At 55.4% G+C, this 114,168-nt stretch carries 107 protein-coding genes and 1 pseudogene (2 of these 108 cut by a window edge); 62 read left to right on the plus strand and 46 right to left on the minus strand.

Annotation, left to right across the window (positions count from 1 at the left end; all coding sequences use genetic code 11):
• Together HII27_RS03640 and HII27_RS03645 are read left to right on the plus strand one after the other, a co-directional pair.
• Positions 1–34, plus strand: the end of a protein-coding gene (locus HII27_RS03640) for a VirK/YbjX family protein (protein WP_185666590.1). 920 nt of this gene lie to the left of the window's left edge; the window shows 34 of its 954 coding nt (coding positions 921–954); its start codon lies beyond the left edge, outside the window; its stop codon occupies positions 32–34.
• Positions 35–207: 173 nt separating this feature from the next.
• Positions 208–1,164: a VirK/YbjX family protein gene (locus HII27_RS03645; protein ID WP_185666591.1), complete on the plus strand. Its 957-nt coding sequence runs from the start codon at positions 208–210 to the stop codon at positions 1,162–1,164.
• Here the strand turns inward: HII27_RS03645 and HII27_RS03650 are convergent.
• On the minus strand, positions 1,161–2,819 hold the full coding sequence (locus HII27_RS03650; protein ID WP_185666593.1) for an ATP-dependent endonuclease: 1,659 nt from the start codon (positions 2,817–2,819) through the stop codon (positions 1,161–1,163). The two genes, HII27_RS03645 and HII27_RS03650, sit on opposite strands and share 4 nt — an antisense overlap.
• 375 nt (positions 2,820–3,194) lie before the next feature.
• Between HII27_RS03650 and aqpZ the strand changes: the two genes are divergently transcribed.
• The 4 genes from aqpZ to hcr all read left to right on the plus strand — a co-directional run bounded on the left by aqpZ (position 3,195) and on the right by hcr (position 7,751).
• Positions 3,195–3,887: an aquaporin Z gene (gene aqpZ, locus HII27_RS03655; RefSeq protein WP_185666594.1), complete on the plus strand. Its 693-nt coding sequence runs from the start codon at positions 3,195–3,197 to the stop codon at positions 3,885–3,887.
• Between the two features lie 187 nt (positions 3,888–4,074).
• Positions 4,075–4,974, plus strand: coding sequence for a lysine exporter LysO family protein (locus HII27_RS03660; RefSeq protein ID WP_185666596.1), 900 nt, complete (start codon positions 4,075–4,077; stop codon positions 4,972–4,974).
• Between the two features lie 145 nt (positions 4,975–5,119).
• On the plus strand, positions 5,120–6,772 hold the full coding sequence (hcp, locus tag HII27_RS03665) for a hydroxylamine reductase (RefSeq protein WP_185666598.1): 1,653 nt from the start codon (positions 5,120–5,122) through the stop codon (positions 6,770–6,772).
• Positions 6,773–6,782: 10 nt separating this feature from the next.
• Complete coding sequence (gene hcr, locus HII27_RS03670) at positions 6,783–7,751, plus strand: NADH oxidoreductase (protein WP_185666599.1); 969 nt, start codon at positions 6,783–6,785, stop codon at positions 7,749–7,751.
• Between the two features lie 49 nt (positions 7,752–7,800).
• Here hcr and HII27_RS27510 read toward each other — a convergent pair whose 3' ends face one another.
• The 3 genes from HII27_RS27510 to HII27_RS03685 all read right to left on the minus strand — a co-directional run bounded on the left by HII27_RS27510 (position 7,801) and on the right by HII27_RS03685 (position 9,919).
• Positions 7,801–8,079, minus strand: a complete 279-nt coding sequence (locus HII27_RS27510; protein ID WP_396401343.1) for a Hok/Gef family protein — start codon at positions 8,077–8,079, stop codon at positions 7,801–7,803.
• Positions 8,080–8,222: 143 nt separating this feature from the next.
• Positions 8,223–8,657 (minus strand): DoxX family protein, encoded by a 435-nt coding sequence (locus HII27_RS03680; RefSeq protein ID WP_185666602.1) that lies wholly within the window; start codon positions 8,655–8,657, stop codon positions 8,223–8,225.
• A 626-nt stretch (positions 8,658–9,283) separates the two neighbouring features.
• A complete protein-coding gene (locus HII27_RS03685) occupies positions 9,284–9,919 on the minus strand; it encodes a hypothetical protein (protein WP_185666603.1) in 636 nt (211 codons plus the stop codon).
• Positions 9,920–10,411: 492 nt separating this feature from the next.
• Between HII27_RS03685 and ltaE the strand changes: the two genes are divergently transcribed.
• From ltaE to HII27_RS03700, 3 genes are all read left to right on the plus strand, one after another.
• Positions 10,412–11,413, plus strand: a complete 1,002-nt coding sequence (ltaE, locus tag HII27_RS03690) for a low-specificity L-threonine aldolase (protein WP_185666604.1) — start codon at positions 10,412–10,414, stop codon at positions 11,411–11,413.
• Between the two features lie 10 nt (positions 11,414–11,423).
• Positions 11,424–12,866 (plus strand): DUF2867 domain-containing protein, encoded by a 1,443-nt coding sequence (locus tag HII27_RS03695; protein ID WP_185666605.1) that lies wholly within the window; start codon positions 11,424–11,426, stop codon positions 12,864–12,866.
• Between the two features lie 87 nt (positions 12,867–12,953).
• Positions 12,954–13,967, plus strand: coding sequence for an NAD-dependent epimerase/dehydratase family protein (locus tag HII27_RS03700; protein WP_185666607.1), 1,014 nt, complete (start codon positions 12,954–12,956; stop codon positions 13,965–13,967).
• 3 nt (positions 13,968–13,970) lie between these two features.
• Here the strand turns inward: HII27_RS03700 and HII27_RS03705 are convergent, their stop codons facing one another.
• Together HII27_RS03705 and HII27_RS03710 are read right to left on the minus strand one after the other, a co-directional pair.
• Positions 13,971–14,807, minus strand: a complete 837-nt coding sequence (locus HII27_RS03705) for an N-acetylmuramoyl-L-alanine amidase (RefSeq protein ID WP_185666608.1) — start codon at positions 14,805–14,807, stop codon at positions 13,971–13,973.
• Entirely contained in the window at positions 14,804–15,127 is a 324-nt protein-coding gene (locus tag HII27_RS03710) for a heavy metal-binding domain-containing protein (RefSeq protein ID WP_185666610.1), read from the minus strand. The genes HII27_RS03705 and HII27_RS03710 overlap by 4 nt, the downstream gene beginning before the upstream one ends.
• Before the next feature lie 229 nt (positions 15,128–15,356).
• Here HII27_RS03710 and HII27_RS03715 point away from each other — a divergent pair, with 229 nt between their 5' ends.
• The 6 genes from HII27_RS03715 (at position 15,357) to artJ (ending at position 19,958) form a co-directional block, all read left to right on the plus strand.
• A complete protein-coding gene (locus HII27_RS03715) occupies positions 15,357–15,872 on the plus strand; it encodes a lipoprotein (RefSeq protein WP_185666612.1) in 516 nt (171 codons plus the stop codon).
• A gap of 311 nt (positions 15,873–16,183) precedes the next feature.
• Positions 16,184–16,912 (plus strand): arginine ABC transporter ATP-binding protein ArtP, encoded by a 729-nt coding sequence (gene artP, locus HII27_RS03720; RefSeq protein ID WP_185666614.1) that lies wholly within the window; start codon positions 16,184–16,186, stop codon positions 16,910–16,912.
• Between the two features lie 17 nt (positions 16,913–16,929).
• Positions 16,930–17,661 carry an arginine ABC transporter substrate-binding protein ArtI gene (gene artI, locus HII27_RS03725; RefSeq protein WP_185666616.1) on the plus strand — a complete coding sequence of 244 codons (732 nt, stop codon included), beginning with the start codon at positions 16,930–16,932 and terminating at the stop codon, positions 17,659–17,661.
• A 6-nt stretch (positions 17,662–17,667) separates the two neighbouring features.
• Positions 17,668–18,384, plus strand: a complete 717-nt coding sequence (artQ, locus tag HII27_RS03730; protein WP_185666617.1) for an arginine ABC transporter permease ArtQ — start codon at positions 17,668–17,670, stop codon at positions 18,382–18,384.
• Positions 18,384–19,052, plus strand: coding sequence for an arginine ABC transporter permease ArtM (gene artM, locus HII27_RS03735; RefSeq protein WP_185666619.1), 669 nt, complete (start codon positions 18,384–18,386; stop codon positions 19,050–19,052). Before artQ ends, artM begins: the two co-directional genes overlap by 1 nt.
• Before the next feature lie 174 nt (positions 19,053–19,226).
• Positions 19,227–19,958, plus strand: coding sequence for an arginine ABC transporter substrate-binding protein ArtJ (artJ, locus tag HII27_RS03740; RefSeq protein WP_123651343.1), 732 nt, complete (start codon positions 19,227–19,229; stop codon positions 19,956–19,958).
• A 79-nt stretch (positions 19,959–20,037) separates the two neighbouring features.
• Here the strand turns inward: artJ and rlmC are convergent, their stop codons facing one another.
• The 10 genes and pseudogenes from rlmC to HII27_RS03790 all read right to left on the minus strand — a co-directional run bounded on the left by rlmC (position 20,038) and on the right by HII27_RS03790 (position 28,946).
• Positions 20,038–21,165: a 23S rRNA (uracil(747)-C(5))-methyltransferase RlmC gene (rlmC, locus tag HII27_RS03745; protein WP_185666621.1), complete on the minus strand. Its 1,128-nt coding sequence runs from the start codon at positions 21,163–21,165 to the stop codon at positions 20,038–20,040.
• Positions 21,166–21,207: 42 nt separating this feature from the next.
• Positions 21,208–21,717, minus strand: a complete 510-nt coding sequence (locus HII27_RS03750; RefSeq protein ID WP_185666756.1) for a YbjO family protein — start codon at positions 21,715–21,717, stop codon at positions 21,208–21,210.
• Between the two features lie 40 nt (positions 21,718–21,757).
• Positions 21,758–22,603, minus strand: coding sequence for a putrescine ABC transporter permease PotI (gene potI / locus HII27_RS03755; RefSeq protein ID WP_185666623.1), 846 nt, complete (start codon positions 22,601–22,603; stop codon positions 21,758–21,760).
• Positions 22,600–23,553 (minus strand): putrescine ABC transporter permease PotH, encoded by a 954-nt coding sequence (gene potH / locus HII27_RS03760; RefSeq protein WP_185666625.1) that lies wholly within the window; start codon positions 23,551–23,553, stop codon positions 22,600–22,602. The genes potI and potH overlap by 4 nt, the downstream gene beginning before the upstream one ends.
• 9 nt (positions 23,554–23,562) lie before the next feature.
• The gene (potG, locus tag HII27_RS03765) at positions 23,563–24,696 is read right to left on the minus strand and encodes a putrescine ABC transporter ATP-binding subunit PotG (RefSeq protein ID WP_185666627.1); all 1,134 of its coding nucleotides are present in this window, start codon (positions 24,694–24,696) and stop codon (positions 23,563–23,565) included.
• Positions 24,697–24,837: 141 nt separating this feature from the next.
• Positions 24,838–25,950: a spermidine/putrescine ABC transporter substrate-binding protein PotF gene (potF, locus tag HII27_RS03770; RefSeq protein ID WP_185666629.1), complete on the minus strand. Its 1,113-nt coding sequence runs from the start codon at positions 25,948–25,950 to the stop codon at positions 24,838–24,840.
• A gap of 405 nt (positions 25,951–26,355) precedes the next feature.
• The gene (locus HII27_RS03775; protein ID WP_185666630.1) at positions 26,356–26,835 is read right to left on the minus strand and encodes a type III secretion system chaperone family protein; all 480 of its coding nucleotides are present in this window, start codon (positions 26,833–26,835) and stop codon (positions 26,356–26,358) included.
• A 128-nt stretch (positions 26,836–26,963) separates the two neighbouring features.
• Positions 26,964–27,866, minus strand: coding sequence for a 30S ribosomal protein S6--L-glutamate ligase (gene rimK / locus HII27_RS03780; RefSeq protein ID WP_185666632.1), 903 nt, complete (start codon positions 27,864–27,866; stop codon positions 26,964–26,966).
• 95 nt (positions 27,867–27,961) lie between these two features.
• Positions 27,962–28,684: pseudogene (gene nfsA / locus HII27_RS03785) on the minus strand (oxygen-insensitive NADPH nitroreductase).
• Positions 28,668–28,946, minus strand: coding sequence for a YbjC family protein (locus HII27_RS03790; protein WP_185666633.1), 279 nt, complete (start codon positions 28,944–28,946; stop codon positions 28,668–28,670). The pseudogene nfsA and the gene HII27_RS03790 overlap by 17 nt, the downstream one beginning before the upstream one ends.
• Before the next feature lie 210 nt (positions 28,947–29,156).
• Here HII27_RS03790 and HII27_RS03795 point away from each other — a divergent pair, with 210 nt between their 5' ends.
• Positions 29,157–29,420, plus strand: a complete 264-nt coding sequence (locus HII27_RS03795; RefSeq protein ID WP_035894505.1) for a GrxA family glutaredoxin — start codon at positions 29,157–29,159, stop codon at positions 29,418–29,420.
• Between the two features lie 21 nt (positions 29,421–29,441).
• Here HII27_RS03795 and HII27_RS03800 read toward each other — a convergent pair whose 3' ends face one another.
• Positions 29,442–29,828 (minus strand): inner membrane protein YbjM, encoded by a 387-nt coding sequence (locus tag HII27_RS03800; RefSeq protein ID WP_185666634.1) that lies wholly within the window; start codon positions 29,826–29,828, stop codon positions 29,442–29,444.
• Between the two features lie 384 nt (positions 29,829–30,212).
• Here HII27_RS03800 and HII27_RS03805 point away from each other — a divergent pair, with 384 nt between their 5' ends.
• Positions 30,213–31,901, plus strand: coding sequence for an aspartate:alanine antiporter (locus HII27_RS03805; protein WP_185666635.1), 1,689 nt, complete (start codon positions 30,213–30,215; stop codon positions 31,899–31,901).
• Positions 31,902–32,198: 297 nt separating this feature from the next.
• Complete coding sequence (locus HII27_RS03810) at positions 32,199–32,996, plus strand: SDR family NAD(P)-dependent oxidoreductase (protein ID WP_185666636.1); 798 nt, start codon at positions 32,199–32,201, stop codon at positions 32,994–32,996.
• On the opposite strand, the gene HII27_RS03815 is transcribed toward HII27_RS03810, so the two are convergent.
• Both HII27_RS03815 and HII27_RS03820 read right to left on the minus strand, forming a co-directional pair.
• Positions 32,993–33,385 (minus strand): GFA family protein, encoded by a 393-nt coding sequence (locus HII27_RS03815; RefSeq protein WP_185666637.1) that lies wholly within the window; start codon positions 33,383–33,385, stop codon positions 32,993–32,995. The genes HII27_RS03810 and HII27_RS03815 overlap by 4 nt on opposite strands.
• A 43-nt stretch (positions 33,386–33,428) precedes the next feature.
• Positions 33,429–33,977, minus strand: a complete 549-nt coding sequence (locus HII27_RS03820) for a TetR/AcrR family transcriptional regulator (protein WP_185666638.1) — start codon at positions 33,975–33,977, stop codon at positions 33,429–33,431.
• A gap of 81 nt (positions 33,978–34,058) precedes the next feature.
• Here HII27_RS03820 and HII27_RS03825 point away from each other — a divergent pair, with 81 nt between their 5' ends.
• Together HII27_RS03825 and HII27_RS03830 are read left to right on the plus strand one after the other, a co-directional pair.
• A complete protein-coding gene (locus HII27_RS03825; RefSeq protein ID WP_185666639.1) occupies positions 34,059–35,261 on the plus strand; it encodes an MFS transporter in 1,203 nt (400 codons plus the stop codon).
• Positions 35,261–36,073: a Cof-type HAD-IIB family hydrolase gene (locus tag HII27_RS03830; RefSeq protein WP_185666640.1), complete on the plus strand. Its 813-nt coding sequence runs from the start codon at positions 35,261–35,263 to the stop codon at positions 36,071–36,073. Before HII27_RS03825 ends, HII27_RS03830 begins: the two co-directional genes overlap by 1 nt.
• Before the next feature lie 86 nt (positions 36,074–36,159).
• Here the strand turns inward: HII27_RS03830 and HII27_RS03835 are convergent, their stop codons facing one another.
• On the minus strand, positions 36,160–37,395 hold the full coding sequence (locus HII27_RS03835) for an MFS transporter (protein ID WP_185666641.1): 1,236 nt from the start codon (positions 37,393–37,395) through the stop codon (positions 36,160–36,162).
• A 272-nt stretch (positions 37,396–37,667) separates the two neighbouring features.
• Between HII27_RS03835 and ybjG the strand changes: the two genes are divergently transcribed.
• The 5 genes from ybjG (at position 37,668) to HII27_RS03860 (ending at position 42,425) form a co-directional block, all read left to right on the plus strand.
• Positions 37,668–38,276, plus strand: a complete 609-nt coding sequence (gene ybjG, locus HII27_RS03840; protein ID WP_185666642.1) for an undecaprenyl-diphosphate phosphatase — start codon at positions 37,668–37,670, stop codon at positions 38,274–38,276.
• Positions 38,277–38,569: 293 nt separating this feature from the next.
• A complete protein-coding gene (locus HII27_RS03845) occupies positions 38,570–40,120 on the plus strand; it encodes a PTS sugar transporter subunit IIA (RefSeq protein WP_185666643.1) in 1,551 nt (516 codons plus the stop codon).
• A gap of 27 nt (positions 40,121–40,147) precedes the next feature.
• Entirely contained in the window at positions 40,148–41,173 is a 1,026-nt protein-coding gene (locus HII27_RS03850) for a PTS fructose transporter subunit IIC (protein ID WP_185666644.1), read from the plus strand.
• Positions 41,174–41,184: 11 nt separating this feature from the next.
• The gene (locus HII27_RS03855) at positions 41,185–42,042 is read left to right on the plus strand and encodes a helix-turn-helix domain-containing protein (RefSeq protein ID WP_185666645.1); all 858 of its coding nucleotides are present in this window, start codon (positions 41,185–41,187) and stop codon (positions 42,040–42,042) included.
• On the plus strand, positions 42,039–42,425 hold the full coding sequence (locus HII27_RS03860) for a fructose PTS transporter subunit IIB (protein ID WP_191091976.1): 387 nt from the start codon (positions 42,039–42,041) through the stop codon (positions 42,423–42,425). The genes HII27_RS03855 and HII27_RS03860 overlap by 4 nt, the downstream gene beginning before the upstream one ends.
• On the opposite strand, the gene HII27_RS03865 is transcribed toward HII27_RS03860, so the two are convergent.
• The 3 genes from HII27_RS03865 to HII27_RS03875 are packed head-to-tail and all read right to left on the minus strand — an operon-like array spanning position 42,412 to position 45,870.
• Positions 42,412–43,161: a phosphatase gene (locus tag HII27_RS03865; protein WP_185666646.1), complete on the minus strand. Its 750-nt coding sequence runs from the start codon at positions 43,159–43,161 to the stop codon at positions 42,412–42,414. The two genes, HII27_RS03860 and HII27_RS03865, sit on opposite strands and share 14 nt — an antisense overlap.
• 47 nt (positions 43,162–43,208) lie before the next feature.
• Positions 43,209–45,203, minus strand: a complete 1,995-nt coding sequence (gene tkt, locus HII27_RS03870) for a transketolase (protein ID WP_185666647.1) — start codon at positions 45,201–45,203, stop codon at positions 43,209–43,211.
• Positions 45,193–45,870 carry an HAD-IA family hydrolase gene (locus HII27_RS03875; RefSeq protein WP_185666648.1) on the minus strand — a complete coding sequence of 226 codons (678 nt, stop codon included), beginning with the start codon at positions 45,868–45,870 and terminating at the stop codon, positions 45,193–45,195. Before HII27_RS03875 ends, tkt begins: the two co-directional genes overlap by 11 nt.
• Before the next feature lie 299 nt (positions 45,871–46,169).
• Here HII27_RS03875 and ptsP point away from each other — a divergent pair, with 299 nt between their 5' ends.
• The 6 genes from ptsP (at position 46,170) to deoR (ending at position 53,490) form a co-directional block, all read left to right on the plus strand.
• A complete protein-coding gene (gene ptsP, locus HII27_RS03880) occupies positions 46,170–48,680 on the plus strand; it encodes a phosphoenolpyruvate--protein phosphotransferase (RefSeq protein WP_185666649.1) in 2,511 nt (836 codons plus the stop codon).
• A gap of 61 nt (positions 48,681–48,741) precedes the next feature.
• The gene (locus HII27_RS03885; RefSeq protein WP_185666650.1) at positions 48,742–49,062 is read left to right on the plus strand and encodes a PTS fructose transporter subunit IIB; all 321 of its coding nucleotides are present in this window, start codon (positions 48,742–48,744) and stop codon (positions 49,060–49,062) included.
• 171 nt (positions 49,063–49,233) lie between these two features.
• On the plus strand, positions 49,234–50,337 hold the full coding sequence (locus HII27_RS03890) for a PTS fructose transporter subunit IIC (RefSeq protein WP_185666651.1): 1,104 nt from the start codon (positions 49,234–49,236) through the stop codon (positions 50,335–50,337).
• Positions 50,338–50,346: 9 nt separating this feature from the next.
• On the plus strand, positions 50,347–51,600 hold the full coding sequence (locus HII27_RS03895; RefSeq protein ID WP_185666652.1) for a class II D-tagatose-bisphosphate aldolase non-catalytic subunit: 1,254 nt from the start codon (positions 50,347–50,349) through the stop codon (positions 51,598–51,600).
• Between the two features lie 89 nt (positions 51,601–51,689).
• The gene (gene tal, locus HII27_RS03900; RefSeq protein WP_185666653.1) at positions 51,690–52,640 is read left to right on the plus strand and encodes a transaldolase; all 951 of its coding nucleotides are present in this window, start codon (positions 51,690–51,692) and stop codon (positions 52,638–52,640) included.
• Between the two features lie 91 nt (positions 52,641–52,731).
• Positions 52,732–53,490, plus strand: coding sequence for a DNA-binding transcriptional repressor DeoR (gene deoR, locus HII27_RS03905; RefSeq protein ID WP_185666654.1), 759 nt, complete (start codon positions 52,732–52,734; stop codon positions 53,488–53,490).
• A gap of 7 nt (positions 53,491–53,497) precedes the next feature.
• On the opposite strand, the gene dacC is transcribed toward deoR, so the two are convergent.
• The gene (gene dacC, locus HII27_RS03910; RefSeq protein ID WP_185666655.1) at positions 53,498–54,700 is read right to left on the minus strand and encodes a serine-type D-Ala-D-Ala carboxypeptidase; all 1,203 of its coding nucleotides are present in this window, start codon (positions 54,698–54,700) and stop codon (positions 53,498–53,500) included.
• Between the two features lie 232 nt (positions 54,701–54,932).
• Between dacC and HII27_RS03915 the strand changes: the two genes are divergently transcribed.
• Entirely contained in the window at positions 54,933–55,553 is a 621-nt protein-coding gene (locus HII27_RS03915) for a glutathione S-transferase family protein (protein ID WP_185666656.1), read from the plus strand.
• Positions 55,554–55,558: 5 nt separating this feature from the next.
• Here HII27_RS03915 and HII27_RS03920 read toward each other — a convergent pair whose 3' ends face one another.
• Positions 55,559–56,569 (minus strand): LacI family DNA-binding transcriptional regulator, encoded by a 1,011-nt coding sequence (locus tag HII27_RS03920; protein ID WP_185666657.1) that lies wholly within the window; start codon positions 56,567–56,569, stop codon positions 55,559–55,561.
• 143 nt (positions 56,570–56,712) lie between these two features.
• On the opposite strand from HII27_RS03920, the gene HII27_RS03925 reads away from it, so the two are divergent.
• Both HII27_RS03925 and HII27_RS03930 read left to right on the plus strand, forming a co-directional pair.
• Complete coding sequence (locus tag HII27_RS03925) at positions 56,713–57,792, plus strand: glycoside hydrolase 5 family protein (RefSeq protein WP_185666658.1); 1,080 nt, start codon at positions 56,713–56,715, stop codon at positions 57,790–57,792.
• Positions 57,793–57,816: 24 nt separating this feature from the next.
• Positions 57,817–59,103 carry an ABC transporter substrate-binding protein gene (locus HII27_RS03930; protein WP_185666659.1) on the plus strand — a complete coding sequence of 429 codons (1,287 nt, stop codon included), beginning with the start codon at positions 57,817–57,819 and terminating at the stop codon, positions 59,101–59,103.
• Between the two features lie 41 nt (positions 59,104–59,144).
• On the opposite strand, the gene HII27_RS03935 is transcribed toward HII27_RS03930, so the two are convergent.
• Positions 59,145–59,528 (minus strand): biofilm formation regulator BssR, encoded by a 384-nt coding sequence (locus HII27_RS03935; RefSeq protein WP_185666660.1) that lies wholly within the window; start codon positions 59,526–59,528, stop codon positions 59,145–59,147.
• 284 nt (positions 59,529–59,812) lie between these two features.
• Here HII27_RS03935 and HII27_RS03940 point away from each other — a divergent pair, with 284 nt between their 5' ends.
• Together HII27_RS03940 and HII27_RS03945 are read left to right on the plus strand one after the other, a co-directional pair.
• Positions 59,813–60,193 (plus strand): type II toxin-antitoxin system RelE/ParE family toxin, encoded by a 381-nt coding sequence (locus HII27_RS03940; RefSeq protein ID WP_185666661.1) that lies wholly within the window; start codon positions 59,813–59,815, stop codon positions 60,191–60,193.
• Positions 60,190–60,519 (plus strand): helix-turn-helix domain-containing protein, encoded by a 330-nt coding sequence (locus HII27_RS03945; protein WP_185666662.1) that lies wholly within the window; start codon positions 60,190–60,192, stop codon positions 60,517–60,519. Before HII27_RS03940 ends, HII27_RS03945 begins: the two co-directional genes overlap by 4 nt.
• Before the next feature lie 48 nt (positions 60,520–60,567).
• Here HII27_RS03945 and gsiD read toward each other — a convergent pair whose 3' ends face one another.
• Genes gsiD through iaaA form a run of 5 tightly spaced genes read right to left on the minus strand, consistent with a single transcriptional unit; the run spans position 60,568 to position 66,828 of the window.
• Positions 60,568–61,479 (minus strand): glutathione ABC transporter permease GsiD, encoded by a 912-nt coding sequence (gsiD, locus tag HII27_RS03950; protein WP_185666663.1) that lies wholly within the window; start codon positions 61,477–61,479, stop codon positions 60,568–60,570.
• A gap of 1 nt (position 61,480) precedes the next feature.
• Positions 61,481–62,401 carry a glutathione ABC transporter permease GsiC gene (gsiC, locus tag HII27_RS03955; protein ID WP_185666664.1) on the minus strand — a complete coding sequence of 307 codons (921 nt, stop codon included), beginning with the start codon at positions 62,399–62,401 and terminating at the stop codon, positions 61,481–61,483.
• A gap of 52 nt (positions 62,402–62,453) precedes the next feature.
• The gene (gene gsiB, locus HII27_RS03960; protein ID WP_185666665.1) at positions 62,454–63,992 is read right to left on the minus strand and encodes a glutathione ABC transporter substrate-binding protein GsiB; all 1,539 of its coding nucleotides are present in this window, start codon (positions 63,990–63,992) and stop codon (positions 62,454–62,456) included.
• 23 nt (positions 63,993–64,015) lie between these two features.
• The gene (gene gsiA, locus HII27_RS03965) at positions 64,016–65,875 is read right to left on the minus strand and encodes a glutathione ABC transporter ATP-binding protein GsiA (RefSeq protein ID WP_185666666.1); all 1,860 of its coding nucleotides are present in this window, start codon (positions 65,873–65,875) and stop codon (positions 64,016–64,018) included.
• A gap of 11 nt (positions 65,876–65,886) precedes the next feature.
• The gene (gene iaaA, locus HII27_RS03970) at positions 65,887–66,828 is read right to left on the minus strand and encodes a beta-aspartyl-peptidase (RefSeq protein WP_185666667.1); all 942 of its coding nucleotides are present in this window, start codon (positions 66,826–66,828) and stop codon (positions 65,887–65,889) included.
• A 178-nt stretch (positions 66,829–67,006) separates the two neighbouring features.
• Between iaaA and moeA the strand changes: the two genes are divergently transcribed.
• Together moeA and moeB are read left to right on the plus strand one after the other, a co-directional pair.
• Positions 67,007–68,242, plus strand: coding sequence for a molybdopterin molybdotransferase MoeA (gene moeA, locus HII27_RS03975; RefSeq protein ID WP_185666668.1), 1,236 nt, complete (start codon positions 67,007–67,009; stop codon positions 68,240–68,242).
• Positions 68,242–68,991 (plus strand): molybdopterin-synthase adenylyltransferase MoeB, encoded by a 750-nt coding sequence (gene moeB / locus HII27_RS03980; RefSeq protein ID WP_185666669.1) that lies wholly within the window; start codon positions 68,242–68,244, stop codon positions 68,989–68,991. The genes moeA and moeB overlap by 1 nt, the downstream gene beginning before the upstream one ends.
• An 88-nt stretch (positions 68,992–69,079) precedes the next feature.
• Here moeB and fsa read toward each other — a convergent pair whose 3' ends face one another.
• Positions 69,080–69,742 carry a fructose-6-phosphate aldolase gene (gene fsa / locus HII27_RS03985; protein ID WP_185666670.1) on the minus strand — a complete coding sequence of 221 codons (663 nt, stop codon included), beginning with the start codon at positions 69,740–69,742 and terminating at the stop codon, positions 69,080–69,082.
• Positions 69,743–69,875: 133 nt separating this feature from the next.
• On the opposite strand from fsa, the gene HII27_RS03990 reads away from it, so the two are divergent.
• The 4 genes from HII27_RS03990 (at position 69,876) to HII27_RS04005 (ending at position 75,693) form a co-directional block, all read left to right on the plus strand.
• Positions 69,876–70,778: a glycyl-radical enzyme activating protein gene (locus HII27_RS03990; protein ID WP_185666671.1), complete on the plus strand. Its 903-nt coding sequence runs from the start codon at positions 69,876–69,878 to the stop codon at positions 70,776–70,778.
• A 4-nt stretch (positions 70,779–70,782) separates the two neighbouring features.
• A complete protein-coding gene (locus HII27_RS03995) occupies positions 70,783–73,215 on the plus strand; it encodes a formate C-acetyltransferase/glycerol dehydratase family glycyl radical enzyme (protein WP_185666672.1) in 2,433 nt (810 codons plus the stop codon).
• Positions 73,216–73,404: 189 nt separating this feature from the next.
• Complete coding sequence (locus HII27_RS04000) at positions 73,405–74,220, plus strand: Cof-type HAD-IIB family hydrolase (protein ID WP_185666673.1); 816 nt, start codon at positions 73,405–73,407, stop codon at positions 74,218–74,220.
• A 207-nt stretch (positions 74,221–74,427) separates the two neighbouring features.
• The gene (locus tag HII27_RS04005; RefSeq protein ID WP_185666674.1) at positions 74,428–75,693 is read left to right on the plus strand and encodes a DUF1479 domain-containing protein; all 1,266 of its coding nucleotides are present in this window, start codon (positions 74,428–74,430) and stop codon (positions 75,691–75,693) included.
• Here the strand turns inward: HII27_RS04005 and HII27_RS04010 are convergent.
• Positions 75,660–76,763 carry a LacI family DNA-binding transcriptional regulator gene (locus HII27_RS04010; protein WP_185666675.1) on the minus strand — a complete coding sequence of 368 codons (1,104 nt, stop codon included), beginning with the start codon at positions 76,761–76,763 and terminating at the stop codon, positions 75,660–75,662. The genes HII27_RS04005 and HII27_RS04010 overlap by 34 nt on opposite strands.
• 300 nt (positions 76,764–77,063) lie before the next feature.
• On the opposite strand from HII27_RS04010, the gene HII27_RS04015 reads away from it, so the two are divergent.
• Both HII27_RS04015 and HII27_RS04020 read left to right on the plus strand, forming a co-directional pair.
• Complete coding sequence (locus HII27_RS04015; RefSeq protein ID WP_185666676.1) at positions 77,064–78,365, plus strand: MFS transporter; 1,302 nt, start codon at positions 77,064–77,066, stop codon at positions 78,363–78,365.
• 14 nt (positions 78,366–78,379) lie between these two features.
• Positions 78,380–80,740 (plus strand): glycoside hydrolase family 31 protein, encoded by a 2,361-nt coding sequence (locus HII27_RS04020; RefSeq protein ID WP_185666677.1) that lies wholly within the window; start codon positions 78,380–78,382, stop codon positions 80,738–80,740.
• Positions 80,741–80,846: 106 nt separating this feature from the next.
• Here the strand turns inward: HII27_RS04020 and HII27_RS04025 are convergent, their stop codons facing one another.
• Entirely contained in the window at positions 80,847–82,439 is a 1,593-nt protein-coding gene (locus HII27_RS04025) for an ABC-F family ATPase (protein WP_185666678.1), read from the minus strand.
• 218 nt (positions 82,440–82,657) lie between these two features.
• Here HII27_RS04025 and ldtB point away from each other — a divergent pair, with 218 nt between their 5' ends.
• Positions 82,658–83,578, plus strand: coding sequence for a L,D-transpeptidase (gene ldtB, locus HII27_RS04030; protein ID WP_185666758.1), 921 nt, complete (start codon positions 82,658–82,660; stop codon positions 83,576–83,578).
• 45 nt (positions 83,579–83,623) lie between these two features.
• Here ldtB and HII27_RS04035 read toward each other — a convergent pair whose 3' ends face one another.
• The 4 genes from HII27_RS04035 to mntR all read right to left on the minus strand — a co-directional run bounded on the left by HII27_RS04035 (position 83,624) and on the right by mntR (position 87,469).
• Positions 83,624–84,340 carry a GntR family transcriptional regulator gene (locus tag HII27_RS04035; RefSeq protein WP_185666679.1) on the minus strand — a complete coding sequence of 239 codons (717 nt, stop codon included), beginning with the start codon at positions 84,338–84,340 and terminating at the stop codon, positions 83,624–83,626.
• Positions 84,341–84,355: 15 nt separating this feature from the next.
• The gene (locus tag HII27_RS04040; RefSeq protein WP_185666680.1) at positions 84,356–85,732 is read right to left on the minus strand and encodes a glycoside hydrolase family 1 protein; all 1,377 of its coding nucleotides are present in this window, start codon (positions 85,730–85,732) and stop codon (positions 84,356–84,358) included.
• A 166-nt stretch (positions 85,733–85,898) separates the two neighbouring features.
• On the minus strand, positions 85,899–86,999 hold the full coding sequence (locus HII27_RS04045; RefSeq protein ID WP_185666681.1) for an anion transporter: 1,101 nt from the start codon (positions 86,997–86,999) through the stop codon (positions 85,899–85,901).
• The gene (gene mntR, locus HII27_RS04050; protein ID WP_185666682.1) at positions 86,996–87,469 is read right to left on the minus strand and encodes a manganese-binding transcriptional regulator MntR; all 474 of its coding nucleotides are present in this window, start codon (positions 87,467–87,469) and stop codon (positions 86,996–86,998) included. The genes HII27_RS04045 and mntR overlap by 4 nt, the downstream gene beginning before the upstream one ends.
• 181 nt (positions 87,470–87,650) lie before the next feature.
• Between mntR and mntS the strand changes: the two genes are divergently transcribed.
• The 3 genes from mntS to HII27_RS04065 all read left to right on the plus strand — a co-directional run bounded on the left by mntS (position 87,651) and on the right by HII27_RS04065 (position 90,685).
• Positions 87,651–87,776, plus strand: a complete 126-nt coding sequence (mntS, locus tag HII27_RS04055; RefSeq protein ID WP_185666683.1) for a manganase accumulation protein MntS — start codon at positions 87,651–87,653, stop codon at positions 87,774–87,776.
• Positions 87,777–88,033: 257 nt separating this feature from the next.
• Complete coding sequence (locus HII27_RS04060; RefSeq protein WP_185666684.1) at positions 88,034–89,614, plus strand: phosphoethanolamine transferase; 1,581 nt, start codon at positions 88,034–88,036, stop codon at positions 89,612–89,614.
• 117 nt (positions 89,615–89,731) lie between these two features.
• Positions 89,732–90,685, plus strand: coding sequence for a nickel/cobalt transporter (locus tag HII27_RS04065; RefSeq protein WP_185666759.1), 954 nt, complete (start codon positions 89,732–89,734; stop codon positions 90,683–90,685).
• Between the two features lie 65 nt (positions 90,686–90,750).
• On the opposite strand, the gene ompX is transcribed toward HII27_RS04065, so the two are convergent.
• Positions 90,751–91,263: an outer membrane protein OmpX gene (gene ompX, locus HII27_RS04070; RefSeq protein WP_185666685.1), complete on the minus strand. Its 513-nt coding sequence runs from the start codon at positions 91,261–91,263 to the stop codon at positions 90,751–90,753.
• Between the two features lie 353 nt (positions 91,264–91,616).
• Between ompX and rhtA the strand changes: the two genes are divergently transcribed.
• From rhtA to glnQ, 5 genes are all read left to right on the plus strand, one after another.
• Positions 91,617–92,504: a threonine/homoserine exporter RhtA gene (rhtA, locus tag HII27_RS04075; RefSeq protein ID WP_185666686.1), complete on the plus strand. Its 888-nt coding sequence runs from the start codon at positions 91,617–91,619 to the stop codon at positions 92,502–92,504.
• A gap of 292 nt (positions 92,505–92,796) precedes the next feature.
• Positions 92,797–93,300 (plus strand): DNA starvation/stationary phase protection protein Dps, encoded by a 504-nt coding sequence (gene dps, locus HII27_RS04080; RefSeq protein WP_123651747.1) that lies wholly within the window; start codon positions 92,797–92,799, stop codon positions 93,298–93,300.
• 363 nt (positions 93,301–93,663) lie between these two features.
• Positions 93,664–94,410, plus strand: a complete 747-nt coding sequence (gene glnH / locus HII27_RS04085; RefSeq protein ID WP_185666687.1) for a glutamine ABC transporter substrate-binding protein GlnH — start codon at positions 93,664–93,666, stop codon at positions 94,408–94,410.
• A gap of 120 nt (positions 94,411–94,530) precedes the next feature.
• Positions 94,531–95,190, plus strand: coding sequence for a glutamine ABC transporter permease GlnP (gene glnP, locus HII27_RS04090; protein WP_185666688.1), 660 nt, complete (start codon positions 94,531–94,533; stop codon positions 95,188–95,190).
• A complete protein-coding gene (gene glnQ / locus HII27_RS04095) occupies positions 95,187–95,909 on the plus strand; it encodes a glutamine ABC transporter ATP-binding protein GlnQ (RefSeq protein WP_185666689.1) in 723 nt (240 codons plus the stop codon). The genes glnP and glnQ overlap by 4 nt, the downstream gene beginning before the upstream one ends.
• 42 nt (positions 95,910–95,951) lie before the next feature.
• Here glnQ and rlmF read toward each other — a convergent pair whose 3' ends face one another.
• A complete protein-coding gene (gene rlmF / locus HII27_RS04100) occupies positions 95,952–96,878 on the minus strand; it encodes a 23S rRNA (adenine(1618)-N(6))-methyltransferase RlmF (RefSeq protein ID WP_185666690.1) in 927 nt (308 codons plus the stop codon).
• Between the two features lie 96 nt (positions 96,879–96,974).
• On the opposite strand from rlmF, the gene HII27_RS04105 reads away from it, so the two are divergent.
• The 4 genes from HII27_RS04105 (at position 96,975) to ybiJ (ending at position 101,799) form a co-directional block, all read left to right on the plus strand.
• Complete coding sequence (locus HII27_RS04105; RefSeq protein ID WP_185666691.1) at positions 96,975–97,595, plus strand: flavin reductase family protein; 621 nt, start codon at positions 96,975–96,977, stop codon at positions 97,593–97,595.
• A 471-nt stretch (positions 97,596–98,066) separates the two neighbouring features.
• Positions 98,067–100,349, plus strand: a complete 2,283-nt coding sequence (locus tag HII27_RS04110; RefSeq protein ID WP_185666692.1) for a catecholate siderophore receptor Fiu — start codon at positions 98,067–98,069, stop codon at positions 100,347–100,349.
• A 47-nt stretch (positions 100,350–100,396) separates the two neighbouring features.
• On the plus strand, positions 100,397–101,074 hold the full coding sequence (ybiX, locus tag HII27_RS04115) for a PKHD-type hydroxylase YbiX (protein ID WP_185666693.1): 678 nt from the start codon (positions 100,397–100,399) through the stop codon (positions 101,072–101,074).
• Positions 101,075–101,538: 464 nt separating this feature from the next.
• A complete protein-coding gene (gene ybiJ / locus HII27_RS04120) occupies positions 101,539–101,799 on the plus strand; it encodes a DUF1471 family protein YbiJ (RefSeq protein ID WP_185666760.1) in 261 nt (86 codons plus the stop codon).
• 211 nt (positions 101,800–102,010) lie between these two features.
• On the opposite strand, the gene ybiB is transcribed toward ybiJ, so the two are convergent.
• From ybiB to rhlE, 3 genes are all read right to left on the minus strand, one after another.
• The gene (ybiB, locus tag HII27_RS04125; RefSeq protein ID WP_185666694.1) at positions 102,011–102,979 is read right to left on the minus strand and encodes a DNA-binding protein YbiB; all 969 of its coding nucleotides are present in this window, start codon (positions 102,977–102,979) and stop codon (positions 102,011–102,013) included.
• A gap of 62 nt (positions 102,980–103,041) precedes the next feature.
• A complete protein-coding gene (dinG, locus tag HII27_RS04130) occupies positions 103,042–105,195 on the minus strand; it encodes an ATP-dependent DNA helicase DinG (protein WP_185666695.1) in 2,154 nt (717 codons plus the stop codon).
• Between the two features lie 96 nt (positions 105,196–105,291).
• A complete protein-coding gene (gene rhlE / locus HII27_RS04135) occupies positions 105,292–106,668 on the minus strand; it encodes an ATP-dependent RNA helicase RhlE (RefSeq protein ID WP_185666696.1) in 1,377 nt (458 codons plus the stop codon).
• A 228-nt stretch (positions 106,669–106,896) separates the two neighbouring features.
• Here rhlE and cecR point away from each other — a divergent pair, with 228 nt between their 5' ends.
• The 5 genes from cecR (at position 106,897) to HII27_RS04160 (ending at position 112,618) form a co-directional block, all read left to right on the plus strand.
• Entirely contained in the window at positions 106,897–107,574 is a 678-nt protein-coding gene (gene cecR / locus HII27_RS04140) for a transcriptional regulator CecR (protein ID WP_185666697.1), read from the plus strand.
• Positions 107,571–108,566, plus strand: coding sequence for a secretion protein HlyD (gene hlyD, locus HII27_RS04145; protein ID WP_185666698.1), 996 nt, complete (start codon positions 107,571–107,573; stop codon positions 108,564–108,566). Before cecR ends, hlyD begins: the two co-directional genes overlap by 4 nt.
• On the plus strand, positions 108,559–110,298 hold the full coding sequence (locus HII27_RS04150; protein ID WP_185666699.1) for an ATP-binding cassette domain-containing protein: 1,740 nt from the start codon (positions 108,559–108,561) through the stop codon (positions 110,296–110,298). The genes hlyD and HII27_RS04150 overlap by 8 nt, the downstream gene beginning before the upstream one ends.
• The gene (locus tag HII27_RS04155; protein ID WP_185666700.1) at positions 110,288–111,421 is read left to right on the plus strand and encodes an ABC transporter permease; all 1,134 of its coding nucleotides are present in this window, start codon (positions 110,288–110,290) and stop codon (positions 111,419–111,421) included. The genes HII27_RS04150 and HII27_RS04155 overlap by 11 nt, the downstream gene beginning before the upstream one ends.
• A 90-nt stretch (positions 111,422–111,511) precedes the next feature.
• Positions 111,512–112,618 carry an ABC transporter permease gene (locus tag HII27_RS04160; protein ID WP_185666701.1) on the plus strand — a complete coding sequence of 369 codons (1,107 nt, stop codon included), beginning with the start codon at positions 111,512–111,514 and terminating at the stop codon, positions 112,616–112,618.
• Here HII27_RS04160 and HII27_RS04165 read toward each other — a convergent pair.
• From HII27_RS04165 to moaE, 3 genes are all read right to left on the minus strand, one after another.
• Entirely contained in the window at positions 112,580–112,990 is a 411-nt protein-coding gene (locus HII27_RS04165; protein ID WP_185666702.1) for a YbhQ family protein, read from the minus strand. The genes HII27_RS04160 and HII27_RS04165 overlap by 39 nt on opposite strands.
• A 206-nt stretch (positions 112,991–113,196) precedes the next feature.
• On the minus strand, positions 113,197–113,901 hold the full coding sequence (locus HII27_RS04170) for a Bax inhibitor-1/YccA family protein (protein WP_035892249.1): 705 nt from the start codon (positions 113,899–113,901) through the stop codon (positions 113,197–113,199).
• 53 nt (positions 113,902–113,954) lie between these two features.
• On the minus strand, positions 113,955–114,168 hold the end of the coding sequence (gene moaE / locus HII27_RS04175) for a molybdopterin synthase catalytic subunit MoaE (protein WP_035892247.1). It continues 239 nt past the right edge of the window; 214 of the gene's 453 nt are visible here — the last part of the coding sequence; its start codon lies off the right edge, out of view — the gene reads right to left on this strand; the stop codon is at positions 113,955–113,957.

Below are 114,168 nucleotides of genomic sequence, written 5' to 3' on the forward strand. Positions count from 1 at the left end.
CACGCAAATGTCGACGCTCTTTGGCCAGCGCTAATCTCTTTTTCTACGCACTGCTGATGTGGTGCGTAGAAATACGCAGAAAACAGACACCACCAAACCTAAACGCTTCATCAACAAAGATTAATCTCCACAATTCTTACATTTGTTGAAATTGTGTTGAGCATCTCGTTGCTTAAATAGGCAAATCTTTCTTATGAGATTATTCCTATGTCCAGCCTCGCCGAACTTTCCCTCTCCACTGCCCTGCAGCCAGAATCCAGTTGGCATTTCTTTCGGCTGCTATCAACCGGTGCGTTAACGCCTGGCCGAGCGTGGGAAAATCCAGGCTATCGCTTTAAGTTCATGCTGCGTTCACTGAGCACGCCGCGCATGACCGGCAAGCTGCTGGCGAACCTGGCAAAACAACCACATTTAAAACAGATCCTTGATGTACAGCCTGGTCTACCGTGCCGTCTGCACCGTCCGTGGTTGTCTGTCCACACCGATCATCAACAGATCATCGAGGCGTTAAGCTGGCACTACCAGCAGTTGCTGAGCCATCTGCCGGAACGCGTAGCTAAAGGCTACCTCTCACCGCACGGCGCGCTGTTGGCGACCATTAACGGCAAAGACGGTCAGCAGTACGCTATTCGCCTCAACGCAGATGCCATGCAGGATAAAGAAGGTGAAGCCACACTAACGTTTCGTGATGAAAACAACACCGTGCTGGCGGAGCTAACATTTACGTTATGCCAGTTCAACGGGGTGGATACCTTTTATATTGGGGGTTTGCAGGGGGCGAAGGCGCACGTTCCGCACCAGCTTATCCAAACCGCGACGAAAGCCTGTCATGGCCTGTTCCCGAAACGCCTGGTGGTGGATGCGCTGTTAACGCTGGCGACACCGCTGTCGGTAGAACACGTTCGCGCCGTCAGCAACGAGACGCATATCTACCAGAGCCTGCGCTATCGTCGTAAAAAACGCGACAAACTGCATGCCGATTACAACAGCTTCTGGGAATCGCTCAGCGCAACGGTAGATAGCAAAGGAGATTACGTGCTGCCGCTGATGCTGCCGCGTAAAACCATGGAAGAGATTGCCAGCAAAAAACGGGCGGAGTACCGCCGCCGCTACGAGCTGCTGGATACGCTCCAGCAGCAGATTTTGCAGACCAGCACGCGCTAATCTGCCTTCCCGCGCGCCAGCCAGACGACGCGGGAAAACATTTTCTTCAGTAAAGGCGGTACGGCTTCAGTACCCCGTCGCCCCGCCTCCATCGCCACTTCAATGGCCAGATCGGGTTTTGACGACCGATGGATAGCTTTGGTAATCACCCGGCGCATGTTCATCGGAATATTTTCCGGCAGCTGTGCAACACGGTGATAGACGCTGGAAAAGCCCTGCTTATACATAAAGTGTTCCATGTCCAGCGCCGGCAACGTGGTCAGGTGATGGTGCTCCTGATCCCGATCATTATTGAGCAACCCCCGCACGGTGGCGGCGTACTTTTTACCGGCCTCGTCACCGTCGACCAGCACGTGCCATTCAATACCCATCCGGCGCGCAAACTTGATAAGCGGCTTTAATCCCGACTGAGCAAATTCAATCACCTTCACCCCTTCAGCATCAAAGTGATGGCCGCACTGGCGCGCCAGTTCGTTAATCACCCAGGTTTCCGTCTCGCCTTCCACCAGCAGCCAGCAGCGGGCAAACAGCGATGAAGCGCGGTTAAAGCGGATATGGAAGGAGATGCGGCGGCTATCTTCAGCGTTCATCCCTTCCGGCCCTAAGCGCCAGGCAGAAACGCGGGACGATTCACGCACCAGACGGCAAACGTACTGCATCGGCGTCAGCGACAGCAGTTCACCAGAGTTCGTGGTGGCAATACGCTGCAATGGCAGCAGGTTCAGCAGGCTCCAGGCCACGGAGAGCATAATGGGGTGCAGTCGGGTTTCCGGGTCTTCCACCAGCAGCAGCGGGCGAGCGTCTTTATCCAGCCTGACCGTCCCTTTCGCCTGCAATAAGGTGGCAAACATGCCCAGCAGGATCACCCGGTGATTGCGGGCGCCGGGTTTATCTATCATGCGGTTAATAAGATCGAGATAGCGCCAGCTACGCTGCTCATCGTGAGAGCGCCGACGCATCAGGCGCTGGATCGCCGGGCCGGATCCCTGTTCAGAAAAGTAGTGTTCGAGCAGTTGCCCCATCGCCGAGAGCCCCTGGCGAATTTGCCCGTCGCTCAGGTTCTGTGGGCTGGTGACCAGCTCACGCGACAAATAATCCAGCTGACGGGCGGTAATCTCGACATCCGGTACGTTCGGCACGGTGCCGTTACGAATACGACGCATAAAACGGGCATCGCGCAGGCGCAGCACCGGCATCAGGCGAATCAGTTCGCGCGCGCAGGCATCGATATCATCCAGTTCCAGCGCCTGGCCGTCGCTGTCGATAAAGCTGCGTAAAGTCAGTACGCTACCGTCGGCGGCCAGTTCACCTTCCAGGCGATAGAAAATGCGCTGATAGCCGTCAGGGCACAGCGACCAGCAGCCGGTGAGGCCACGGTAACGACGCCCGCGGTAGCGTCCCGGCTCGTTCTCGCGAAAGGTCAGAATAATATGCAGATGATGTTCGCGCCCCTGAACATCGCCGGGCGGGAACCAGAAATCGTTGCGGACAAAGTGATACAGCCCTTCATGCGGGGAAAGCAGCAGCGTCAATGCATCCAGCAGACTCGACTTACCCCAGGCGTTTTCGCCGATTAAGACATTATTTTGTTCCAGCATTAACGACAAACGGTTGATGCCGCGAAACCCTGCAATCTCGGTGCGCTCAAGAAGCATAACTCCTCCGTAACACAATACGCCTGCTCTCCTTTCATTCTCGCAGTATAGCGGCATGGAGGGGCGTTGACATCCGCTCATTCCCTTACTTTCAGGTAGAAGAAGGCGTCATTAACCGTGCAAAGTAATAAAATGCGCTCTCAATCACTCTTCACGATTATTCCGAAAATAATGCACTACACTCTAAATTAAAGAATGAATTGCTCAAGGATTAACACCACATTGTTTTGTATCAAAGTTCGCGTATTTATTTAACTGGTTAAGGGATGACGTTAGTTTCTAAAATAGCGCTGACTATGCCTGCCGCTCAATTCAGGCCGGTATAAATTCAGTCGTCATCCTTTATGACGATGATATTTTTAATTCGAGGTGGTTATGTTTAGAAAATTGGCTGCAGAGTGCTTTGGCACCTTCTGGCTGGTATTTGGTGGTTGCGGCAGTGCGGTTCTGGCTGCAGCATTCCCAGAGTTAGGGATTGGCTTTGCGGGTGTGGCGCTGGCGTTCGGTTTAACCGTTCTCACCATGGCTTTTGCTGTAGGGCACATTTCTGGCGGCCATTTTAACCCGGCAGTGACGCTGGGCCTGTGGGCGGGCGGTCGTTTCCCGGCTAAAGACGTTATCGGTTATATCATTGCTCAGGTTGTGGGCGGGATTATCGCTGCTGCTATTCTGTATCTCATCGCCAGCGGTAAAGCAGGCTTTGACGCAGCAGCCAGTGGTTTCGCTTCTAACGGCTACGGCGAACACTCACCGGGTGGCTACTCCATGCTGTCCGCTATCGTGATTGAAATCGTATTGACCTGTGGCTTCCTGCTGGTTATCCACGGTGCAACTGATAAAAATGCGCCAGCGGGCTTCGCCCCTATTGCTATCGGTCTGGCGCTGACCCTGATCCACCTGATCAGCATCCCAGTGACTAACACCTCTGTTAACCCGGCGCGTAGTACTGCAGTGGCTATCTTCCAGGGCGGTTGGGCACTGAACCAGCTGTGGCTCTTCTGGGTCATGCCAATTATCGGCGGTATCCTCGGTGGTCTGATTTATCGCACCCTGCTGGAAAAGAAATAATACGGCTGTAGCCCGGACGAGGCGCTCAGGCGCCGACTCCGGGTATCCCCGGCGGCGCTTCGCTTGGCCGGGCTACATAAGAAAGACCCGGCTTTGTCGGGTCTTTCTTTTTTCGTGGCTTTACTCAGAATGGGGTTTTCGGTAGTGTCTGTGCGCTATTTCAACACTGCAAGGAACTGAGCTCGCCATGTTATCGGGATTGCTAATCATTCTGGTGCCACTCATTATCGGCTACCTTATCCCCCTCACCCACCGCAGCGCGCTGCAGCTAATCAACCGTCTGCTGAGCTGGATTGTTTATCTTATTCTCTTCTTTATGGGGATCAGTCTGGCATTCCTGGATAATCTGGCGGATAACCTGTTAGCTATTTTCCACTATTCCGCCATTAGTATTGTGGTTATTTTAGCGTGCAATATGCTGGCGCTAATGTGGCTTGAAAAAGTGCGTCCGTGGGGGCATCCACACCATCAGGAAAAATTACCGTCCCGCGTCGCCATGGCGCTGGAATCATTAAAACTGTGCTTTGTGGTTATAGCCGGTTTTGTGGTTGGACTAAGCGGTTTTGCTTTTTTACAGCATGCCACCGACGCCAGCGAATATACGCTTATCTTCCTCCTGTTCCTTGTAGGTATTCAGCTGAGAAATAGTGGTATGACGCTGCGACAGATAATTCTCAACCGCCGTGGCATGCTAATTGCGCTGGTGGTGGTCGCAAGCTCTATGGTAGCCGGGGTGATTAACGCTTTTCTGCTCGGACTGCCGATTAAAACCGGAATGGCGATGGCCTCAGGATTCGGCTGGTATTCGCTCTCAGGTATTCTTCTGACTGATGCTTATGGCCCGGTGATCGGCAGCGCCACCTTCTTTAATGACCTCGCGCGCGAACTGCTCGCCATCATGCTGATCCCCGGTCTGGTTCGCCGCAGTCGCTCAACGGCGCTGGGGCTATGTGGCGCAACGTCAATGGACTTTACCCTGCCGGTGCTACAACGTTCCGGTGGCGTAGAAATGGTGCCACCTGCCATCGTCCACGGCTTCCTGCTGAGCCTGTTGGTTCCTCTGATGATGGCCTTCTTCACCGCCTGATACCTCTATGGCGGTAGCCCCGGCTGCCGCCAAAATTGCGCTAAATCAACCTCCCTTTAAGTTGCACCAGAAATCCCTTTTCAAGGCTAAGCACCAGGCTTACCCTTAAACATGTATATTAAATATAACTTTAAAAGGTGTGACCATGTTTTGTGTGCAATGTGAACAAACCATCCGTACTCCGGCAGGGAACGGCTGCTCTTATGCACAGGGTATGTGCGGTAAGACCGCAGAAACGTCCGATCTGCAGGATCTGCTGATTGCGTCCCTGCAAGGTCTGTCCGCATGGGCGGTTAAAGCTCGCGAATACGGCATTATCAGCCACGACGTCGATAACTTCGCCCCGCGCGCGTTCTTCTCTACCCTGACTAACGTTAACTTCGATTCCCCACGTATCGTTGGCTATGCCCGTGAAGCAATCGCGATGCGTGATGAGCTGAAAGCACAGTGCCTGGCCGTAGATGCCAACGCCACCGTTGATAACCCAATGGCTGACCTGCAGCTGGCCAGCGACGATCTGGGAGCCCTGCAACAGCAGGCCGCTGAGTTCACCCCAAACAAAGATAAAGCCGCTATCGGTGAAAACATTATGGGCCTGCGTCTGCTGTGCCTGTACGGCCTGAAAGGTGCGGCGGCCTATATGGAACATGCCCACGTTCTCGGCCAGTACGACAACGACATCTACGCGCAGTACCACAAAATCATGGCGTGGCTGGGCACCTGGCCTTCCGACATGAACGCTCTGCTGGAGTGTTCAATGGAAATCGGCCAGATGAACTTCAAAGTGATGAGCATTCTGGACGCTGGCGAAACCACTAAATACGGTCACCCAACGCCAACTCAGGTCAACGTGAAAGCGACCGAAGGTAAATGTATTCTGATCTCCGGCCACGACCTGAAAGACCTTTACAACCTGCTGGAGCAAACTGAAGGCACCGGCGTTAACGTCTATACCCACGGCGAAATGCTGCCAGCACACGGCTACCCAGAGCTGCGTAAATTCAAACACCTGATCGGTAACTACGGCAGCGGCTGGCAGAACCAGCAGGTTGAATTCGCCCGCTTCCCTGGCCCAATCGTGATGACCTCTAACTGCATCATCGACCCAACCGTAGGCGCTTACGACGACCGTATCTGGACCCGTAGCATCGTCGGCTGGCCGGGCGTAAGCCACCTTGAAGGCGACAACTTCGGCCCGGTTATCGCTCAGGCACAGCAGATGGCTGGCTTCCCGTACAGCGAAATCCCACACCTGATCACCGTTGGTTTTGGCCGTCAGACCCTGCTGGGCGCAGCGGATACTCTGATCGATCTGGTGAGCCGCGAAAAACTGCGTCACATCTTCCTGGTCGGCGGCTGCGACGGCGCACGCGGTGAACGTAACTACTTCACCGATTTCGCCACCAGCGTACCGGATGACTGCCTGATCCTGACCCTGGCCTGCGGTAAATACCGCTTCAACAAGCTGGAGTTCGGCGATATCGAAGGCCTGCCGCGTCTGGTCGATGCCGGTCAGTGTAACGATGCTTACTCTGCCATCATCCTGGCGGTAACGCTGGCAGAAAAACTGGGCTGTGGCGTGAACGACCTGCCGCTGTCTCTGGTGCTCTCCTGGTTCGAACAGAAGGCAATTGTGATCCTGCTGACCCTGCTCTCTCTGGGCGTGAAAAACATCGTGACTGGCCCAACTGCGCCAGGCTTCTTCACGCCGGACCTGCTGGCAGTCCTCAACGAGAAATTCGGTCTGCGTTCCGTGACTACCGTTGAAGAAGATATGAAGCAGCTGCTGAGCGCGTAAGGAGTAAAGAATGACAATGCCAACACATCAGTGCCCATGGCGGATGCAGGTTCACCACATCCATCAGGAAACGCCGGACGTATGGACAATTTCGTTGCTCTGCCACGACTATTATCCGTACCACGCCGGGCAGTATGCACTGGTCAGCGTGCGCAACTCAGCGGATACGCTGCGTGCTTACACTATCTCCTCTACGCCGGGCGTGAGCGAATACATTACGCTGACCGTCCGCCGTATTGATGACGGTGCCGGTTCGCAGTGGCTGACCCGCGATGTGAAGCGCGGCGACTACATCTGGCTGTCCGATGCGATGGGTGAATTTACCTGTGAAGATAAAGCAGATGACAAGTTCCTGATGCTGGCCGCCGGCTGCGGCGTTACGCCGATTATGTCGATGCGTCGCTGGTTGGCGAAGTACCGTCCAGAGGCCGATGTCCAGGTTATTTTTAACGTGCGCTCGCCACAGGATGTCATTTTTGCCGAAGAGTGGCGCCAGTATCCGGTCACGCTGGTCGCGGAAAATAATGCAACCCATGGCTTTGTTTCTGGCCAACTGAGTACTGAACTGCTGAAAAGCGTGCCGGACCTGGCTTCTCGCACCGTGATGACCTGCGGCCCAGCGCCGTACATGGACATGGTCGAGAACGAGGTGAAGGCGCTTGGCGTGATGCGTTTCTTTAAAGAGAAATTCTTTACCCCGGTGGCTGATGCAGCAACCAGCGGCCTGAAGTTCACCAAGCTGCAGCCGGCAAAAGAGTTCTACGCACCGGTCGGCACCACGCTGCTGGACGCGCTGGAAAGTAACAAAATGCCAATCGTTGCCGCATGCCGCGCAGGCGTTTGCGGTTGCTGTAAAACCAAAGTGGTTTCCGGCGAGTATACGGTTACCAGCACCATGACGTTGACCGAGGCAGAAATCGCCGACGGCTACGTACTGGCATGCTCCTGCCATCCGCAGGGCGATCTGGTACTGGCGTAATCGGCGCTACGATGTGAAAAGGCCACCCGGTTTTGCCGGGTGGCCTTTTTTACGTCTGTGGGTGCCATGAAGATAGCCAACACATAAAGAGTGGCGGGGATGACTCCCCGCCGGTGCTCTTACTCGGATTCGTAAGCCGTAAAACAGCCACCTCGGTTTGCCCCGTTTTCAGACGCACCTCGCAGAGATCTTTTCTCGTTATCAGCACCACCATAACAACGGTAATACAGATAATTATCAATGTGATAAATCTCCAGCTTTGCTGCTTCATGGCTAACATCTCCTTGCCTTTCGGCGGGTAAGAGGCTAGCCTGTATGTGTCGAGCATACAGGTACCCCATTCGATTTAGAGTCGAGTGGGGCTTTTCTCTATCTACCGCAGAGTACCTGAAGCAGATAGCCTCAAGCACCCGAGCGCATTTTCACCCTTTCCTGCATTACCGTCTGCCGAGATGTCGGTCCGAATACAGACTATTGCCAGGCTGATTTCCCGCCCAGCGCATATTTGCCAGCACCGAGAAACGCAATCGCCAGCGCCGCCACAAAGAAGTACACCAGACTTTCAATCGCCCATGCCCCGGTTTTATCCAGCGCGACGGTTTTATCCAGCCCAACCATCAGCCATGCCACAACCATCGTAAACGCTAACACCAGCGCCGCAGGGCGGGTCAGTACCCCGAGGATCAGCAGGATAGGCGCAACCACCTCACCCACCAGCACGCCATAGGCGATAAAGCCCGGCAGCCCTTTTGCTACCAGCATCGCACTAATCCCGTCAACCCCATCAAACAACTTGTGCAGCCCATGGAACAGCATCAGGCCGCCGACGACAAGACGCAGTAATAATTTGCCAAAATCCTCGTGCGACAACGTGCGGTTCACTGCCTGGAGCAACTTTATAATCATTTAAATTTTTTCCCTGTTTATCCCTGTAGAACATTTACCGTACTACTTCTCATTTACGAAAAATACCTGCTGAAAATAAGGGTATTTTTTGAGTGAAACGACGGATTTAATCTGAAAGTGTAACCTGTATCACAATTCAATCGGGTAAATACAAAGAAAAGCACTGAACGACGACTCATAGACCACTTAGTGGAGTCAGAAATAAATCCATTACACGACGTTCTGATTTAGACCTTTAGTTATACTATTTTAAATAACCAGACTTTGAATCGGCTTTAGGATTTTTCACTTTAACTATAAGCTACCACCTTATCAATCGGATAAACATTTGTATAATTAATCATATAATGGAATAGTACTTAATTACTCAAGCTTAATATTTAATATCAATCCTTCATGCTGTATATTTTCAATCCATGTCAGTAGCATGGGTATCTTCAATAAATATGTCTGATGAAGAATATGGAAATCATTGTATTATAATCTGATGGATGCAGAAAAGAATGCGAGATAAATTGTTGGTGATGTTCTTAATGGTATTGTTACTAATACTCTGTTTATACTATCCCCACGTATGATGCACTCATAGCGGGGATAAATTATAGAGGGTAACAAATTGGTGGTTCTTATACCGCCAGGATAGTTAGCCTGATACGATTTTTGATCAATAAACATTTTATTTCATCATACACACCATCATAGCCACAATCTTTTTTCAGATACGTTCGTTGAACGAGGAATTCGTAGGTTCGGAACAAATTATAGCTTTGCACGCTAAATTTTAAGTTTAATTTAACCATTGCATTGCGTATGTAATTCAGAGCGCTTTTTTTACTGACTCGCAACTCTTTTGATATTTTCAGTATATCCTCCCCCATAAAAAACATTCGAACCGCCAATAACTCATTTCTCGGCACTAGTCTTTGAAATAAGATATTTCCAATATTATAATGACAGTTATTTCTGGATTTTGCATTCCTGATAAAATCATTAACTTTAGATTCAATTTCATTTATTTCTGATGATAATTCGATATATATCACCGGACAGACGAAATTAACATGCTGTAGTAGGTATATTTCATTTATGTTATTAACAAGCATAAAAATACCACATGCCGTCACTAATTTATTGGAATTCAAATACATCAATGCCTCTGGCATCGTTGTATCAATGATCAGAAAGCAAGGCTCACAGTTAAAACTATCACACTTTTGTATTATGCCTTCCATTCCCTTCATGAGTGGAAAATTATTGGTCACAAATGAAATCATCATTTTCCCAGAGTTTTAAAGATATTTAACAATAGCAATAAACATATATGTTTTTATTTTTTAAAATGTAACAGGAATGATCTTTGCAACAAAAATAATTCAACATCATTAAGTTGCTGGCTTTAAAAATCACATTTCTTTTACACACATTATTATTACCACTTTGATTAACGCTATGTCATTACGGGGATTTAAATTATGGGTAAAGGCATAAAAAGTATATTTATATTAATGATACACGTCACCTTGCATTAAAAATGCTAATATAAAAATTGAATAATCTCATTGACTAAAACGTTAATACACTACCTTCATTGCTTATTTTAACCCTAACCATTGGTTCGATTTGCGCCCAACGTAACCAGGATCGATAGAGAACCGAAGATAAAAAAACCGAATGAGGGTGACGCGATCAAACTGGCGAAAAACCACTGGCTCAGGTAAAAATGGGGGCATTATTCTGAGTTAAAAGGAAATGCCGTGATCGACCTACGCAGTGATACCGTAACCCGCCCGACGCGCGCCATGCAGGAAGAGATGATGGCCGCACCGGTCGGTGATGATGTTTATGGCGACGACCCTACCGTTAACGCCCTCCAGCAATACGCCGCTGAACTGTCTGGTAAAGAGGCGGCGCTTTTCTTACCTACCGGTACCCAGGCCAACCTGGTAGCCCTGCTGAGCCACTGCGAACGCGGTGAAGAGTATATTGTCGGCCAGGGCGCGCATAACTATCTGTATGAAGCGGGCGGTGCCGCGGTGCTGGGCAGTATCCAGCCACAACCTATTGATGCCGCCTCAGACGGCACGCTGCCGCTCGATAAAGTGGCAGCAAAAATCAAAGCCGACGATATCCACTTCGCGCGCACTAAGCTGCTGAGCATCGAAAACACCCACAACGGCAAAGTGCTGCCGCAAGCGTACCTGAAAGACGCGTGGGAATTTACCCGCGAGCGCGGCCTGGCACTGCACGTAGACGGCGCACGCATCTTCAACGCCCTGGTCAGCTATGGCTGCGAGCTTAAAGATATCGCCCAGTACTGCGACTCGTTCACCATCTGCCTCTCTAAAGGCCTCGGCACACCGGTTGGTTCACTGCTGGTTGGCAGCCACGACTACATTAAGCGCGCAAACCGCTGGCGTAAAATGACCGGCGGCGGAATGCGCCAGGCAGGCATTCTGGCGGCAGCCGGGCTGTATGCGCTGAAAAACAACGTTGCCCGCCTACAGGATGACCACGACAACGCCGCATGGCTTGCCGAGCAGTTGCGTGAGATTGGTGCGGATGTGATGCGCCATGATACCAATATGCTGTTTGTCCGCGTCGGCGACGCTCACGCTGCCCAGTTGGGTGAGTACATGAAGGAACGTGGGGTATTGATTAACGCCTCCCCTGTCGTGCGCCTGGTGACCCATCTGGACGTTAATCGCCAGCAGCTCACGGAAGTCGTCTCGCACTGGAAAGCCTTTTTAGCCCGCTAAGGAGCCTGACGTGCCACGTACTATTCTGGTTTTTGGTGCCAGCGGCTATATCGGCCAGCACCTGGTGTCTGAATTAAGCCAACGCGGATATACCGTGCGGGCCGTGGCGCGTCGTATTGAGCGGCTGCAAAAACTTCAGCTTCCGGGCGTGACCTGTTATTCGGTCGATCTGGAAAAAACCACCGATGTCGCCAGGCTGCTTAACGGCGTCGATACCGTCTACTACCTGGTACACGGTATGGGTGAGAGTAAAGATTTTATTAAGCACGAACGTCGGGTGGCGGAAAACGTGCGCGACGCGCTACTGATAACCCCGGTTAAGCAACTGATCTTCTTAAGCTCGCTCCAGGCTCCGGAACATGAACAGTCCCCGCATCTGCGCGCCCGCCAGCTCACCGCCGATATTTTGCGCAGCGCGGGCGTACCGGTGAGCGAACTGCGTGCCGGCATCATTGTCGGCGCGGGTTCAGCCGCTTTTGAGGTGATGCGCGACATGGTGTACAACCTGCCGGTACTTACCCCGCCGCGCTGGGTACGTTCGCGTACCACCCCTATCGCGCTGGAAAATCTGCTGGTCTACCTGGTCGAGCTCTTAAACCATCCGTCACCGGAACACCGCGTGTTCGAAGCGGCGGGCCCGGAGGAGTTGACCTACCAGCAGCAGTTTGAACATTTTATGGCGGTCAGCGGTCGCCATCGGCCGCTTATCCCGATCCCACTTCCCACCAGCTGGATCTCGGTGTGGTTCTTAAACGTAATTACCTCCGTGCCGCCGACGATCGCCAAAGCGCTGATCCAGGGATTAAAGCACGATCTGCTGGCGGACGATCGCACGCTGCGGGCGCTGATCCCGCAGCAGTTGATCCCTTTCGACGAAGCGGTGCGCCGCACGCTGGAAGAGGAAAAAAAGCTCGCCAACTCCAGCGACTGGGGCTACGACGCGCAGGCCTTTGCCCGCTGGCGACCCGAGTACGGCTTTTTTGCCAAGCAAGCTGGCTTTACCGTACAGACTTCCGCGAGCCTCCCCGCCCTGTGGCAGGTAGTTAATCGTCTGGGCGGTAAAGAGGGCTATTTCTTCGGTAACGTACTGTGGAAAACGCGCGCAGCGATGGATCTGCTGGTCGGCCATCGGCTCGCCAAAGGCCGCCCGCCGCGAGATATGCTACAGGTAGGTGATACCGTCGACAGCTGGAAGGTGATTATCGTTGAGCCGGAAAAAGCGCTAACCTTATTGTTCGGCATGAAGGCGCCGGGCCTTGGTCGTCTGAGTTTTACCATGGTCGATAAAGGCACGCATCGCGAGCTGGACGTTCGCGCCTGGTGGCATCCGCACGGTATGCCAGGATTACTGTACTGGCTATTGATGATCCCGGCACATCTGTTTATCTTCCGGGGAATGGCGCGGCGTATCACCCGTCTGGCAGAAGAAGCGACAGGAAAAAGTGCGCAATAACCCTTTTTCGTCTTAGTTTCCCATTGCATACGAGTGAAATAAACGGAAGAATGCGCACGAAAAACTTTTTTAACACTGTGGATGATTATGAAGGTACTGGTCACCGGCGCCACCAGCGGGTTAGGCAGAAACGCGGTTGAATATCTGCGTAGCAGAGGCATCAGCGTCAGAGCGAGCGGTCGCAACGAAGCGATGGGCAAACTGCTGGAAAAAATGGGCGCGGAATTCGTCCATGCTGACCTGACCGAGCTGGTTTCCTCCCAGGCCAAAGTGATGCTGGCCGGCGTCGACACGCTGTGGCACTGCTCCAGCTTTACCTCGCCGTGGGGCACGCAGGCCGCTTTTGACTTAGCCAACGTTCGCGCCACCCGCCGTCTGGGTGAATGGGCCGTCGCGTGGGGCGTTCGCAACTTCATCCATATCTCTTCGCCGTCGCTGTACTTTGATTACCATCATCATCGCGACATCACCGAAGATTTCCGCCCGCACCGTTTCGCCAATGAGTTTGCCCGTAGCAAAGCGGCCAGCGAAGAAGTAATCCAGTTGCTGGCGCAGGCCAACCCCAATACCCGCTTCACGATTCTGCGTCCGCAGAGCGTCTTTGGGCCGCACGATAAAGTGTTTATTCCGCGTCTGGCGCAGATGATGCACCATTACGGCAGCGTATTATTACCGCGCGGTGGCCATGCGATGGTCGATATGACCTACTATGAAAATGCGGTTCACGCGATGTGGCTTGCCAGCCAACCGCGCTGTGACGACCTGCCTTCCGGCCGCGCCTACAACATCACTAACGGTGAACCACGCACCCTGCGTAGCATCGTAGAGCGTTTGATTGACGAACTGGATATCCCCTGCCGGATCCGTTCGGTGCCTTATCCAATGCTGGACATGATCGCCCGCAGCATGGAGCGTTTTGGTGATAAAAAAGCGAAAGAGCCTTCGCTCACTCACTACGGCGTCTCAAAGCTGAACTTCGATTTTACGCTGGATATCAGCCGCGCTCGCGAAGAGCTGGGCTATGAGCCCATCGTCTCGCTTGACGACGGTATTATCCGTACCGCCGCCTGGCTGGAAGATCACGGTAAGCTGCCCCGCTAGGGCTTAGCCCTGCCCGTATTTCTCCAACAGCGCCTCGACAATCGCCAGACTTTCCGCATCGGCAACGCCATCATAGCGTGTCGGGCGGAAGTGCATCTGGAAGGCGGCAATAACCCTGATTTGCTGCATTCTGGTCATCCCCGGCCTCACCTCATAGCCATAGCGCCCCAACAGATCGAGCAGATTATTGGTCGCTACCGGTGCGTTAGGTGTACGCCCGTTCAGGTAGAACGCCACCCGATTTTCATCCGGCCATGCGCCAATACCCTGCTGCGCCAGCGACTTCCACGGAAACAGCGGCCCCGGGTCGTCTTTACGTTGTGGCGCAATGTCCGAGTGGGCAACCACGTTTTGCGGCTCAATGTTGTAGCGCTTAATGATATCTTTCGCCAGCGGCACCAGCGCCTGAATCTGTGCCGGTTCAAACGGCGTAAAGAACTTCGCACCGTCGGCTTTCTGCCAGCCGCGGTTCTCCAGTTCAATGCCAATAGAGGTATCGTTGATGCGCGTTGCGCCGCGCCAGAAGCTGATGCCCGCATGCCAGGCAAGCTTCGACTCCGGCACCAACTGCCAGATTTTTGGCTTGCCGTGCAGCAGCGGCGGCACCGCTGGAATCAGGTAATGCACGCTTACCTGCTGACCGAGTAGCGTCGCCAGCGAGACGTCAAAATCATCCGCCGTATAGTGGATCACCAGTTCCTTGATGCGAGGATAGGCCTGCGGCGACGCCCGGCTGGTATCCAGCACATAGTTTTGCTTTTCAACAACGGCCTTTTTATCTTCCCCGGCACACCCCGCCAGCACCATCGCCAGCATCACCACGGTGAGTAAACGTTTCATCGGCGCGTTTTGACCGCCGTACCGCTCACGCTGACCATCAACATGCTGCTGTCTTTGCCCACGGTTTCATAATCAATATCAATCCCGACGACCGCATCCGCGCCCAGCGCTTTGGCCTGCTCGCCCAACTCCTTAAATGCAATCTCACGCGCCTTGCGCAGCTCTTTTTCATAGGCACCGGAGCGGCCACCAACGATGTCACGAATACCGGCAAAAAAATCGCGGAAAATATTGGCCCCGAGAATCGCCTCTCCCGTCACTACGCCGCAGTATTCAGTAATGGACTGCCCTTCGAGGGTGGGGGTCGTAGAAAATTGCATGGACTACTCCTTCGTTAACGTTCAATGCCTTAGCTCTCTGCGCTAAACGCATTATCGGACCGATACGCTATGCTTGAAAAGGGATTACTTCATTATTGTATATACCCTAAATAATTCGAGTTGCAGCCAACGCACATGCAACTTGAAGTATGACGGGTATACATAAATCGCGCCCGCTGCATGGCGGCATATGGGCGATGAATGTTGAGACAGCTAACAAGGAATCACTATGCGTTACACCAACCTTACACTTCTTCTTCCCGCAGCACTTCTGCTGAGCGCTTGTACCACCGTAACACCGGCCTATAAAGATACCGGAACCCGTGTAGGACAGTGCGTAGAAGGCGGCCCGGACGCCGTGGCGCAGAAATTTTACGACGCACAAAAACAGCAACGTAGCACCGACTTTACCGCACTTCGCCCTTACCTGAGCGACGGTCTGGCGAAGCTGCTGAGCGACAGCAGTCAGGATCCAGACAAACGTGCGCTGCTGCAATCTAACCTGTTCTCCAGCAGCGCGGGCGCACCTGACAGTACCGATGTTGCTAGCGCTTCCACCATCCCGAATACCGACGCCCGCAATATTCCGCTGCGCGTGGAGTTAAAACAGGGAACCCAGAGCTGGAAAGATGAAGTGCTGATGGTTCGCGAAGGCAACTGCTGGGCCGTTGATGACGTTCGCTATCTCGGCAACAACACCCATGCTCCAGCAGGCACATTGCGTCAATCTCTTGAGAAACGTTAATAAATTGTAACGTAATTCTGTCAAATGCCTTATCCCGGCAAAATGTCTGGCATTCCCCGTGGAATGCCGACATTTATACCCCTCGCCCACCCCGCCCGTTATTTTGTGCTAACTTTAAAAGAAAAGTTGGTTTATATTTAAGTTTTAACGCACAAATATTGCATAACTATTCTGTCAAAGGTACTATTTGCGGCCTCAATTGCTGATAATTCTCTATGGGCTGATACCTTCAGCGGAGAAATCCAAAAACGACAGCAGAGCATGCACCTGGCCTTTCCAGGGCGAGAACAACACATTCGTGACGGGTATCAATGAGCATTAAATTAGACGGCATTAACTGCTTTTATGGCGCGCATCAGGCGCTGTTCGACATCACGCTGCAATGCCCTGAGGGCGAAACGCTGGTACTGCTTGGCCCAAGTGGCGCAGGTAAAAGCTCACTCCTGCGCGTGCTGAATCTGCTGGAAATGCCGAAATCCGGCACCCTGGCGATTGCGGGTAACCATTTCGATTTTGCTAAGACCCCGTCAGACAAAGCGATTCGCGAACTGCGTCAAAACGTCGGCATGGTCTTCCAGCAATACAATCTCTGGCCTCACCTGACGGTGGTGCAAAACCTGATTGAAGCGCCATGCCGCGTGCTGGGCTTAAGCAAAGATCAAGCGATGGCACGGGCGGAAAAACTGCTGGAGCGTTTACGTCTCAAGCCGTTTAGCGATCGCTATCCGCTGCACCTTTCCGGTGGCCAGCAGCAGCGCGTGGCGATTGCCCGTGCGCTGATGATGGAGCCGCAGGTTCTGCTGTTTGATGAACCGACCGCCGCGCTTGACCCGGAAATTACCGCCCAGATCGTCAGCATTATTCACGAACTGGCTGAAACCAACATTACCCAGGTTATCGTCACCCACGAAGTGGAAGTGGCGCGTAAAACGGCCAGCCGTGTGGTGTACATGGAAAACGGTTATATCGTCGAACAAGGCGATGCAAGCTGCTTTAACAGCCCACAGACTGATGAATTTAGAAGTTATCTTTCTCACTGAGATTCAGGACAATGACGATGAAAAAAGTACTGATTGCCGCGCTGCTTGCTAGCGTCAGCCTCTCCGCTGCCGCCGCTCAAACTATCCGTTTCGCGACCGAAGCTTCTTACCCTCCGTTTGAATCCGTGGACGCCAACAATAAGATCGTCGGCTTCGACGTGGATCTGGCGAACGCCCTGTGTAAAGAGATCGATGCGACCTGTACCTTCAGCAACCAGTCTTTCGATAGCCTGATTCCTAGCCTGAAATTCCGCCGTATCGATGCGGTGATGGCCGGTATGGATATCACCCCAGAACGTGAAAAACAGGTGCTGTTCACCACCCCGTACTACGACAACTCAGCCCTGTTTATCGGCGTGAAAGGCAAGTTCACCGGCGTTGATCAGCTGAAAGGCAAAAAAGTGGGCGTGCAGAACGGCACCACGCACCAGAAATTCATCATGGATAAACATCCGGAAATCACGACTGTGCCTTACGACAGCTATCAGAACGCCAAGCTGGATCTGCAGAACGGGCGTATCGACGCGGTCTTCGGTGATACCGCCGTGGTGACCGAATGGCTGAAAGCCAACGATAAGCTGGCGGCCGTCGGCGATAAAGTGACCGATAAAGACTACTTTGGCACCGGCCTGGGTATTGCTGTCCGTCAGGGCAACACCGAGCTGCAGCAGAAATTCAACGCTGCGCTGGAAAAAGTGAAGAAAGACGGTACCTACCAAACCATCTACGCTAAATGGTTCCAGAAGTAAGACTTGATGAACGAAATGTTTCCTTTAGCAAGCGCCGCCGGCATGACCGTCGGCCTTGCCGTTTGTGCACTGATAATCGGCCTCGCGCTGGCGATGTTCTTTGCGGTATGGGAGTCAGTTAAATGGCGCCCTATCGCATGGCTCGGCTCCGCGGTGGTTACCGTGCTGCGCGGCCTGCCGGAAATTCTGGTGGTGCTGTTTATCTACTTCGGCTCTTCACAGCTGCTGCTGACGCTGTCCGACGGTTTTAACATCAACCTCGGCTTCGTACAGATTCCGGTACAGATGCAGATCGAAAACTTCGACGTCAGCCCGTTCCTGTGCGGCGTGATTGCCCTCTCCCTGCTCTACGCAGCCTACGCTTCACAGACTCTGCGCGGCGCGTTAAAAGCGGTACCGGCAGGTCAGTGGGAGTCCGGTCAGGCATTGGGTATGTCGAAAAGCGCCATCTTCTTCCGGCTGGTGATGCCGCAGATGTGGCGTCACGCGTTGCCGGGTCTCGGAAACCAGTGGCTGGTGCTGCTGAAAGATACCGCGCTGGTGTCGCTGATTAGCGTGAACGATCTGATGCTGCAAACCAAGAGTATCGCCACTCGCACCCAGGAGCCGTTTACCTGGTATATCGTGGCGGCGGCTATTTACCTGGTGATTACCCTGCTCAGCCAGTACATCCTCAAACGCATTGACCTGCGTACCACTCGCTTTGAACGGAGACCAGGCTGATGCTCGAGTATTTACCGGAACTGATGAAAGGGCTGCACACCAGCCTGACGTTGACCGTTGCCTCCATCGTGGTGGCGCTGGTGCTGGCGCTGATTTTCACCATCATTCTGACGCTGAAAACGCCGGTGCTGGTGTGGCTGGTTCGCGGCTACATTACGCTGTTCACCGGTACGCCGCTGCTGGTGCAGATCTTCCTCATCTACTACGGCCCAGGCCAGTTCCCGACGCTGCAGAACTACCCGGTGCTGTGGCACCTGCTCTCTGAGCCGTGGCTGTGTGCGCTGATTGCGCTGTCGCTGAACAGCGCCGCTTACACCACACAGCTGTTCTTCGGGGCGATTCGCGCCATTCCAGAAGGCCAGTGGCAGTCCTGTGATGCGCTGGGGATGAGTAAGAAAGATACGCTGGCTATTTTACTGCCGTATGCGTTTAAACGCGCGCTCTCGTCCTACTCCAACGAAGTGGTGCTGGTGTTCAAGAGTACGTCTCTTGCCTACACCATCACGCTGATGGAAGTGATGGGCCACGGTCAGCTGCTCTACGGGCGCACCTATGACGTGATGGTCTTTGGCGCTGCCGGGCTGGTTTATCTGGTCGTAAACGGCCTGCTGACGCTGATGATGCGTTTAATCGAGCGCAAGGCGCTGGCCTTCGAACATCGCGACTAACTTCTGCATAAACTGCGTTTATAAAAACGGATAAGCCATTGGCTTGTCCGTTTTTTTTTTCGACACATAAAATATTTAATCAAATATATTGCATACAAATTCACTTAGTGGCATTGTAGCTCCATGCCACACGCAGGGCAGCACCCAATAAGCGAGACAGACAGGAGCTCATCCATGAAAAAATTAGTATTGGCCGCCTTACTTGCCACCGTCGCCGCAGGCGCTCAGGCCGCAGATAAAATCAGCTTTGGCGTTTCCGCCACCTACCCGCCGTTTGAATCCATGGATGCCAGCAACCAGATTGTCGGCTTTGATATCGATCTGGCTAACGCGCTCTGTAAGCAGATGCAGGCTGAGTGTACGTTCACCAACCATGCGTTCGATAGCCTGATTCCGGCGCTGAAGTTTAAGAAATACGATGCGGTCATTTCCGGCATGGACATCACCCCAGAGCGTAGCAAGCAAGTTGCCTTTACCGATGCCTACTATGCCAACTCGGCGCTGGTGATTGCCAAAAAAGGTGAGTTCAAAACCTTTGACGACCTGAAAGGCAAACGCATCGGGATGGAAAACGGCACTACCCACCAGAAATACCTGATGGATAAGCATCCGGAAGTGAAAACCGTGGCTTATGACAGCTACCAGAACGCGATTATCGACCTGAAAAATGGCCGTATCGACGGCGTGTTTGGTGATACCGCGGTGGTGAATGAATGGCTGAAAACCAATCCGCAGCTGGGCGCGGCCACCGAGAAAGTGACCGATCCGCAATACTTCGGTATCGGCCTGGGCATTGCGGTACGTCCGGATAACAAAGCGCTGCTGGAAAAACTGAACGGCGCGTTGAAAGCGATTAAAGCTGACGGGACCTACCAGAAGATTAACGATAAGTGGTTTGCTGAGTAATCAGCCGTTCCCGGGGTCGCTAACTGTACGCCCGGGCTACCAGAAACACGTAGCCCGGCCAAGCGAAGCGCCGCCGGGACTATCGCCGCACCAACAGCGTCAACACCTCGTAATGCGCCGTATGCGGGAACATATCAAACAGCTGCACCTTCTCCACGCGATACCCTGCCAGATGCGCAAAATCCTTCGCCATGGTCTGTGCATTACAGCTGGAATAGATAATAAATTCCGGCGCCATCTCACTTAAATAGTCACACAGCGCCTTACCAATGCCGCGACGCGGTGGATTAACCAGCACCAGCTGCGGAATATCGGCCTGAGCGGTAGCAAACTGCGTCGAATCCAGCGCCTGGAAATGGAGCTTATCCAGACCCAGCGCCGCCGCCGACTGCTTAGCACAGGCGATCGCTTCTGGCGCAATTTCGATGCCGGTCAACGTCATCTCCGGCGTAGCACAGTGCAGACCAAAACCGCCGACGCCGCAGAACAGATCCCACATATGGTTAACCGGCAGCGCCCTCACCCAGTCGCGCGCGGTGGCGTACAGCGCGCTCGCCACCGTCGGGTTGGTCTGGAAGAAGCTCTGCGGGCGGATCCACAGCGGCACGTCGTTAAAGCTTTCCGCCAGCGCCTGCTGCTCGGTAAAAAAGATTTCCTGCTCGCCTTCCATAATCGCCATATGCACCGGCTGAATATTGGCAGTAATGACCTTCAGCTGCGGCAGGTGCGCCTGTAGCGACGGCAGCGCTGCGCGAAGCTGGGCCAGCTTGGCTTCTGAGCGCAGCACGAAACGCAGCATCATGCCGCCGTCCAGCTGGCTTTCGGTGAGCAGCAGATACTTCAGCTCGCCGCGCTTACGCGCCACGTTGTAGGGCGTTAAACCCGCACGGGCGATAAACGGCTTCAGTGCGGCAAAGACCGGGGCAAACGAATCGGGATAAAGCGGACAGTCGGTTAAGTCTTCCGGCGTACCGTCACGGTGCAGCATGCCGAGCAGCGGACGCTCAACGCTACCACTGACCACCATTTTGGCTTTATTACGAAAGCCCTGTTCCGTGCCAGATACCGGTGCGCACCAGGCGTTAACGGAAAAATCCGCCAACAACGTCTGGAGATCGGCCATTTTGGCCGCGAGTTGCTCGGCTATCGGCTGCTCAATCCACTGACAGGAACGGCAACGATGGGCATCATAAAGTGCGCACTGCATAAAAAGACCTTGAGAAAATCGGGGGCGTGGATTGTATCACCGTTATTGTAAGCGGAAAAATCGCCGGGAGGCCGCGGGCAGAAAAAGCAGGCATAAAACCAGCAGATCCGGCATTTTTTGCATTACCAGCGATCGGAAGATCTCCCGCTTCGACTCGCCCGCGATGCTGAACAGCTCAGGATAGCCATAGCCCAGCGATGCCGCCCACAGATAGCTGGCAGCAATGACCTGCGTCAGCAGGTAGACCCAGCGTGCCCAGTTACGCCCTTTCACCAGCGAAAATGCGCAGCCTATTTCGACAAAAACCAGCACCAGACTACTGAGGAAAACCAGCGTCAGCGTCCAGGTCTGTACGCTACGGTGAATAAACTCGCCAATGCCATGCAGCCCGAGCAGGTTGATTATCATAATCAGATCGAGACAGCGGATTAAAATAATGGCGAGCGCCGCCACCTGCACCAAAGCAGGGACATTCAGACGAGCATGCGACTGACGGCTTCGAGTAAACAGTTCCAATGTTGTTGCCTTCCATGAAAACGATGCCGCGAACATTCGCGGCATCGACTGCACATCCCTACTGATTTTAAGAGGATTATCCGCGTCTTGCACGCTGGATATCGCGCACCCGCTGTTTTTCTGCTCGCGCCATCAGATACCAGGCGATAAATCCGACAATTCCGACCACGCCGAGGATAAGCGTCGCCAGGGCGTTAATCTCCGGATTCACCCCCATGCGTACGCTGGAGAAGACCAGCATTGGCAGCGTGGTCGCACCTGGACCCGAGACGAAGCTGGCAATCACCAGATCGTCGAGCGACAGCGTGAAGGCAAGCAGCCAGCCGGAGACCACAGCAGGCATGATCATCGGTAGCGTAATAATGAAAAAGACCTTCAGCGGCGTCGCTCCGAGATCCATCGCGGCCTCTTCAATCGAACGGTCAAGTTCACGCAACCGCGAAGAGATAACCACCGCCACATACGCCGTACAGAAGGTAACGTGCGCCAGCCAGATGGTCAGCATGCCACGGTCGGCAGGCCAGCCAATCGCGTGGCCCAATGCCACAAAGAGCAGCAGCAGCGACAGCCCGGTAATGACGTCCGGCATAACCAGCGGTGCCGTTATCATAAAGGCAAAGCCGTTGGAGCCGCGGAAACGACCAAAGCGCACCATCACTACAGCGGCAATGGTGCCGAGGATGGCCGCCATGGTTGCCGCGCAGGCCGCAATCGTCAGGCTTAGCCCTACAGCGCTCATCATCGCATCATCGCGGAACAGTTCGCCGTACCAGCGCGTCGACCAGCCCGCCCACACGGTGACCAGCTTCGAGCTGTTAAACGAGTAGACCACCAGCATCAGCATCGGCGCATAGAGGAAGGTAAACCCAATCACCAGAATCAGAATGCGCCACGGCGATCTTACGACAGGCAGGTTGTTCATCCGTGGTCTCCCATCTGTTTTTGCTGATACTTATGGAACCACATGATCGGCACGATCAGCAGCAACAGCATCACAATCGCCACCGCCGAGGCCACCGGCCAGTCGCGGTTGTTAAAGAACTCCTGCCACAGCACGCGGCCAATCATAATGCTGTCCGGGCCGCCGAGCAGTTCCGGGATCACAAACTCCCCGACCGCTGGGATAAACACCAGCATCGAACCAGCAATAATCCCACCTTTGGTGAGCGGCACAATCACGCTGAAGAAGGTTTTCAGCGGGCGAGCACCCAAGTCCAGCGAGGCTTCCACCAGCGAATAGTCGATGCGGGTCAGCGCGGTATAGATAGGCAACACCATAAACGGCAGATAGGCGTAAACAATGCCGATATAGACCGCCAGGTTGGTGTGCAGAATCGTCAGCGGCTGATCGATAACGCCTAACCACATCAGGAAGTTATTCAGAATGCCGTTGTTTTTCAGGATCCCCATCCACGCATAAACGCGGATCAAGAACGAGGTCCACGACGGCAGAATCACCAACAGCAGCAGAATATTACGCGTTGATGGTTTGCTGTGCGCCACCGCCCACGCCAATGGGTAGCCAAGCAGCAGACAACAGATCGTCGAGATCCCCGCCACCTGCAATGATTGCAAATAGGCCTCAAAGTAGAGCGGATCGTCGGTAAGCTGCAGGAAGTTGCCGAAGTTCAACGCAAGTGTGAGCTGACCGTCGGCCCACTCCATGAGATCGGTATACGGCGGGATCGCGCGCGCCATCTCCGCCAGGCTGATTTTGAAAACAATCAGGAACGGCAGCAGAAACAGCAGGATCAGCCACACGTACGGCATGGCAATGACCAGCTTGCGCCCGTGCTTCATATTGATGCGCGCTAGCCACAGGACGAAGCCGCCCGGTTTGCGCGAACGGGCTGGTGGTTCAAACGTACTCATAGCCCCTCCTTAAACCGTCAACACCACGCAGCTATCGGCATCCCAGCACAGACGTACCTCATCGCCCCAGGTTGGTAACCCTTTCTGGTAGCGATGGGCATTCTGCAACTGGGCGCTGATCATCTGCCCGCTTTTGAGCCGCACGTGGTAAATGGAGAGATCGCCCAGATAGGCGATATGCACCACTTCGCCGACGGCAAAGTTATAGCCGTCCGTAGGTGGCTCTTCGCAAAGCATGATTTTTTCCGGGCGCAGCGCGACGTACACCGGAACGTTATCGACGACCGAGGCATCCGGATCGACCTTCAGCGGGTGCACCAGCCCCGGTGAATCAATCACCAGGCCGTCGTCCTCACGCGACTTCAGCAGCCCCTCGAATACGTTAACCGAGCCAATAAACTCAGCGCTATAACGGGTAGTCGGGTGCTCGTAAATCTCTTCCGGCTCGCCAATTTGCACGAACTTGCCGCGGTTCATAATGGCAATGCGCCCGGCCATGGTCATCGCCTCTTCCTGGTCGTGGGTCACCATGACGCAGGTGACGCCAACGCGTTCCAGAATATCGACCACTTCCAGCTGCATGCGGTCACGCAGTTTTTTGTCCAGCGCGCCCATGGGTTCATCCAGCAACAGTAGTTTCGGGCGTTTCGCCAGGCTACGTGCCAGCGCCACACGCTGACGCTGGCCGCCGGAAAGCTGGTGCGGTTTGCGCTTGGCAAACTCCTGCATGTGCACCAGCGCCAGCATCTCGGCAACGCGAGCGGTAATTTCCGCTTTCGGCAGCTTGTCCTGCTTGAGGCCGAAAGCGATGTTCTGCTCCACGGTCATGTGCGGGAACAGCGCGTAGGACTGGAACATCATGTTAATCGGGCGCAGATAAGGCGGCACGTGCGCCAGGTCAACGCCGTCCAGCATAATCTGCCCAGCGGTCGGTTGTTCAAAGCCCGCCAGCATACGCAGCAGGGTCGACTTTCCGCAGCCGGAAGCACCCAGCAGCGCAAAGATTTCGCCTTTATAGATGGTGAGGTTAACGTCGTCTACGGCGTGCTGGCCGTCGAAGGATTTGGTCAGATTACGGATTTCCAGCAGCGGGGTGAGCGCTTTGCGGATTTTCGCCTGTGGGCGGGGAATAGCGTCGTTCAATCTGGTGCTCTCCGGCAAAATACAAATATCGATATGACCCGGTTGTCATATCAACCCCTGGACACCGACCACCCGGCCGGTGTCCAGATTGGGGCAGATGCACTGCCCCGGTGCAGGCTTATCACGTTATGGGTGATTGATTTATTTACCGCTTTTCACTTTGGTCCATGCGCGCGTTCTCACACGGTCAATTTTTGGATCCTGAACTTTCAGCGTAAACAGCTTAGCGAAAACATCTGCCGGCGGGTAAATCGCCGGATTATCGCGAATTTCGGCGCTGACCAGCGGCGTGGAAGCCTTGTTGCCATTCGCGTAGAACACATGGTCACTGATGTGCGCAATCACGTCCGGGCGCATCAGATAGTTAAGGAACTGATAGGCTTCATCTTTATTCTTCGCATCGGCTGGCATGGCGAAGACATCAAAGAAGGCCAGTGCGCCCTCTTTCGGAATAAAGTAAGAAACATTCACGCCGTTTTTCGCTTCTTTGGCACGGTTTGCCGCCTGCCACACATCACCCGCCCAGCCGATGGCCACACAGATATCACCGTTTGCCAGGTCGTTAATGTACTGAGAAGAGTGGAAGTAGCGAATGTTAGGACGCAGTTTCAGCAGCAGATCGGTCGCCGGGCCGGTGTAGTCATCGGCCTTGGTGCTGTTGGGATCTTTGCCTAAGTAGTTAAGCACTGTGGCAAAGATTTCTTCTGGCGCATCAAGGAAGGAGACGCCGCAGCTTTTCAGTTTCTCCAGGTTTTCCGGCTTCATCACCAGATCCCAGCTGTTCAGCGGTACATCTTTGCCCAGCACGGCTTTGACTTTGTCAACGTTGTAGCCGATACCGGTCGTCGCCCACAGATAAGGCATCGCGTACTTGTTGTCCGGGTCGTGTTTAGCCACCAGCTTGAGCACGTCCGGGTCGAGGTTTTTCCAATTTGGCAGCTTGCTCTTATCGAGCGGCTGGAACACACCGGCGGTGAGCTGACGCTCCAGGAAGCTTGCCGACGGCACCACCAGGTCAAAACCGGTGCTGCCCGCCATCAGTTTGCCTTCCAGCACTTCGTTGGAGTCAAACACGTCATAGACGACTTTAATTCCGGTCTCTTTCTCAAAATTCGCCACGGTGTCCGGCGCGATATAGTCAGACCAGTTATAGATATGCAGCGTTTTTTGTTCCGCAGCGAGCACGCTTGCCGAGGCGGCCATCAGCACACCCGTCACCAGACCTGTTAACCATTTTTTATTTAAGGCGGCCATATCTCTTATCCCTCTCGTCATCCGTTAACAAACGGACGAAATATACGCAATTTAGAGTATGCAAAAATCATGCATATTTTTTCGTACTGCATGAAAGAGAAGAGAACGGGCTCCCCTGCAGTCATTGCTCGCTTTATCAATGCAAGAACCTCGCCAACATAGGGTATTGTCAGCAATAAATAGGGGGGCATTGATATGTCGCAAGAATAACTGTAGCCCGGACTGGAGGCTATAGGTCAGTGTAAAAAACGCCTTTTATCAATTTTTTATGCAAGATCACTCTATCTGATAAGCCAAAATGGGCAATCAGGTAGTGAATGAATCTTTAAAAATAGGTTAAATGCAGAATAAAAGCAGGTAATACGCAGCCACTATGGCAGTGACTGCGCTATTTAACGGGGATGATCAGTGAAGAAAATGGTATTGGATATCTTCCGGCGGCTGCTCTTCGTCTTCTGGCTTATAGAGCAGTTGATGCGCGTTGGCCTCGAGGATAACCATCGAGACCTGCTCTTCGCTCTGGGTTACAAAAGCGGCGAACTGTTCGAAGGTTACCCCAACGCCTGCGGATAAAGACTGGCAAACCACCAGCTTTGGCAGATTATCATCCTGCATGTCGAGAAACGCCTTAACCGTCAGCGAACTGGCGTTAATGGCGGAGAGATCGGCGCCCAGCGCCAGCAGCGCAGATGGCTTGACCTCGGCCAGCGCCGAGAACAGCACGACGTTATCGATGAGATCAATTTTGGCATCAAAGACGCCTTCAAAATTTTGCATATGCGGCAGGTGCAGCGCCTGACAGGTGTCGCACTCAAAAAAGTTCATGCCCATTTCGTCGAGCCACTGACGTAACGTATCCAGACTCGGGACGACGAGAGAATCCATATTGCCTATGACCTCATGCGGTAAAGTAAAACATTCCAGACCAACAAATTACCGGGCAGCAGCCCGGTATAAGTACGAGAGTAGCGCATAGCTTACGCAAAAAAGGCGTCGTATACCATGAAAGCGCACTATCCGCCGATTTTCAGACAAAATCCGGGGTGAGCCTGACGCTCGATCCATTCGATCATTTTTCCCGCAATATCGATGCCGGTAGTGGTCTCCACCCCTTCCAGCCCCGGCGAGGCATTGACTTCCATCACCAGCGGACCGCGATTGGCACGCAGAATATCTACGCCCGCGACATCCAGACCGAGGGTTTGCGCGGCCTTAATGGCAATCGCCCGTTCAGCGGGGGTGATCTCAGCCACCGTCGCCACGCCACCGCGGTGCAGGTTAGAACGAAAATCGCCTGATTTTGCCCGGCGTTCAATCGATGCCACCACTTCATTGCCGACTACCAAACAGCGAATGTCGCACCCTTTCGCCTCTTCGATATACTCCTGCACCAGGATATGCGCGTTCAGACCGCGAAACGCATCAATCACGCTTTCCGCCGCCTGCCGCGTTTCGGCAAGCACCACGCCGATTCCCTGCGTACCTTCCACCAGTTTAACCACCAGCGGCGCGCCGCCGACCATGTCGATAAGATCGCTGGTATCGTCCGGTGAATGGGCGATGCCGGTAACCGGTAGATCGATTCCCTGACGCGCCAGCAGCTGTAGCGATCGCAGCTTGTCGCGGGCACGAGTAATCGCCACCGATTCATTGAGCGGGTAGCTGCCCAGCATCTCAAACTGGCGCAGCGTTGCCATACCGTAGTAGGTGATCGCCGAGCCAATACGTGGGATCACCGCGTCATAGTGCGGCAACTGTCGACCTTTATAGTGTATCGACGAGGCCGCCGGGTCGACGTTCATATAGCAAGACAGCGGATCGAGCACTTCAACAATATGACCGCGGCGCTGGGCGGCTTCGCGCAGACGCTTACACGAAAAGAGCGTTCCATCCCGGGACAATATGGCGATTTTCACCCTTTACCTCTCCAAAAAAGCCGCAAAAAAACCGGCATATCATACGTTTTTCGCATCCGCAGAGGCTTGAGCCCTGGCACAAATTCGTTAATGAATCAGCGCGTAGCAAACCCCTGCTGATGCAGATAATCAAGAATAAACGGGCGGCTCTCTTTGATAAGCGTGCGGCGAATATGGTCGCTCCAGGTATCGCGACGCGCGTTGGTACTGCGCGATAAATAGTACTGGGCGAGATCTTCGTCGTACTGCGCCAGCACTTCGGGGTCCATTGGCTGGTAGTGATTTTCATGCACCACCAGCGCGGCCGGCAGGCGCGGTTTGAGGTCTGGATGGCTTGCAGGCCAACCAAGGCACAGACCAAACAGCGGCAGCACGTGCTTTGGTAGCTTCAGCAGTTCGGTCACCTGAGCAATATTATTGCGCAAGCCGCCGATATAGACGCCACCCAATCCCAGAGATTCAGCGGCAGTCAGCGCGTTTTGCGCCATCAGCGAAGTATCCACCACGCCAAGCAACAGCTGTTCCGCCAGACCCAGCTGCGCCTCAGGGCAAATCTGCAGATGGCGGTTAAAGTCGGCGCAAAATACCCAGAACTCCGCCGCCTGAGCAACGTGCTCCTGGCCGCCGGTCAGCTTGACCAGCTGTTCGCGCATGTCGCTATCGGTGATGCGAATAATCGAACTGCACTGTAAAAAGCTGGAGCTGGAAGTGGCCTAGGCGCTGGCGATAATCGCGCTGCGCTGTTCGTCGCTTATCGGCTCGCCGGTAAAGTGACGAATAGAGCGATGGTTAAGCAGAACCTCAATGGTCGGAGTCATCTTTTTTTTCCTTGTCTCGCGGCAGGTTAGGGTTCATCAGCTGTGGAGCAACGGCGCGGGCAATTCCCCAAAAGAGGACACCCGCGGCGGGTAGCATCAGCGCAATACCGAGAAAAATCATCACTACCGCTGCCAGCGGGCTGGCAAACGGCGCAGGCAGCGTGATGTACTGATTGAGCGATAGCCACGCCACCGCCAGCACGATCATGCCGACCGTCTCCAGAATTAAAACGCTTTTCGGTAGTGCTCCGAGCGAACGCATGCTTCTCCTCCTGTGAACCCTTAGCGCATTTTGATAGCCAATTGATGACGATTATAACGGTATGCGGATGAAAAATAATTAGCGAGACATAGCCAGAATGAATCAGAGTAACAGGTAGAACCTTCTTTCCCCGCAGCGCTTCGCGCGGCATGATAAGCGCCATTCGCCGACAGGCACGTTGATTATTCCGCTCGTTTGAGGAGAAACACTATGTTTACCGTAATTTTTGGTCGTCCAGGCTGCCCTTACTGTGTACGTGCAAAAGAGCTGGCGGAAAAGCTGACCCAGGAGCGTGATGATTTCAACTACCGCTACGTAGACATCCACGCGGAAGGCATCACGAAAGCCGATCTGGAAAAAACCGTCGGTAAGCCGGTTGAAACCGTACCGCAGATTTTTGTCGATCAGAAACACATTGGCGGGTGCACAGACTTTGAAGCCTGGGCGAAAGAGAATCTCGGCCTGTTTGCCTGATAGCACCATCAACGCCCGCCCTTAAAGCGGGCGTTTGTTTTCTCGCCGCTTATCGTGCAGGAGCGAGCTGATGAACAGATAGCATAATGCACCGAGCGCGCACCAGAATACGGCGCTGAAGTGCCAGGCCAGTTCCTGCCAGAACGAACGATCGCTGCTGAAGAAGAGACGCATCAGGACAAGGCAAAGCGGTGCCGCAAGAATGGCGCCAACCAGCGGACGCAGCACTCGACGACGCGATGAGATAAAGCTCGAGACAATACCGGGGACGATAAAAAACAGCAGCCCCAGTTCGGGACTTCCGCTGGCACGAAACGCGCCCTTCACGTTCAGAATCAGTGAAAAAAAGACCACAATAAAGAGTAAGAAGCAGCAAATAACTCCTGCCCAACCGCGTTCAGATTTCACACGCATCTCCTGAAAATATCTCTATCAAACCCCAGACTTCGTCCTTACGGACACCCAGTCAGATAAAGTTGTTGGCCTTCCCTGCCAAAACTTCGCTACATTTTATCTATCAGTACTTTCGGAGCGTTCTCCCGAGCTAAAATATCGTGCGCCCGATGATTCACTCTCTGACCGTCGCGATGCAGACTGATTGATCATATGTAATGTGTATTAAAAGCAATTGTTGCTAGCCGTAGCTATCAGGAACGATTAAACTACTGACCGCTATTTTCTGGTTATTATTCGGGTTCTGGATAGCAAAACGCATACCTTAGCCCGTGGTAAACAGTAGACCAAATAACCATTCCTTTCAACACGTTACTGGTAAACGATAAGTTAGACTCCGTGAATATAAACGTCGCAGATTTGTTAAACGGGAATTACATCCTGTTATTATTCGTGGTATTAGCGCTGGGGCTTTGTCTTGGCAAATTACGTCTGGGCTCCATCCAACTCGGTAATTCCATTGGCGTTTTAGTGGTTTCTCTCCTATTAGGACAGCAACACTTCAGTATTAACACCGAAGCGCTGAATCTGGGCTTTATGCTGTTTATTTTCTGCGTCGGTGTAGAAGCCGGGCCGAACTTTTTTTCAATTTTCTTCCGCGACGGCAAAAATTACCTGATGCTCGGCCTGGTGATGGTCGGTAGCGCTCTGCTAATTGCATTAGGCCTCGGTAAGCTATTTGGCTGGGACATCGGCCTGACGGCCGGGATGCTCGCAGGCTCAATGACCTCCACCCCGGTACTGGTGGGCGCGGGCGATACACTGCGCCACTCCGGCATGGAGGCGAGCTTACTCGCGCAGGCACAGGATCACCTGAGCCTCGGCTATGCGCTGACCTATCTTATTGGTCTCGTGAGTTTGATTGTCGCGGCACGTTATATGCCTAAATTCCAGCATCAGGATCTTCAAACCAGCGCCCAGCAAATCGCCCGCGAGCGTGGTCTGGACACCGACTCCAACCGTAAAGTCTATCTGCCGGTTATCCGCGCTTATCGTGTAGGCCCGGAACTGGTGGCGTGGGCCGACGGCAAAAATCTGCGCGAGCTTGGCATTTATCGCCAGACCGGCTGCTACATCGAGCGTATTCGCCGTAACGGTATTCTGGCCAACCCTGACGGCGACGCCGTACTGCAGATGGGCGATGAAATTTCGCTGGTCGGCTACCCGGACGCGCACGCACGCCTTGACCCAAGCTTCCGTAACGGCAAAGAGGTGTTCGACCGCGACCTGCTGGACATGCGCATCGTCACCGAAGAGATCGTGGTTAAAAACCACAATGTGGTAGGCCGCCGCCTGGCGCAGCTGAAGCTAACCGACCACGGCTGCTTCCTTAACCGCGTGATCCGCAGCCAGATTGAAATGCCGATCGACGACAACATCGTGCTCAACAAGGGCGACGTGTTGCAGGTAAGCGGCGATGCCCGCCGCGTGAAAACCGTCGCCGACCGCATCGGCTTCGTTTCCATTCACAGCCAGGTCACTGACCTGCTGGCCTTCTGCGCCTTCTTTATCGTCGGCCTGATGATCGGCATGATCACCTTCCAGTTCAGCAACTTTAACTTCGGTATCGGTAACGCCGCCGGTCTGCTGTTCGCCGGTATCATGCTGGGCTTCCTGCGTGCCAACCACCCGACCTTCGGCTATATCCCGCAAGGGGCGCTGAACATGGTGAAAGAGTTTGGCCTGATGGTCTTTATGGCGGGCGTCGGCTTAAGTGCGGGCGGCGGCATCGGCAAGAGCCTCGGCGTGGTCGGCGGCCAAATGCTGGTTGCCGGCCTGCTGGTCAGCCTGATCCCGGTAGTGATTTGCTTCCTGTTCGGCGCCTACGTGCTGCGCATGAACCGCGCGCTGCTGTTCGGTGCCATCATGGGCGCACGCACCTGCGCTCCGGCGATGGAAATCATCAGCGATACGGCCCGCAGCAATATTCCTGCGCTGGGCTATGCGGGCACCTACGCCATCGCCAACGTGCTGCTAACCCTTGCCGGTACGCTGATTATCATCATCTGGCCAGGGCTAGGCGGCTAGCGCTGGCCAGGGGAACAAAGAAAAGAAAAAAATTTTTGCGCAACGCAGAACTTTTTATCAGGGTGCGAGTCTTAATTAGTGCCACTGCTTTTCTTTGATGTCCCCATTTTGTGGAGCCCATCAACCCCGCCATCTTTGGTTCAAGGTTGATGGGTTTTTTGTTGCCTGAATTTAACATCCCCTTTAAAAATCAATCGACTACGCTCCCAGAAACCACCACCACGTTGCCCCTTCGCTTGCATCCCCCTCCCCCTGTCCCATACTTCTATGACACCCACTCAACATTCGAGGTGACTCATGTTGCTTGCAGGCAAAGTCGCCGTCATCTTCGGCGGCAGCGGCGCGATTGGGGGCGCGGTGGCGCTTGCCATGGCGCGGGAAGGGGCGCTGGTGCATCTGGCAGCGCGTAACCAGCAGAAGCTCGACGCTACCGCAGAGCGTATACGTTCAGAAGGTGGCACCGTCAGTACCTTTACCGTTGATGTGCTTGATGAACAGGCAACCCAGCGGCGCGTGGCGCAACTGGCGGAACAAACGCTGGGCATCGATATCGTGGTCAACGCTACCGGGTTTATGCATCAGCAGGGCAAACACCTGGAACGTCTGTCGCTGGCAGAGTTTAAGCAAGGTATTGATCCTTTCCTCACCGCGCAGTTCATCATTGCCAAATCAACGGCACCCTATATGGGCGGCAAGCGCGATAGCGTGATGCTGAACGTCGTCGCCCCCGCAGCGGCCATAGCGATGCCGGGGCATCTTGGACATATCGTTGGCTGTGCCGGAATGGAGGCAATGGTCAGAGCGCTGGCAGGCGAACTGGGGCCGCGTAATATTCGGGTGCTAGGCGTACGGTCGCATGCTATCGAGGGGGCGGTCGAAGCAGGGTCTTATACCGGTGAACTGTTTGCTGAAAAAGCACAGGCGATGTCACTAACGGTCGATGAATGGTTAGGAGGCGCGGCACAGGGCACGATGCTGAAACGCCTGCCAACGCTTGAGCAAGTCGCCGGGGTGATGACCTTTCTCGCCTCCAGCAGCGCAGGAGCAATGACGGCCACGGTGGTTAACGTGACCGCCGGAGTAACGCTTAGCTAGTTCCCATGTCCATCAGCAAACAGCGCCCGCCACCACTGCGGCTTCATATCTTCAAACGAGTGGGAGGCGGGTGCAAATCGCGCATCCTGGTTCTGGTCAAAAACACCGCTCAGCAGCGCAATAACCGGGCCATCATCAATCGCCCCCAGCGAGCTGCCGCAGCGTGGGCAGAAAGCCCGGCTGGATGCCTCGGGAGAGCGCCAGGTCGCAGGCTTTCCGCCCTCTCCTGTCCATTGCACATCATCGGCGTCAAACTCCAGCCAGATAACCGACTGGGCGCCGGTATGCTTCTGGCAGAGATCGCAGGAGCAGCTGTGGGAAGCGCCGGGGTTAGCGGCGGTGAAGGTAATATGGCCGCACAGGCAGCCGCCGGAAAGCAGGGTTGTCATCGCGAGATCTCCGTTTTGCGTTCTCGCTAAGCGTACACGCTTTTCAGGCGCTCTCCCCGGCGATCCGCCCTACCATTTTTCGGATGGCGTCGCGATCGAGCGGCTGGCGGTCGGTCACGAAATGCAGCGTCATCCCTTCAATAAAGGCATCCAGCGCGCGGGCGGTTGCCGGATCGAACCACTGCTCCAGCGTCTGCTGGCTGCGCTGCATCCAGCGTTGCATGACCGCCTTCATCGCGGGCGAACTGCTCGCCAGCGCATAGAACTGGTACATCAGGGTCATATTCTTCGGCGTGGTGACCTGGCTGCTGAAGATAAGCTCCGCTACCGCATCACAGGCATCGTGCGGCGTCCCTACATCATCAAAAAAGGCGGTGTACTCCAGTGACATCCGTTCGGTAAAGGCGCTGAACGCTTCCCCGAGCAGGGCTTCAATACCGTCAAAATAATAGGTCATCGAGCCGAGCGGCACGTCGGCGCAGCTGGCGATTTTACGGTGCGTTACCGCGCTAATCCCGTGCGTGGCGATAGTTTCGAGCGTCGCATCCAGGATGCGCTCCCGGCGCTGCGGGTCATTAGGTCGGCGAGCCATAATTCTCCTCTTTCTGGTTATGTACAAATGTACACAAGCTTGTTAGTGTTGTCTGCACACTTTCCGACCTGACGCGAATGGATGACAACGTTAACCTCCCGTAAAGCCCTGCAGTTACGCATGTGGGCGCTCTTTATGTTCTTCTTTTTACCCGGTTTACTCATGGCCTCCTGGGCTACGCGAACCCCGGCAATCCGCGATATTTTATCGGTTTCAACGGCTGAGATGGGCATCGTGCTGTTTGGCCTGTCGATTGGTTCGATGAGCGGCATCCTTTGTTCCGCGTTTCTGGTGAAACGATTCGGGACCCGTAAGGTCATCCGTACCACCATGTCGTGCGCCGTCTTTGGCATGATGATTTTAAGCCTCGCGCTGCACTTTGGCTCCGCGTGGATTTTCGCCTTCGGGTTGGCTATTTTCGGTGCTAGCTTCGGTTCCGCCGAAGTGGCCATCAACGTCGAAGGCGCAGCAGTTGAGCGTGAGATGAAAAAAACCGTGCTGCCGATGATGCACGGCTTTTATAGCTTCGGAACGTTAGTGGGCGCGGGCGTTGGTATGGCGGTCACCGCGTTTGGCTTACCGGCGATGTGGCACATCTTCGTGGCGGCTCTGATAGGCATTGCGCCAATCGCTATCGCCATTAAAGCCATTCCGGAAGGCACTGGCAAAAACGCGGCGGAAGATGCGCACCATCAGGAAAAAGGCGTGCCGTTCTGGCGCGACATGCAGCTGATGCTGATTGGCGTGGTGGTGCTGGCGATGGCCTTTGCCGAAGGCTCCGCCAACGACTGGCTGCCGCTGCTGATGGTTGACGGCCACGGCTTTAGCCCAACCTCCGGCTCGCTGATTTACGCTGGCTTCACGCTGGGCATGACGGTCGGGCGCTTTACCGGCGGCTGGTTTATCGACCGCTACAGCCGTGTTACCGTAGTACGCGCCAGCGCGCTGATGGGTGCGCTGGGTATCGCCCTGATTATCTTTGTCGACAGCGCCTGGGTTGCGGGTGTGTCGGTTATTCTGTGGGGCCTTGGCGCATCGCTTGGCTTCCCGCTGACTATTTCCGCCGCCAGCGACACCGGCCCGGATGCCCCTACCCGCGTGAGCGTTGTCGCCACCACCGGGTATCTGGCCTTCCTGGTTGGCCCGCCGCTGCTCGGCTTCCTCGGCGAACATTACGGCCTGCGCAGCGCGATGCTGGCCGTACTGGCGCTGGTTCTTATTGCCGCTCTGGTGGCGAAAGCGGTGGCGAAACCTGAGCCCCGCGTTGTAATGGAGAGTCATTGATGAGCGTTAAACTGATCGCTGTCGACATGGATGGCACGTTCCTGAACGATAAAAAAACCTATAACCGCGAGCGCTTTCAGCAACAATATCAGCAGATGAAAGCGCAGCAGATCCACTTTGTGGTCGCCAGCGGCAACCAGTATTACCAGCTGGCATCGTTCTTCCCGGAGATTGTGGATGAAATTGCCTTTGTCGCCGAAAACGGCGGCTGGGTGCGCGATGCCGGTGAGGACGTCTATAACTGCGCTATGCCACGTGACCACGTCGATAAAATCGCCGCTTTCCTGCACACCCGTCCGGAAATTGAGATTATCGTCTGCGGCAAAAAGAGCGCCTACACGCTGAAAAGCTACGACCAAAGCTTCCACGATATTGCCGTACGCTACTACCACCGTCTGGAACTGGTGGACAATTTCGATAATCTCGATGACACCATTCTGAAGTTCGCGCTGAATATCCCGGACGAGAAAGTGCCGCAAATGCAGGCGCTGCTCGATGAGAAACTCGGCCATATGCTGACCGCAGTGACCACCGGTCACGGCAGTATTGACCTGATTATACCCGGCGTCCACAAGGCCAACGGCCTGCGCTTATTGCAGGATCGCTGGGGCGTGAGCGATGATGAAGTCGTGGCCTTTGGCGACAGCGGCAACGATATTGAGATGGTGAAGCAGGCAGGCTACGGTTTTGCGATGGCTAACGCCAACGACGCGGTGAAAGCCGTGGCGGGCTATCATGCGCCGCACAACAATGAAGAAGGCGTGCTGGAGATCATTGATAAGGCGTTGAAGGGCGAAGCGCCGTTTGCTTGATAGTGCCAACCCCGGAGTCGGTGCTCCGCACCTCGTCCGGGCTACCACACCAGTAGCCCGGCCAAGCGAAGCGCCGCCGGGGTTATTTACTGCGGTTGCAACCCGCTACCTACCGCTTTATCCCGCAGGAACATCGTCATCAACCCCAGCCACAGCAGGCCGCCCGCCAGGTTAAACAGGCTGAACAGACCAATTCCGCCCAGCTCATAGCAATGCTTACTGAGCTCAATCCCCACCGTGAAGATCAGCATTTGCAGCATCCCCATCGCCGCAGAGACCGTGCCTTTACTCATATCGCTGGCGAACAGCGTCAGACGCACCAGCCCGGCGTTGGCAAGGCCAATCCCGAAGGCGTAGAAACTTAAACCAGCGGTCATCCATAAATAGGCATGGGATGACACCACCGTCGCCGCCGCAGCCAGCACCAGACCAAACATAATCGGGTAGCCACCGGCGATAATCAGCGCACGCACCGTACGGCGCGAGGTCAGACGCGCCAGCACCAGGTTACCGAGGATCAGCGCGCCGAAAATAGGCACCTGCAGCAGGCCGTACTCATAGCTGCTGGCATGCTCGCCGCTGATGATAATCACCGGTGACTGAGCAATCCACGCCAGCAGCGGCAAGCTGACAAAACCCGTTGCCAGCGCACCCGCAACGAAACGCCCGTTTTTCAGCACTTCGCGGTAATCACGGCCCAGCGTTTTCAGCGACAGCGTTTCACCGATCCGGGTCGCCGTTTCCGGCATTGATTTAAACAGGCCGACGAAGGCAATAGCCGACAGCGCGGCGAAGAGCACAAACATCCCTTCCCAGCGCGCCACGTGGATCCACGCCGCGCCCACCAGCGGCCCCAACAGCGGCGCAATCAGCGCGACGTTCGCCATCAGCGCCGTAATCTTGATACAGGTCGCCTCGTCGAACGACTCCTGGATTGCCGCATAGCCCACCGCGCCGATAAAGCACAGGCTCACCCCCTGCAAGAAACGCAGGAACGTAAACTGCTCAATATTGCTCACCAGCAACGTGGCAAGACAGGTGACGATAAACCAGATAACGCCGGTTAACATCACCGGGCGGCGGCCGATACGGTCCGATAGCGGCCCAAGCAGCCATTGCAGGAACATGCCCCCCGCCAGATACGCGGTCATCGAGGTCGGTACCCACTCGTTACCCGCGTTAAATTCTTTGACGACAGCAAGCATGCCCGGCTGGATCATATCGTTGCCGATATAGGTGGAAAATTCGTAGAGCACGAGGCAAAGCGGGAACAAAATTGCCTTACGCCCTAAGCGTTTCCGGGAAGAAGAGGAAGTATCCATGTGGCTCGCATCTATCATAAAAACGCGCAAGTTTAATCAATGCGCAGTAGTGGTGATAGTTAATTATCACGCAGCTTAACGATTTCGCACAAATTGACGCTGTTAAGATTCGCTTAAGGTAGCGAGCGTTATACTCTACGCCACTGAGTGCAGGACCTTAATTTCAGACACTTGTATGCCGATAGCGTGATTCAGACAATACCGCTTTACGGTCCAGGATTGGCTTTTTAAGGTAGCTGTCATAAAACCGTCATTTGCGAAACCGGAACGTTATGCTGGAAAACCTTAACCACTCGCTGTTTTTGCTGATTAACGCAACCCCAGCGTCCGCCCCCTGGGCAATTTCATTCGCCACTTTTATTGCTCAGGATCTGATCCTGATCGTTCCCCTGCTCGCCGCGGCGATGTGGCTGTGGGGGGAACGTAAGCAGGTTCAGGCACAGCGCCATCTGGTGATTAAAGTCGCGTTAGCCATCGCCGTTAGCCTCTCGCTGTCGTGGATGATTGGTCAACTGTTCCCGCATGAACGCCCGTTTGTGGAGAACATCGGCCACACCTTCCTGCACCACGCGCCGGATAACTCCTTCCCAAGCGACCACGGCACGGTGATCTTCACCTTTGCGCTGGCCTTCTTGTTCTGGCATCGTCTGTGGTCTGGCCTGGTGCTGATGGTGGTCGGCGTCGCGATCGCCTGGTCCCGCGTCTACCTCGGCGTGCATTGGCCAATGGATATGCTTGGCGGCTTCCTGAGCGGCCTTGTCGGCTGCATGGTGTCGCAAATGCTGTGGCAATTTATTGGCGCCACCGTCTACCCGCGCCTGCAGCTGCTGTACCGCGTAATCTTCTCGGTGCCAATTCGTAAAGGCTGGGTTCGCGAATAAGCTCCCGCTACCGCCCAGAAATGGGCGGTTCCTGCTACTTTCCGCCAGTGTTGCTTAAATTTTGTGACTTTCCTCTCAAACTCTCCGCATTCTCCCTGAATAATTATCATTATTAAAAACAGTCAGATAGCTCACATTCCCTGCTATACAAAGTATGACTAACATCACAAATTCACAATCAGGTCACTATTTTCAAGAAAAGGTGACATTTTTACTATATTAACCCCTAAGGGATCGGTAAAAGATAGCAGGTGTCTATCCGACCCACCCGCGTTATGCCCTCAGGAGTCACCATGGCGAAGGAAATCACCTACCACTGTTTATTAAGCGAGGGGATCCACGCCAGACCCGCTGGGCACATTGCCCGTCTCTGCAATACCTGGCAGGCCGATATTGCCTGGCAAAATCTACGTACCGGGATTATTGGCAACGCGAAGAATGCACTCTCGCTAGTCGCCACCGATACTTTACCTGGCGATATCTGCCACATTACGTTGAGTGGGCCGGACTGCCAGAGTGCAGCGGTTGCCCTGGTCACATTGCTCCAGTGCCTGCCAGATTTCAGCACCGCTCAGGAATCATCACCCGGACAGCTTCCACGCTGCCTTGAAGAACTGCACCCGCACTTTCTCACCGGTGCTCGTATCTGCGCCGGGATAGCCATCGCACCACCGGTCTTTATTTCAGGTGCCAGCTTTGATGCCCTGCTCGTCCAGAGCCCTGATGAATATGAAAGTGCGGAGCACGCGCAGCAGCGCCTGCTGGCCGCGCTAGAAACGCTGGGGCAGACCAAAGAAATCGACCTGCAGCGCACGATGGGCATCGAACACGACCTGCTGGAAGCGCATCAGACGTTGATTACCGATAGCGAGTTTCAGGCCAGCATCAGCGATTACCTCCATCGGGGAATGAACGTCTGGTCTGCCGTTATCCATGCCTCTATGGATTTTAGCGCCCTGCTGGCACGCTCGCCGAGCCGCTACATTCAGCAGCGCACGCTGGATATTCTTGATATCGCCACGCAAATTCTGCAGGTCCTCTACCCGGACCATCCGCTGCTGCAGCCTGCACCTTCGCTCACTCAGCCAAGCCTGGTGTTTGCCAACGCGCTCACCCCAAGCCTGCTGATGTCGATGGAACGAAAAAATCTGGCAGGCCTGGTACTTTCCAACACGGGAAAAAGTTCACATACCGCGATCCTCGCCCGAGCGCTGGATATCCCTACGCTGGCGGATATCGATATCGGCCCTGACGCACTTTCCCAGCAGTCACTGCTGATACTCGACAGCGAGCACGGCATTCTGCTTACCGAAGTCGATCATAAAATCGAACGATATTTCCGTCTCGAAATGGCAGTACAGGCGCAAAAGCGGCAGCAAATTGCCGTCAGTCTTGGAGAATGGCCTTTATTAAAGCCGGAATTGATCCAGTGGGATCTGGACGCCGAGGATAAAAACGAAACGATCAAAAGCATGGTCGATAACCTCTGGCTACACCAGCGTACGGATTCCCGCGACCAGCTTTGCCATGACATCTGGGCACGAGAAACCCCTTTCCCCACCGTGGTTGGTGCAGGCTTTGCCATTCCGCACGCACGAACTGCGGCAGTAGAGCATTCCACCATAAGCATCGCTCGCTTACGTCAGCCGATTACCTGGGGCGGCGTACAGGTGGATACCGTTTTTATGCTCTCCATCAGCGCGATTGCGGCGGAAAACGAGCATATGCGCTATTTCTCAAGCCTTGCCCGACTGTTGATGAACGACGAGTTTGTCAGCAAAGCCAAAGCTGCCACCACCCCTATTGCGTTGTACCACCTGGTTTTCAGCGCTTTAACGCGCTGATTCGCCCAACCCAGCAACGAGGCCGGTATGTTAAAACTCTTAAAAAATACCAAGCGGCATTTCATGACCGGCGTCTCCTATATGGTGCCGTTTGTCGTCGCTGGGGGCGTACTACTGGCGCTGGCAGTGATGTTCAGCGGCCATGCGGCAGTACCCGAGAGCGGTTTCCTGAAGGCAATGTCGCAAATTGGCATGGCAGGACTGACGCTATTTATCCCGATTCTGGCCGGATTTATCGCCTGGTCAATGGTTGATAAACCGGGGATTGCTCCGGGTGCCATTGGCGGCCTGATGGCCTATCAGATGGGCGCTGGATTTCTCGGCGGCATGCTGGCAGGCATTATCGCCGGTCTGGTGGTCTGGGTGCTGCTGGCGATGATCGCACGCCTGAACATTCCCGGTTTTCTGCGTATGGTGCTGCCGATTTTTATCATCCCGCTGCTGGGCACCTTCGTCACCGGGATGGCGGTGTATTACATCATCGGTGACCCGATTGCCGGGCTGATGAAGTGGCTGAGTGAATGGCTTGCCAATATGCAGGGCGTATCATTTATCATCCTCGGCGGCATTCTGGGCTGCATGATTGCCGTCGATATGGGCGGCCCAATGAACAAAACCGCCTTCTTTTTTGCCGTCGCGCTGATTTCCACTAATCCGCAACTCATGGCCGCCGTAGCCGCCGCCGACTGCACGCCGCCGCTCGGGCTCGCGCTGGCCACCTTTATGTTTAAAGGCATCTTCAACGACGTGGAACGCGAAGCCGGTAAACCCGCGATCATCATGGGTTTTATGGGGATTACCGAGGGGGCTATTCCCTTTGCTGCCGCCGATCCGATCCGCGTGATCCCCGCCATTATGCTGGGCAGCGCCGTGGCGGCGATTTCATCGCTGTGGTTTGGCGCAACCAACGCCGCGCCCTGGGGCGGGCTGATCGTACTGCCGGTCGTTGGCAACCACTTCGGCTATATCGTTTCGGTGATTGCCGGGACGCTCACCACCGCAATCGCGGTGAAGGTGCTGAAAACCGTGGTTAAACCCCAGGACGAGCAATAAGGACGCACACAATGGCCGCATTTATTCAGTCAATTTTGAGCGAGTTCAGCGCCCAAAGCGCTACCAGCGACAGCGTGTTGGTCGCCAACGGCGATGCTCAGCCGCCGGTGATGGCCTACCATCTTCACGTGCCGCGTATCGAGCTAACGGTGAAAGGCGCACTCAGTATGCTGCTGCCAAAGGGCAGTGACCGCATCATTAAGTGCGAGCGTGCCGTCGGCACCATCACCTATATTCCCGCCAACAGCTGGAATGCCCCGCAGTGGGAAAGCCCGGTTATCTGTATGTCGATTGTTTTCTGGAAGCAGGACGTTGGCTTTAGCATCAGCAACTGGGACGGTGCGCAATTTAAAGAGGTGGAAAAATTTAACCTGCAAAACTCCAGCAGTACGGTACGCGACCGACTGCTGGAGCTAGCCGAATCAATGGCGTGGGCGCAGGATAAAACCAGCGAGACCTTCGCTCACATCGTCTATGCGCTGCTTAACGATCTGCTTTATCAGGTGGCTGAAGGAATGAATAACCCAAGGGGCCCCTTCTCGCTGCTGGACGACATCAAAAGCCATATTGATAGCCACTATCATCAGGAAATCAGCCGCGAAAGCGTCGCGGAGGCTTTCAATATTTCCCCCGGTTACCTTTCGCGTCTGTTCTCCCGCGAATCAGACGTCAAGTTTAACGAGTACCTGAAGCTCGCCCGGATCTCGCGGTCGAAAACGCTGCTGACCAATACCACCCTGAAGATTAATGAGGTCGCAGAGAAGTGCGGTTTCACCGATACCAACTATTTTTGCAAAGTGTTCCGGGACATTAACGATTGTACGCCGCTTGAGTACCGGCGTAAGAACAAGGGAGCAAACTTATCATGACCCGTACCGCAAAAGATGACGTGCAGCCCTTTTCCAACGACCGCCATCTGCATATCGTGGCGGTCACCGCCTGCGCCACCGGCGTGGCGCATACCTACATGGCCGCCGAGCAGTTGGAAAAGCTGGCAAAAATCTACCGTTTTTCGATAAAAATCGAGACCCAGGGCGTGCTGGGGCTGAAAAATGAGATCACCGAAAAAGACTTACTCGAGGCCGAACTCGCCATCATTGCCTCCGATATCACCATCGATAACCCGACGCGCTTCGACGGTTGCCGTATTCTCAACGTCTGTATCAACTCACTGTTGCTCAAGCCTGCCGAGGTTATTTCAGCCATCCGTAAATCGCTGAATCTTCCGCGAGGCAACGTTATCGATCTTTAGCGAACAGCATATTCAGCTCTGCAATTGGCTCACCGCCGCGACGTTCAAGAAATGCCAGAACCCGCTGCGGCGAGCCATTCAAAATCCGCTCCTCGGGAAACCCACTCTCCACCAGCAGAGGCTGACAGGCGCTGAAATCGCCCAATGCAAAGGCACTGTGCGAGTCCGTGCCCAGCGACAGCAGGCCCCCCTCATCGCGCACCGCCGCCACAATTCGGCGACAGTTGCCTTCGCTTCCCCGTCGGGAATGCAGAAACGAGGCGTTGTTCACCTCCAGCGCCACATCATATTCACGGGCGGCGGCAACGACCGCAGGAATATCAATCGGGTATTCCGGGTTGCCCGGATGGCTAATGATATGCACCTTACCGCTGGCGATAACCGCAATCATCGCCTTGGTATTCGTCACCACGTCAGCCGGGGTGAAAACCTGCTTATGAAAACCAGCGATAATAAGGTCCAACGCGCTACGCATTTTATCGCTACAGTCGGTTTCGCCGTTAGCTTTGATGTTGGCTTCAATCCCACGTAGCAGACCCACGCCCTCCACCACTCTCGGCAGAATGCGCATATTATTAAAGTGAAATGCATGAGGCGCATCGACCATCTCTGGGCCGTGATCGGTAATGGCAATTAGCCGGATACCCTTGCGCACGGCGGCGGCGAGATAATCGTGAACGGTACTGTACGCATGGGTGCTGGCCACGGTATGCAGATGTAAATCGACGTTGAACATGGCTCCTCCTGGGTGAAAAGAGCCCCCACGAGCGGGGGCCTGCGTGATTACGCCAGCAACGCTTTGGCCTGACGTACCACGGCCTCAGTGGTGATACCAAAAGCTTCATACAGCTGTTCTGCGGGTGCCGACTCGCCAAAGCCGTGCATGCCAATAATCGCCCCACCCAGCCCGGTGTATTTAAACCAGTAATCGGTGATACCGGCTTCGACCGCCACACGTGCGGTCACCGCGGCTGGCAGCACCGATTCACGATAGGCTGCATCCTGCTTATCAAAGCGGTCGGTACAGGGCATCGATACCACACGAGCGCGGATGCCTTCGCTGGTCAGTTGCTGCCAGGCGGCTACGGCCAACTCCACTTCTGAGCCGGTGGCAATCAGAATCACCTGCGACTCTCCCTCACCGCCCTTCAGTACGTAGCCACCCCGAGCAATGTCCTGAATTTGCTGCCAGGTACGCTCCGGTTGGGTCAAGTTCTGCCGTGAGAGGATCAGCGCCGTCGGCCCGTCAGTTCGTTCCACCCCTTGTTTCCACGCCATGGCGGTCTCAACCTGGCAGCACGGTCGCCACACGCTGAGGTTCGGCGTCAGACGCAGCGAAGCAATCTGTTCCACCGGTTGATGCGTCGGTCCATCCTCCCCCAGACCAATCGAATCGTGGGTATAGACCATCACGTGGCGCTGCTTCATCAGCGCCGCCATGCGCACCGCGTTGCGGGCATACTCAACGAACATCAGGAAAGTGGAGGTATAAGGCAGAAAACCACCGTGCAGCGCAATGCCGTTAGCAATAGCCGTCATGCCAAACTCGCGAACGCCATAGTGAATATAGTTACCGTCGCTATCTTCATTGATAGCTTTCGAACCAGACCATAGCGTCAGATTGCTGGGGGCTAAATCTGCCGAACCGCCAAGAAATTCCGGCAGCAGCTGGCCGAAGGCCTCAATGGCATTTTGCGACGCTTTACGGCTGGCAATCTTCGCCGGTTTGGCCTGCAGGCGCTCAATAAAGGCCTGCGATTTTGCCTTGAACTCTGCGGGAAGGTCGCCGTTCAGACGGCGAGTCAGTTCGGCTGCCAACTCTGGGAAAGCTTGCGCATAGGCGGCAAATTTATGCTGCCACTGAGACTCTTTCGCTTCACCGGCTTCTTTGGCATTCCAGTGCGCATAAATTTCAGAGGGAATATCAAACGGTGCATAGGGCCAGTTCAACGCTTCGCGGGTGGCAGCAATTTCAGCCTCGCCGAGCGGTGCGCCGTGGACATCATGGGTGCCCGCTTTATTCGGCGAACCAAAACCAATCACCGTTTTACACATCAGCAAAGAAGGCTTATCCGTCTGCGCGCGGGCGGCTTCGACGGCACGTTGTATCGCCTGGGCATCGTGACCATCAACGTCACGCACCACGTGCCAGCCGTAAGCTTCAAAACGCAGAGCGGTATCGTCGGTGAACCAGCCCTCTACATGACCGTCAATCGAGATACCGTTATCGTCATAAAACGCCACCAGTTTACCCAGCTTTAGCGTCCCCGCCAGCGAGCAGACTTCATGCGAAATCCCCTCCATCATGCAGCCATCGCCCATAAAAACGTAGGTAAAGTGATCAATCACTTCATGGTTGGGGCGGTTAAACTGCGCCGCCAGCGTTTTCTCGGCAATCGCCATTCCCACGGCGTTGGCAATGCCCTGCCCCAGCGGGCCAGTGGTAGTTTCGACGCCTGCGGTATAGCCTACTTCCGGGTGCCCCGGTGTTTTTGAGTGCAGTTGGCGGAAGTTTTTCAGCTCACTCAGCGGCAAATCATAGCCGGTAAGGTGCAGCAGGCTGTAGATAAGCATCGAACCGTGGCCATTCGACAACACAAAGCGATCGCGGTTTGCCCAGCACGGGTTCGCCGGGTTGTGGTTGAGAAAGTCCCGCCACAGCACCTCCGCAATATCCGCCATCCCCATCGGCGCGCCGGGGTGACCCGATTTCGCCTGCTGCACCGCATCAATGCTAAGAAAGCGAATTGCATTCGCCAGCGTTTTTTTAGCGATCATGACCTGCTCCATTTTCAATTCTGAGGAAAAATTCGGCCCCGCCTTTATGGCTGACGGAGAGATTCTGGTAGTGCGGAATGGTGGCGAAAGTGTCTATATCGTGGGTAGCAGACTGCGCGGTAAGCACTTCAACCACCACGCCTTGTGCCGCCTGTGCCGACAGTAGCCCAGCGTGAGAATCCTCCAACGCCACGCAGTGAGAAGCGGGAATGTTCAAGCGCTGTGCCCCCAGCAGAAAGGGCTCCGGGTCGGGCTTGCCGCGGGTAATATCTTCGCTGGTGACCAGGACGTCAGGGAAAGGCAGCCCCGCGTGGTGAATACGCGCCGAGGCCACCTTAAGCGAGCCCGACGTGACAATAGCCCAGGGGACATTGAGCGTATTGAGCGACTGCAGAAACGCCACAGCGCCGGGCACCGGCGTAATGCCCTCCACATGGCTGGTTTCATACGCTTCGAGCGCCAGAAACTCCTGCTCAATCACCGCATCGCTCGCTTCCGGCATAAAATGGCGCAGCGTGATGACCGCCGGTTTACCGTGCAGGTAATGACGCACCGCCTGCGCGCTGACCCCCTTCCGCACCGCCCAGGCGCTCCATGAGGCCTCAACAAAATCCAGCGAGTTCACCAACGTGCCGTCTAAATCAAAGAGCAGTCCACGAAAATGCATATTTTTCACCATCAGCCGTCAATAACATTCTTTATTTTTATCGCAACCAGCGATGATGAATAAATATAAATAAAGTGGTTTTTATAGTAATTCCGTTATCACAATTTCATTTCCCGGCATTCAAAATAATTTTTATGATTAGGGTCACAAAATAATTATCAGGCTATTTTTTTCAAGAAAATGTCACTTTTTTTCTATTCAAACTGCAAGGCGAACGGTCAAGGATAGATACATGAAATGCAGGCAGCGTTCTGCAAAGCAAAATTAACCCGCATTGGCGAAAAGTTTTGGGAGTGGTTATGTCGGAATTGATTACCTATCAGTGTGAGCTCAAGGAAGGTATCCATGCCAGACCGGCAGGACATATTGAGCGCCTTTGTAACACCTTTCAATCTGAGGTGTGCTGGAAGAATATCCGTACCGGGTTACAGGGCAGCGCCAAAAGCGCACTCTCTCTCGTCGCCACCGATACGTTGCTGAACGACGATTGCGAAATTACCCTCAGCGGCCCAGACGCCCACACCGCAGCGTCTGAGCTCTCCGCGCTGTTGAAAAAGCTCCCGCAGTTTGAGGTTGTTTCAGCAGAAGAAACGCAGGCACCCGCCGGCTATCTTCCCCGCTCACTACGCGAAACCCAGCTCAGTTTTATTCAGGGTTCGCGTATCAGCGGCGGCGTAGCCATTGCCCGTCCGGTTGTGGTCCAGAGCCTGAGCTTTGACGACATTATGGCACGAGCCCCGATGAAAACCGGTGCCGCCGCCGAGGAAAAAAAGGCGCTGAAAGCCGGTATTGAAGCTTTAAAACAGGCCAAACTGGATGCGCTGGAAAGTAAAGTCGGCGTCGAGCACGATATTATCCAGGCGCATTTATCCATTATTACCGATAGCGCATTCCAGGAAGCGATAGTTCACTTTATTGATAATGGTGAAAATAACTGGCGCGCCATCGTATTAGCGGCAATGGATTTCTGCGAAATACTTAACCGCTCATCCAGTAAATATATAAAAGAACGGGTTCTGGATGTACTGGATATTACCTGTCAGTTGCTGACGACCGTTTATGGCGAGCATGCTCTGCCTCAAAATGGCCTTGAACTTAGCGCGCCGTCTATTATTTTTGCTGATAGCCTGACACCGAGTAAATTTCTCAGCATTAATAAAAAGATGCTCGCAGGCATGGTTCTTACCGCCACCGGCAAAACATCACATACCGCGATCCTTGCCCGCTCGCTAGGTATCCCGACGCTGACTGATATCGATTTTTCGATGCTTAACCTGCAACCGCAGCAGGACATTATCATTGACGGCGACCCGGCTATCTTAGTCACCGCGCCTGATGAGCAGGTGCTGCGTTATTACCGCAACGAAATGGCGGTACAGCATACGATGCAACAGCAGATGCTGAGCAACGTCCATCAGGCCGCGATCACCGCCGACGGCCATCATCTTGAAATAGCCGCCAATATTGCCAGTTTCGAAGAAGCCGAGGCCGCGTTTAATAACGGTGCTGAGGGAATCGGTCTGTTCCGTACCGAAATGTCGTTCATGGACCGAGAAACGCCGCCGGACTACGCCGAGTTGGCCGAACTTTATACCCGCGTAATGGCCTGCGCCAACGGTAAGCCGGTTATTTTCCGCACCTTTGATATCGGCGGCGATAAACCCGTCGACTACCTGAATCTCGGTGACGAAGAGAACCCGTTCCTCGGCTACCGCGCGGTGCGTACCTATCCGCGCTATCGCGAGCTATTTGCAATGCAACTCAAGGCCATTCTCAGCGCATCGGCCACGGGTAACGCGAAAGTGATGATCCCGATGATTGCCAGCGTGGAAGAGATTATCTGGTGTCGTGAGGTGCTTGAGTCCGTCAAACAGACGATGCGTGAGGAAGGATTACCGTTCAACGATGCTATCTCGCTCGGCGTGATGCTGGAAGTGCCGTCCGTTATCTTCGCCATTCCTGAAATGGCCGAATACGCCGACTTCTTTAGCGTTGGCAGCAACGATCTGACGCAGTACTTTTTCGCCGCCGACCGCGGTAATTCACAGGTAGCGAACGTCTATGACAACTATGCATCGTCCTTCCTGCGTGCGTTGCAGTTTGCCATTGATGAAGTACACCGTGCCGGGAAATGGATTGGCCTGTGCGGCGAACTGGGCGCCAGCAAAGATTTTCTGCCGCTGCTCACCGGCATGGGGTTCGACGAACTCAGCATGAGTGGAACCGCAATCCCCGGCGTGAAGCACGCGCTGCGTGAACTCAACTTTGCACAATGCCAGTTGCTGGCGCTGGAGGCCCTCGCGCTGACCCGTTCCGCCGCGGTGAAAGCCGCGCTTCAGGCTCCCGCGGTGAAGGCAGAAAGCCAGAAACCGATTCTCGCGCCGGAATTTATTCTCTTTAATCTTGATGCCCAGGATAAAAACGAAGCCATCAAGAAAATGACCGATAACCTTTGGCTACACCATCGCACCGACAGCCGGGAGCGTCTGTGCGACGACATCTGGACGCGGGAGGACTCGTTCTCCACCGCCGTCGGCTACGGTTTTGCCATTCCACATACCAAATCTGACCATATTACCGATTCGACCATCAGTATGGCGACGCTGGAAACCCCTATTACCTGGGGCGACCAGCAGGTGGAAACCGTTTTTATGCTCACGGTCAGCAAATCTGCCGACCCCAATGCGCATATGAAATATTTCTCCACCCTCGCCCGTAAATTAATGAAAGAGGAATTCCGCAATGAAATAAAAAATGCCGATAGCGTCGACGTACTCTACAACCTGATGACCAGAACCTTAGACGTATAACTTCATGGTCTCGAATTAGAAAGTTAAATAAACAGCCAAAATAAAAAATCAGGAGTCACTCATGAAAATTGTCGGAGTTGCTGCATGTATTACCGGTGTTGCTCATACCTATATGGCGCAGGAAGCCATTGAGCAAGAATGTAAAAAACGCGGTTACGACGTAAAGGTCGAAACCCAGGGTGGCATGGGCATTGAGAATGAATTAACCGAAGACGAAATCGCCGAAGCCGATGTGGTGATCCTGGCGATTGCCATCGGCATCGAAGGCGTTGAGCGCTTTGAAGAAAAAGAAGATGCCGGGCTGGTGATTTCACTCAACCCTGCCGAAGTCGTGCGCGACCCTGCGGCGATTATCGATAAAGCTGAAAAGCTAGCGAGTTAATTTAAGCGACCTTTCCCGGATTTATTTCGGCATCCGGGAAGGGAAATAAAACGTAATTTAATTTCTGCGAACCCGTTATCTCTCTAACCAGACATTCATGTCTGGGGGATTACGACACCCTGAATCTGGCGTGTGCCTAATAAAAAATAGCGGGAACCAGGAGGATTGAAAATGTCGGAAAATATGAAAGCCGTAAAGGATGAGCTGGTTAAAGCGTTTAGCACCGGTGTGTCATACATGATGCCGGTGGTGGTGGTTGGCGGGATCTGCCTGGCGCTGTCACTGGTCGGCGGCGAGCCGGTCGCGGGTAAAGGGATGGTGGTCACTAACCCATTCTTACTGAATCTGGGCGCTATCGGCAGCGCGGGTCTGGGGATGATGATCCCGGTGCTCGCCGCTTATATCGCCTACTCCATCGCTGGCAAACCTGGGCTGACGCCGGGGGTGATTACCGGCTTTATGGCCAGCACACCGCTGGGTGCCGATCACGTGGTGACCGGGTTCCTCGGGGCGATGCTGCTCGGTATTCTCAGCGGCTACGTCGCGAAATGGATTAAAACCTGGAAGGTTGGCAAGGCGCTGATGCCGGTCATGCCAATCATGATTATCCCTATCGTCTCAACCTGCATCGTCGGCATGCTCTACCTGTACGTTCTGATTGGGCCAATTGGCGCCGCCATGAAATGGCTGGTTTCCATGCTCTCCAATATGCAGGGCAGCAGCGGCATCGTACTGGGGCTAATCCTTGGCGCCATGGCAGCCTTCGATATGGGTGGCCCGGTCAACAAAACCGCGACCGCCTTCACCCTGGCGCTGATGGCAGAAGGCATTTACGGCCCGAACGGCGCTTACCGTATTGCCTGCGCTATTCCACCGCTGGGTATCGCCCTCTCTACGTTCATTTCGCAGCGCAAATGGGCCGAGGATGAACGCCGCATGGGCACCTCCGCCGCCTTTATGGGCCTTATCGGAATTACCGAAGGCGCTATTCCCTTCGCGGTGAAAAACCTCAAGACCGTTTTGCCTTCAATCATTATCGGCAGCGCCGTCGGTGCGGGCCTGGCGATGGTTCACGGCGTGGAGTCGATGGTACCGCACGGCGGATTAATCGCCATCGCGGGCGTCAATAAAGCCCCGCTGTGGTACGTCCTCGATATGGCCATCGGCGTCATTGTTACCGCCATCTGCCTGCATATTTTGCGTCCAAATATTAGCGAGCCGGTGAAGAAAACCGACGCTAAAAAAACTGTCACTTCAGATATGAATAAAGCCTAAGGAGTTGTCATGAAAAACACCATGAAGCAGTACGTTGATTATATCGTTAAGGGTGGTAAGTCCACGATGCTGGGTATTGGCCCAATGTCTCCGGCGCTTATTCAGGCATGTTTTGAATTAGGCAAAGAAAAAGATCTGCCGCTGATGTTTATTGCCAGCCGTAACCAGGTTGATGCCGATGAATTTGGCGCAGGCTACGTCAATAACTGGGACCAGTTTCGCTTCGCTGCCGACCTGAAAGCGATGGCTGATAAAGTTGGATTCGACGGCGATTACTTCCTCTGCCGAGACCACGGCGGCCCATGGCAGCGCGATAAAGAGCGTAAAGACCATATTCCAGAAGCGCAGGCAATGGAACTGGCGCGCCGTTCCTACCAGATTGATATGGATGCGGGGTTCGATTTGTTGCACATCGACCCAACGAAAGACCCGTACGTCATGGGCAAAGTGATTGATATTGAGCTGGTATTAAGCCGCACCGTCGAGCTGATTCGCTTCTGCGAAGCGTATCGTCAGAAGAACAACCTGAAAGAGTTCTTCTACGAAGTGGGCACCGAAGAGACCAACGGCGGCCTGACCGATATCAGCGCCTACGAAGGCTTTATCATTGAACTGAATAAGCGCCTGAACGACGAAGGACTGCCGCAGCCGCTGTTTATCGTCGGCCAGACCGGTACCCTGACCCGCCTGACCAAAAACGTAGGCCACTTCAACGATACCCAGTCGGCGGAGCTGTCGGCTATCAGCACCCGCTACGGCGTGGGGCTAAAAGAGCACAACGGCGACTATCTGCCGGATGAAATTCTGCTTAAACATCCGGGCCTTGGGATCACCGCCATGAACGTCGCTCCGGCGTACGGCACCATTGAAACTCGCGCTTATCTGAAGCTCGCGGAAGTGGAAAAAGATCTGGCGGCCAAAGGCTTTATTAAATCGGCATCAGATTTCAAAACCGTGCTGACCCGCGAGTGCGTGCTGAGCCACAAGTGGGAAAAATGGATGACCGACGAGCATAAAAATAAATCTGAAGAGCAGATCTTCAGCGAGCCCGCGCTGCTGAAGGAGATTCTTGAGCTGAGCGGCCACTATAACTACGAAAAACCGGCGGTAGTGAAAGAGATGCAGACGATGTTTGCCAACCTGAAATCGTTCGGCGTTGAGCCAGAACGTTACGTGGTGAACAAAATTAAAGACATGATTCAGAACGAAGCCGAGTGCTTTAATATGCCAGGCCTGACCACCCGCGTGGCACAAGCCCGTTAATGCCATAAAAAATAACGTCGTAGGCCGGATAAGCGAAGCGCCATCCGGCCTACTCCTTACTCGCGACCCAATAAAAACAGGTACTGGTTATGAATCAGCTTGAACAATTAAAGCAGCGCACCATTATTGTCGCTGACAGCGGGGACATTGATAGCATCATTGCCTATCATCCCGAAGATGCCACCACTAACCCTTCTCTTGTTTATAAAGCTGCGCAGTTACCGCAGTATCAGAATTTAATTAAAGAGATCGTCGCCACGCTCAAATCGCGCTATGCCGGAAAGGAGCTGCTGTCCTCCACCGTTGCCGATCATCTGGCAGTCAGTATTGGGGCGCTGATTCTGAAAAGCGTACCGGGGCGTATCTCTACCGAGGTCGACGCTCGCCTGTCGTTTGACACCGATGCCAGCATTCGCAAAGCGCGCGAACTGATTGCGCTGTATGCCGAACAAGGCGTAGGTAAAGAACGGGTCCTGATTAAGCTTGCTGCCACCTGGCAGGGTATTCGCGCCGCTGAAGTGCTGGAAAAAGAGGGGATTTGCTGCAACCTGACCCTGCTCTTTTCTTTCGCGCAGGCGCGCGCCTGCGCCGATGCTGGCGTATTTTTAATCTCCCCATTCGTTGGACGCATTTACGATTGGTACAAGAAAAATAACCCGGACACCGTCTATACCGTCGATAACGATCCGGGCGTGGAATCGGTGCGCAATATCTACCGTTTCTACAAAATGTACGGCTACCAGACTGTGGTCATGGGCGCGAGCTTCCGCACGCCAGAGCAGGTTCTGGCCCTGAACGGCTGCGATCGCCTCACGGTTTCACCGGGACTGTTAGCTCAGCTCCAGCAGTGTGATGCCAAGGTACCAGCGCCGCTACACTATGCCGGAGATGTGCAACCAAAGCCTGATGCCATCAACGAAGCCGAGTTCTATTGGGCGCACAACCAGGATGCCATGGCGGTCGAAAAGCTGGCCGAAGGGATTCGCCTGTTCGCCGTTGACCAGAACAGTCTGGAAACCTTGCTCACGCAATACCTTTGACCTCGCTGAGGCCTTTGCGAAGTGGCCGCTCACAGGTAAAATAACGCGTTGACCCCGGCATCCTTGCCGGGGCATTTCCGCTAGAGGAACTATGGAAACACGACGCGACGAGCGAATGGGTCAACTGATTCAGGCACTGAAACGTAGCGATAAGCTGCATCTCAAAGAAGCGGCAGCACTGCTTGGCGTTTCTGAAATGACGATTCGTCGCGATCTTAACAGCGAGAGCGGGCCCGTTGTACTGCTCGGCGGCTACGTCGTGCTGGAGCCACGTAGCGTTCCTCACTATCTGCTGAGCGACCAGAAAACCCGACTGGTTGAAGAAAAAAAGCGAGCGGCGCGCCACGCGGCTGCGCTGCTGAAACCGCACCAGATGGCCTTTTTCGACTGCGGCACCACCACGCCGTGGATTATCGACGCCATTGATAACGACCTGCCGTTTACCGCCGTCTGTTACTCGCTAAACACTTTTTTAGCGCTGCAGGATAAACCCAACTGTCGGCCCATTCTCTGCGGCGGCGAATTCCACGCCAGCAACGCTATTTTCAAACCACTGAGCGAGCAGGACACGCTTTCACACCTCTGCCCGGACATCGCCTTCTATTCCGCAGCCGGTATCGATATTGAAATGGGGGCAACCTGTTTTAATCTTGAAGAGCTGCCGGTGAAGCACTGGGCGATGCGCCAGGCGCGCTACCATGTGCTGGTGGCGGATCACAGCAAGTTTGGCAAAGTGCGCCCGGCCCGCATGGGTGACCTGACGCGCTTTGATGTGATTGCCAGCGACATCTGCCCGGATGATGAGCTGGTGGCGCTGGCAAAACAGCAGCAAATTTCGCTGCTGTATTAGCGGGATATTACGAGAACCAGCTGCCGAACCACTCGTGGATTTTCATCAGCACGAAGTCCATCATGCGGCTGAAGAAGCCGCCCTCTTCGACCGCTTCCATCACGATCAGCGGACGCTGCTCAATGGTTTTGTCGTTAAGCTTGAAGTCGATGGTGCCGACCACCTGGCCTTTAGTTAACGGCGCGGTCAGCTGCGGCTGGCTTAAGGTATAGCTGGCCTTCAGGTTTTTCAGCTGGCCTTTCGGGATGGTCACCGAACCGGCTTCCCCTGCCCCAAGGTTCACTTCACTCTTATCACCAAACCAGACGCGCTGGCTGATAAAAGTGGCATCCGCCTTGATTGGCGTAACGGTTTCATAGAAACGGAAGCCCCAGGTCAGCAGCTTCTCCGACTCGTTAAAACGCACGCGGTCGCTCTTGGTACCCAGCACCACCGCAATCAGGCGCATATCGCCCTGAGTGGCCGAGGACACCAGGTTATAGCCCGCACCCGCCGTAGTACCGGTTTTCACGCCATCAACGTTGAGGTTCGAACTCCACAGCAGACGGTTGCGGTTTGGCTGGCGGATGTTGTTGAAGGTGAACTCTTTCTCTTTATGTACCGCATACTCTTCCGGCACATCGTGAATCATCGCTTTGGTCAGCAACGCCATATCGCGCGCGGTGCTGTACTGCCCAGGCGCATCCAGGCCGTGAACGGTTTTGAAGGTGGTATTGGTGAGGCCGATTTTCTGCGCATAGCCGTTCATCAGGCTGACGAAGGAGTCCTGGCTGCCGGCAACGTAGTCGGCAATGGCGATGCTGGCATCGTTGCCCGACTGGATTATCACCCCTTTATTGAGGTTCTCAACGGAAACCTGCTCGCCGGGCTTGAGGAACATCACCGATGAGCCGCGCAGCGCCGGGTTACCGGTGGCCCACGCGTCACGCCCGATGGTCACCATATCGGTGAGCTTGATTTTATTCGCCTTCAGCGCCTGACCGACCACGTAGCTGGTCATGATTTTTGTCAGGCTGGCCGGGTCGAGCTTCTCATCGGCATTGCCCTCTGTCAGGACCTTACCGCTGGCGTAATCCATTAATATAAAAGCACGGGCGTCGATTGCTGGCGCGTCCGGAAGTTGTTCCGCCGCCTGCACCGCCGGTGCCACTAAAAGTAAAAGCGCTGAGCCTGCCATCAGACTCTTGAAGGAGTTAGCGTTACACATCATAAAAGCCACCCAAGTATCCATTCCCAAAAACACGCCACGACAGTACCGTGCTGCACCAGGCCGTGAGTAATAACGTAGAAACTCTCTTAAAGAAACAGTGAGTTGGTAAAGTTTTTTAAGTTTACGCAAGATCACCTGATTGTGCTGAAAACCTGACATTTTTTTTGATCGAGATTGCGTAAGCGTTTACTTTGGCCCACATTTAATCTCTGCTAAATAAACGGGAGTGGTCATGATTACGCTGTGGGGAAGAAATAATTCAACGAACGTGAAAAAAGTGCGCTGGACGCTGGCAGAGCTTGGCCTGCCGTATGAGCAAATTATGGCGGGCCAGGGATTTGGCGTGAACCGCGACGCGGCCTATCTGGCACTTAACCCTAACGGCCTGGTACCGATGCTAAAAGACGGCGACGACGTGCTGTGGGAATCAAACTCCATCGTGCGTTATCTGGCGGCGCAGTACGGCACCGAGAGCCTGTGGCAGGCGTCGCCGGTTCAGCGGGCAAAGAGCGAAAAGTGGATGGACTGGGCCAACGAAACCCTCTCGCCGGTGCACCGTAAAATCCTCTTCGGGCTGGTGAGAACGCCGGTAGAGCAGCGTAACATGGCCGAAATCAATGCGGCGATTGAAGCCTGCAAACCGCTGCTGGCAATCCTCGACAACACGCTGGCGAATCAAACCTGGCTTTCCGGTGAGCAGTTTGGCGTGGGCGATATCGCCGTGGCGCCATTTGTCTATAACGTGCTGGAAACCGTCAAAACCTGGCCGTCACTGCCACATCTTGAGCGCTGGTATCAGCAGCTGGCACAGCGTCCGGCGTTCCGCGACGTGGTGATGATTCCGGTGAGTTAAACCACTCAGGTGCGCTGGCTACTCCCGCGCACCTGCAGTTTCCCCACCAGCCGGACATGCGCCGCCGTATCATCCCCCTCACACAGGTAGTTCACCGCCATTCTTCCCAGCTCGCTATAGGCTAGCTGCACGCTGGTCAGCGCCGGAGTCAGTTGGTGCGCAATACGCTGATCGTCATAACCACACACCAGCACGTCGCGCGGAATAGCAATATTGAGCGTGGCGAGCGCCTGATAGCAGCCAAGGGTCATCCAGTCGCTGGCGCAGAAAATGGCCTGCGGCGGTTCCGGCAAGTGCATCAGCTCAAGTGTGGCGTTAAAGGTGGCATTCAACGACCAGTCAGTCGGTTTAATCAGCGTGTCGTCCACCGCGATCCCGGCCTGCTCCAGCGTCTGGCGATACCCTTCGAGGCGCAGCACGCTGGCATCCATCCAGTCATCGCCCATGATATGCGCAATACGCGTGATGCCCTGCGACAGCAGATGGCTGACTATCTGGCAGGCGTTGGCGCGGTCATCAGGCAGAAAGGTCGGCAGCAGCGGGCGCTTCGGGTCGTACTGGTTTAACAACACCACCGGCTTATGAATAAGCGCGTCGAACGGCGAGAAATCAAAGGCGCGGGTCACCGGGCTTGCCAGAATAACTCCCGCACAAGCACGCTGATCCAGCTGACGCAGAATATGCGCCGCCATCTCCAGATCGTCGCCATAGTCATAAACGGTCAGTAGAGTATCCCGCTGCCAGGCGGCGGAGACAGCATCGCTAATGGCCTCGACGAAGGGGTCATAGTTCGGCATTCCGCACAGCAGCAGGGCAATCTCCTCCTGCCCTTCCTGACGATGAGGCACGATAATCTTTTGATAGCCAAGCGCCGCCGCTGCCGCATAGACGCGGTCGCGGGTGGCTTCACTCAGGCGAATCGCCCGGCTATTGTTGAGCACCAGAGAGACCGTTGCCTGCGAAACGCCCGCTTCCCTGGCTATATCACTCATCGTTATTTTGTTTTTCTTCGCCATGTTCACTCCTTGTCGCCGCCGACTATAGCACAGTTACCCCACGCTTTTTTTGTGAACAACCCGACAGTTCAACCGCGTCAGGATTGCGCCTTGCGCCTGAGTTAATAAATATTAGCTAATAATTATTAGCAAGGAGAAAAAATATGCACTCGCAATGGCGCGAATCACAGGCACAGGCCTGGTATCAACAGCATGGTTGGGCATGCGGCTTTAACTATCTGCCGCGCAGCGCGGTCAACTGGACCGAAATGTGGCAGGCGGAGACTTTCGATGTGCAGACCATCGACCAGGAGCTGGGCTGGGCCCACGGCTACGGCTATAACGCGCTGCGCACTAACCTGCCGTTTATCGTCTGGGAAGCCGACCGTGACGGCCTGCTGGCACGTATCGACGCCTTTTTAGCGCTGGCGAAAAAACACCAGATTCAGGTGATGCTCACCCTGATGGACGACTGTGGTTTCTCCGGCGATGAGCCGTACCTCGGCCCGCAAAAGCCACCGCGCGAGGGCGTGCACAACAGCCAGGCGGCGGCAAGCCCCGGTCGGGCCATCGTGATGGACCCAAGCCAGTGGCCACGCATTGAAGCCTACGTCCGCGACGTACTCAGCCGTTTTAAGGATGATGAGCGTATCACCATCTGGGATCTCTACAACGAACCGGGCAACCGTGGCATTAACCTGTCAGCGACCGAATCGGCAGAGTATGACCAAGCGCTGGAGACCTTCGCACTGGAGCTGATGACCGCGACCTTCGGCTGGGCGCGTGAAGTGGGCCCAAGCCAGCCGCTCACCGTGGGCGCGTGGCATATTGATCACCCCCAGTACGGCACGCTACAGCACCCGATTGATATCGCCGCGTTGCGGTTATCCGACATCATCAGCTACCACAACTACAACAACGCCGCCCGCCAGCTCGGCGTGCTGGAAAGCCTGATGGCATATCAGCGCCCGATACTGTGCACCGAATGGCTGGCGCGGCACATGGACTGCACGTTCAGCGAGCAGCTGCCGCTGTTCTGCGCTTTCGATACCGGCTGCTATCAATGGGGGCTGGTACAGGGCAAAACGCAGACCTGGATCCCGTGGACCAGCGTCAACAGAGATCACCCCGATCCCCAATCACTGTGGTTCCACGACGTGCTGACACCCGATGGCAAACCGTGGTGTGAAGAAGAAATGCAGCTGGTGAAAGCGCTGACCGGCTATCGCCAGACGCATCGTTAATTGTGATACACGGAGGATTCATCCATGAAAAAGTCAGCCTTGTTCCTGCTTGCCTGCTGCGGTTTCGGTGCGATACCTGTCGCGCACAGCGCCGATCAGGTGGAACTCCGTTTTGCCTGGTGGGGCGGTAAGGCCCGTAATCAGGCCACCTTAAAGGCGCTGGACGCCTTTGAGGCTAAATATCCCAATATTAAAGTGAAGGCGGAATACACCGGCTGGGACGGGTTCTACTCGCGCCTGACCACGCAGATTAACAGCAACACCGAAGCCGACGTTATCCAGACTAACTGGAACTGGCTGACGCTGCTGTCCAAAACCGGCGACGGTTTTTACGATCTCAACCAACTGAGCCAGCCCATCGGCCTCGATCAGTTCTCCCCCGCCTCACTCGCCAGCACGACGGTGAATGGCAAGGTCAACGCCATCCCGGTTTCCGCCAACGTGATGCTGTTTTACTACAATGCCGCGACCTGGAAAAAAGCTGGCGTGCCGCTGCCGAAAAGCTGGGAAGACCTGCTCAAAGCCGGGCCGGTGTTTAAAGAGAAGCTCGGGGATAACTACTATCCGCTGATCCTGACCGAGCAGGATTCACTGCTGCTCCTGAACTCCTGGGTCTATCAGGGGAATCAGAAACCGATGGTGGATGAGAAGACCCGTAAACTCGGCTGGAACCATGACGATCTGGTACAGGCCTTCACCTTCTATCGTCAACTGGTGGCGGCGCACACCGTGCCGGACTCCCGCACGATGGCCTCATTCGGCAAAGGCATTGCCTATGAAATGAAGCCGTGGATTAACGGCGAATGGGGCGGTATCTACAACTGGAACGTGATGTACACCGCCGAGTCGCAGAACCTGAGTAACCCGGCAGACCTGGTGATGGGCGATTATCCGATGCGCGAAGGTGCCAAAGATGCCGGGCAGTTTAACAAGACCGCGCTGATGCTCTCTATCAGTAAAAACACCCGCCACCCGCAGGAAGCGGCACTGCTGATCAACTTCCTGATGAGTGAAAAAGAGGGCGTGGTGCCGGTGGGGCTAGAGCGCGGCGTGCCGCTGAGCAAGGCCGGGGCGCAGATCCTGCGCGATGCCGGGTTACTGAAAGAGGACGATCCGGTGCTGACCGGGCTGACGCAGTCCGCCGCGTTGCCAAACCACGCGAAGGCGCTGCCCTATCTTGAAGACCCGCAGTTCACCGCCCTATTCCTCGCGGCGCTGCAAAGCATCGACTACGGCAAAACCACGGTAGACCAGGCCGCCACCCACTTTGAGGAGCAGGCGAACCGTATTCTACGGCGAATTATGCGCTAAGGGAGAAGGTCATAGACAGGGGGACGGCTGTCCCCCTGATTTCAAGCGTGAGTCATTGGTGATTCAGCATCCAGCTTACGAATGCTGGTCGTCAACGCCGTCAGGCAGCGCTCAAGCGTTTCCACGTTAACCGCAATATAGGACGGGCAGTCGTAGCGCCCCGTCATCAAGCATACGGCAGCGGATGCTAAAGCCTCACCCGCCTGCCGCATCATTTCCAGTTCGTTCAACGAACTACACCGCTTAAGCGGCACAGCGTTACCCCGTAGTTCGCCACACAGTTCGAGCAGGTTAGTACGCAGATGATCGTTATCACCGACTGACATATACCCCTTTGCCTTTCGAAGCTGCAAATAGGCATCAAGGTCAATTCGCGCATTGATGAGTCGCCTCATCATCTGGCGTTTCAGTTTGCTATCCGTCATGCATTTACCTCCCTTGCCACCCATTGGCTCTTTCATTATGAGATTGCTTAACGAAAGGAATGCTGCGCGATATCAACAATTCATCATTCATAACACTTTTAACAAAATAGCAATGATTTTAAGGCGCACTGAGAGGGCAAACGAGCAGTAGAGCACTCACGTAACCGGACTACCTGTTACAGTAACCCGGTCATATTCTGAATTTCCCCCTTATCCCCCTCCTCTTCTTGTATGAAAATACCGTAATCTTTACTATAGTAACAATTACCAGGTTGAGGTGAATCATGGCTATCTATAAGGCAAAACGATTCAACCAAAACACCAAAAAGCTTGGCATCACGGACGACGTGCTATTGAAAGCTGCCGAAGATATCAAACAGGGTGTTTGGGAAGCGAATTTAGGCGGAGGGGTAATCAAAAAACGCCTGCCTCTGCAGCAAGGCAAAAGTGGTGGCGCAAGAACCGTCATCTTTTTCAAATACGATCGACATATTTTTTTCTACGATGGTTGGGCGAAAAATAGTGTCAGTAGTGGAAATGATAAAGAAATAGAAGATGACGAACTTATTGCTTATCGAAAATTGGCTAGCGCGTTTTTAGCCTTCACTGATACGGATATCGCAAAACTCCTGGCCACCGGTTTTTTAGTTGAGGTAGATAAATGACTAACAAACTCAAAGCAATGCTTGATGACGCTAAAGAGCTTAACGCACTTGGCCTTATGCCAGAGGGCGACGTTGCTGAAATCAGTAAGCTTTTAAAAGCGCGCGAGCTTAAAACACGTATTGCCGCCGTTAAGATGATGTCTGGTGAAGAGATTAAGGCGGTTCGTGCCCGTTTCGGCATGTCTCAGTCTATATTGGCGCACACGCTGGGAATGTCTAAAGAGAGCGTGTCCAAATGGGAGCGCAACGAAATCAAACCCAGCGGCCCAGCGCTGCGCATTCTCAATACTCTGGCGGCTAAAGGCCCAGAAGTGTTCACCAAGTAAACCAGCGCTAGCCCGGCCAGGTATTGCAAGGCCGGGCTCTCAGTTTGACTACCCTTTCAGTTTCGGATCCAGCGCGTCGCGCAGGCCATCGCCCAGCAGGTTAAATGCCAGCACCGTCAGGAAAATCGCCAGCGCCGGGAAGACTGCGACGTGTGGTGCAATCACCATATCCGCGCGCGCTTCGTTGAGCATCGCCCCCCATTCCGGCGTCGGCGGCTGTGCACCGAGGCCGAGGAACGACAGGCTGGCGGCGGAGATAATCGATACCCCGATACGCATGGTGAAATAGACCACGATAGAAGAGACCGTGCCGGGCAGAATATGCTGGAACAGGATAACCCGGTCGCTGGCGCCGATGCTGCGCGCCGACTCGATAAAGGTTTGCTGCTTCAGCACCAGCGTATTGCCGCGCACCAAGCGGGCAAATGCCGGAACCGAGAAAATCGCCACGGCGATAATCACGTTGGTCATGCCGCTGCCCATAATCGCGACCACGGCAATCGCCAGCAGGATGCCGGGGAAGGCAAACAGCACGTCGCAGACGCGCATGATGATACGGTCCCACCAGCCTTCGTAGTAGCCCGCCAGCAGCCCGAGCACGGTGCCAATCAGCGAGCCAATCAATACCGCAAACACGCCCGCGGTAAGCGAGATTTGCGCGCCCACCAGCACCCGGCTGAAAATATCGCGCCCGAGCGAGTCTACGCCGAACCAGTGGATCAGCGATGGGCCGTCGTTCAGGCGGTCGTAATCGAAGTAGTTTTCCGCATCAAACGGCGCAATCCACGGCGCCACCACCGCCACGATAATCAGCAGCAGTACGAAAATGCCGGAAGCCATCGCTACCGGTTGCTGGCGAAAGCGCCGCCAGAATTCTCGCCACGGCGTGCGCGGCGTCCCCGCTTGCATCACCGGCATGGCGTTAAGCGCCGCCTGCCGACGCCAATTGAATAATCGCACGTTATTTATACCTGATAGCCGGGTTAATGGCGGCGTAGAGCACATCCACCACTAAGTTGATAAGAATAAACTCCAGCGAAAACAGCAGCACCTCGGCCTGAATCACCGGGTAATCACGCATCTCCACCGAATCCACCAGCAGGCGTCCAAGCCCCGGCCAGTTAAAGACTTTCTCCACCACAATCGAGCCGCCGAGCAGAAAGCCAAACTGCAGCCCCATCATCGTCACCACCGGGATCATGGCGTTACGCAGCCCGTGTTTCAGCACCACCACTTTTTCGCTCACCCCTTTGGCGCGGGCGGTACGCATATAGTCTTCATTGAGCACGTCAACAAACGAGGCGCGGGTAAAGCGCGCCATCACCGAGGCCACGGCGGCACCAAGAGTGATGGACGGCAAAATGTAGTGCTGCCAGCTGTCGGCGCCCACGGTTGGCAGCCAGCCAAGCTCGACGGAGAAAATTTGCATCAGCAGCATCCCCAGCGCAAACGCCGGGAAGGAGATCCCGGTGACCGCCAGCGCCATGCCGAGACGATCCGGCCAGCGGTTGCGCCACACCGCGGCGGCAATCCCCGCAGCCATGCCAAAAATCACCGCCCAGACCATGCTGGCGAGGGTCAGTAACAGCGTTGGCAGAAAGCGGCTGGCGATCTCTTCGGATACCGGGCGGCGTGACACCATTGAGATACCAAAATCGCCCTGCACGGCGTGGGTGATGTAGTGCCAGAACTGAACGTACAGCGGCTGATCCAGCCCCAACTGCTGACGAACCATCGCGATAACCTGCGCGTCCGCTTCCGGCCCGGCAATCAGTCGCGCCGGGTCGCCGGGAAGCAGATGGACAAATAAAAACACCAGCACCGCCACGATAAACAGCGTCGGGATCAGGCCGAGCAGGCGTTTAAGAACATAGTTAAGCATGACTCTCCTTGCCGTAAGCTCCCTGCGCCATCATGACGCAGGGAGACCTCGCTTACTTCAAATCCGCATCGTCAAAGCTGAAGCCCGTGTCCGGCATAATGTAGAACCCGGTCAATGACTTGCTGTGCGCCGAAACCAGTTTCTCTACCACCAGCGGCACCCACGGCGACTCTTTCCAGATAATATCCTGGGCCTCTTTGTAGAGCCGTGCTTTTTCTTTCGCATCCGTCGTTTGCAGCGCCGCCGTCAGGTCTTTATCCACCTGCGGGTTGCTGTAGAACGCGGTATTAAACTGGGTTGGCGGCCAGTTAGACGAGGCAAACAGCGGCGACAGCGCCCAATCGGCTTCGCCCGTCGAGGCGGACCAGCCGGTGTAGAACATTCTCACGCCGCTCTCTTTCTGCCCTTTCGCTTCCACTTCCGCCGCGCGCTGACCGGCATCCATCGCCGTCACCTGTGCCTTAATACCAATTTGCGCCAGCTGCTGCTGGGTAAACTGCAGCACCTTCTGCGCGGTACTGTGGTTGTGCGACGACCAGAGCGTGGTGCTAAAGCCGTTCGGGTAGCCCGCCTCTTTCAGCAGTGCTTTAGCTTTTGCCGGGTCGTACGGCCACGGCTGGTACTGCTGAGCGTAGGCGATAGACGGCGGCACCACGCCGGTAGCCGGAGTGGCGTAACCCGCGAAGGCCACCTTCACCAGCGCCTGACGGTTGATGGCGTAGTTAATCGCCTCGCGCACCTTCGGGTTATCAAACGGCTTTTGCGTCACGTTCATGCTGATATAGCGCTGCATGATGGATGGGCTCGCCACCAGTTCAAGCTGGCTGTTTTTGGCCAACAGCGCCGCCTGCTCGTAAGGAATGGGGAAAGCAAACTGCGCCTCGCCGGTTTGCAGCATCGCGGCACGCGTGTTGTTATCAACCACCGGACGCCAGGTAATAGAGTCCAGCTTCGGTAGCCCTTGCTGCCAGTAGCCAGCAAACTTGCTGACCTTAACGAAGTCAGTCTGGTTCCAGGTATCGAGCTTATACGGCCCGGTTCCCACCGGATGGAAGCCAATTTCATTGCCGTATTTCTTCAGCGCCGCCGGGGAGATCATCGCCGTTGCCGGGTGGGCCAGAATATTGATAAACGCCGAGAACGGCTGCTTCAAGGTGATCTTCACCGTCTGGGCGTCAACAACCTCGGTTTTATCAATATTTTTATACAGGTTATAGCGCTTGAGGTGGCTATCCGGGTTGCTGGCGCGATCGAGGTTAACCTTCACCGCTTCGGCGTTAAAATCGGTGCCATCCTGGAATTTGACTCCCTGACGTAGCTTCAGAGTGTAGACCTTGCCATCGTCAGAAACGGTGTAGCTTTCCGCCAGTACGTTCTGCAGCTTCATCTCTTTATCAAGGCCAAATAGCCCCTGATAGAAGGATTTCGCCACCGCCTGCGACAGCGTGTCGTTGGCATCATACGGGTCAAGCGTGGTGAAGTTGGAGCCTACCGCCACGACCACATCTTTTGCCGCGAACGCGGGAGAAGCCGCCAGCGCGGAAGCCACGCCCAGTGCGACCAGCCATTTACGTGAAACGCGTTGTGTCATGTTGTCCCCTGCCTATGGTTTTATTATCTATTGGTCAGCGCACTGCTAGCCGGCTCCCTGGCGACATAGTGCCCCGGTGAAACCTGTTGCAAATTAATGGGTTCGACTTCTTCACCCCGTTTGTAGATATTGCCCGGCAGATCGTCCGACAGCAGCACGCGCTGCGGCCGCCGATGGGCCGGGTCCGCCACCGGTACGGCGGCGAGCAGCTTACGGGTATACGGATGCTGCGGGTTTTCAAACACCGCGCGGCGCGGGCCAATTTCCACGATACGCCCACGGTACATCACCGCCACACGGTGGCTGATGCGCTCGACCACCGCCATATCATGCGAAATAAACAGAAATGCGATGCCCATCTCCCGCTGTAGCGACAGCAGCAGATTGATGATCTGCGCACGAATCGAGACGTCCAGCGCCGAGACCGATTCATCGGCAATCACCACCTTCGGGTTCAGCGCCAGCGCGCGGGCAATACAGATACGCTGTCGCTGACCGCCGGAAAACTCATGCGGATAGCGCCACGCGTGCTCCGGCTGTAGGCCCACGCGCTGCAATAGCCACTCCACCCGCTGCTGTAGCGCCTCGCCCTGCAACGCGCCATGAATGCGCAGCGGCTCCATAATCGAGAAGCCGACGGTGTGGCGCGGGTCGAGCGAGGCGTACGGGTCCTGGAAGATAAACTGAATATCGCGGCGCAACGGCTGAAGCTGATGCGCCGAGAGCGTATCAATGCGCTCACCGTTAAAGGTAATGGTGCCGCTTTGCGACTCCACCAGCCGCAGCAGCGCTCGCCCGGTGGTGGATTTTCCGCAACCGGATTCGCCCACCAGCGCCAACGTCTCGCCAGGCCATAAATCAAAACTGACGTTTTCTACCGCGTGCACTTCACGAGTGACGCGGTTCAGAATGCCACCACGCAGCGGGAAACGCGCCACCAGATTGCGCACCTTGAGGATCGGCTTACCTTCGACAACGGTGTCTTGCTGCTGCGGTTCACTCTCCGGTGCATTGAAATCCGGGAAGCTTTTAGGATAGTCGCTACCGCGCATCGCTCCTAGACGTGGGACGGCTGCCAGCAAGCGGCGCGTATACGAGTGCTGCGGCGCGGTAAAGATCTCGTCCACGCGCCCGCTTTCGACCACTTCACCCTGATGCATCACCAGCACCCGGTCGGCGATTTCTGCTACTACGCCCATATCGTGAGTGATAAAAATCACCCCCATCGCCATCTCTTTTTGCAGCACGTCGATAAGCTGCAGGATCTGCGCCTGAATCGTCACGTCCAGCGCGGTGGTGGGTTCGTCGGCAATCAGCACCGCCGGGCGGCACGACAGCGCCATCGCAATCATCACCCGCTGGCGCATGCCGCCGGAAAGCTGATGCGGGTAGCGTGACAGCATGGCCTGCGCTTCCGGAATACGCACCTTATCGAGCATTTTTTTCGCCTCGGCCAGCGCCTCTTCGCGCCCAAGCCCCTGATGCAGACGAATAGACTCGGCAATTTGCTCGCCGATGGTAAACACCGGGTTCAGCGAGGTCATCGGCTCCTGGAAGATCATGGCGATGTCGGCACCGCGCACGCTGCGCATCTGCGCAGGTGTCTGCTCCTGAAGATCAATGACCTCGCGGTTGCGTCGACGCAGCAGCAGGCTATCCATGTTCACCTGGCTGCCGGACTGCTCCAGCAGGCGCATTAATGCCAGCGCCGTGACCGATTTCCCCGAGCCGGACTCCCCCACAATCGCCAGCGTTTCACCGCGATTAAGATGAAAAGAGAGCTGATGTACGGCGCGCACGGGCTGCCCGTCCTGACGAAACGTCACGTTCAGGTTTTCAACGCTCAGCACCTGCGCGTTATCAAGCTCAGCGGAATGCGGCACGGTAACTCCTTCTATTCCTTATAAATGCCAATGGTCGGTGTGTCACCGGCGTAGGCCCAGGCGCGGTACATGCCTTCGCTGTTAAACGGCAGCACCACGTTGCCTTCGCGGTCAATGGCGATGAGACCACCGCTGCCGCCAAGCGCAGGCAGCTTTTCCATCACCACGCGCTCGCAGGCCTCGTAAAGGCTGAGATTGCCGTACTCCATCAACGCGGCGATGTCGTACGCCGCCAGCGTACGAATGAAAACTTCACCCGTGCCGGTGCAAGAGACCGCAACGCTGGCGTTATTGGCATAGCACCCCGCCCCCACCAGCGGGCTGTCACCCACCCGACCGGGCAGTTTGTTGGTCATCCCACCGGTCGACGTTGCCGCCGCCAGGTTGCCATTGAGATCCAGGGCGACGGCACCCACCGTGCCCATCTTTTGCTGCTCATCCAGCGGAGCCGCGTCATGGTCGAGAATAAAGTCGCCGTTGCTGCGGGCCACCAGCAGCTGCTGGAAGCGTTCATCGGTCGAGAACAGCGAATTATTCACCAGTTCGATTCCCTGCGACTGCGCAAAGGCTTCCGCCCCCTCGCCAATCAGCATCACGTGTGGACTATTTTCCAGCACGCTTCTGGCCGCCAGCACCGGGTTGCGCAGATGTTTTACTCCGGCAACGGCCCCCGCCTGCAGCGAATAGCCATCCATCACGCAGGCGTCCAGCTCATGCGTCTCAGCCGAGGTGAATACCGCGCCAATCCCGGCGTTAAACAGCGGACACTCTTCAAGCTGACGTACCGCTTCGGTGACCGCATCCAGCGCGCTCGCGCCGGACTCCAGCATGCCCTGTACGCTTTCGACGATGTCGGAAAGCGCGGTGACGTATTGTTGTTCTTTTTCTGCCGGCAGCTGGCTGCGGCTAATCGCGCCAGCCCCGCCGTGTATTGCAATGACTGCCTTGCCCATTAAGCGATCCCTTACCTCATTTTCTTTATAGATATCATTATAGTGCCTCTGTTCCTATATCAATTTTGAATATAGAAATAGCATCCCGCATAGTGAGGTACACCACAGGTGGCATACTGTCGGTAAGGCTTTTCTGCCATAATGTGTGCATTCGAACGTTTCCCGCAGGAGTTTACCCATGGATTTTACCGCCGGACTGATGTCGCTTGATACCGCGTTGAGCCAAATGCTTGATCAGATTACCCCGCTGCACGAACGCGAGTCGGTACCGCTGCTGAAGGCTTTTGGTCGCATTACCGCGAGCGATATCGTCTCCCCGTTGGACGTACCGGGTTTTGATAACTCGGCGATGGATGGCTATGCGGTGCGTCTGGCCGACCTCGCGGCGCAGACGCCGCTGACGGTGGCAGGTAAAGCTTTTGCCGGTCAGCCGTTCCACGGTGAATGGCCTGCCGGTACCTGTATTCGCATTATGACCGGCGCGCCGGTGCCTGCGGGCTGTGACGCGGTGGTGATGCAGGAAGAGACGGAGCAAACTGACGACGGCATTCGTTTTACCGCCCACGTTAAAGCCAACCAGAACATTCGTCGTCGCGGCGAAGACATCGCTAACGGCGCGGTCGTGTTCCCTGCCGGAACTCGTTTAACCGTCGCCGAACTGCCGGTGCTGGCATCGCTCGGCATCGCTGAGGTGGACGTGGTGCGTAAAATCCGCGTCGCGCTGTTCTCCACCGGCGATGAGCTGCAGCTGCCGGGCCAGCCGCTGGGCGATGGACAAATCTATGACACCAACCGTCTGGCGGTGCACCTGATGCTGGAACAGCTGGGCTGCGAGGTGATTAACCTCGGCATCATTCGTGATGATCCGGACCAGCTGCGCCAGACCTTTATCCAGGCTGACCAACAGGCCGACGTGGTAATAAGCTCCGGCGGTGTTTCCGTCGGTGAAGCCGACTACACCAAAACCATCCTCGATGAGCTGGGTGAAATCAGCTTCTGGAAGCTCGCCATCAAACCGGGTAAACCGTTCGCCTTTGGTAAGCTTAACCATAGCTGGTTCTGCGGTCTGCCGGGCAACCCAGTTTCCGCGGCGTTGACTTTCTATCAGCTGGTACAGCCGCTGCTGGCCAAGCTGAGCGCCGGTAGCGTGGCCACCCAGGCGCCACGTCTGCGCGTACGCACCACCGACCGCCTGAAAAAATCACCGGGTCGCCTCGACTTCCAGCGCGGTCTGCTGACCCGCAATGAAAACGGCGAGCTGACCGTTTCCACCACCGGCCATCAGGGTTCCCACATCTTCAGTTCGTTCAGCCAGGGCAACTGCTTTATCGTGCTGGAGCGCGAACGCGGTCACGTTGAGCCGGGCGAATGGGTAGAGGTAGAGCCGTTTAACCATCTGCTGGGAGGCCTGTAATGGCGGCGGAGCTTAGCGATGCGGAGATGATGCGCTATAACCGGCAAATCATCCTGCGCGACTTCGATTTTGACGGTCAGGAGCGGCTGAAAGAGGCCCGCGTGCTGGTCGTCGGCCTCGGTGGGCTGGGCTGCGCGGCCACGCAGTATCTGGCGGCCGCAGGTGTCGGCGAGCTGACGCTGCTCGACTTCGATACCGTTTCGCTCTCCAACCTACAGCGCCAGACGCTGCACAGCGATGCCACCATCGGTCAGCCGAAGGTGGACTCCGCGCGCGAGGCGCTGGCGCGTATTAACCCGCACGTTAGGCTGAATACGCTAAATGCGATGCTGGAAGAAGCGGCGCTGTGGGCACAGATTGCCGAACACGACCTGGTGCTCGACTGTACTGACAACGTGACCATTCGCAATCAGCTCAACGCGGGCTGTTTCCAGCACAAAATACCGCTGGTTTCCGGGGCGGCGATTCGTATGGAAGGTCAGATCAGCGTCTTTACGTACCAGGAGGACGAGCCATGCTACCGCTGCCTGAGCCGCCTGTTCGGCGAGAACGCATTAACCTGCGTGGAAGCCGGGGTGATGTCACCGCTGGTTGGCGTGATTGGCGCAATGCAGGCGATGGAAGCGATTAAGGTGCTGACCCATTACGGGGTGCCCGCAGCGGGGAAAATCGTGATGTATGATGCGATGCGCTGTCAGTTCAGAGAGATGAAGTTGATGCGTAGCCCGACGTGTGAGGTGTGCGGGTAGGCTTCGGCCTAACCCCCTCACCCTAGCCCTCTCCCCAATGGGGAGAGGGAACCGATCGTCACCCAACCCATCATCCGATATTTTTCTTTTACAGCGACGTACGTCCAAACGCCGTCTGCCAGTCCTGCTCAAACTTCGCCACTGCCGCATCAACTGCCGGATAGCTAATCAGCTGCTGCGCCACATCGAGTGGCAGCGTGATCGACTGGCAGCCCGCCAACAGGCAATCCAGCGCCTGGCGCGGTGTTTTAAAGCTCGCAGCCAGCACTTTTGCCTGCGGCGCATGCAGGGTCAGCAGATCCTGTAATTCACACACCGTCTGAATTCCGTTGCCGCCCTGGGCATCCACGCGGTTGACGTAGGGCGCGACATAATCGGCCCCCGCCAGCGCCGATAACAGCCCCTGCGTCGCACCGTAAACGGCCGTACCGAGCGTTGGGATACCTTCCGCTTTCAATAGCTTAATCGCCGCCAGACCTTCCGCCGTCACCGGCACTTTTACGACCAGATCCGGAATAATCGCCCGCAGCTTATGGGCGTCCGCCACCATGCCATCCGCCGTAGTCGCCATCACCTGGGCAAACAGGCGGCCTTTACCGCCCATGGCGTCCAGCAGTTCCGGCAGCAGTGCGTCCAGCGGCGTCTTACCTGCCGCCACGATACTTGGGTTAGTGGTCACGCCAGCCAGCGGGAAAACGCGCGCCAGCTTCTTTACTGCTGCGACATCGGAGGTGTCGAGATAGAGTTCCATGATGTGTCCTTAAACCGTGAGATTGAGCATGGAATAACATTACCACAGCAAAACCTCTTCTTAAGTTGACTCATGTCAAAATAACTTTCATTCGAAAGTATTTTAATCTTTATACGAAAGAAGAGGGCAGCATATGATTTTCAACATTCAGCGCTATTCCACCCACGATGGTCCAGGCATCCGCACCGTCGTCTTCCTGAAAGGATGCTCGCTCGGCTGCCGTTGGTGCCAGAACCCCGAGAGCCGCTCCCGCGAGCAGGATTTGCTGTTCGACCCGCGTCTGTGCCTGGACGGCTGTGACCTGTGCCAGAAAGCCGCGCCGTCGGTGATTGAACGTGCGCTGAACGGGCTGGTTATCCATCGGGAAAAGCTGGATGACAGCCATCTTGCCACACTGACCAACTGCTGCCCGACGCAGGCGTTAACCGTCTGCGGGGAAGCAAAAAGCGCCGACGAGATCATGGCCACCGTGCTGCGCGACAAACCGTTTTATGACCGCAGCGGTGGCGGCATGACCCTCTCCGGTGGCGAGCCGTTTATGAACCCGGAACTGGCGCTTGCGCTGCTAAAAAGCGCGCACGACCAGGGAATTCACACCGCCGTTGAGACCTGCCTGCACGTACCGTGGCGCTACCTTGAACCCGCTCTGCCCTATGTCGACCTGTTCCTGGCCGACCTCAAGCATGTCGATGAAGCACGTTTCAAGCAGTGGACCGACGGCTCAGCGAAGCGCGTGTTGGATAACCTGAAGCGGCTGTCAGCCGCCGGTAAACAGGTCACGCTGCGCGTGCCGCTGATTCAGGGCTTTAACGCCGACGAAACCTCGATTAAAGCGATTACCGATTTTGCCGCCGACGAAATGCCCGGCGTGCGCGAGATTCATTTTCTGCCTTACCACACGCTCGGCATCAATAAATATGCCCTGCTTGGCCTTCCCTACTTCGCACCCGATAAGCCGCTGAATGACCCTGAGCTGCTGGATTTTGCTCAACAGTATGCCGGTGAAAAAGGGTTAACAGCGACACTACGAGGATAAAACGATGACCACTCTGAAACTCGATAAACTGACCGACCGCATTCAGGCCCACAAAAACGCGCTGGTGCATATCGTGAAGCCACCGGTGTGCACCGAACGTGCGCGTCACTATACCGAAGCCTATCAGCAGCATCTCGACAAACCAATCCCGGTACGCCGTGCGCTGGCCCTGGCCCATCACCTCGCAGAACGCACTATCTGGATCAAGCATGACGAGCTGATCATCGGCAACCAGGCAAGCGAAGTGCGCGCCGCGCCTATCTTCCCGGAATATACCGTCAGTTGGATTGAAAAAGAGATCGACGACCTGGCCGATCGCCCAGGCGCTGGCTTTGCGGTGAGCGAAGAAAACAAACGCGTGTTACACGAGGTATGCCCATGGTGGCGCGGCCAGACCGTACAGGACCGCTGCTACGGCATGTTCACCGACGAGCAAAAAGCGCTGCTGGCGACCGGCATCATCAAAGCCGAAGGCAACATGACCTCCGGCGATGCCCACCTGGCGGTGAACTTCCCGCTGCTGCTGGAAAAAGGCCTCGACGGTATGCGCGCTAAGGTAGCCGAGCGCCGCACCCGCATTAACCTGACCGTGCTGGAAGACCTGCACGGCGAGCAGTTCCTGAAAGCGATTGATATCGTACTGGACGCGGTGAGCCTGCATATTGAACGTTTCGCCGAACTGGCGCGCAAGATGGCTGCCGAAGAAATTCGTGAAAGCCGCCGCGACGAACTGCTGGCAATGGCCGAAAACTGCGATGTGATTGCCCACGAGCCGCCAAAAACCTTCTGGCAGGCGCTGCAGCTGTGCTACTTCATCCAGCTGATTCTGCAAATTGAGTCCAACGGCCACTCGGTGTCGTTTGCCCGCATGGACCAGTATCTCTACCCGTACTACCGTCGCGACGTTGAGCTGGAACAGACGCTGGATCGCGAACACGCCATCGAGCTGTTGCACAGCTGTTGGCTGAAGCTGCTGGAAGTGAACAAGATTCGCTCCGGCTCGCACTCTAAAGCGTCCGCCGGTAGCCCGCTGTATCAGAACGTCACCATCGGCGGTCAGAAACTGGTGAACGGTGAAGCGCTGGACGCGGTGAACCCGCTCTCTTACGCGATTCTCGAATCCTGCGGCCGTTTGCGTTCCACTCAACCTAACCTGAGCGTGCGCTACCACGCGGGCATGAGCAACGACTTCCTCGACGCCTGCGTGCAGGTAATTCGCTGCGGCTTCGGCATGCCGGCGTTCAACAACGATGAAATCGTTATCCCGGAATTTATTAAGCTCGGCGTTGAGCCGGAAGATGCCTACGACTATGCGGCCATCGGCTGTATCGAAACCGCCGTCGGCGGCAAGTGGGGTTACCGCTGCACTGGCATGAGCTTTATCAACTTTGCCCGCGTAATGCTCGCGGCGATGGAAGGCGGCCGCGATGCCACCAGCGGCAAGGTATTCTTGCCGCAAGAGCACGCGCTGTCGCAGGGCAACTTCGCCAACTTCGATCAAATGCTGGCCGACTGGGATACCCAGATTCGCTACTACACCCGCAAATCGATTGAGATTGAGTACGTGGTCGACACCATGCTGGAAGAGAACGTGCATGATATTCTGTGCTCGGCGCTGGTTGACGACTGCATTGAACGGGCGAAAAGCATCAAACAGGGTGGCGCGAAGTATGACTGGGTTTCCGGCCTGCAAGTCGGTATCGCCAACCTCGGCAACAGCCTGGCGGCGGTGAAAAAGCTGGTCTTCGATCAGGGGCTGATTGGTCAGCAGGAGCTGGCAAAAGCGCTGGCGGAAGACTACGACGGCCTGACTCACGAGCAGCTGCGCCAGCGTTTGATCAACGGCGCGCCGAAGTACGGCAATGATGATGACAGCGTCGACACCCTGCTGGCTCGCGCCTACCAGACCTATATCGATGAGCTGAAACAGTATCACAACCCGCGCTACGGTCGCGGCCCGATTGGCGGCAACTACTACGCTGGCACGTCCTCTATCTCTGCGAACGTACCGTTTGGCGCGCAGACCATGGCAACGCCGGACGGCCGTAAGGCCAAAACCCCGCTTGCCGAAGGGGCCAGCCCGGCTTCCGGCACCGACCATCTTGGGCCAACGGCGGTGATTAGCTCGGTTGGGAAGTTGCCAACCTCGGCGATTCTTGGCGGTGTGCTGTTGAACCAGAAGCTGAACCCGGCAACCCTTGAGAACGAAAGCGACAAGCAGAAGCTGATGGCGCTGCTGCGCACCTTCTTCGAAGTACACAAAGGCTGGCATATTCAGTACAACATCGTGTCGCGCGAAACGCTGCTGGAAGCGAAGAAACACCCGGATCAGTATCGTGACCTGGTGGTGCGCGTGGCAGGGTATTCGGCGTTCTTTACCGCGCTATCGCCGGATGCGCAGGACGATATTATTGCGCGTACGGAGCATACGCTGTAGGTCGGTGCTTTTCCCCTCACCCTAACCCTCTCCCCCCAGGGGAGAGGGAACCGATCGACGTTGTCGATAAGCGGGTAGCCCGGGCGAACGCAGTGACCCCGGGTTTTCTTTCGAATGAAATAAATTTGTGCTTTAGCTCACATTGTAATTAAATTGTTTCTGGCCGAAGTTACTCCAGGAGCATCCCGCATGACCGTTAAAGTTATCGTCACTGATATGGACGGAACTTTTCTTAATGACGCCAAGACCTACGACCGTTCGCGGTTTCTGGCGCAGTTTGAACAGCTTCAACAGCGTGGCATTGAATTCGTCGTTGCCAGCGGCAACCAGTATTACCAGCTGATTACCTTCTTCCCTGAAATCCGTGACCGCATCTCTTTTGTCGCTGAAAATGGCGCGCTGGTTTACGAACACGGGCAGCAGCTTTTCCACGGTGAGCTGACGAAGCATGAGTACCAGGTGGTGATTGGTGAGCTGCTGAAAGACCCGCAGATGTACTTCGTCGCCTGCGGTCTGGAAAGCGCCTACATCAGCGAGAGCGCGCCAGATGCGCTGGTCGAGCTGATGTCCAAACACTACTACCGCTTAAAGCGCGTAGCGAACTTCCACGACGTCGATGACAAAATGTTCAAGTTCTCGCTGAACCTGCCGGATAGCGACATTCCCGATCTGATTGATAAGCTGCACGTCTCCCTCGACGGCATTATGAAGCCCGTCACCAGCGGCTTCGGCTTTGTCGATCTCATTATTCCTGGCCTTCACAAAGCCAACGGCATCAGCCGACTGCTGAAACGCTGGCAGCTTTCGCCACAGCAGTGCGTGGCGATTGGCGACAGCGGCAACGATGCCGAAATGCTTAAGCTTGTGAAGTACGCCTTCGCAATGGGCAACGCGGGCGAGAGCATTAAAGCCATCGCCGACTATCAGACCGACGATAACAACCACGACGGCGCGCTGAATGTGATTCAGGCCGTGCTGGATAGCACCGCGCCTTTCTCTTCCTGAAGATAGCCCGGACGAGGCGCACAGCGCCGACTCCGGGGATTCTCCCCATTTCCAGATCTTGTGCCTTCCCGGCGTCGCTACGCTCGGCCTGGCTACTTTTCCCCTTCGTGATCGAACGCAAGAATTTAAACTTGCATTAACCTTATTTTAACTTAAAGTATCACCTGTAATGCATTTTACTTTCGAATGAAAGGTTGCGAGGTTGATATGACAATGTCCTTTACCCACGAAACGCTGCCCGCCGACCCGAAAGCGGCGATTCGCCAGATGAAGCAGGCGCTGCGCGCCCAGATTGGCGATGTGCAGGCGGTGTTCGACCGCCTGAGCGCCACCATTGAAGCCCGCGTGGCGGAAATTAACGCACTGAAGGCTGAGGGTCAGCCGGTATGGCCGGAGATCCCGTATGCCGAACTCGCGGCCGGAAAGATAACGGAAGCCACCCGCGCTGAGGTGAAGCGTCGCGGCTGTGCGGTGATCAAAGGTCATTTCCCTCGCGAACAGGCATTAGCCTGGGATCGTTCGATGCTAGACTACCTCGACCTCAATCACTTTGACGATGTCTACAAAGGTCCCGGCGACACCTTCTTCGGGTCGCTTGATGCCTCACGCCCGGAGATTTACCCCATCTACTGGTCACAGGCGCAGATGCAGGCCCGCCAGAGCCCGGAAATGGCGCAAGCGCAGTCATTCCTGAACCGTTTGTGGCAGGTGGAAAGCGACGGTAAGCAGTGGTTTAACCCTGATATCAGCGTTATCTACCCGGATCGTATTCGCCGCCGCCCGCCGGGCACCACCTCTAAAGGTCTGGGCGCACATACCGACTCCGGCGCGCTGGAGCGCTGGCTGTTACCCGCCTACCAGCAGGTATTTGCCAACGTGTTTAACGGCAATATTGAACAGTACGATCCGTGGAACGCCGCGCACCGCACTGATGTGGAAGAGTACACCGTCGATAACACCACCAAATGCTCGGTATTCCGCACCTTCCAGGGCTGGACGGCGCTCTCCGATATGATTCCCGATCAGGGATTATTGCACGTCGTGCCGATTCCAGAAGCGATGGCCTACGTGCTGCTGCGTCCACTGCTGGATGATGTGCCGGACGACGAACTCTGCGGCGTCGCGCCGGGCAAAGTGCTGCCGATTTCCGAGAAGTGGCACCCGCTGTTAATCAGCGCACTGACTACCATTCCTGCCATTGAGGCCGGGGATTCAGTATGGTGGCACTGCGACGTGATTCACTCGGTAGCACCGGTCGAGAACCAGCAAGGCTGGGGCAACGTGATGTATATTCCGGCGGCACCGATGTGTGCGAAAAACCTCGCCTACGCCCATAAGGTGAAGGCTGCGCTGGAGCGCGGTGCCTCGCCTGGCGACTTCCCGCGCGAAGATTACGAAGCCGACTGGCAAGGGCGCTTCACCCTTGCCGACCTTAACATTCACGGCAAGCGAGCGCTCGGTATCAACGGCTGATTGTCGTACAGCCCTTCCCGCTCTACGGCGGTGTGCCCCTTTCCGGGGCGCACCCGCCTGACCGACTCCCGCACCGCCAGCCGCCCGTGCAACAGCAGTGAACCCACCGGTGCATCCGGGCGAATTAAGCGCTGTTGCAGCATCTGCACCGCCTCAACGCCCAGCTCATCACGCGGAACGTGAACCGCCGTTAGCGGCACATCTTCAATCGCCGCCAGGTTAAAGCCGTCGATGCTCATCACCGAAACATCCTGCGGCACGCGCAGCCCGCGCTGACGCAGCGCGTTGATAGTGCCCGCCGCCATAAAATCACCGCCGACCAGGAACGCCGTTGGCATCGGGCGGCTGTCCAGCGCGTCGAGCCACGCCCCCACCTTTTCCTCCGCCCCTTTGGCGCTAAAGCTGCCGATGTTGAGCAGGTCACGCTCATGCTGAAAAACAAGGTTATGCTGTCGCCACGACTCTTTAATGCCCGCCAGTCGCTGCTCCATAGTGTAGCGGCGCAGGCACATCACGTTCATCACCTCACGGTGGCCCATTTCAAACAGATAACGGGCGGCAAATGCGCCGATCATTCGGTGATCGGGCGCGATAGCGGGCAATCGCATACGATCGTCGCGGCAGTTGATCAGCACGCAGGGCTTGCCGAGATCGGCCGCCAGATCGTGAATATGCGGATCGTCGATACCCAACAGAATAGCCGCCTGCGTCTCTGGTTCATTCATGCGCGACAAAAACAGCGTCGGGTCACCGTCGTTCTCTTCCAGCGGGCAATAGCGCAGGCGCACCTCGTGCGGCGCCAGCGCCTTGCTGATGCTCTGAATCACGCGGTAATAGAAGATATCCGAACGCTCGTCAAACGCCCTTGGCGGCGCAAAAATTATCAGATTGTTCAGCAACATGCGGCCTGCTGCCATGCCGTCCATCACCCCCAACTCACGCGCACAGGCCAGCACTTTTTCCCTGGCGCGGTCGCTGGTGTTGGCTTTCCCTGCTAATACCCGCGAAACGGTGCTGGCGGAGAGCCCGGTTCGCGCGGCAATTTCCGCGATTCTTAGCTTCTTTTCCATTATGTGATCCGCCTCTAATTCAGAAATGAAAGAATTTTCATGACATAAAAACCGCACGCTGACGGGATTTGAATGCTTGTACGTAATCTATATCAGCCAGTTATGAAAAAACGTGCACAAAACCCGCTTTCCCCCGCTTTTATTGTCTCCTACTGTGAATTGGTAGAACAACTTCCATACAAGAACGGTGGAAGTGAACAAAAACAAAAACGATAACAATCAAAATCTTAATAAAAGTGGTGTGACAACTCCCCCACGCAGTTGGCGCACCGTCCCCTACATCATCCTGTGGAGAACCCTATGAGCCAGGGTATCAATAATGATATGGCCGTCAGCAAAACGCGCCGCGTAGTGAAAAACCTGCGCTGGTGGATGCTGGTCCTCTTTTTACTTGGTGTGACCGTCAACTACATCACCCGCAACTCGCTGGGTATTCTGGCCCCGGAGCTGAAAACCAGCCTTGGGATCACCACCGAACAGTATTCGTGGATTGTCGGGGCCTTCCAGATTGCCTACACCCTGTTCCAGCCGCTGTGCGGCTGGCTGATTGACGTAATTGGCCTCAAACTGGGCTTTATGATCTGCGCCAGTCTGTGGGCACTGGCCTGCCTGCTGCATGCGGGAGCCGGTAACTGGGTGCATCTGGCGCTGTTACGCTTCTTTATGGGCGGCGCGGAAGCGGCGGCAACCCCGGCAAACGCCAAGACGATTGGCGAGTGGTTCCCGAAATCCGAGCGCCCGGTGGCGGCAGGATGGGCGGGCGTAGGCTTTTCTATCGGCGCGATGCTGGCGCCACCGATTATCTACTTTGCCCATGCCTCCTTCGGCTGGCAGGGCGCATTTATGTTTACCGGCGTGCTGGCAGCGGCGTGGGTGGTGCTGTGGTGGGTGTTCTACCATAACCCGGACAAACACCCGAACCTGGGCAAGGCCGAACTGGACTATATCCGCCAGGATAACGAAGCGCCGCCGGTCAAGCTGCCGTTCCTCACCGCGTTGAAAACCGTCGGCAAAAACAAACGCTTCTACGGTATTGCCATTCCGGCGTTTATGGCGGAACCGGCCTGGGCCGTATTCAGCTTCTGGATGCCGCTCTACTTCGCCAAACAGTACAACATGGATCTCAAGCAGATCGCCCTGTTCGCCTGGCTGCCGTTCCTCGCCGCCGACCTCGGCAGCGTCGCCAGCGGTTACTTAACCCGCCTGTATGTCCGTCTGTTTGGCTGCTCGCGCGTCAACTCCACCGTCGCAAGCTCCGTCACCGGCGCCTTCTTAATGGTGTCACTCGCTGTGGTCGCACTCACTAAAGATCCCATCGTTGCCGTGGTGCTGATGTCGATTGGCGGCTTCGGCCACCAGATCATCTCCTGCATGCTGAGCGCGCTGGTGGTGGAGTCGTTCGATAAAGGACAGATGGCAACCGTGAACGGCATGCGTGGATCCGCCGCGTGGATCGCGAGCTTTATCTTTTCCCTGATTATCGGGGTGACTGCCGACAAAATCGGCTTCAACCCGCTGTTTATCGCCATGGGCTTCTTCGACCTGATTGGCGCCATCTTCCTGGTTTCTTTTATTGCTGAACGTCGCGCAAAACGCGCCTGAGAGTGGATGTAGATATGAAAACGCTGAAAAACTGGACCCTGCAAAAACAGTCAACCCATCACGTCGAGCTGCTGGTCGACGGCCAGCACACGCTGTGCCTGTACGTGCTGGAGGAGAATCTGTTCCGCGTGCTGTTAAAACGCAAAGGCGAGCTGGCGCTGGACCGCACCTGGAGTATCGCGCCAGCGCAGGATGTGCCGTGGGAAGGGTGTGACCGTGAGGATCTCAGCGGTTTTACCCTGCCGGCCTGGACGCTGAGCCAGCAGGACGACACCGTAACGGTGGCGACCGAATCCCTGCGTGCTACCGTCCACCAGCCGCTGTGGATCGAATGGCATTACCGTAACGCCGAGGGCGAGTGGCAGCCGTTGGTGAACGACCGTCCGACCAGTGCCTATCTGGTCAACGCCCACGGCGACGGCGTGGCGCACTATCAGAGCCGCCGCAAGGACGAGCGTTTTTATGGCCTCGGCGATAAAGCGGGCGACCTGCAGCGTACCGGCAAACGCTATGAGATGCGCAACCTCGATGCGATGGGCTATAACGCGGTCAGCACCGACCCGCTGTACAAGCACATTCCGTTTACCATCACCCGCCGCGATGACGTGAGCTTCGGGCTGTTTTACGACAACCTCAGCAGTTGCTGGCTGGATCTCGGCAACGAGATCGACAACTACCACACCGCCTACCGCCGTTGGCAGGCCGAGGCCGGGGATATCGACTACTACCTGTTCACCGGTGAACGCGTGCTCGACGTGACCAAAGCCTTCGTCCGCTTAACCGGTAAAACGCTGTTCGGGCCAAAATGGAGCCTCGGCTACAGCGGTTCCACTATGCACTATACCGACGCGCCGGACGCGCAGAATCAGCTGATGAACTTTATTCGTCTGTGCGACGAGCATGCGATTCCGTGCGACTCGTTCCAACTCTCTTCCGGCTACACCTCGATTAACGGCAAGCGCTACGTGTTCAACTGGAACTACGACAAGGTGCCGCAGCCGAAGGTGATGAGCCAGGCGTTCCACGACGCCGGGCTGCATCTGGCAGCTAACATTAAGCCGTGCCTGCTGCAGGATCACCCGCGCTACGGCGAGGTAGCGGAGCAGTCGCTGTTTATTCGCGACTCCGAAAGCGATGGCCCTGAACGTTCCAGCTTCTGGGATGACGAAGGCTCACACCTCGACTTCACCAACCCGCAGACCGTGGCCTGGTGGCAGAACGGCGTCACCAACCAGCTGCTGGAGATGGGCATCGACTCCACCTGGAACGATAACAACGAGTTTGAAGTCTGGGACGGCGAAGCGCGCTGCCACGGATTTGGCAAAGAGATTGCCATCAAGCATATTCGCCCGGTAATGCCGCTACTGATGATTCGAGCCTCAATGGAAGCCCAGCAGCGCTTTGCACCGAACAAGCGACCATACCTGATTTCCCGCTCCGGCTGCGCCGGGATGCAGCGCTACGTGCAGACCTGGAGCGGCGATAACCGCACCAACTGGGATACCCTGCGCTACAACACCCGCATGGGGCTGGGCATGAGCCTATCTGGCCTCTACAACCTCGGTCATGACGTCGGTGGTTTTTCCGGCGATAAACCAGACCCGGAACTGTTTGTGCGCTGGGTACAAAACGGCGTGATGCACCCACGCTTTACCATCCACTCCTGGAACGATGACCATACCGTCAACGAACCGTGGATGTACCCTGCCATCACACCAGCCATCCGCAGCGCCATTGAACTGCGCTACCGTCTGCTGCCCTACTTCTACACCCTGCTGTGGCAGGCGCACGCCGACGACGAACCGATGCTGCGCCCAACGTTCCTCGACCACGAGCACGATGAACAGACGTTTGCGGAGTGCGACGATTTTCTGCTCGGCCGCGATATTCTGGTCGCCAGCGTCGTCGACGCAGGCGAGCGCGAGCGCCGTGTCTGGCTGCCGGATAACGAGACCGGCTGGTACGATTTTTACACCAGCGAGTGGTTCAGCGGCGGGCAGTGGATAACGGTTGATGCACCGCTGGAGAAGCTGCCGCTGCTGGTGCGTGCCGGGGCCGGTATTCCCATGAGCGAACGCATTACCTTTGTGAATGCCGTCGAAGATACGCAGCGCGAGCTGAAGCTGTACCCGGTGAAAGGCGTGGGCAGTTCGTCCGGTCTGCTGTTTGAGGATGACGGCGAGTCGTGGGGATATCAGCAGGGCAACGCGCTGTGGCTGGAGTGGGAGATGGTTTGCACCGGCAGTACCATTGATCTGAAGGTCAATGCGCGCGGCGATTATCGTCCGGCGTGGAAGGCGTTGAAGGTAACGCTGCCGGAAGGGGAAAAACGTCGGCTGTTGATTAACGGAAAAGAAGGAAATGAATGGCAGTAATACCTGCGTCGGAGAGTCCCCGGCGTCGGCGTAAACGCCTCGGCCGGGCTACGTTTATTGTAGCCCGGCCGAGCATCGCGACGCCGGGATGGCGCCGACGAACAGATTACTCCACGCCTTTGCTGCGCAGGTAATCTTCGTAGTTGCCGCTGAAGTCCACCACGCGCTCAGGGGTAATTTCAATCACGCGGGTCGCCAGCGAGCTCACGAACTCACGGTCGTGGGAAACGAAGATCAGGGTGCCCTGATACATTTCCAGCGCCATGTTCAGTGATTCGATAGATTCCATATCCAGGTGGTTGGTTGGTTCATCCATCACCAGAATGTTTGGTTTCTGCATCATCAGCTTACCAAACAGCATACGGCCCTTCTCACCACCGGACAGTACTTTCGCCGGCTTCTTGATGTCGTCCTGGCTGAACAGCAGACGGCCAAGGAAGCCACGAACCACCTGCTCGTCGTCGCCTTCCTGTTTCCACTGGCTCATCCAGTCAAACACGGAGAGATCGTTATCGAAATCTTCGGCGTGATCCTGCGCGTAATAGCCAATGCTAGCGTTCTCGGACCATTTCACGGTACCGCTATCTGGCGCCAGTTCGCCAACCAGGGTTTTCAGCATGGTGGATTTACCGACGCCGTTGGCACCGATAATGGCGATCTTCTCGCCCACTTCCATCATCAGGTTGAAGTTTTTAAACAGCGGGCCGTTATCAAAACCTTTGGTCAGCGCTTCGACTTCCAGCGCGTTACGGAACAGTTTCTTCTCCTGTTCGAAACGGATGAACGGGTTCTGGCGGCTGGAAGCTTTCACTTCGTCGAGCTTGATTTTGTCAATCTGACGGGCACGAGAGGTCGCCTGACGAGATTTAGAGGCGTTGGCGCTAAAGCGGCTCACGAAGGACTGCAGGTCAGCAATCTGCGCTTTTTTCTTGGCGTTGTCGGCCAGCAGACGTTCACGCGCCTGGGTCGCTGCGGTCATGTATTCGTCGTAGTTACCGGCGTACACGCGCAGTTCACCGTAGTCGAGATCGGCCATGTGGGTGCAGACCATGTTCAGGAAGTGACGGTCGTGCGAAATGATGATCATGGTGCTGTCGCGTTCGTTCAGCGTCTGCTCCAGCCAGCGGATGGTGTCGATGTCCAGGTTGTTCGTCGGTTCATCGAGCAGCAGAATGTCTGGATTAGAGAACAGCGCCTGCGCCAGCAGCACACGAAGTTTCCAGCCCGGAGCCACTTCGCTCATCAGGCCGTAGTGCTGCTCCAGCGGAATGCCCACGCCCAGCAGCAGTTCGCCTGCACGAGATTCCGCAGAGTAACCGTCCATTTCGCCGTAAAGCACTTCGAGGTCGGCCACTTTGTAGCCGTCTTCTTCGCTCATTTCCGCCAGACCGTAGATGCGGTCGCGCTCTTGTTTCACTTCCCACAGCTCGCCATGACCCATGATCACGGTATCGAGTACGGAGTACTCTTCGAAGGCGAACTGATCCTGGCGCAGCTTACCGATGCGCTCGTTCGGATCGAGGGAAACGTTGCCCAGCGTCGGTTCTAAGTCGCCGCCGAGGATTTTCATAAAGGTAGATTTGCCGCTCCCGTTTGCGCCAATCAGGCCGTAACGGTTGCCGCCGCCAAATTTGACGGAGATATTTTCGAACAGCGGCTTACTGCCAAACTGCATGGTAACGTTGCTGGTAACTAACACGGGAGTATCCTGAAGAATGTGACAAACCGCCTATTCTGCCACAATTCCGAATAAAAAGCGCCCGCCTTCGCCAGTGACTAAACTGTAACTCAAGTGAAAAAAATGTGATTTCGTACACATCCGAATTCCCTGCGGGGAGGAATGCACATATAATGCGCTCCTACCAACAGTCTGAATTCTCAAACAACCGCTGTAATGGCACTGATACCTCGCACAACATGAACATGAAATTAACTACGCTTTTCGCTGCGGCGCTTGCTGTCGTAGGCTTCTGTAATTCGGCATCGGCGGTAACCTACCCGCTGCCAACCGATGGAAGCCGCATTGTCGGTCAGAATCAGGTAATCACCATTCCTGAAGACAATAAGCAACCGCTGGAATACTTCGCGGCCCAGTACCAGATGGGTCTGTCTAACATGCTGGAAGCTAACCCTGGCGTGGATACCTACCTGCCGAAAGGCGGTAGCGTGCTGAACATTCCTCAGCAGCTGATCCTGCCGGACACCGTGCATGAAGGTATCGTCATTAACAGTGCAGAAATGCGTCTGTACTACTATCCGAAGGGCACCAACACCGTGATCGTGCTGCCAATCGGTATCGGCCAGCTGGGCAAAGATACGCCTATCAGCTGGACCACCAAGGTAGAACGTAAGAAAGCGGGCCCAACCTGGACCCCAACGGCGAAAATGCACGCCGAATATGCCGCTGCCGGTAACCCGCTGCCAGCCGTCGTTCCTGCTGGCCCGGATAACCCGATGGGTCTGTACGCGCTGTATATCGGCCGCCTGTACGCTATCCACGGTACCAACGCTAACTTCGGTATCGGCCTGCGCGTGAGCCACGGCTGCGTACGTCTGCGTAACGAAGACATCAAATTCCTGTTCCAGAACGTGCCGGTCGGTACTCGCGTGCAGTTCATTGATGAGCCTGTGAAAGTGACCACCGAACCAGACGGCAGCCGCTTTATGGAAGTTCACAACCCACTGTCTACCACCGAAGCCCAGTTTGAAGGCGGCGAAACCGTTCCGGTTGTGCTGACTAAAGCCGTGCAGAGCGTGACCAGCCAGGCTGACGTTGACCAGAGCATCGTTGACCAGGCGGTTAAAAACCGTTCCGGTATGCCAGTTCGTCTGAACTAATTGCCTGACGAAATAAAAATGGCGGGTTAATCACCCGCCATTTTTTTATCCGTTATTCACTATCACGATACCGCCATGGTCGTAGCGATAGTGGCAGTGCGCGTACTCCAGCGGCGTGCCGTCATCCAGGTAAATAACCTGCTCCACCTCCAGCACTGGGTCGCCGGGCTCACAGCTTAGGTGCTGCTGATCGAGCGTGTCGGGTTTAATTGCCCGCACCACCCGATACGATCCCATCATCTTCAAGCCCAGGTTTTCCTGCACATAGCGAAACACCGAACTTTCAAGATGCGCTTTACTTAGCCCTGGCACCAGCGACACCGGCATCACGGTCATATCCAGCGACAGCGGTTCGCCGTTGAGCAGACGCAGACGGACAAAGTCATAGACCGGCGCATCGGCGTTAACCAGCAGCGAAGCCTGCTCTTTTTCCGTAGGAAAACGCAGTTCAAAGCGAATGACCTGGCTTTCCACGGTGCCAAGATGCTCCCAGGTTTCGGTGGCCCCGGAGTAGTCGGCGCCGGGAACGTCCCACTGTGAAAGCTGTAGGAAATTCTTACGCACAAACGTGCCCTGGCCCTGACGGGTATACACCAGCCCTTCGACGATCAGCTGGCGCATAGCCTGCTGAATGGTCATCCGGCTGGTACCGAACTCCGCCGCCAGTGCAAACTGGTCGGGCAATGGTTCAGAGGCGGAATACTGCCGACTGATAATTCGTTTTTTAATTTCCCGCGCTATCGCGATGTATTTCGCCGCCATGACCCACTCCTGTTATTACATCTCTTCGCCGTTGCTATGAATCGCCTTTTTCAGCCATTCATAGCTTTTCTTCGGCACACGCTTCAGGTCTTTTAAATCGTGGTTTTCACGGTTGACGTAGACCACGCCGTAACGTTTACGCATATCTCCCTGTGAGCTCAGAATATCAATCAGCCCCCAGCCAAGATAGCCAATGACCTGCGCGCCATCTTCAAACATCGCCGCTTTCATGGCGTTGATATGGTCACGATGATAGGCAATACGATAGTCATCTTCGATGATATGTTCGCCGTCCCAGGATTCGATCACCCCAATGCCGTTCTCAATCGGGAATACCGGCAGACGCCAGTCATTGTAATAGCGCGTAATAATACTGCGAAAACCGAGCGGGTCTATCTGCCAGTTCCACTCCGTCGCTTTCAGGTGCGGGTTCGGCGTGTCGCCAAACAGCATATAATTGTTCACCGCCGTGCCTTCCGGAACAGCGTCGCTGTTGAGGGTGCGGCTGGCGTAGTAGCTGAAGGCCATGTAATCGTTTTTCATGGTCGCCAGCACCGCCAGGTCTTCCTCGCGATAGATGTCATCAAAGCCGGACTGCTTAACGAAGTGCATCACTTCCGGGCTGTAGCCCTCGCCCGCAAAGGCACGCAGCAGGTTCTGGTTGAAGAACTCATCCAGTTGTTGGGCGCAGAACACATCGCGCGGCTTACAGGTGGCCGGATAAACCTGAGCGTGCGCCAGCATACCGCCCATCAGCTTGCCCGGTTTGGTCTCATGCAAGTAATTGGTGAGATGCGCGTGGGCCATCATCACGTGGTGCTGGATTTCATAAAGCTCGCGCAGGGTTTTGTCGCCGCGCATATAGCCGGAGATCAGGAACGTTTCCGGCATATGGTAGAGATTCTGCTCGTTAAAGGTCAGCCACCAGGTCACCTTGTCACCGAAGCAGTCGATCACTTTTTTGCCGTAGCGGATAAACGCGTCCATCACGCGACGGTCGGTAAAGCCGTTGTATTTTTCCGCCATCGCCAGCGGCATATCGAAGTGGTACAGGCAGATCATCGGCTCAATGCCGCGTTCAATCAGGGCATCGATAAAACGATCGTAAAAGGCAAGGCCCTCTTCGTTGAACTCGCCGTCGCCGGTTGGGCACACGCGGCTCCAGGCAATCTGGAAGCGGTAGCAGTTCATGCCCAGGTCTTTCATTAAATCGAAATCTTCTTCATAGCGATGATAAGAATCCGTCGCCACCTTCCAGTCAGAGGCGAACTCTTTCGGTTCGCGAATATCGTATACCGACATCCCCTTGCCGCCTTCATTCCAGGCGCCCTCGGTTTGCATGCTGGAAACAGAGTTGCCCCAAAGGAAGTTGGCGGGCAGTGATGGTTTCATGGTTCGGCTCCTATATGACTAGTCATTTAAATTTCATGACTAGTCATATAACGCAAAGATGAAAAAGCGCGCAACCCTGGAGATCGTTTTTTGTGAGTCGGAGAGGTTTTTTCCCGGCGGCGCTTCAAATGTAGCCCGGCCCGCCTGGGAAAGATCAGCGAAGGATCTACAGCAGCCCGTACCCTACCGCCGCCGCCCACAGCAGCATCGGAATAGAGTACAGGTGGAAGCGCCACCAGATGCGTCGGTCCGCCGCCATGCGCAGGGCAATCAGGTTCGCCAGCGAGCCGGGCAGCAACCCGAAGCCACCGACGTTTACCGCCCACGCCAGCAGCAGCGACGGCGGCACGTAGTTGAGCAGCAGGATGGTTGATGGGACGTTACTGATAACCTGCGACAGCCCAATCGCCGTAAGCCAGAGCGGCGCATCAGACAACCCGCTCACCCCGCTCAATACCTTATGCAGCGCGGGAAGTTGGGTCAGCAGGTGTACGTCGATAAACATCGCCATAAACACCAGCAGCAGCGTCCAGTCCACACCGAACACGACGCGTCGCGCCAGAATCAAAAATCCGACGGCCACAAACGCCAGGCCCCACAGCTCCTGCTTCATTTCGAGTGCGGTAAGAAAGACGAGGTAGAACGCCAGGCAGCTCCACACCAGCCGCGGTTGCCAGCTCGGTGTGATGTCACTGCTCTGAAACTGCAGCCTTTTCGCTGGGAAGCAAAACCAACATAGCGCCAGCAGCGTAGCCATCATCGCCAGCGCTAGCGGCAGCATTTGCAGGGTAAACGCCGGGAACGACAGGCCAGAGCGCCCCCACAACAGGATGTTCTGCGGATTACCGATAGGCGTTAACAGCGACCCGGCGTTAACCGCCAGCGCTTCGAAAATAATCAGCCGATTAATCGGCAACGCACACCATTTTTTCAGCGTTAAGGTCAGCGGCACCACGATAAACAGCGCCACGTCGTTGGTGAGAAACGTTGAGAGCAGCGCTGCCGCCAGCACCATAAACAGCGCCAATTGCCGCTCGGTGGCGAAGCGACGCGCCATTTTGCGTCCGAGGACATCAAAATAACCGCTCTGCTCTACCCCTTTGGTCAGCAGCATCAGGCCGCTCAGGGTAATGATGGTGTGCCAATCAATGGCCGCAGGCCAGCGTGATGGCGTGAAGGGAACGAAAAAGCTCAGCAGAACGCCGACGATAATCAGCAGATGCAGAAAACGGTCGCGGGCGAGCGACCGTATAAAAGGGAGGTTCATTCCACGTATTGCCCGTGTTTCTGGGTAAACTGGCGGAACATGTCCAGCGTCTCTTCGCTGACATGGTGTTCAATGCCTTCCGCGTCGCGGCGGGCGGTGTCGGCGCTGACGCCCAGCACCAGCAGGAAGTTCTCCACCACCTGATGACGCTCGCGGCTCTCCTGCGCCAGCTTCTCCCCTTCCGGCGTCAGGAATACACCACGCCATGGGATCTGTTCAATCAGCCCTACGCCAGCAAGACGTTTAAGCATTTTCGCCACCGTCGGCTGCGAGACGCCAAGACGGGCGGCCATATCCACCTGTCGCGCTTCCCCTACTTCGCGGATTAAATCAGAAATTAGCTCAACATAGTCATCAATCAGCTCCCGACGATGCGCTTCACGCACTTGACGGAACCCTTCGACGTGTTCTTCAACGTTAACCAGCTGCGTCGCTTTTTTTGTTGTTGGCGTACCTGCGCGGCGGCTCATAGCACTTCCTCATCTGTGTGACGCCTGAACGCGTCATATCAAGTGGGCCCATTGTAATGGATTGTGACCCGAGCACAAAAATTTAACGTTTTAGCCATAGCTATAAAATATAGCCTGTGCTATATCTGTATGTAATGCAAACGCCCATCACGGAATGACGGGCCAAATCGCAGGAGGAACCATGAACGAATTCAAGAGGTGTATTAGCGTGTTTAGTCATTCTCCTTTTAAAGTCCGGTTAATGTTGATCGGTATGCTGTGCGACCTGTTCAACAATAAACCGCAACAGGACACTCCGTCCCGCTAAGCGGCGAGCGCATCGCCGCTTCATCTTTCCGTCACAATTCGGTGGCAACCTACCCTATTTCGCCCAAAAACCCCGATTATTTTCTGGTTTTGCAATCATCCTCCCAAAACAATTCGTTATCAGTAGTTGACCCAATAATAAGCACGCTTTATCTTTGCGCAGCCCTGTACTTTGCTTCCCCCTCTTCACGCATTGTCTGGCCAATAAAGACCCCTTGACGCCAGGGGATGCGCATGGCGTTTTTATAGTTGCTATCTATGAATCTAACCCTGAAAGAAACCCTCGCTGCACGTGGGCTTGCCCTGAGCCCGTGGACGGGATTTTATTTTTTACAATCGATCCTGATTAACCTGGCGCTGGGCTATCCCTTTAGCCTGCTCTATGCCGTCGCCTTTACCGGCGTCCTGCATTTGCTGTGGTGCACAGTGCCGAAAACGCAGAAGGTCATTCTGGGGGTTTATTCTCTGGTAGGGGCGCTCTATTTCCCCTTTAGCCAGGCCTATGGCGCACCGAACTTCAACACCCTGCTGGCGCTGCACTCCACCAACGTCGAAGAGTCGACGGAAATCTTCACCATCTTCCCGTGGTACAGCTACCTCGTTGGCCTGTTTATTTTTGCGCTCGGGGTCATTGCCGTTCGCCGTAAAGTCACCGACAAAAAGCGCTGGGGAATGATGGAAACGCTGTGCCTGGTGTTCTGCATCGGTGTGTTCTTCGTCCAGCCGATTCAAAACCAGATGACCGGCTGGGGCTTTAAACTAAGAGATACCGGCTACCCGGCCTTCCGTTTCGTCAAAGACATCATCGTGAACAACAACGAGGTGATTGACGAGCAGCGGCGCATGGCTGAGCTTTCCAATATGAAAGACACCTGGAATGTGCTCGCCGTGAAGCCGAAATATCACACCTACGTGGTGGTGATTGGCGAAAGCGCGCGCCGCGATGCGCTGGGCGCGTTTGGCGGCCATTGGGACAATACACCGTTTGCCAGTTCGGTGAACGGCAACCTGTTCACCAACTATATTGCCGCCAGCGGCTCAACGCAGAAATCGCTGGGGCTGACCCTGAACCGCGTGGTGGATGGTAAACCGCTATACCAGGATAACTTCGTCACCCTCGCCAACCGTGCGGGCTTCCAGACCTGGTGGTTCTCCAACCAGGGGCAGATTGGTGAATACGATACGGCAATTGCCAGTATCGCCAAACGCGCGGATGAAGTGCACTTCCTGAAAAACGGTGATTTCGAAGCGGACAAAAATACTCGCGACGAAGCGCTGCTGAAAATGACCGAGCAGGTTCTGTCGACCGCCCGTAGCCAGCCGCAGCTGATTGTGCTGCACCTGATGGGTTCCCATCCGCAGGCCTGCGACCGCACCCAGGGCAAATATGCGCAGTTTGTGCAGTCAAAAGAAACATCATGCTACCTCTATACCATGACACAAACCGACAGCTTGCTTAGCCAACTGTACGATCAGCTGCGTCGCAATACGGATAGCTTCTCAATGGTCTATTTCTCCGACCATGGGCTGGCGTTTAAAGAACGCGGTAAAGCGGTACAGTATCTGGCGCATGATGATAAGTACCAGCAGAACTTCCAGGTGCCGTTTATGGTGCTGTCCAGCGATGACAAAAAGCACAACGTCATCAAGGCGCGCCGTTCTGCTAATGATTTCCTAAGCTTCTTCTCCCAGTGGACGGGGATCCAGACGCAAGAGATCGCGCCGAAGTACCGCTTCGTCTCTTCGCAGAAAGCTGGCAAGGTCTACATCACCAACTTCCAGTTACAAAAAGTGGATTACGACACGCTGAAAACTGATCTATTTGATCCCAAAAGCTAATTCACTCCTGCCCTGCTCTTGCTATCCGCTCGCTGTGAAATCCTGCGGGCGGATAGCAAACCCGTCAGACTCTGCATTACTATACTGTTCTCAACTCCTCTCACCGCGAGCCTGATGATGATCGCACAACGTCTTACGCGCGACTGGCGTATTCCTACTGCCGGGCTGATGCTGCTGCTCTTCCTCGCTACCGCATTCAGCCTGCACACCCACTGGAACGCCTTTATTCAGTGGTGTCTGGCGACGCAAATCACCCTACACCGCTATCTGGTGATGTATTTACTACAGCTCAATAATCACGAATACAGCGGTGGGTTATGGCTTTTAGCCGGCGCGTTCTTCTATGGCGTGCTGCACGCGGTTGGTCCAGGGCACGGCAAATTTATCGTCACGACCTATCTCAGTACCAACCGTGAGAGCCTGGTTGCCGCCCGCGTGGTGCCCTTTATCGGCAGCCTGATGCAGGGCATCAGCGCGATTCTGTTTGTCTTTATTCTGGCGGTGGGCTTTAACCTGGCCTCCGGCGATCTCAGCACCAGTCGCTGGTACGTTGAAAAAATCAGCGCGGTCATGATTGGTGCGTTTGGGTTATTCGTTATCTATCAGGCGCTGAAAAGCCTGCGACCGCGCAAAATGACCATCTCATCGCTCAAACCATTGCACCAGCACGATGAACAGTGCGGCTGCGGGCACCACGGCGTGGGGGCCGCGCTGACGCAAAGCGACTGGAAAACCCGTCTGGGGGTCATTCTGGCGATCGGTGCCCGACCGTGCAGCGGCGCGATTATGATTCTGATGTTCGCCAATGCGCTCGGTATTGTCAGTTGGGGGATTGCGGCAGTGATGACAATGGCCTTTGGTACAGCGCTGTCTATTCTTGGGCTATCGCTTGCCGTACGCTATGCGCGCGAACGGACGGTCGCCTTTTTTGGCGGCGCGGCGGGACAGCGTTGGGTGATGCCGGCAATTAAAGTGGCCGGAGGCGTGATGCTGATTCTCTTTGCAACCGTGCTGTTTTTAACGGTCATTCCTATCAGCGCTAACGGGGATTACATCGCGGCAGGCTGCTAGCCTGCTGAAAAATGGACATAAAAAAAGGGGTCATCAAGACCCCTTTTTTACAATCACTGAAGTGATTAGAAGCGGTAACCTGCACCCACGATCCAGGTACCTACGTCAACGCTACGAATGCGAGACTGCTCGTAGGATACGTCCAGAGCAACGTTCTCGATCGGGTTGAACTGCAGACCGGCACCGTAGGAGAAACCGTAGTCGCTGGTGCTGTTGTTGTTTTCTGGGAACTGGTTGTACTGTGCTTTACCGTAACCAACGCCGACTACGCCATAGATGCTAGCCCAGTCGTTGATGCGGTAAGCAGGACCAGCAGTAATGCCGTAGTACTGACCTTTAGTGTAGAAGTCGTTCTGAGTGTCGCTCTTAGCCGTGTAGGTGAAGGAGCCGATCACACCCAGTGGGCTGTTGTCTTCTTCGTAGCGGTATTTCAGGTTGAAACCGCCCGCTTTGTTAGCAACGCCCTGCATATCGCTCTGAGCGTAACCACCAGTAACGGTAGAAGTTGCAGCTACGGCAGTACCTGCGGAGATAGCCAGTACAGCGGCCAGTGCTGAAAGACATGCAATTTTTTTCATAACCACCTCAAATGTGCTTCTAATAAATCCTAAGTTTTAAATATATCAAAAATTGTTAAGAAACTCTTTCGGCCAAACGCTGTCTAAGGGCATCAATGATGTAACACTTTGTTTCCATCTATCGCTATCCCTTTCATTAACCACATATTTTTACCTTAAGTCTTATCTCTACGTCGGTAAAATCCAGGTTAATTTTTCCAGATTATTCCTGGTTTGACAGGCCAAAATGTCCTCGACTGAAGAAATTCTACCCCTTCCATGACACTTTTTTTTCAACAATCCCTCAACCGTAGCCGACTATTTCAATTACACTGCCGGTTTTACCTCTTTTGACAAAAGCTGACAGGAAGAAGATGCCCGGCACGCCCCGCAAGGTACCGTCATGGTTACCCATACTCGTTATTCTTATCTCAATGGTCTCTATCCAGAGCGGAGCTTCGCTGGCTAAATCATTGTTTCCTCTGATCGGTGCTCCTGGCGTTACCGCGTTACGTCTGGCGTTAGGCACCCTAATCCTCGTCGTGGTGTTTAAGCCCTGGCGACTGCGCTTTGCCAAAGAACAGCGACTGCCGCTGATCTTTTATGGCCTTTCGCTTGGCGCCATGAACTACCTCTTCTATTTATCGTTGCAGCGTATTCCGCTGGGTATCGCGGTGGCGCTGGAGTTTACCGGCCCGCTGGCGGTGGCGCTTTTTTCCTCGCGTCGCCCGATCGACTTTATCTGGGTGATTCTGGCAGTCGCCGGTCTATGGTTCCTGCTGCCGCTGGGCCAGGATGTGGCGCACGTTGATTTAACCGGCGCACTGCTGGCGCTGGGTGCCGGTGCAGGCTGGGCGGTGTATATTCTGAGCGGACGACGTGCCGGGGAAGAGCATGGCCCGGCAACGGTGGCCATGGGCTCGCTGATTGCGGCCATCGTGTTTGTGCCGCTGGGGGCATTGCAGGCAACGGACGCGCTGTGGCATTGGTCGATATTACCGCTGGGGCTTGCTATCGCCGTGCTCTCTACCGCACTGCCCTACTCGCTGGAGATGATTGCCCTCACCCGTTTGCCGACGCGAACCTTCGGGACGTTGATGAGCATGGAGCCGGCGCTGGCCGCTCTCTCCGGGATGGTTTTTCTCGGCGAGATGCTGACCTTCAATCAGACGCTGGCGATGGGTGCCATTATTATTGCGTCGATGGGTTCAACGCTAACCATGCGGCAGGAAAGTAAAATTAAAGAGGTCGATGTCAGTTAAGTTTTTTATATTATGCATAGTGCACGCCACTATGCATAATAACCCCATGCGATTGCATAATTTTTTATTTCATATCAATAAAACAGTCCTAAAAATATTACCATTCCGCAATAAAAATTATAACCACCTGTTTTAAATGAAGAATATTAAATCCATTGCCGTTACTATCAAACCTATAGGCAGAATCAGAAAATACCGTTCCGGTGACGGTGCTATACTTGTTTTCGTTAATTCATGAGGACGCAGATACACACGACTTTATAGGTGTATCAGATCAAGAGGATATATGATTATGAGTACTGCAAAACTGGTTAAAACGAAAAATGCCCATCTGCTCTATACGCGTAACGACGTTCCGGATAGCGAAAAACAGGCGACCGTTGCGTTACTCAATCGTCAGGTTCTGCAGTTTATCGATCTGTCATTGATTACCAAACAGGCACACTGGAACATGCGCGGCGCCAACTTTATCGCCGTTCATGAGATGCTCGACGGCTTCCGTACTGCGCTGACCGATCATCTGGACACCATGGCAGAACGTGCCGTGCAGCTCGGCGGTATTGCGCTCGGGACCACTCAGGTTATCAATGCCCAGACCCCGCTGAAAAGCTATCCGCTGGATATCACCAGCGTGCAGGACCACCTGAAAGCGTTGGCCGAACGCTACGCCATCGTGGCTAACGACGTGCGTAAAGCCATTAGCGAAGCAAAAGATGAAGACACCGCAGACATTTTCACCGCCGCGTCTCGCGATCTCGACAAATTCCTGTGGTTCATCGAAGCGAATATTGAATAACCTTAAGTAAAACCGGTCTCCTTCCCGTCACCCAGCGGGAAGGCTTTCGCACCAAAAAAGTGCACAACAACGGTTATAAACCCCGCCAAAGTAAATCAATTGTAATAATCACCTCACACAATCGTTAATAAAAGATTGTTTTCTCCCCTACGTTTGCGCTAAAAATCACCATACTTAACAACATCCTTTTCACGCACTACTTTGGTGCCCCCTTATGGTGCATATGGACATTTATCCTGCCGAAATTGTGCAAAGCCAAAAGCATTATTTGTTGATAAACAATGAATTGTAATGTTGGCACGATTTTTTCATATACCGATTGTTCTCGCAGGGGATCGCCCCGTGGATATAAAAGGAAATGCTATGAAGTCTATGTTTAAAGTTTCACTGGCTGCACTCACCCTGGCTTTTGCAGTTTCTTCTCATGCTGCAGACAAGCAACTGGTTGTGGCAACGGACACGGCGTTCGTTCCGTTTGAATTCAAACAAGGCGACAAGTACGTCGGCTTTGATATCGATCTGTGGGCCGCGATTGCGAAAGAACTGAAGCTGGATTACACCCTGAAGCCAATGGACTTTAGCGGCATTATCCCAGCGCTGCAGACCAAAAATATCGACCTGGCGCTGGCAGGCATTACCATTACCGACGAACGTAAAAAAGCGGTCGACTTCTCCGATGGCTACTACAAAAGCGGCCTGCTGGTGATGGTGAAAGCCAACAACAACGACATTAAAAGCGTGAAAGATCTCGACGGCAAAGTGGTTGCCGTGAAGAGCGGTACCGGTTCTGTTGATTACGCGAAAGCCAACATCAAAACCAAAGACCTGCGTCAGTTCCCGAACATCGATAACGCGTACATGGAATTAGGCACCAACCGCGCTGACGCGGTGCTGCACGATACGCCAAACATTCTCTACTTCATCAAAACTGCCGGTAACGGTCAGTTCAAAGCGGTAGGCGAATCTCTGGAAGCGCAGCAGTACGGTATTGCGTTCTCTAAAGGCAACGACGAGCTGCGCACCAAAGTTAACGGCGCGCTGAAAACGCTGCGCGAGAACGGCACCTACAACGAAATCTACAAAAAATGGTTCGGTACTGAACCTAAATAAACCCACCTGACTGTTCAGGTTCTGTAACGCCCGGTGGCGCTTGCGCTTACCGGGCCTACAATTTTAGTCAGCACACGTTGACTCATTTTTTATTTTCACCACGGTATACAGGAATACATCATGCAGTTTGACTGGAGCGTCATCTGGCCAGCCATTCCAATTTTGTTGGACGGCGCCAAAATGACTCTGTGGATTTCGATCCTTGGCCTGGCAGGCGGTATTATTATCGGTCTGCTGGCGGGCCTGGCCCGCACCTACGGCGGCTGGATTGCTAACCACATTGCCCTCGTGTTCATTGAAGTGATCCGCGGTACGCCGATCGTCGTGCAGGTGATGTATATCTACTTCGCCCTGCCGATGGCCTTCCCGGATATTCGCATCGACACCTTCACCGCAGCGGTGATCACCATCATGATCAACTCCGGCGCCTACATTGCCGAAATCACCCGTGGCTCGGTGCTGTCGATCCATAAAGGTTTCAGCGAAGCCGGTCTCGCGCTTGGTCTTTCCCGCCGCGAAACCATTCGTCACGTGATTATGCCGCTGGCCCTGCGCCGCATGCTGCCCGCGCTCGGCAACCAGCTCATCATCAGTATCAAAGATACCTCGCTGTTTATCGTTATCGGTGCCGCAGAGCTGACCCGCAGCGGTCAGGAAATTATCGCCGGGAACTTCCGCGCGCTGGAAATCTGGACCGCTGTTGGCGTTATCTACCTCATTATCACGCAGGTACTCAACATCGTGCTCCGCGTTCTTGAAAGAAGGATGAAAATCCTGTGATTGAATTTAAAAACGTCTCTAAGCACTTTGGCCAAACCCAGGTGCTGCATAACATCGATCTCAACGTCAAGCAGGGTGAAGTCGTGGTGATTATCGGGCCATCCGGTTCCGGTAAATCGACGCTGCTGCGCTGCATCAACAAGCTGGAAGAGATAACCAGCGGTGACCTGATCGTCGATGGTCTGAAGGTCAACGACCCGAAAGTGGACGAACGCCTGATTCGCCAGGAAGCGGGCATGGTGTTCCAGCAGTTCTATCTGTTCCCACACCTGACAGCGCTGGAGAACGTGATGTTTGGCCCAACCCGCGTGCGTGGTCTTAATAAGGCCGCTGCGGAGACGCTGGCCAAAGATCTGCTGGCGAAGGTCGGCCTTGCCGAGCGTGCTCATCACTACCCTTCTGAGCTTTCCGGCGGCCAGCAGCAGCGCGTAGCCATTGCCCGTGCGCTGGCGGTGAAACCGAAGATGATGCTGTTTGATGAGCCTACGTCGGCGCTTGACCCGGAACTGCGCCATGAGGTGCTGAAGGTGATGCAGGATCTGGCGGAAGAAGGTATGACGATGGTCATCGTGACCCATGAAATCGGTTTTGCCGAGAAAGTGGCATCTCGCCTGATCTTTATTGATAAAGGCCGGATTGCCGAGGATGGCAACCCGCAGGAGCTGGTGAAGAACCCACCAAGCCAGCGTCTGCAAGAATTCCTGCAGCACGTCTCCTGATGCTAACGCCGTTTATTCCCTTGGGATAAACGGCGTTTTTTCTTAGCGTTTGCGTGCCAGGAAACGACGACGCTGTTCGTCATCCATAAACGACCAGGCGATAAAGCGACTCTGCTTCTGCCCCTGCGCCATCTCTTTTTTGACGACCTTCACCGCCCCCACATCGGTCAACGCGCGGTACAGCGGCGGCAGGTTTTCGCCTTTGGATACCAGCGACGTAAACCACATCACCTGGCGAGCAAAACCTTTGCTCTCCGCGATCATCTGTTTGATAAAGGCCACTTCCCCACCTTCACACCACAGTTCCTGCTGCTGGCCGCCAAAGTTCAGCGCATCGTCACGGTCCTGACCCAGGTTACGACGCTTACGCTCGCTACCCGCACGTGCCGCAGCCGCCGAATCATGGAACGGCGGGTTGCACAGGGTAACATCGTACTGTTCGTTTTTGTGGATCACGCCGTTGAACATCGCCGTTGTATCTTTCTGGCGACGCAGACGGATCATGCGGTTCAGCGATGGGTTCGCGCTCAGAATTGCCTGCGCGCTGGTAAACGCCTCAGCATGCGTTTCACTGCCGGTGAAGCGCCAGCCGTATTCATGCGCGCCAATCAGCGGATAGATACAGTTCGCGCCGACGCCGATATCCAGAATGTTGGCTCCTTTTACTACGTTACCGCTCTCATCGCTGAGCAGGTCGCCCAGGTGGTGGATATAATCCGCGCGTCCCGGTACCGGTGGGCAGAGAAAACCTTCTGGAATATCCCACTCTTTGACCGCATAGAAATGCGCCAGCAGCGCTTTGTTCAGCGTCTTCACCGCCAGCGGGTCAGCGAAGTTGATAGTCTGCTCGCCCGCCGGGCTGAGGGTAATAAAATCGCGCAGTGCGGGAACGGCCTGGCACAGCGCCTCAAGATCGTAGCGACTATGATGACGGTTACGCGGGTGTAAACCCGGTTTTTGGGTACTCATGACTTTCTCCTGTCGTAATGCGGCGTAAGATACCCGTTGACGACGGTGCGGTAAATAAGGGAGTCTGGATTCCTGCTTCTAAATAACAGGTGCGCTATGTATTTTTATGAGCCTTCCCACGGACATGGGCTGCCCCACGACCCGCTCAACGCCATCGTCGGGCCACGACCTATCGGCTGGATTTCCTCCGTCGACCCGCAGGGGCGGCGCAATCTTGCGCCCTACAGTTTTTTTAACTGCTTTAACTATCGCCCACCGATCATCGGTTTCGCCAGCAGCGGCTGGAAAGATAGCGTGCAGAATATTGTCGAAACCAAAGCATTCGTCTGGAATCTGACCACGCGCGATTTAGCCATCGCCATGAACGAAACCTCCGCTTCGCTGCCGCACGGCGAGGATGAGTTTGCCCGCGCCGGGCTCACGGCCATCGACAGCCGGTTGGTGAAAGCGCCTCGCGTGGCTGAAAGCCCGGTTAACTTCGAGTGCCGCCTGTCGCAGTGCATTCAGCTCACCGGTGCGGACGGTACCGCCGTCGAAACCTGGCTGGTGCTCGGCGAAGTGGTCGGCATTCACATTGACGAATCGCTGCTGGAAAATGGTATCTACCAAACCGCCAAAGCGCAGCCGGTGCTCCGCGCCGGTGGCCCGTCGGCCTATTACACCATTGATGAGCGTCATCGGTTTGACTTAATCCGCCCGGATGCCCGTCAGGCCTGAGCAATACCTCCCCGGGGTCGGCGTAAACGCCTCGCCCGGGCTACGCGCTAAAGTGTTACCTATGTTTCCGGTTTGTACCGTTATAGCGCCTTGCCTATCACACTTGCGACAACATAATCCTCAACGCTGTATGGCACAAATCATCAGTTTTTCTTGTGGATAATAGCACGCAAATTTTATCGCCGAGCCGCCCCAGAGTCGGCGTAAACGCCTCGTTCGGGCTATGAACCTGTCGCCCGAGAGCCCCCTCAATGTGTAATTCTTATGTATAAAAAATGAAGAAACTGTAAAGCAATGTATTTATTTTTAGCTCAATGAGTGATAAAAAGTTACGCGTTTTGATAATGCTTCTCACAATCATTATCAACATCATTTAAAAAACATTAAGCAACCTGCAGTGGCAAAGGGGACATGGTGTGCCCGGTTGTCATCTTAAACATCGCTTTTAAAAATTATAAGACGCTCATTGATATGGATAAAAATCGCACTACCCCGTTCAGCAGCTTTGGCTCGCTCACCTTCTTTACCGGACTGTGCATTGGCCTGACGCCTGCTGCCCAGGCTGCGGACAGTAAAGAAAAAGGCCAGGGAGATACGCTGGTTGTTGAAGCGCAAGCCCCGTCGCTATATGCCCCGACAAAATCAGCCGATCCGAAATTCAGCCGCCCAATTGCCGACACCACGCGTACTGTGACGGTAATTTCCGAGCAGGTCCTTAAAGATCAGGGTGCAACTAACCTGACCGACGCGCTGAAAAACGTGCCAGGTGTGGGCGCATTCTTTGCGGGTGAAAACGGCAGTTCATCGACTGGCGATACCATCTATATGCGCGGTGCAGATACGTCGAACAGTATCTACATCGACGGCATTCGTGATATCGGCAGCGTGACGCGTGACACCTTCAACACCGAACAGGTAGAAGTGATTAAAGGCCCGTCTGGTTCAGACTATGGCCGCAGCGCGCCGACGGGCTCGATCAACATGATCAGCAAGCAACCGCGCCTGGACTCTGGTATCGATGCTTCAGCAAGCGTAGGCAGCGCATGGTATCGCCGTGGCGCACTGGATCTGAACGAAGCCATCGGCGACACCACCGCCGTGCGCTTAAACCTGATGGGGGAAAAAACCCACGACGCCGGGCGTGATAACGTGAAAAACGAGCGCTACGGCGTTGCCCCTTCCATCGCCTTTGGTCTCGGGACGCAAAACCGTCTGTACCTGAACTATCTGCACGTTACCCAGCACAACACGCCGGATGGCGGTGTGCCAACCGTGGGTCTGCCGGGCTACTCCGCGCCAAATGCGGCGACATCGGCGCTCAATAGCTCGGGCAAGGTCGATACGCACAACTTCTACGGCACCAACTCAGACTACGACGACTCCACTACCGATACGGTGACGATGCGTTTTGAACATGATTTCAACGACACCACCACCCTCCGCAACACCACCCGCTGGTCGCAAATTAAGCAGGACTATCTGATGACGGCGGTGATGGGTGGGCCAACTAACATCGTTCAACCGAACCCTAACGATGTCGGTACCTGGACCTGGACGCGCAACGTCAACACCAAAGACGTGAGCAACAAGATCCTGACCAACCAGACCAACCTGACCTCGAAGTTCTACACCGGCGCTATCGGCCACGATATCAGCACTGGCGTTGAGTTTACCCACGAGCAGCAGACCAACTACGGCGTCTATCCGATGACCGCCCCGGCGGTGAATCTGTATAACCCGAACAGTAACGTCAACATCGGCAACCTGAGTCGTAGCGGCGCTAACGCTAACGGCCAGACCGATACCTTTGGCGTCTACGCCTTCGACACGCTGCAAATTACCCGTGATTTCGAACTGAACGGCGGCATTCGCCTGGATAGCTATCACACCGAATATGACAGCGCCTCACTGTGTGGCGGTACGGGACGTGGCGCGGTTGCTTGCCCAGCGGGCGTTGCCAAAAATACGCCGGTTACCACCGTCGATGCGACCAAATCCGGTAATCTGGTCAACTGGAAAGCGGGGGCGCTGTATCACCTGACGCAGAACGGCAACGTCTACGTCAACTATGCCATCTCCCAGCAGCCTCCGGGCGGCAGCAACTTCGCGCTGGCTGCTGGCGGCACGGGTAACAACGCCAACCGTACCGACTTTAAGCCGCAGAAAGCCAAAACCAGCGAGGCGGGCACCAAGTGGGAGTTACTGGATAAACGCCTGCTGCTGTCGGCAGCCCTGTTCCGCACCGATATTGAAAATGATGTTGAAGCCAACGACGACGGCACCTATTCGCAGTACGGCACCAAGCGCGTAGAAGGCTATGAGATCTCCGTTGCTGGCAACATCACCCCAGAATGGCAGGTCATTGGCGGCTTTACGCAGCAGCGCGCAACCGTCCAGCAGGGTGCCGATGTCGCGCAGGACGGTTCATCTTCGCTGCCGTACACGCCGGAGCATGCGTTCACCCTGTGGAGCCAATATCAGGCAACCGATGCCATTTCCGTCGGCGCGGGCGCACGCTATATTGGTAGCATGCACCGCGGCAAAGACGGTGCCGTCGGCACGCCAGACTCCACCGACAGCTACTGGGTTGCCGATGCCAAGATTGGCTATCGCGTAAACAGCACGCTCGACCTGCAGTTGAACGCCTACAACCTGTTTGATACCAACTATGTTGCCTCGATTAACAAGAGCGGCTATCGCTATCATCCGGGCGAGCCAAGAACCTTCGTGTTAACGGCTAACGTACACTTCTAAGTATCATCGTGGGGCGCAAGCCCCACTTTTTTTAAGGAGAGATTCCCATGATGTACCGCATTCCTGGCGTGTTGAACGCTGACGAGGTTCGCCTGCTTGTTGAAGAGTTGGACCAGGCGGAGTGGGTAGACGGTCGAGCGACCGTCGGCGCGCAGGGGGCGCAGGTTAAGCAAAATCAGCAGGTCGACACTCGCAGCGAACGCTATGTCCGCCTGCAGGCGAAAGTGCTGGAGGCGGTGAATCGCCACTCGCTGTTCTTTGCCGCAGCGCTGCCCAAAACGATCTCCAGCCCGTTGTTCAACCGCTATCAGCAGCAGGAGACCTACGGTTTTCACGTCGATGGCGCGGTACGCCAGCATCCGCAAAGCGGCTGGATGCGCACCGACCTCTCGGCCACGCTGTTTTTGTCCGCCCCAGAGAGCTATGAGGGCGGCGAACTGACCATTAACGATACCAACGGCCAGCACGCGGTGAAGCTTCCGGCGGGCGATTTGGTGCTCTACCCTTCCAGCAGCCTGCACTGCGTCACGCCGGTGACCTCAGGCGTCCGCATTGCCTCCTTTATGTGGATTCAGTCAATGATTCGCGATGACAAACGTCGCGCCATGCTGTTTGAGCTTGATGGCAATATTCAGTCTTTAAAACGTCGTTACGGTGAGTCGGACGAGGCGCTTTCGCTGCTTAATCTCTACCATAACCTGCTGCGGGAATGGTCGGAAATTTAGCCCAAAATATTTCTCAAATTTTATGATGGAGATAAACGGGATCAGCGGATGATACGGCTATCAGTGGCTATCAACGGTAAACCGCTCCATCAAAAAACAAACTCATGACAAAAGTTTACGTCTAATTCATTTATTGGAATATAATGCTAATTAAAGGCGATTAACCCAGCCCTGGTGACAAATCTATACCTGAATATACAGAGCAATCGGTTATCTTTACGAGCACGCTTTTTGGCAAATAAAGTGGCAAATTGTGCGCTAGATCGCGCTCTTACCGCTAGACTCTCCGCAAACACATTCATTTCATGAATATTTTATTAATAATCAATACATTAATAATCATTCAATTTTTTTGAGCATGGACATCAATTCTCTTCGATTTATTCCGTCGAAAAAAAACGTGATACTTCTCACATCGACGGAAACAACGTCATCCGAACAACATCACCTGCGAGAGATTAATGATGAAAACGATTAAATATGCTGTTGCTGCTATTGCCCTTTCTACCCTGTCTTTCGGTGCTTTCGCTGCACAACCGGTCACTCAGGAACAAGCGCAAAAAATGAATGAAATTGGTGTGGTATCTGCGAACGGTGCAAGCACGCTGGATGGTCTGGAAGCAAAACTGGCTCAGAAAGCTGCTGACGCTGGCGCATCCGGTTACAGCATCACCTCCGCTAACACCAACAACAAAGTTAGCGGCACCGCGGTTATCTACAAATAACCAACCGATGTAATACCCCGTGAGCCTGACCTCTCACGGGTGCTCCAACCCTCATTGAACTTGTTGATACCCTTGTTTGCCCGGCTGCCACGCCGGGCTTTTTTTTGCGTGGAATTTGAGAATGGTGATTTCCCGGGGTCGGCGTAAACGCCTCGCCCGGGCTACATTACCCGTCCGGGCGAACACTGTGCCCCTGGGAAAGCACTACGGCTCAATACGACTGCGCCACTCGCGCCAGCCCGTCTTCAATACTCTGCACTTCACCCGTCGCCAGCAGGCAGCACGCGAGCTGAATTTTCAGCGAATGCGGCACCGGCTCAACGCCCGCCACACAGCGTTCAATCCATTGAGCGGTGATTTCAGGATCTTTGCTCGACGGGAGCACCACTTCCGTCTCCGGCTGCTCGCTCTGACGTTCATTGACCACTCGCGCCCCCTCCGCATCAATCAGCGTAATCTGCGGACAACGCTGTGGGTTGGCGTACACCTCACCTTCCGTCCCATGCATCAGCAGGCTGCGCCCACCGATATCGGCAAAGAATTTCGCCACCTTGCCTACATATTCGGGATGCGACACGCTGGACAGTCGCAGCGCGGCATTCTCTTCAAACGGCGTGGCAAGCTTCGCCAGCGTATGGGCACTGTTGCGCACGCCAAGCTGCCAGCGGAAATTCAGCTGCCGTTCCAGCGGCGGGCACAGCGCGCCAACCGGAATATAGACCGGCTGATGGCCTTCGAGCTTTGCCTGCGCCTGACCGGCGTGACGGGTAGGCTCAATGCCCATCAGGGCGAAAATAGTTTCTGTAATGACCCGGGTCGGGTCTTCGCTCACGCCGTGCACCACCACCGGGAAGCCCAGCTTGTGCAACAGCATCGCCAGCAGCGGCGTCAGGTTGGCCTGCTTACGCGCACCGTTATAGCTCGGAATGACGATAGGCATGGGTTTGCCTGCTGGCGGCGTTAAGCGCAACGTCTTTTGCTGCATCGCGTCGTAGAAGCCAAGCATCTCCGCTTCGCCTTCGCCCTTAATACGCATGGAGAGCAAAATCGCACCCATTTCCAGGTCCGGCACGTCACCATCCAGCATGTGGCTATACAGGCCGCGCGCGGTCTCCTGGTCCAGGTCACGAGCGTGATTTTTACCGCGCCCGATCTCTTTGATGATTTTGCGATAATCCATGTGCTGCTCCTTTTACATGCTCATTCGGCGGCTTCGTCCCGACGGCACAACGCTCGACCGGGCTACCGTTTTTTACGACGCGGCGATTTGGGTTTCGCCGTGGGGGCTTTTTGCTTCACTTCCGGCACTTCCGGGCGTTCAATCGGGAAAACCGGTAACGCATTCAGTAAACGCTTACCGTAGTTTTTGGTCAACAACCGCTTATCGTAGATAACCACTTCGCCCCAGCAGCCGTGGCTACGGATAAGGCGCCCAACCTGCTGAATCAGGTTAAACGATGCGCTGGGCAGGCTCTGCACCTCAAAAGGATAGCGGTTGAGGCTTTTCAGCCACTCCCCTTCGGTGATCACCACTGGGCTATCAATCGGTGGGAAGGCTATTTTGTGGATATGGACCTGGGTGAGCAGGTCACCTTTTAGATCCAGACCCTCGGCAAATGATTGCAGGCCAACCAGCACGCTACGCTCACCGTTCTCCACCCGCTTACGGTGCAGTTCCACCAGCCGATAGCGCGGCTGATCGCCTTGCACCAGCAGCATCAGCCGTAGGTCGGTGACGTACTCAAGGAAACGCTGCATCGCGCGCCCGCTGGCAAACAGCACCAGCATGCCGTGATGTTTTTTACTTTCAACCTGCTCGCGGAAGTAGGCCGCCATTTCAGCAATATGCTGCTCTTCGTTATCGATAAGCGGCTCGTACTGCATCTGCGGAATAACAATTTTGCCCTGCTCGACGTGGTTGAACGGTGAATCCAGCGCGACAAAGCGATCGCCCGCCTTCTCCTTCAGGCCGCTCATCTCCTGCAGACGGGAGAAGCTGTTCAGTGAACGCAAGGTTGCCGAAGTGACGATAATATGTGGCACGCTGCGCCACAGCAGACGTTCTAGCTGATCGCTCACGCGAATGCCCACGCAGTGGAACCAGACGTGCATCTGCCCATCGCGCATATCACGCGTCGCCCACTTGGTGACCGGCGCGCCCGACGCTTGAGAGAGCGAAGCCAGCCGCCACAGCTTGCTTTGGGACTCAAACATGCCCAGAGCGCGGTTCATCTGCAAAATAATGCGGTGCAGCCGCACGATGTCGTGGCTGCCGGTTTTTTCACTCAGATCGTTTAAGAACAGCTCGGCAAGCCCGCGCAGCATCTCGGTCAGCTTGGCCAGACGCTGGCAAATCTCCATCACCTCATCGGGCAGTTCGCCCATCGGGAAGCGGTGTTCAGCCTCCTGGGTAGCGGGCAGATAGAGATTCAGAATATTGTTGAGCGAGGCAATCAGCTCATATAGCTCTTCACAGTGGCCGTTCAGCCGTTCCGGCAGCGCCAGTGGCGGCGTGGTTTTCGGGCGGAACTGCTCCATGCAGGTCGCTACCAGCTTGCTGAAGAGATCGAGCTGCAGCCGATACCACGGCGCGGTAATCTCCGCGCTCATCTCCAGCGCGTCACGGGCGACGTCAGGCAAATGGTGGCCTTCATCCAGCACCAGCAGCAGGTTTTTCGGCTCTGGCAGCACCGCTTCGCTCTCCATCGCGGCCATCACCAGCGCATGGTTGGCAACCACCACTTCCGCCTCCTGAATTTCGCGGCGAGCGACGAAGAACGGGCATTCGCGGTAGTAGTGGCAGTTACGGTTCAGGCAGCTGGCTTTATCGGTGCTCAGGCGACGCCACAGATCGTCGTCAATGGCGATATCGGTGTGATCGCGCAGTCCGTCCCACTTGTAGCCGTCGAGGTCACCCTTCAGCTTTGCGCAGCGCTTCTGCTCTTCCTGATTGTTTGGCGTGAGTTCGTCGTCGAGGAACGCCAGCAGGTCCTGCTGATTCGGCTCCGTGCTGGCCAGCGCCGCCAGATTACGCGGACAGACGTAGCGCCCACGGCCAAAGGCCGCGGTAAAGCGCAGGTCGGGAATAATTTTGCGCAGCAGCGGCAGGTCTTTACTGTAGATTTGATCCTGCAAGGCGACGTTGGCGGTACTGACCACCAGCGTTTTTTGCTCTTCGCGGGCAATGGCAATACCGGGGATCAGATACGAGAGCGTTTTCCCGACGCCGGTCGGCGCTTCAATCGCCAGGTGCCGTCCCTCTTCCCCGGTAAGCGTTTTGGCGACGTCCGCAATCATCTGCCGCTGCGGCGCGCGGGGGATAAAGTCGGGGATCTGTTCCTGAAGCGCCTTGTACCAGGCGGCGATTTGCGCTTTTAGCGCAGCGGTCAAAGCCATGAGAAAACCTGAGATACTGTATAAACAGCCACTATTGTGGCATTTTCTGTACGCCGCCGCAAAAAAGAAAGCCCGGCTTTCGGCCGGGCTCGCAATTTACTGCGCTGCTGCAGGTTTACGCGGACGGCGCGGTGGGCGCGGCTTATCGCCAGCCGGCTTGCCCTCTGCGCTGCGCGGTTTGGCTTTCGGCGCACCGCCGTCGTTACGACGCGGCTGCTGCTGGCTGCGACCGGCCCCCTGACCTTGACCCTGGCTCTGACCGCGACCGCGACCGCCGCCGTTGCCGCCGCCACGCTGCTGGCGACCGTTCTGGATCGGCTCTGCTTTGATTGACGGATCGACGTCATAGCCATCGAGGGCGATACGTGGGATCTCTTTCTTCAGCAGACGTTCGATGTCACGCAGCAGTTTGAGTTCATCAACACACACCAGAGACAGCGCTTCACCGGTGGCCGCCGCACGGCCGGTACGGCCAATACGGTGCACGTAATCTTCCGGCACGTTCGGCAGCTCGTAGTTCACCACGTGCGGCAGTTCTTCGATATCCAGGCCACGCGCCGCGATGTCGGTTGCCACCAGCACGCGAATATCACCGGATTTAAAATCTGCTAGCGCACGCGTACGCGCACCCTGCGATTTGTTGCCGTGGATTGCCGCGCTGCGGATGCCATCTTTGTTCAACTGTTCTGCCAGATGGTTCGCACCGTGTTTGGTACGGGTGAAAACCAGCACCTGCTGCCAGTTACCCTGGCCAATCATCTGCGACAACAGCTCGCGCTTACGTTTTTTATCGACCATATGCACATGCTGCGTCACCTGCTCGGAAGCGGTGTTGCGACGCGCCACTTCGATTTCCAGCGGGTTGGTCAGCAGCTTTTCAGCCAATGATTTGATGTCGTCAGAGAAGGTCGCGGAGAACAGCAGGTTCTGGCGTTTGGCTGGCAGCTTAGTCAGCACACGACGGATATCGTGGATAAAGCCCATATCCAGCATGCGGTCCGCTTCGTCCAGCACCAGAATTTCAATCTGGTCCAGCTTCACGGCGTTTTGATGTTCGAGGTCCAGCAGTCGACCCGGCGTTGCCACCAGCACGTCAACGCCGCCGCGCAGCTTCATCATCTGCGGGTTAATGCTCACGCCGCCGAAAACCACCAGCGAACGGATGTTCAGGTGGCGGCTGTATTCACGGACGTTTTCGCCAATCTGGGCGGCCAGCTCACGGGTTGGCGTGAGGATCAGCGCGCGCACCGGGCGACGGCCTTTAACGTGCGGCTCGCGGGAAACCAGCAGCTGCAGCAGTGGCAGTGTAAAGCCTGCGGTTTTACCGGTGCCGGTCTGCGCGCTAGCCATCAGGTCACGGCCCTGCAGTACAGCAGGAATCGCCTGCTGCTGAATAGGAGTGGGTTCCTGGTAGCCCTGCTCAGCAACGGCACGCAGAATATCGGGGTTCAGTCCGAGGGAATCAAAAGACATACATACTCCACACCCACCCCGACCGCACGCGGTGTAGTTTTCGAGGGGATAAAAAACGGGGGAATGACAAAAACCACAATGTCATGAAGGGGCGGAGTGTAGCAGTTTTTGTGATGCACCGCATAAATTATCCCCTCCGGGGGAGAAAACAAGATTATTCACCAGACTGGACAAGTTTAAAAACGCGGCATAATCTTAATCAATCGTTTGATTAATTTTGGTGACGCCATGAGCACAACGCCAATAACCAGCAAAGGTGAGCAGGCCAAAAGCCAGCTGATAGCCGCGGGGCTCGCTCAGTTTGGCGAGTACGGGCTCCATGCCACCACCCGAGACATCGCCGCCCAGGCCGGGCAGAATATCGCGGCGATTACCTACTATTTTGGCTCAAAAGAAGATTTATACCAGGCCTGCGCGCAGTGGATTGCTGACTTTATCGGTGAGAACTTCCGCTCGCATGCCGAAGCGGCAGAACGGCTTTTCGCCCAGCCAGAGCCGGACAGAGACGCCATGCGCGCGCTGATCCTCCATGCCTGCCAGAACATGATTTTGCTGCTGACCCAGGACGATACCCTGAACCTCAGCAAGTTTATCTCCCGCGAGCAGCTTTCGCCGACCGCCGCCTACCAGCGGATCCACGATCAGGTCATCGCCCCGCTGCACGCGCACCTCACCCGGTTGATTGCCGCCTATACTGGCTGCGACGCCAACAGTACGCAGATGATCCTCCATACCCACGCGCTGCTCGGCGAAGTGCTGGCCTTTCGCCTCGGACGGGAAACCATCCTGATGCGTACCGGCTGGTCACAGTTTGATGCCGACAAGGCCGAGCAGATTTTCCAGGTGGTGACCTGCCACATCGATTTGATTTTGCAAGGACTGACGCAAAGGAGCCTGAAGTCATGAAAAAACCGGTAGCGCTTATTCTGGTCGTGGTGGTCATCGTCGCCCTGATTGGCGGCGGAACATGGTGGTATCAGAGTCGGCAAAATAACGGCCTGACCCTGTACGGGAACGTCGATATCCGCACCGTCAATATGAGCTTCCGCGTCGGCGGCCGCCTACAGTCACTATCGGTTGACGAGGGTGACGCCATCAAACAGGGGCAGACGCTGGGCGAACTGGATAAAGCACCGTTTGAAAACGCGCTGATGCAGGCAAAAGCCAACGTCGCCACCGCCCAGGCACAGTACGACCTGATGATGGCGGGCTACCGTGCCGAAGAGATTGCGCAGGCGGCAGCGGCCGTCAAACAGGCGCAGGCCGCCTATGACTATGCGCAGAGCTTCTTGCAGCGCCAGCAGGGGCTGTGGAGCAAACGGCTGTTATCGGCAAACGATCTGGAAAACGCGAAATCCTCACGTGACCAGGCGCTGGCGACGCTGAAATCCGCGCAGGATAAACTGAGCCAGTACCGCGCCGGTAACCGTCCGCAGGAAATCGCCCAGGCCAAAGCCAATCTGGAACAAGCACAGGCGCAGCTGGCGCAATCCGCGCTGGACTTACAGGACACCGTGCTTACCGCCCCTTCCGACGGTACGCTGCTCACCCGCGCCGTGGAACCCGGCAGCATGCTCAGCGCAGGCAGCACGGTGCTGACGCTCTCCCTGACCCGTCCGGTCTGGGTTCGTGCCTATGTCGATGAAAAAAATCTCAGCCAGGCGCAGCCGGGTCGCGAGATCTTGCTCTATACCGACGGTCGCCCGGATAAGCCGTATCACGGCAAAATTGGCTTTGTTTCGCCTACCGCAGAATTCACCCCAAAAACCGTTGAAACGCCGGACCTGCGTACCGACCTTGTCTACCGCCTGCGCATTATCGTGACCGATGCCGACGATAGCCTGCGCCAGGGGATGCCAGTCACCCTGCGTTTTAGCGATGGGTCGCGCCATGAGTGACCAGCAGATTCAGCTGCACGGGCTGGTTAAACAGTTCGCCGGCATGAATAAACCGGCGGTGGCGAAGCTGGACTGCACGATTAACGCCGGCTACGTCACCGGGCTGGTCGGCCCGGACGGTGCGGGGAAAACCACGCTGATGCGCATGCTGGCGGGTTTATTGAAGCCTGACGACGGCAGCGCTGTGGTGCTGGGGCTCGACCCGATTCGAGACGATAGCGCACTGCACTCAGTGATGGGGTACATGCCGCAGAAGTTCGGTCTTTACGAAGACCTCACGGTGATGGAGAACCTCAACCTCTACGCCGACCTGCGCAGCGTCACCGGCGAGGCGCGCGCGAAAACTTTTGCCCGGCTACTGGAATTTACCGCGCTTGGCCCGTTTACCTCACGCCTGGCCGGTAAGCTCTCCGGCGGCATGAAGCAGAAGCTGGGGCTCGCCTGTACGCTGGTCGGCGAACCGAAGGTGCTGCTGCTCGATGAGCCCGGCGTTGGCGTTGACCCCATCTCCCGCCGCGAGCTGTGGCAGATGGTGCATGAACTGGCAGGCGACGGGATGCTGATCCTCTGGAGCACCTCCTATCTCGATGAAGCCGAGCAGTGCCAGGACGTGCTGCTGATGAACGAAGGCGAGCTGCTCTATCAGGGCGAACCCACCGCCCTCACCCGCACCATGGCCGGGCGCAGCTTTTTAATGCATAGCCCGGAGGAGAATAACCGCCGACTGTTACAGCACGCGCTGAAGCAGGAGATGGTCAGCGACGGCATGATTCAAGGGCGCTCGGTAAGGGTTATCCTGAAGAAATCGGCAACGGCGGACGATCTTAAGCGCGCACCGGGGATGCCGGAACTGGAGATTGAAGAAACGACGCCACGCTTTGAAGATGCGTTTATCGATCTGCTCGGCGGTGCGGGCACCTCAGAGTCTCCGCTGGGGGCGATTCTGCACACCGTTCAGGGCACGGCGGATGAGACGGTGATCGAAGCCAGACAGCTCACCAAGAAATTTGGTGATTTCGCCGCCACTGACCACGTGAATTTTGCCGTCAAGCGCGGCGAGATTTTCGGCCTGCTCGGGCCAAACGGCGCGGGAAAATCCACCACCTTCAAGATGATGTGCGGCCTGCTGGTGCCAACATCCGGCAATGCGTTAGTGCTGGATATGGATCTGAAAACCGGTTCAGGCAAAGCTCGCCAGCATTTGGGCTATATGGCGCAGAAATTCTCCCTCTACGGCAACCTGACCGTCGAGCAGAATCTGCGCTTCTTCTCTGGCGTATATGGCCTGCGCGGGCGGGTGCAGAACAACAAAATTGAGCGCATGAGCGAGGCGTTCGGCCTGAAGGAAATCGCTCGTCATACCACCGACGCGCTGCCGTTGGGCTTTAAGCAGCGTCTGGCGCTGGCCTGCTCGCTGATGCACGAGCCGGATATTCTGTTCCTCGATGAGCCGACCTCAGGCGTTGACCCCATCACTCGCCGCGAATTCTGGCTGCATATCAATAGCATGGTGGAAAAAGGAGTCACCGTGATGGTGACCACTCACTTTATGGATGAAGCAGAGTACTGCGACCGTATTGGCCTGGTCTATCGCGGCAAGCTGATTGCCAGCGGCACGCCGGACGATTTGAAAGCCAAAGCCGCGGATGAGCAACAGCCTGACCCCACCATGGAGCAGGCGTTTATCACCCTCATCCACGACTGGGATAAGGAGCATGCCGATGAGCGCTAAAGGGCTATCGTGGCGGCGCGTGCGTGCGCTGTGCGTGAAGGAGACGCGGCAGATCGTCCGCGATCCCAGCAGTTGGCTGATTGCGGTAGTGATCCCGCTGATGTTGCTGTTTATTTTTGGCTACGGCATTAACCTCGACTCCAGCAAGCTGCGGGTTGGCGTGCTGCTCGAACAGCAGAGCAAAGAGGCGCTGGACTTCACCCATACCCTCACCGGCTCGCCCTACATAGACGCCACCATCAGCGACAACCGCCAGCAGCTGATTGAGATGATGCAGGCCGGACGCATTCGCGGCCTGGTGGTGGTGCCGGTCGATTTTGATAAGAAAATGGCCCGCCCCGGCGACGATGCACCGATTCAGGTGATCACCGACGGCAGCGAGCCTAATACCGCTAACTTTGTGCAGGGCTACGTCGAGGGGATCTGGCAGCTGTGGCAGAAACAGCGCGCCGAGGACAACGGGCAAAGCTTCGAACCGCTTATCGACGTGCAGACCCGCTACTGGTTTAACCCGGCGGCCATCAGCCAGCACTTTATTATTCCGGGGGCGATAACCATCATTATGACGGTCATCGGCGCGATCCTGACCTCGCTGGTGATCGCCCGCGAATGGGAACGCGGCACCATGGAGGCGTTGCTCTCCACCGAAGTGACCCGCGTCGAGCTACTGCTGTGCAAGCTTATCCCCTACTACTTCCTCGGCATGCTGGCGATGCTGCTTTGTATGCTGGTGTCGGTGTTTGTACTCGGCGTGCCGTATCGCGGTTCGCTGGTGATTCTGTTTTTCATCACCAGCCTGTTTTTGCTCAGCACGCTGGGAATGGGGCTGCTGATTTCGACCATCACCCGCAACCAGTTTAACGCCGCGCAGGTGGCGCTCAACGCCGCGTTTCTGCCGTCGATTATGCTGTCCGGGTTTATTTTCCAGATAGACAGTATGCCAGCGGCGATTCGCGTGGTGACCTATATCATTCCGGCGCGCTATTTCGTCAGCACCCTGCAAAGCCTGTTTCTGGCGGGGAATATTCCGGTGGTGCTGATGGTCAACACGCTGTTTTTGATTGCCTCGGCGGTGATGTTTATTGGCCTGACGTGGATGAAAACCAAACGTCGGTTGGATTGATGCTTTCCCGGGGTCGCTGCGCTCGCCCGGGCTACCCTTTATCTGTAGCCCGGGCGAACGAAGTGACCCCGGGGACAATGGAGAATTCACATGCTGTACCGCTTATGGACGCTTATCCGCAAAGAGCTACAGTCGTTGCTGCGCGAACCGCAGACGCGCGCTATTTTGATCATGCCAGTGCTGATCCAGGTACTGCTGTTCCCCTTTGCCGCCACGCTAGAGGTGACCAACGCCACCATCGCCGTCTATAACGAGGATAACGGTAAACATTCGGTAGAGCTGACCCAGCGCTTCGCCCGCGCCAAAGCGTTTACCCACGTTCTGCTGCTGCAAAGCCCGCAGGAGATCCAGCCGACCATCGACACCCAGAAGGCGCTGCTATTAGTGCGCTTCCCGGCTGATTTCTCACGTAACCTCGACACGTTCCAGACCGCACCGATGCAGCTGCTGCTCGACGGGCGTAACTCGAACAGCGCCCAGATTGCCGCTAACTATCTCCAGCAGATCGTCAAAAACTATCAGCAGGAGCTGCTGGAGGGGAAAGCGAAGCCCAATAACAGCGAGCTGGTGGTGCGTAACTGGTATAACCCCAACCTCGATTACAAATGGTTTGTAGTGCCGTCGCTGATCGCCATGATCACCACCATCGGCGTGATGATCGTGACCTCGCTGTCGGTGGCGCGTGAACGCGAACAGGGCACGCTTGACCAGCTGCTGGTCTCCCCGCTCGCCACCTGGCAAATTTTCGTCGGCAAGGCGGTGCCCGCGCTGATTGTGGCAACCTTCCAGGCAAGCATCGTACTGGCAGTCGGGATCTGGGCCTATCAGATCCCCTTCGCCGGATCGCTGGCGCTGTTCTACTTTACGATGGTGATTTACGGACTCTCGCTGGTGGGCTTCGGGCTGCTTATCTCGTCGCTATGCTCAACCCAGCAGCAGGCGTTTATCGGCGTATTCGTCTTTATGATGCCCGCGATTCTGCTTTCAGGGTACGTGTCGCCGGTGGAGAACATGCCGCTGTGGCTGCAGCATCTGACGTGGATAAACCCGATTCGTCACTTTACCGATATCACCAAGCAGATCTATTTGAAGGATGCGAGTTTGTCGATTATCTGGGGGAGTTTGTGGCCGCTACTGTTTATAGCGGCCACGACGGGATCAGTGGCGTACGCGATGTTTCGCCGCAAGATCGCCTGAGGCTTTCTCTTTCACCAGCAGCGAGAACACGGCTGGGCCTGCGAGGATAGCGAGCCCGGCCAGCGCCAGCAGGTAGTTATTGTGCAACACGCGTGACAATAGCCAGACGACAATCATCGCCGCGCCGAAATACCAGGTGGTGGTTAACTCTTCGAGCACGTCGGCGAAGGCACGCCAGCGCTGCTCAGGGTGGCGCTGCAGCGCCAGCATCAATACGACGGTCACGGCATACAGCACGCAGAGCCCCAGGCCAACGCGTACCAGCGCGCCGCCCATCCAGCCCATCACCAGTGCGGCGACGACCAGTAAATGCAACATAATCTGCAAGCAACTGAGTCCCGTTGCGACACGAATTCGTTGTTGCCACTTCATGGCTTCTCTCCTGAAGAATTTTATTCGCTTATTCAGAGTACTCAAGTCTACGGAAAATTCCGTAATAGTGGTGCTTTTTGTGACGCTGTTGTCACTATTTTCACCAACAGAGTGATGAATTGTGCCTAAACATTCATTTAACGAAGAGGAAAATGCAGGGGATTAGGTGAGATTCCCGGCGCCGCATTGCGACGCCAGGGAGGCATTTAGCGGCGGTTGCCAAAAATACGCAGCAGCATCAGGAACAGGTTGATGAAGTCGAGATACAGCGTCAGCGCGCCGAGAATGGCGTATTTGCGCAGGTTCGACGAATCGCGAACGTCAATCTGCTCGCCGATATTTTTCAGCTTCTGGGTGTCATAGGCGGTCAGGCCAACGAACACAATCACCCCGATGTAGGTGATAGCCCACATCAGCGCATCGCTTTTCAGCCAGAAGTTCACCAGCGACGCCAGCACGATACCAATCAGCGCCATAAACAGCATGTTGCCAAAGCCGCTCAGGTCGCGCTTCGTGGTGTAGCCGTACAGGCTCATAATACCGAACATCCCGCCGGTCACCACGAAGGTGCTGGCGATGGACGAATAGGTATAGACGATGAAAATACTCGATAGCGTCAGCCCGGTGAGCGCTGAATAGAGCATAAACAGCGTGGTCGCCATGCCTGCGCTAAGACGCTGAACCATGCCCGAAAGCACGAACACCAGCGCCAGCTGTGCAATGATCAGCCCAAAGAAGGTAATTTTGCTGGAAAAGACAAACATCATCACCGCGGGAGTGTTAGCCGCATACCAGGCGATAAACGCCGTCAGCAGCAACCCGCAGGTCATCCAGCCATATACCTGAGCCATATAGGTTTGCAGACCGCTACGCGCCTGCACAATTGAATCGGACCGAGGGAATCGTTCCATGACTTTCTCCTGAGTGTGAGTAGAACTTATTCTAAGCGTATCACATTCACGGCTTACCAGCGCTCGGCAGCGTGTTTATCGCTGTCACGGGCTTCGACCCAGCGCTCACCTTCCGGCGTGGCTTCTCGCTTCCAGAACGGCGCACGGGTTTTCAGGTAGTCCATGATAAATTCGCCGGCGTCAAACGCGCTGCTGCGGTGCGCGCTGGTCACTCCGACAAACACAATCTCTTCGCCAGGCCACATTTCACCAATACGGTGGATGACC

It is taken from the genome of Kluyvera sichuanensis (assembly GCF_014218705.1).
GTDB classification, from domain to species: domain Bacteria; phylum Pseudomonadota; class Gammaproteobacteria; order Enterobacterales; family Enterobacteriaceae; genus Kluyvera; species Kluyvera sichuanensis.

What these genes read in the sequence shown, in the direction of transcription:
- HII27_RS03710 (WP_185666610.1), bottom strand. Translation starts at nt 15,127, where the DNA reads ATGCAATTTTCTACGACCCCCACCCTCGAAGGGCAGTCCATTACTGAA.
- rlmC (WP_185666621.1), bottom strand. Translation starts at nt 21,165, where the DNA reads ATGCAGTGCGCACTTTATGATGCCCATCGTTGCCGTTCCTGTCAGTGG.
- moeB (WP_185666669.1), top strand. Translation starts at nt 68,242, where the DNA reads ATGGCGGCGGAGCTTAGCGATGCGGAGATGATGCGCTATAACCGGCAA.
- HII27_RS03795 (WP_035894505.1), top strand. Translation starts at nt 29,157, where the DNA reads ATGTTTACCGTAATTTTTGGTCGTCCAGGCTGCCCTTACTGTGTACGT.
- HII27_RS03860 (WP_191091976.1), top strand. Translation starts at nt 42,039, where the DNA reads ATGACCCGTACCGCAAAAGATGACGTGCAGCCCTTTTCCAACGACCGC.
- mntR (WP_185666682.1), bottom strand. Translation starts at nt 87,469, where the DNA reads ATGAGCCGCCGCGCAGGTACGCCAACAACAAAAAAAGCGACGCAGCTG.
- dps (WP_123651747.1), top strand. Translation starts at nt 92,797, where the DNA reads ATGAGTACTGCAAAACTGGTTAAAACGAAAAATGCCCATCTGCTCTAT.
- HII27_RS03935 (WP_185666660.1), bottom strand. Translation starts at nt 59,528, where the DNA reads ATGACGGATAGCAAACTGAAACGCCAGATGATGAGGCGACTCATCAAT.
- ptsP (WP_185666649.1), top strand. Translation starts at nt 46,170, where the DNA reads ATGTCGGAATTGATTACCTATCAGTGTGAGCTCAAGGAAGGTATCCAT.
- HII27_RS03990 (WP_185666671.1), top strand. Translation starts at nt 69,876, where the DNA reads ATGATTTTCAACATTCAGCGCTATTCCACCCACGATGGTCCAGGCATC.
- glnH (WP_185666687.1), top strand. Translation starts at nt 93,664, where the DNA reads ATGAAGTCTATGTTTAAAGTTTCACTGGCTGCACTCACCCTGGCTTTT.
- ybiJ (WP_185666760.1), top strand. Translation starts at nt 101,539, where the DNA reads ATGAAAACGATTAAATATGCTGTTGCTGCTATTGCCCTTTCTACCCTG.
- HII27_RS04065 (WP_185666759.1), top strand. Translation starts at nt 89,732, where the DNA reads ATGATCGCACAACGTCTTACGCGCGACTGGCGTATTCCTACTGCCGGG.
- mntS (WP_185666683.1), top strand. Translation starts at nt 87,651, where the DNA reads ATGAACGAATTCAAGAGGTGTATTAGCGTGTTTAGTCATTCTCCTTTT.
- HII27_RS03775 (WP_185666630.1), bottom strand. Translation starts at nt 26,835, where the DNA reads ATGGATTCTCTCGTCGTCCCGAGTCTGGATACGTTACGTCAGTGGCTC.
- dacC (WP_185666655.1), bottom strand. Translation starts at nt 54,700, where the DNA reads ATGATGTGTAACGCTAACTCCTTCAAGAGTCTGATGGCAGGCTCAGCG.
- HII27_RS04040 (WP_185666680.1), bottom strand. Translation starts at nt 85,732, where the DNA reads ATGAAACCATCACTGCCCGCCAACTTCCTTTGGGGCAACTCTGTTTCC.
- HII27_RS03925 (WP_185666658.1), top strand. Translation starts at nt 56,713, where the DNA reads ATGCACTCGCAATGGCGCGAATCACAGGCACAGGCCTGGTATCAACAG.
- HII27_RS04000 (WP_185666673.1), top strand. Translation starts at nt 73,405, where the DNA reads ATGACCGTTAAAGTTATCGTCACTGATATGGACGGAACTTTTCTTAAT.
- HII27_RS04020 (WP_185666677.1), top strand. Translation starts at nt 78,380, where the DNA reads ATGAAAACGCTGAAAAACTGGACCCTGCAAAAACAGTCAACCCATCAC.
- deoR (WP_185666654.1), top strand. Translation starts at nt 52,732, where the DNA reads ATGGAAACACGACGCGACGAGCGAATGGGTCAACTGATTCAGGCACTG.
- ybjG (WP_185666642.1), top strand. Translation starts at nt 37,668, where the DNA reads ATGCTGGAAAACCTTAACCACTCGCTGTTTTTGCTGATTAACGCAACC.
- tkt (WP_185666647.1), bottom strand. Translation starts at nt 45,203, where the DNA reads ATGATCGCTAAAAAAACGCTGGCGAATGCAATTCGCTTTCTTAGCATT.
- glnP (WP_185666688.1), top strand. Translation starts at nt 94,531, where the DNA reads ATGCAGTTTGACTGGAGCGTCATCTGGCCAGCCATTCCAATTTTGTTG.
- artM (WP_185666619.1), top strand. Translation starts at nt 18,384, where the DNA reads ATGCTCGAGTATTTACCGGAACTGATGAAAGGGCTGCACACCAGCCTG.
- HII27_RS03750 (WP_185666756.1), bottom strand. Translation starts at nt 21,717, where the DNA reads ATGTTCGCGGCATCGTTTTCATGGAAGGCAACAACATTGGAACTGTTT.
- HII27_RS03940 (WP_185666661.1), top strand. Translation starts at nt 59,813, where the DNA reads ATGGCTATCTATAAGGCAAAACGATTCAACCAAAACACCAAAAAGCTT.
- rhlE (WP_185666696.1), bottom strand. Translation starts at nt 106,668, where the DNA reads ATGTCTTTTGATTCCCTCGGACTGAACCCCGATATTCTGCGTGCCGTT.
- hcr (WP_185666599.1), top strand. Translation starts at nt 6,783, where the DNA reads ATGACAATGCCAACACATCAGTGCCCATGGCGGATGCAGGTTCACCAC.
- tal (WP_185666653.1), top strand. Translation starts at nt 51,690, where the DNA reads ATGAATCAGCTTGAACAATTAAAGCAGCGCACCATTATTGTCGCTGAC.
- artQ (WP_185666617.1), top strand. Translation starts at nt 17,668, where the DNA reads ATGAACGAAATGTTTCCTTTAGCAAGCGCCGCCGGCATGACCGTCGGC.
- HII27_RS03835 (WP_185666641.1), bottom strand. Translation starts at nt 37,395, where the DNA reads ATGGATACTTCCTCTTCTTCCCGGAAACGCTTAGGGCGTAAGGCAATT.
- HII27_RS04165 (WP_185666702.1), bottom strand. Translation starts at nt 112,990, where the DNA reads ATGAAGTGGCAACAACGAATTCGTGTCGCAACGGGACTCAGTTGCTTG.
- gsiB (WP_185666665.1), bottom strand. Translation starts at nt 63,992, where the DNA reads ATGACACAACGCGTTTCACGTAAATGGCTGGTCGCACTGGGCGTGGCT.
- HII27_RS04045 (WP_185666681.1), bottom strand. Translation starts at nt 86,999, where the DNA reads ATGAACCTCCCTTTTATACGGTCGCTCGCCCGCGACCGTTTTCTGCAT.
- hcp (WP_185666598.1), top strand. Translation starts at nt 5,120, where the DNA reads ATGTTTTGTGTGCAATGTGAACAAACCATCCGTACTCCGGCAGGGAAC.
- HII27_RS04110 (WP_185666692.1), top strand. Translation starts at nt 98,067, where the DNA reads ATGGATAAAAATCGCACTACCCCGTTCAGCAGCTTTGGCTCGCTCACC.
- HII27_RS04160 (WP_185666701.1), top strand. Translation starts at nt 111,512, where the DNA reads ATGCTGTACCGCTTATGGACGCTTATCCGCAAAGAGCTACAGTCGTTG.
- HII27_RS04060 (WP_185666684.1), top strand. Translation starts at nt 88,034, where the DNA reads ATGAATCTAACCCTGAAAGAAACCCTCGCTGCACGTGGGCTTGCCCTG.
- HII27_RS03680 (WP_185666602.1), bottom strand. Translation starts at nt 8,657, where the DNA reads ATGATTATAAAGTTGCTCCAGGCAGTGAACCGCACGTTGTCGCACGAG.
- artJ (WP_123651343.1), top strand. Translation starts at nt 19,227, where the DNA reads ATGAAAAAATTAGTATTGGCCGCCTTACTTGCCACCGTCGCCGCAGGC.
- ybiX (WP_185666693.1), top strand. Translation starts at nt 100,397, where the DNA reads ATGATGTACCGCATTCCTGGCGTGTTGAACGCTGACGAGGTTCGCCTG.
- HII27_RS04005 (WP_185666674.1), top strand. Translation starts at nt 74,428, where the DNA reads ATGACAATGTCCTTTACCCACGAAACGCTGCCCGCCGACCCGAAAGCG.
- aqpZ (WP_185666594.1), top strand. Translation starts at nt 3,195, where the DNA reads ATGTTTAGAAAATTGGCTGCAGAGTGCTTTGGCACCTTCTGGCTGGTA.
- HII27_RS03885 (WP_185666650.1), top strand. Translation starts at nt 48,742, where the DNA reads ATGAAAATTGTCGGAGTTGCTGCATGTATTACCGGTGTTGCTCATACC.
- HII27_RS03790 (WP_185666633.1), bottom strand. Translation starts at nt 28,946, where the DNA reads ATGCGTTCGCTCGGAGCACTACCGAAAAGCGTTTTAATTCTGGAGACG.
- HII27_RS03875 (WP_185666648.1), bottom strand. Translation starts at nt 45,870, where the DNA reads ATGCATTTTCGTGGACTGCTCTTTGATTTAGACGGCACGTTGGTGAAC.
- HII27_RS03815 (WP_185666637.1), bottom strand. Translation starts at nt 33,385, where the DNA reads ATGACAACCCTGCTTTCCGGCGGCTGCCTGTGCGGCCATATTACCTTC.
- HII27_RS03650 (WP_185666593.1), bottom strand. Translation starts at nt 2,819, where the DNA reads ATGCTTCTTGAGCGCACCGAGATTGCAGGGTTTCGCGGCATCAACCGT.
- HII27_RS03820 (WP_185666638.1), bottom strand. Translation starts at nt 33,977, where the DNA reads ATGGCTCGCCGACCTAATGACCCGCAGCGCCGGGAGCGCATCCTGGAT.
- rlmF (WP_185666690.1), bottom strand. Translation starts at nt 96,878, where the DNA reads ATGAGTACCCAAAAACCGGGTTTACACCCGCGTAACCGTCATCATAGT.
- HII27_RS03660 (WP_185666596.1), top strand. Translation starts at nt 4,075, where the DNA reads ATGTTATCGGGATTGCTAATCATTCTGGTGCCACTCATTATCGGCTAC.
- ldtB (WP_185666758.1), top strand. Translation starts at nt 82,658, where the DNA reads ATGAACATGAAATTAACTACGCTTTTCGCTGCGGCGCTTGCTGTCGTA.
- artP (WP_185666614.1), top strand. Translation starts at nt 16,184, where the DNA reads ATGAGCATTAAATTAGACGGCATTAACTGCTTTTATGGCGCGCATCAG.
- HII27_RS04170 (WP_035892249.1), bottom strand. Translation starts at nt 113,901, where the DNA reads ATGGAACGATTCCCTCGGTCCGATTCAATTGTGCAGGCGCGTAGCGGT.
- HII27_RS04105 (WP_185666691.1), top strand. Translation starts at nt 96,975, where the DNA reads ATGTATTTTTATGAGCCTTCCCACGGACATGGGCTGCCCCACGACCCG.
- HII27_RS04010 (WP_185666675.1), bottom strand. Translation starts at nt 76,763, where the DNA reads ATGGAAAAGAAGCTAAGAATCGCGGAAATTGCCGCGCGAACCGGGCTC.
- fsa (WP_185666670.1), bottom strand. Translation starts at nt 69,742, where the DNA reads ATGGAACTCTATCTCGACACCTCCGATGTCGCAGCAGTAAAGAAGCTG.
- HII27_RS03845 (WP_185666643.1), top strand. Translation starts at nt 38,570, where the DNA reads ATGGCGAAGGAAATCACCTACCACTGTTTATTAAGCGAGGGGATCCAC.
- HII27_RS04035 (WP_185666679.1), bottom strand. Translation starts at nt 84,340, where the DNA reads ATGGCGGCGAAATACATCGCGATAGCGCGGGAAATTAAAAAACGAATT.
- HII27_RS03915 (WP_185666656.1), top strand. Translation starts at nt 54,933, where the DNA reads ATGATTACGCTGTGGGGAAGAAATAATTCAACGAACGTGAAAAAAGTG.
- HII27_RS03810 (WP_185666636.1), top strand. Translation starts at nt 32,199, where the DNA reads ATGTTGCTTGCAGGCAAAGTCGCCGTCATCTTCGGCGGCAGCGGCGCG.
- HII27_RS03855 (WP_185666645.1), top strand. Translation starts at nt 41,185, where the DNA reads ATGGCCGCATTTATTCAGTCAATTTTGAGCGAGTTCAGCGCCCAAAGC.
- potI (WP_185666623.1), bottom strand. Translation starts at nt 22,603, where the DNA reads ATGAACAACCTGCCTGTCGTAAGATCGCCGTGGCGCATTCTGATTCTG.
- HII27_RS03890 (WP_185666651.1), top strand. Translation starts at nt 49,234, where the DNA reads ATGTCGGAAAATATGAAAGCCGTAAAGGATGAGCTGGTTAAAGCGTTT.
- HII27_RS03895 (WP_185666652.1), top strand. Translation starts at nt 50,347, where the DNA reads ATGAAAAACACCATGAAGCAGTACGTTGATTATATCGTTAAGGGTGGT.
- HII27_RS03705 (WP_185666608.1), bottom strand. Translation starts at nt 14,807, where the DNA reads ATGAAACGTTTACTCACCGTGGTGATGCTGGCGATGGTGCTGGCGGGG.
- HII27_RS03825 (WP_185666639.1), top strand. Translation starts at nt 34,059, where the DNA reads ATGACAACGTTAACCTCCCGTAAAGCCCTGCAGTTACGCATGTGGGCG.
- HII27_RS04155 (WP_185666700.1), top strand. Translation starts at nt 110,288, where the DNA reads ATGAGCGCTAAAGGGCTATCGTGGCGGCGCGTGCGTGCGCTGTGCGTG.
- dinG (WP_185666695.1), bottom strand. Translation starts at nt 105,195, where the DNA reads ATGGCTTTGACCGCTGCGCTAAAAGCGCAAATCGCCGCCTGGTACAAG.
- rhtA (WP_185666686.1), top strand. Translation starts at nt 91,617, where the DNA reads ATGCCCGGCACGCCCCGCAAGGTACCGTCATGGTTACCCATACTCGTT.
- HII27_RS03830 (WP_185666640.1), top strand. Translation starts at nt 35,261, where the DNA reads ATGAGCGTTAAACTGATCGCTGTCGACATGGATGGCACGTTCCTGAAC.
- ompX (WP_185666685.1), bottom strand. Translation starts at nt 91,263, where the DNA reads ATGAAAAAAATTGCATGTCTTTCAGCACTGGCCGCTGTACTGGCTATC.
- HII27_RS03850 (WP_185666644.1), top strand. Translation starts at nt 40,148, where the DNA reads ATGTTAAAACTCTTAAAAAATACCAAGCGGCATTTCATGACCGGCGTC.
- HII27_RS27510 (WP_396401343.1), bottom strand. Translation starts at nt 8,079, where the DNA reads ATGCTCGACACATACAGGCTAGCCTCTTACCCGCCGAAAGGCAAGGAG.
- HII27_RS03945 (WP_185666662.1), top strand. Translation starts at nt 60,190, where the DNA reads ATGACTAACAAACTCAAAGCAATGCTTGATGACGCTAAAGAGCTTAAC.
- gsiC (WP_185666664.1), bottom strand. Translation starts at nt 62,401, where the DNA reads ATGCTTAACTATGTTCTTAAACGCCTGCTCGGCCTGATCCCGACGCTG.
- HII27_RS03700 (WP_185666607.1), top strand. Translation starts at nt 12,954, where the DNA reads ATGAAGGTACTGGTCACCGGCGCCACCAGCGGGTTAGGCAGAAACGCG.
- HII27_RS04150 (WP_185666699.1), top strand. Translation starts at nt 108,559, where the DNA reads ATGAGTGACCAGCAGATTCAGCTGCACGGGCTGGTTAAACAGTTCGCC.
- ybiB (WP_185666694.1), bottom strand. Translation starts at nt 102,979, where the DNA reads ATGGATTATCGCAAAATCATCAAAGAGATCGGGCGCGGTAAAAATCAC.
- iaaA (WP_185666667.1), bottom strand. Translation starts at nt 66,828, where the DNA reads ATGGGCAAGGCAGTCATTGCAATACACGGCGGGGCTGGCGCGATTAGC.
- artI (WP_185666616.1), top strand. Translation starts at nt 16,930, where the DNA reads ATGAAAAAAGTACTGATTGCCGCGCTGCTTGCTAGCGTCAGCCTCTCC.
- hlyD (WP_185666698.1), top strand. Translation starts at nt 107,571, where the DNA reads ATGAAAAAACCGGTAGCGCTTATTCTGGTCGTGGTGGTCATCGTCGCC.
- cecR (WP_185666697.1), top strand. Translation starts at nt 106,897, where the DNA reads ATGAGCACAACGCCAATAACCAGCAAAGGTGAGCAGGCCAAAAGCCAG.
- HII27_RS03715 (WP_185666612.1), top strand. Translation starts at nt 15,357, where the DNA reads ATGCGTTACACCAACCTTACACTTCTTCTTCCCGCAGCACTTCTGCTG.
- HII27_RS03930 (WP_185666659.1), top strand. Translation starts at nt 57,817, where the DNA reads ATGAAAAAGTCAGCCTTGTTCCTGCTTGCCTGCTGCGGTTTCGGTGCG.
- potF (WP_185666629.1), bottom strand. Translation starts at nt 25,950, where the DNA reads ATGGCCGCCTTAAATAAAAAATGGTTAACAGGTCTGGTGACGGGTGTG.
- HII27_RS03920 (WP_185666657.1), bottom strand. Translation starts at nt 56,569, where the DNA reads ATGGCGAAGAAAAACAAAATAACGATGAGTGATATAGCCAGGGAAGCG.
- HII27_RS03995 (WP_185666672.1), top strand. Translation starts at nt 70,783, where the DNA reads ATGACCACTCTGAAACTCGATAAACTGACCGACCGCATTCAGGCCCAC.
- potH (WP_185666625.1), bottom strand. Translation starts at nt 23,553, where the DNA reads ATGAGTACGTTTGAACCACCAGCCCGTTCGCGCAAACCGGGCGGCTTC.
- HII27_RS03645 (WP_185666591.1), top strand. Translation starts at nt 208, where the DNA reads ATGTCCAGCCTCGCCGAACTTTCCCTCTCCACTGCCCTGCAGCCAGAA.
- HII27_RS03865 (WP_185666646.1), bottom strand. Translation starts at nt 43,161, where the DNA reads ATGTTCAACGTCGATTTACATCTGCATACCGTGGCCAGCACCCATGCG.
- HII27_RS04015 (WP_185666676.1), top strand. Translation starts at nt 77,064, where the DNA reads ATGAGCCAGGGTATCAATAATGATATGGCCGTCAGCAAAACGCGCCGC.
- moeA (WP_185666668.1), top strand. Translation starts at nt 67,007, where the DNA reads ATGGATTTTACCGCCGGACTGATGTCGCTTGATACCGCGTTGAGCCAA.